Origin of the sequence: Nocardia sp. NPDC058705 (genome assembly GCF_042749305.1) — a bacterium.
Lineage (GTDB): Bacteria > Actinomycetota > Actinomycetes > Mycobacteriales > Mycobacteriaceae > Nocardia.
Genome location: NZ_JBHYRN010000027.1, coordinates 1 through 103,129, shown reverse-complemented (window position 1 = coordinate 103,129; position 103,129 = coordinate 1). Strand labels below are relative to the sequence as shown.

Sequence of the window (103,129 nt, the reverse complement as noted above, 5' to 3'; positions counted from 1 at the left end):
CATTGGGGCGGCGGGTTCGCCACCGGGGCTTGCTCCTTCGTCGCGTGCGCCCCGGCGGCTAACCGGCGACCCGGCCGCGACCGGCCACTTCGTGGCCGCTGCTCCCTATGGGTCGCAGGTGGTGGGTGGGTTGTGTGGTCATGGCGGAACACGGGTGGACGGTGTGGTGCGGAGTGCGGTCGGGCCGCGGAGCTCGGGGTGAATGGTGTGGGTGCGGGGGTGGGCGGTGTTGCGCCCCAGGTATGGGGAAATGTTCGGGTCCTGGCAGGATCGGGGTGGTGAATGTGCAAGTGGAGACGGTTGTCGACTTGGATGCCATTGCACATAATGTGCGCGTGCTGCGGGAGTATGCGCAGGGGGCCGCTGTGATGGTGGTGGTCAAGGCCGATGGGTACAACCATGGGGCCGTCGAGGTGGCTCGGGCCGCGTTGGGGGCGGGGGCTCGGGAGTTGGGGGTGACCACGGTCGCCGAGGGGCTCGCGTTGCGGGCGGCGGGGATTACGGCGCCCATTCTTTGCTGGCTCAATACCGTCGATGCTGATTACGCGGGGGCCATCGCGGCGGACATCGAGATCGGGGTTTCCTCGCTGGCGCAGTTGCGGGCGGTGGAGCGGGCCGCGGTGGCGGTGGGGCAGACCGCGACGGTGTCGGTGAAGGTCGACACGGGGCTCAATCGCAACGGGGTGTCGGTGACGGAGTATCCGCAGGTCCTGCAGGCTCTGCGCGGGTGCGTCGACGGGCAGGTGGTGCGGTTGCGGGCGATCTTCTCCCACCTCGCGCATGCCGACGAGCCTGGACATCCGATGCTGGACCGGCAGCGGGAGCGGTTCGTCGAGGCGATCGCGCTGGCCAAGGAACACGGGCTCGAACCCGAACTTGTGCATCTGTCGAACTCGGCGGCCACGTTGACCAGGCCGGATCTGCATTTCGACATGGTTCGGCCCGGTATCTCGGTGTACGGGCTCTCGCCGATTCCCGAGCTCGGGCAGTTCGGGTTGAAGCCTGCGATGACGTTCCAGGCGGAGGTCACCCTGGTGAAACAGGTCGCGGCGGGGGAGGGCGTGTCGTACGGGCATCGCTGGGTCGCCCCGCGCGACACCACGATCGCGCTGGTGCCCGCGGGTTATGCCGACGGTGTATTCCGTTCGCTCAGTGGGCGTTTCGAGGTGTGGTTGGGCGGGGCTCGACACCGTAATGTCGGGCGGGTGTGCATGGACCAGTTCATGGTTGACCTCGGCGACAACCCGGCGGGCGTGCGAGAAGGTGATCGCGCGGTGCTGTTCGGCGGCGGCGCGGGGCACCCACACGCGCTCGACTGGGCCAGGGCGCTGGACACGATCGACTACGAGGTCGTGTGCGCGCCGCGTGGTCGTGCGAGCCGCCGCTACGTGGGGACCGGCCGATGACCCGGCGCACGGTGATCCGCCGCGGCGGCCTGGCGACCGCGGGACTGCTCGCGGGCCTGGCCATCGCCCACACTCTGCGCCAGATCGGCGCGCGGGTGCGCTGGCCCGCCGAACGCGACGAATACCGCGACGAGAACTTCGCGCTGATCGATGAAGACGAACCGGGGTCGGTGCTCGCCGACGACGGCGTGACGCTGGCCACCCGCACCTACGGTGACGAGTCCGCCGAGGTCACGGTCGTTTTCGTGCACGGGTTCTGCAACAGCATGGAGTCGTTCCACTTCCAGCGTCGTGATCTCGCCCAGGAGTGGGGTTCGCGGATCCGGATGGTGTTCTTCGATCAGCGCGGCCACGGACGGTCCGGCACGCCGAGCACCGACAGTTGCACGGTCGCGCAGCTCGGCCGCGATGTCGCCACCGTCATCCGCGAGTGCGCACCCACGGGACCTGTGGTGCTGGTGGGGCATTCGCTCGGCGGGATGGCGGTGCTCGCGGCGGCCGCGCAGGCCCCCGAGCTGTTCGCGACGCGGGTACGCGCGGTCGGGCTGCTGAGTACCGCGGCCGCGGAGGTGACCGCGACCGGGATCTCGCAGCTGATCCGCCATCCCGCGGTCGACGGGTTCCGGCTGGCGGCGCGGACGGCGCCGACGCTGGTGCAGTTCAGCCGTAGCGCCAGCAAGCAGGTGGTGACGCCGATCCTGCACGTGAGCTCGTTCCACGGCCCGGTCAGTCCGACGCTGTCGCGATTCACCACGATGATGATCGACCGCACCCCGGTCGGCACCATCGAGAAATTCCTGAAAGCGATTGAACTGCACGATGAATCAGCCGCCCTTCCGGTCCTGGCGGAACTGCCGGTGCTGATTCTCGGCGGCGCGCACGATGTGGTGATCCCGTTCCGCAACTCCCGCGCACTGGCGGCGGAACTGCCGAGCGGCGAGCTGGTCCGGGTGCGTGAGGCGGCACACATGCCGCATCTGCAGTTTCCGGACGTGTGTTCGGCCGCACTCGACCGGCTGCTGGCGCGCGCGGGAATCACCGACGCGCGGGGCGAGGAGGCCGTCGGTGGCTGAGCAACGCGTCCTGACCACCGTCGAGGACACCGAAGCATTCGGCCGTGAACTGGCCGCCACCCTGCGACCGGGCGACCTGGTCGTGCTCGACGGCCCCCTCGGCGCCGGGAAAACCGCACTGACCAGGGGAATCGCCGCCGGACTCGGTGTCGCGGGCCGGGTCAGCTCGCCGACGTTCATCATCGCCCGAGCCCACAAGGCCGGGGTGCGCCCGGACGGCACGCCCGGGGTGGCGATGGTCCACGTCGACGCCTACCGGCTCGCCGGCGACCTCGACGAACTGGACTCCCTCGACCTCGACACCGACCTGCACCACGCGGTCGTCGTCGTGGAATGGGGCAAGGGGGTGGTCGAACACCTCGCCGACCGGCATCTGCGCGTGCAACTCGCCCGGGAGCCGGAATCCGATGTGCGCACGGCGATCTGGGAATGGATCGAATAACGCGCGATCACCCGCGCACCGGTGCGCGCCGAGCGGCGAAACCACCCGGTATTGTTGAGACAATCATGCTCGTACTAGCAGTCGACACCGCGACACCCGCCGTTACAGCGGGATTGGTGCACCTGTCACCTGCCGGTGAACCCGGCGCCCGGCCAGCCGTGACGACACTCGCTGCCCGGGTGAAGGTCGACGCCCGCGCACACGCCGAGGTCCTCACCCCGCAGATCCTGGAATGCCTGGCCGAGGCGGGGGTGCGCCGCGACGAACTCGACGCGCTCGTCGTCGGGCTCGGACCCGGCCCGTTCACGGGGCTGCGCGTGGGGATGGCCACCGCGGCCGCCTTCGGTGACGCGCTCGGCTTACTCGTCTACGGGGTGTGCAGCCTGGACGCGATCGCCGCCGACACCGTCGGTGAGCAGCGCGATCCCGGCGAACTGCTGGTGGTCACCGACGCGCGCAGGCGCGAGGTGTACTGGGCCAAGTATCTGAACGGGGTGCGGGTGGCGGGACCCGAGGTGAACAAGGCTGTCGACGTGCCGGTCGGTGATGCCGCGGCGGTCGCCGGGTCGGCCGCGCACGTGGACTATTTCGATCTGCCGGTGCTGCCCGCCGAGACGCCGTCGCCCGCCGGGCTGGTGAGCGTCGCCGCGACGTCGCTGCTGGCCGGGGACGCGCCGGAGCCGCTGGTGCCGTTGTATCTGCGCAGACCCGATGCGGTGGAGAACAGCTTCCGCACCCTCGACCGGACCGGGGCATGAGTGCCGTGACCGAGTACCTGATCGCTCCCATGACGCTGCCCGATATCGACCGCTGCGTCGAACTCGAGCACCTGCTGTTCCCCGAGGACGACCCGTGGCAGGCGGTGTCGTTCCGGTCCGAACTGGCCGGTGGGCACAACCGCTACATCACCGCGCGCACCGCCGACGGGGTGATGGTCGGCTACGCGGGCATCGCGCTGCTCGGTGACGACGCCCATCCCGAGGCCGAGGTGCACACGATCGGCGTCGACCCGCAATGTCATCGGGGCGGCATCGGGACGCTGCTGCTGGAAGCCTTGCTGGCCACGGCTGCCGAACGGGGCGGGCCGGTGTTCCTCGAGGTGCGCACCGACAACGCCCCAGCCATCGCGATGTACGCCAAGCACGGGTTCCACATCATCGGGCTGCGCAAGAACTACTACCACCCCAGCGGGGCCGACGCGTACACGATGCGGCGCCCGGAACTGACCGCCGCGGCTGACGAATGGGCGGCGCGTGGTCGGCAGGACGAGGTGTTGTCGTGATCGTCGGCGACCAGCGGAACAAGGCGTCGTCGTGATCGTCGGATCTCGACAGTCGACGGGTGACCAGCGGAACGAGGCTTTGTTGTGATCGTCATGGGGATCGAAAGCTCGTGCGACGAAACGGGAGTCGGCATCGTGCGCCGGCATGCCGACGGTTCCGTCGAGCTGCTCGCCGACGAGGTCGCGTCCAGCGTCGATCAGCATGCGCGCTTCGGTGGTGTGGTGCCCGAGATCGCCTCGCGCGCGCATCTCGAGGCGATCGTGCCCGCCATGCGTCGTGCGCTGGCGACCGCGGGGATCAGCAAGCCCGACGCGCTTGCTGTCACGATCGGACCGGGGCTGGCCGGTGCGCTGCTGGTGGGCGTGGCCGCGGCCAAGGCGTATGCGGCGGCGTGGGACGTGCCGTTCTACGCGCTGAACCACCTCGGTGGGCACGTGGCGGTCGATACCCTCGAACACGGGCCGATGCCGCCCGCGGTGGCGCTGCTGGTTTCCGGTGGGCACACGCATTTGTTGCAGGTCACGGATCTGGGTGCGCCGATCACCGAACTCGGCAGCACTGTCGATGACGCAGCGGGCGAGGCATTCGACAAGGTCGCGCGGTTGTTGGGGCTCGGATATCCCGGCGGACCTTATCTGGATGCCGCTGCCGCCGAGGGCGATCCGCGTGCGATCGCGTTTCCGCGCGGCATGACCGGGCCCCGTGATGCCCGGTACGACTTTTCGTTCTCGGGTCTCAAGACCGCGGTGGCCCGGTATGTGGAAGCGGCTCAGCGACAAGGGATTACCGCTGACCAGCTGCCTATCCCTGATATCGCCGCGTCGTTCCAAGAGGCCGTTGCCGATGTGCTGACGATGAAGGCCGTGCGGGCCGCGCAGGACGTCGGTGTCGACACGATCGTGCTCGGCGGCGGCGCCACTGCCAATTCGCGGATCCGATCGCTGGCCGAAGAGCGTTGTACTGCAGCGGGTTTGACGCTGCGAGTGCCCAAGCCGCGGCTGTGCACGGACAACGGCGTGATGATCGCGGCGCTGGGAGCGCATGTGATCGCGGCGGGGGCCGAGCCTGCTGCGCTGAGTGTTGCTACCGATCCGGGACTTCCGGTTTCGGTGAGTGCGCTGCAGGGGTAGCGCGGAATCCGTCCGGGTTGCCGGGACGGCCCGGCTTTCGGGCCAACATCAAGCGTGGCCGCTGCGTGTGGGGGAAGCCGGGGAGCTAACCGGCTGGCTGTTGCGGGGTGCCGTCCGTTGGGGAGATCGGGAGAGTGCTGCTGGCGGGCGCCTGTGTGGGGGAGGTGTTGGGGGTGCTGGGACGCTGTCTGTTGCCGCCCGCGGAACCGCTGTCCAAGGGGCCGAGAGGCGACTCGGGGTAGGGGATCTCCGGGAGGTTCGGGTCGGGGCGCAGGGTGGGAGCCGTTGTCGAGGTGGACGCCGAGGGAGTCGGGGCGTTGCTGCTCGTCGTCGGCGTAGGGGTGGGCTGGCCGGTGGTGGAGGTGGGGAGTTCGGTCATGGGCGGGGCGATCGGAACGCCGGTGCTCTCGCGGCCGGTGGGCGAGGGGGTGGGTGCGGGAGGCAGTGGTGAGGGGGATTGACGCACGGTGCTGCTCGTGCCCGCGGGGGTGACATCAGGGGCGTCGGGCGTGACCGCTTGGACGCCGTAGCCGATCACCAGGCCCACGACGACCACCGCGCCGACCAGCGTGCCGACCACCTTGGCGAAGGTGCCGCTCGGTGCGTCGGCGTGCGCGCCGCCGGTCGACCCGGACGGCGCCTCGGCATCGGCGACCAGCGCGGCGCCCTTGGCGATCACGGCCTCCGGGTCGGGCACGGTCAGCACGGGCACATCGAGACGGCTGTCGAGAATGTCGATGACGCACGGGATGTTGGCGCAACCACCGATCACCGCGACGGCTTCGGGATACTTCGGCGCCCGCGTGAACACCGACGACGAGAACAGCGCGATATTGCGCAGCAGACCGCCGATGAGCTCCTCGAAATCGGGTCGGGTGAGTTCTAGGCCTTGTCCCGCAACATGATCGATCGTGACCACCGGTGCCAGGGACAGGTGTTCCTTGGCGGCACGGCCACGATTGGTCAGTGTGGTGCGGTTGGGGCGGGTGCCGCGACGGGCGTAGTGCAGGTCGACGAGGTGGTGGTAGATCAGCTCGTCGATCGCGTTGCCGCTCAGTGTCGGCGTGCGTTCGCTGTGTAAGACCACGTTGTCGGCGTAATCGGCCACGGTGACGGTGAGTCCGGTTGCGCCCAGGTCGATCACGGCGACGGTGGCGTAGCGGTCGAGCAGCCCGGTGTGGTGCAGGTAGGCCAGCGCGGCGGCGCCCTCGGTGACCAACCGCAGATCCCGATGGCGACTGGTGGCGGCCCGAATGGCCTGTGCCTGTTCCTTGTTGCGGTAGGCGACGGCGACGCTGGTCGGGCGCGAACGGGACTCGGCGCGACGGTGACTACCGGAGTAGCGTCCGAGGGGTTCGCCGGACATACCTGCGGGCACCGGCAACTGGGTGGTCATCAACTCGATCGAGGACGACACGAGATCACCGAGGTCCGAATGCGCCTCATCGGAGGAAACGACCCGGTAGTCGAAGTTCTGCTCGCCCGCGGACCCTGTCGCGACCAGTGCCGAGCACACCACCTCGTTCCCGGCCGAGATGCCGAGGGATGTTCGCATGTTCACCTCCCTTCGAGCCGATTGCTCTACGAGCGGATGACGCCTTCCTGTGCTATGTCACAGCCTGTTATGCGAACGTTACAGATTGTTGCAGGCGATGTGAAGATCACTGGCCAGTGTGGGCGTGTCGAATACGCGACATCGGCAGAACCCGACCTTGAGTGCTGGCACTCTCACGTATAGAGTGCTAGTCGGCACGTGAAGCTGTACTTGTGCCAGTCGACTTCTGGGCTTCGGCTCCGGCACCCGCGACGACGGGGCTGTGCGCAGGGTCGCGAGCTGACCGAAACCCGGCCTGGGACACCAGTTCCGGACAACCGAATTTCCCCTGAAAGTGGAGGGCTCAACGTGGCGAGCGTGAACATCAAGCCGCTCGAGGACAAGATCCTCGTCCAGGCCAACGAGGCCGAGACGACGACGGCCTCCGGCCTGGTCATCCCGGACACGGCCAAGGAGAAGCCCCAGGAGGGCACCGTCATCGCCGTCGGCGCGGGTCGTGTCACCGACAAGGGTGACCGCATCCCGGTCGATGTCAAAGAGGGCGACGTCGTCATCTACAGCAAGTACGGCGGCACCGAGATCAAGTACCAGGGTGGGGAATACCTCATCCTCTCGGCGCGCGACATCCTGGCCGTCGTCACCAAGTAAGGCCAACGCCGCATCAGCGTTCCGCCCCGGCGTCTTCACAGACCCGGGGCGGATTGCGTTCACAAACAGGAGCTGAATCCTTTATGCCCAAGCAGATCGAGTTCGACGAAAAGGCTCGCCGGGCTCTGGAACGCGGTGTCGACAAGCTGGCCGACGCCGTCAAGGTAACCCTCGGCCCGCGTGGCCGCCATGTGGTGCTGGCCAAGGCCTTCGGTGGCCCGACCGTCACCAACGACGGTGTCACCATCGCGCGCGAGATCGACCTCGAGGACCCCTTCGAGAACCTCGGCGCACAGCTCGTCAAGAGCGTCGCCACCAAGACCAACGACGTCGCGGGCGACGGCACCACCACCGCCACCGTGCTGGCCCAGGCGTTCGTGCGCGGCGGTCTGAAGAACGTCGCCGCGGGCGCCAACCCGATCACCCTCGGCCAGGGCATCGCCGCTGCCGCCGAGAAGGTCTCGGAGGTGCTGCTCGCGCTGGCCACCCCGGTTTCCGGCGAGAAGGCCATCGCCCAGGTCGCCACCGTGTCCTCGCGTGACTCCGAAATCGGCGACATGGTCGGCAAGGCCCTCACCACGGTCGGCAAGGACGGCGTTGTCACCGTCGAGGAATCCTCGACCACCAGCACCGAACTCGTCATCACCGAGGGTGTGCAGTTCGACAAGGGCTACCTCTCGCCCTACTTCCAGACCGACCCCGAGGCCCAGCAGGCCGTCCTCGAGGACACCTACATCCTGCTGCACCGCGACAAGATCAGCTCGCTGCCCGATCTGCTGCCCGTGCTGGAGAAGATCGCCGAGTCCGGCAAGAGCGTGCTGATCGTGGCCGAGGACGTCGACGGCGAAGCGCTGTCGACCCTGGTCGTGAACTCGATCCGCAAGACCATCAAGGCCGTTGCCGTGAAGGCGCCGTTCTTCGGTGACCGTCGCAAGGCGTTCCTCGACGACCTGGCTGTCGTCACCGGTGGCACCGTGATCAACCCCGATCTCGGCGTCACCCTGCGCGAGGCCACCCTCGAGCAGCTGGGGCAGGCGCGTCGCGTCGTCGTCACCAAGGACGAGACCGTGCTGATCGACGGCGCGGGCTCCGAAGAGGACATCAAGGCCCGTGGCGCGCAGCTGCGTCGCGAGATCGAGGCCTCGGACTCCGACTGGGATCGCGAGAAGCTCGAAGAGCGTCTGGCGAAGCTGGCCGGTGGCGTCGCGGTGATCAAGGTCGGCGCTGCCACCGAGACCGCGCTCAAGGAGCGCAAGTTCCGCGTCGACGACGCGGTCGCCGCCGCCAAGGCCGCGGTCGAGGAGGGCATCGTCCCCGGTGGCGGTTCGGCGCTCGTGATCGCCGCTGCCGCGCTCGTGGAGCTGCGTGACTCGTTCACCGGCGACAAGGCCGTCGGTGTCGAGGTGGTTCGCAAGGGCCTCGAGGCACCGCTGTACTGGATCGCCAGCAACGCGGGCCTCGACGGCGCGGTTGTCGTCGCCAAGGTCTCCGAGGGCAAGGAAGGCTTCAACGCCGCCACCCTGACCTACGGTGACCTGCTCGCCGACGGTGTCGTCGACCCGGTCAAGGTGACCCGCTCCGCCGTGGTGAACGCCGCCTCGGTCGCGCGGATGATCCTGACCACCGAGAGCGCCATCGTGGAGAAGCCGGCTCCGGCCGAGGACGACCACGGCCACGGTCACTCGCACTGACGCATAACGAAGGCCCCCGGATCGCTGATGCGGTCTGGGGGCCTTTCGTTTGCTCCGCTAGCTGGCTACCGGCGGATCTTCGGCATCGAGTGCGGCCAGTAAACGGGCGCGCAGCGACGGAGGTGGTGGGGTGGGGGTTGCGGACGCGAGTTGGGCGAGGGCTTCGCGGGTGTCGCGGACCTCTCGCAGGAACTGCGTACACAGGGTGGGGTCTTCGGTATCGATGATGGTCTGGATCGCGTGATGGTCTTCGTCGTCGATCAATCCGAGCGCGACGGTGTGCGCGAGATCGATCTGGGCTTCGTTCATCTCACGTCACCCCCAAACTTTTCTTCAGTCGTGTCAATCCGTCCCGAATTCGGGACTTAACGGTCGGTAACCCGATGCCGAGGTATGTCGCAACCTCGGCGTAGGTCCGCCCGCCGTAGTAGGCGAGCGAGATCGCCTCGCGTTGGGTCTCGGTGAGAGTCGAGAGCCCGCGCTGGACGGCCTGTTGTTCTAGTCTGCGTTCCACCTCCTCGGTGACCTCGTCGAATTCGTGGCCGAGCACCCGGATCCCGTACGCGACCTCGCGCTGGGTGTGGGCTTGCTCGGCGCGAACCCGGTCGACCGCGCGCCGGTGGGCCAGCGTCATCAGCCAGGTCACCGCCGACCCCTTGGCGGGGTCGAAACTCGTGGCGGTGCGCCAGACCTGGAGGTAGACCTCCTGGGTGGTCTCCTCCGCGTACCCGGGGTCGTGGAGCACCCGCAGGACCAGGCCGAAAACACGCGCCGACGTCCGGTCGTACAGCTCGGCGAAGGCCTGCTGGTCGGACAGGCCGCATCGGTGGAGCAGTGCAGCTAGCTCGACTCCTTCGGCCGCGCGTGCGGTAACCGCAGAATCCACGCTCGGTGGAAAGGCTTCGCTTCGGAACCCATTCTGTGTCATCGGTCACGAATGTAGCCCGAGGCTATGACCCCCCCGAGACCGGGGGTGCCTTTTATTCGGGTGCCAGCTGTTTGCTAGAGATTCGGCGCGCCACGGCCAGCGGATTGGAACAGATTTGCCAACCCGGCCAGACGGCCCTGCTCGCGTCTCAGACGGCCATCCGGCGCCGGTTGCGGCGGGCGTGCATCTCGCGTTCGGTCTCGGACATGCCACCCCAGATGCCGTAGGGCTCGCTGACCTTGAGGGCATGGGTACGGCACTGCATGAGCACGGGGCAGGCCCGGCAGATCTCCTTGGCGCGCATCTCGCGCGCGGTGCGGGCGCGGCCGCGCTCGCCGTCGGGGTGGAAGAAGACGGCGGAGTCCTGGCCGCGGCACGAGCCACGCATCTGCCAATCCCAGACGTCGGCGTTCGGTCCGGGGAGGTGGGTGGGCATGGGCATGTGAACTCCTTGTGGCGCGAGCTCGTCAGCGTTGTCGAGCGAGTGGTGCGGCAGGTCTTCGCGCCACCCGGTGAAGGGTGGCCGGCTCGACGGTGCCTGACGGTGCCGCTCGGAGGTCGCTGCGATTTCGCGCAGCGCCAACCGTGGCGATGAGCTACGTTAGGTGCAGGCGGGAATTTACGTCAATAGTTCGGCGCATGAGTTCAGTAAATCTGCAACGCTGAAATTTAACCTCCTCACTATTTACATTTCACACTCGATCCCTCCATACTGTTCGGTTGGCTATGGATCGGGTGTCTTCGCGTATTCGCAGCGTCCCAGGTTTCCCCAGGTCGCCCCGGTCGGGGCCGAGTTCCTGCGGGTGACACCTCCGGCGCGCCGGTGTGCTGGATCACAACGCCCCTCGCGGACGGAGTGCGTCCAGATGGCGAAAACGGGGCGTGAAGGTTAATTGCGCGAAACGCATGTGAATTCGAGACTTTGCGGTAGCGGCGTCCGAGAGCGGAGATTTACCTGATGGCAACATCGGCGCTCGAGAGAAATGCTGATTGTTTGCTGAATGCGCTGTGCGGTGCCATAACACGCGAACTGCCGCGAACCGGTGGCGGCTAGAGTCTCGCCGTGCAGACAACGGCCTCACCCGCGGATATCGGTTCCGAAATACTCGCTTCGACTGCTTTCGGGCCCACTCCCGGCCTGGCCGCTGCGGAGTTGCCGGAGCCGGCGGACCCGGTGTCGAGGTGGTACCGCGCGGTCGCGCTCGGCGGCCAGGGCCGCTACGCCGCCGCCCGTGCTGACCTGCAGGTATTGGCCCGAGCCGGGATCGATCCCGGCCTGAAATCTCTCGTCGAGAGCACCCGGGGATCGCTGCTGCGCCAGCTTGGTGACCACCGGGGCGCGGCGGCGTTCGACGGCCGCGCCGCGACGCTGGCACTGACCGCCACCGGCGCGGCCCGCGCCGAGGCGCTCGCCGACGCGTATACGGGTCTGGCCGCCGACGCGCTCGGCACCGGCCGACTCGCCCTCGCCCACCGCCTGCTCGGTCGTGTGCGGCCACTGCTCGCCGACGCGCCGGCGCGCGCCGAGGTCCGCTGGCATTGGGTGCGGGCCGAGACCGCGCTCGCCGGCGGCGAAGCGGCCCGAGCGCTGGACGAGGCGGGTACGGCCGTCGAACTCGCCGCGGCCCTTCCGTCGGTACGTCATCAGGTGAAATCGGCGCTGCTGGTCGCGGCTGCCACAGCCGCGACCGGGAACCTCGCCGAGTCCGCCGAACTGGCCCGCCGAGTCGACGTCGACTGCCACGAAAACGGCCTGCTGCCACTGCGCTGGGCCACCGCGATGCTGCGTGCCGGAGTGGCCGAACCAGGGCAGGCGCGCGCTGCGGCGAAGGAAGCCGCAGATCATGGCGCTCGTCTACGGGCGCTGGGCGGAGACATCGCCCCGCTGGGTGCTCGAGTCGCTGGAGGATGATCTTTCTGAGAGCTCGGTGAGAACGGACCACGCCCGATGGCGGCCGATCGGCGGGTCGCTATTGTTAGTCCCGTTCCGCCTTTTCGGTGGAAGCTCGGTCACATTGGACCGCGCCACTCGTAACGCCAGGAAAATCTCTGACGATGACGCATATGGGCGAAGAGTTGGACCTCGCCGTCGCTGCGGCTGCGCAGGGCGACAGGACCGCTTTAGCTCGGGTATTGGAACTGGTCCGTCCCTTGGTAGTTCGCTACTGCAGGGCGCGGATCGGGGCCGCGGAGCGCGGACAGCTCTCCGCGGACGATGTTGCGCAAGAGGTCTGTTTGGCTGTGATGACCGCCCTGCCCCGCTATCAGGATCAGGGTCGGCCCTTCATGGCCTTCGTGTACGGAATCGCTTCGCACAAGGTCGCCGACGCCCATCGCAACGCCGCCCGTAACAAGGCGGAGGCGATGGCCGAAGTACCAGATGTCATATCCACCGACCAAGGTCCGGAACAACGGGCTCTCGACTCGGAGACGAGCAGGCAGATGAACACTCTGCTGGCCACGCTTCCCGAGAAACATCGAGAGATCTTGATCCTGCGTTTGGTCATGGGTCTGTCAGCAGAGGAAACCGCAGTCGCCGTGGGCAGCACGGCGGGGGCGATACGGGTTGCCCAGCACAGGGCACTCGCGAAACTGAAGTCACAAGTGGCGAGGGCAGGTGAAATGTATGGCTAGGGATGGCGAGCACGGTCGTGGCAATAGCGGTCCCTACGCCGCCGAGGGTGCCGGTGATTCCGGACCGGTCGATATCGCGGCGTTGCGCAGCGATGATGCGCTGATCGACGCGATCGCGAGCGATGGTCCGGTACGTACCGACAGTCCCGAAGAGTTCCAGCTGGCATCGTTACTCGCGGATTGGCGGGCCGATATCTTGGCCGAGCCGATGCCCGCGGGCCCTGATCTTGACACCGTTTTCGCGGCGGTCAACCAGGAGATCGGTGCGCGGCAGGTTCGAGTCGGTGCTTCCTCGCGCGGACGTCTACGGCTGGTCCGCCCGATTTTCGGGGCAGCAGCGGCACTGTCGCTGGTGTTCGGCGGCATCACGGCGTTCTCCTACAGCGCGGCACCCGGCGATCCGCTGTGGCGGATCAAGGAGGTCGTGTTCAGCGAGCAGGCACAGTCCACCGTCGTGCAGTACGCCGACGAGGATCTGCTTGCCGCGCAGAACCTGCTCACCTCGGGCGATCCGGAACAGGCCAAGGCCAGGCTGGAACAGGCTTCCACCAACGCGGGCCAGGTCGACGACCCGGCCAAGCGGGAGGATCTGATCGCGCGCTGGAACCTGCTGCGTGATCAGCTGCTCAAGGTCGCACCGGCGATCGGTGCGCAGCTGCCGCCGACGACGAACCCGGTCAAGCCGACTTCGCCCGCGCCGGTTCCGCCGACGAACAACCCCGGCACCACCGCTCCGGTGGCACCGACCGGTCCGGGATCGGAGACCGTCGATCCGGGTGCGACCATCCTGCAGACCCCCGGCCCCGAGACCAAACCGCTCGAGCCGACGCAACCGCCGGTGACCACTGCGCCACCGGTCACCACCCCGCCGCCGGCCACGGTCGACCCGACGACACCACCGACCACCATCGCCGAACCACCGCCGGTCACGACGGTGGTCCCGACGTCGATGCAGCTGCCGCCGACCCTGCCGTCCACACAGCAGGTACCCCCACCGGCGGCGACGATCCTGCAGACGCCGCCCCCAATCCCCGCTTCCTAGTGAATTGACCGAAAACGAAGGCCCCGAACAGGTTCGGGGCCTTCGTTGTGTGCTGGGGTTGTTCGGGCGAGGGCCTGCGTGCTCGCCCACGCACGCGTGACCGAGCGGGGGAGGGGCAGGCTCAGGGATTGTGCCGGAACGCTCAGTTGTCGAACCCGTCGAAGCCGTCGCCGTGGAACGCCTCGTTCATCGACGCGTCCGCGTAGCCGCGGCAGTAGTCCCACGTGACGTAGGCCTCGGGGGTGGGGTCGTAGGCGGGCTCGTGCGGACGGACGGTGCCGTCGACGAGTAGCTGCAGCAGGTTCGCCCGCAGCATGTCCCAATCGTGGTAGTGATCTTGCCGACAATCCTCACAGCTGACGACCAGGCCGCGGATTCCGCGGTGGGCCAGCAGGGCTTCGTATACGGCGAGGTCTGCGAGATCTTCCTCGACCGCGAGGCGCTCATGAGGATCCAACGGCTCACCGGGCTCGATCGCATCGAGCGCGGCAGACGGGTCGGAGGGGTCTCCGGCGAAGGGATCCGGCGGCAGGCCAGGTGGTAGATGGTCACGCACATCCCCACGGTACGCAGTACTCGGTACATCGCGCCAGCGATGCGGGGGGCAAGTTTTGCCGAAGGGCTCACTTAACAGGCGTCCGCGGCCGCCGGATACCATGGAATACAGGTGTCGGCGACTCTTGTTCCAGCCGACCGATCCGAAAGCTTTTTCCGCTCGAGCACCGACGCATCATGTTCCTTGCGTCGGTAGCTATGACGACCAGGAGGGGTCGATCCGAATGAGTAATCCCGTGTCGGGCGAACGAATCGCGGTGCGCCCTCCTACGGGGGGCGACGATCCGACCAAGATCGCCATGCTCGGCCTCACGTTCGACGACGTGCTGTTGCTGCCTGCCGCCTCGGATCTCATCCCCAGCTCGGTCGAGACTTCCAGCAAGCTGACCAGGGACATCACCCTGCGCACGCCGCTGGTGAGCTCGGCCATGGACACCGTCACCGAGGCGCGCATGGCCATCGCCATGGCGCGTGCGGGCGGTATGGGCGTGCTGCACCGCAACCTCTCGGCCGCCGATCAGGCCGCCCAAGTGGAGACGGTGAAGCGTTCCGAGGCGGGCATGGTGACCGACCCGGTCACCTGTCGGCCCACCGATACCCTCGCCGAGGTCGACGCCATGTGCGCCCGCTTCCGCATCTCGGGTCTGCCGGTGGTGGACGAGACCGGTTCGCTGGTGGGCATTATCACCAACCGCGACATGCGTTTCGAGGTCGATCAGGACCGTCGCGTGGACGAAGTGATGACCAAGGCGCCGCTGATCACCGCCCGTGAGGGTGTCACCGCCGAGGCCGCGCTGGGTCTGCTGCGCCGCCACAAGATCGAGAAACTGCCCATCGTCGACGGCAACGGTCGGCTGCGCGGGCTGATCACGGTCAAGGACTTCGTCAAGACCGATCAGTACCCCAACGCCACCAAGGACCGCGACGGCCGCCTGCTGGTCGGTGCCGCGATCGGTGTCGGCGACGATTCCTGGTCGCGTGCCATGACCCTCGCGGACGCCGGGGTCGACGTGCTGATCGTCGACACCGCGCACGGCCACCAGTCGCAGGTGCTGCAGATGGTCGCCAAGGTCAAGGCCGAGGTCGGCGACCGGATCCAGATCGTCGGCGGCAATGTCGCCACCCGTGCGGGTGCCGCGGCGCTCGTCGAAGCCGGCGTCGACGCTGTCAAGGTGGGTGTCGGTCCCGGCTCCATCTGCACCACCCGCGTGGTCGCCGGTGTCGGCGCGCCGCAGATCACCGCGATCCTCGAAGCCGTCGCCGCCTGCAAGGTCGCCGGTGTGCCGGTGATCGCCGACGGTGGCGTGCAGTACTCCGGTGACGTGGCCAAGGCCATCGCCGCGGGCGCCTCGACCGTGATGCTCGGCTCGCTGCTCGCGGGCACCGCCGAGTCGCCCGGCGACCTGGTGCTGGTCAACGGAAAGCAGTTCAAGGCCTACCGTGGCATGGGTTCGCTGGGTGCCATGCAGGGCCGTGGACAGGCCAAGTCCTACTCCAAGGACCGCTACTTCCAGGACGACGTGCTCGCTGAGGACAAGCTCGTCCCCGAGGGCATCGAAGGCCGCGTCCCGTTCCGCGGCCCGGTCAACCAGGTGATCCACCAGCTCGTCGGCGGCCTGCGCGCGGCCATGGGCTACACGGGTTCGCAGAACATTGAGCACCTCCAGCAGGCGCAGTTCGTGCAGATCACCGCGGCGGGTCTCAAAGAGAGTCACCCGCACGACATCACGATGACCGTCGAGGCCCCGAACTACACCGGACGCGGCTGAGTACAATAGATGCGTTTGTGCGCCGGGAGGTACGCTCCCGGCGCACAGCCATGCAGTCCGTCAGGTCTGCGAAAACGCGCGCACACGCGCGCCCGAACACAGGGAGCAACTGTGCGTGACATGGTCGAAATCGGTATGGGGCGGGTCGCCCGTCGGACCTACGAGCTGGACGACGTCGACATCGTGCCTTCGCGGCGGACGCGTTCGTCCAAGCTGGTCTCTTTAGCCTGGCAGCTCGACGCCTACCGTTTCGAGATTCCCGTCCTCGCGCACCCCACCGACGCGCTGGTCTCGCCCGAGTTCGCGATCGAGCTGGGCCGCCAGGGCGGCCTCGGTGTGATCAACGGTGAAGGCCTCTGGGCGCGCCACGCCGATGTGCAGGCCAAGATCGACCAGCTGCTCGATCTGGTTGACAAGGGGGGTTACGAAAAGGCCATCTCGCTGCTGCAGGAACTTCACGCCGCGCCGATGCAGCCCGACCTCCTCGCCGCCGCCGTCGCCCAGGTCCGCGCGGCCGGGGTCACCACCTCGGTGCGACTGAGCCCCCAGAACGCCCGCGCGTTCACCCCCGCGCTGGTCCAGGCGGGCATCGACCTGCTGGTCGTGCAGGGCACCATCATCTCCGCCGAGCACGTCGGTGGCGACGAGCCGCTCAACCTCAAGACCTTCATCGCCGAGCTGGACGTGCCGGTCGTGGCCGGTGGCGTGAGCGATCACCGCACCGCCCTGCACCTGATGCGCACCGGCGCGGCGGGCGTCATCGTCGGCTACGGCTCGTTCCCCGGCGCCACCACCACCGGCGAGGTGCTCGGCATCGGCGTCCCGATGGCCACCGCCATCGCCGACGCCGCCGCGGCCCGTCGCGACTACCTCGACGAGACCGGCGGCCGGTACGTGCACGTGATCGCCGACGGCGACGTGGCCACCTCGGGTCAGCTCGCCAAGGCCATCGCCTGTGGCGCCGACGCCGTGATGCTCGGGGTCCCGCTGTCGGCCTCGGCCGAGGCACCCGGTCGCGGCTGGTACTGGCCCTCGGCCACCGCGCACCCCTCGGTGCCGCGCGGTTCGTTCCTGCCCGTCGACGAGTCCTGGATCGACGGCCCCGACGGCGCGGTGACTCGTCCGAGCCTCGAGCGCGTGCTCTACGGCCCGTCCGATGACCCGTTCGGCTCGCTGAACCTGGTCGGCGGCCTGCGCAGGTCGATGGCCAAGGCCGGTTACTCCGACCTCAAGGAATTCCAGAAGGTCGGGCTGAGCGTCCGCTAGCGAACGTGGGTCAGTGAGACCCGGTTCCGCAGGAACTTCGAAATCGCGTTGTTGACCGGTTCCGGGTGCGTCATCGTGACGGCCAGGCGGGCACCATCGATCTCCACGAAGGTGGAGGCGGTGAGCCCGTCGGCCAGTCTGCGGGCCCGTTCGCCCGCGATGCCGCTCTGGGTGGCGTGGATGATCAGGGCCGGGCAGGTGATCTCGCGTAGCCGGTCGAGCACCGAATCGCGTCCGAGTAGGCAGCCGACGGCGGCGTCGAGGCCGCTGTGGGCGTCGCCGACCCAGCGGCGCGTCCAGATGTCGCGGTACCAGGTGTCGTCGCCGATGAGCCAGTCGGCTAGTCGGCCCGCGGCTTCCTCGCGGGAGCTGTGGTCGTGCCATTCGTCGAGGAAGCGCTGGGTGGCGGTGGACTGTTCCAGCGTGGGTCCGTGCGCCTCGGTGCTGATCAAGATCAACGCGGCGACCCGCTCGGGCGCCACCAGCGCGGTCCGCAATGCTGTGAAGCCCCCTTGCGCCGTGCCGCCGATAATCGCGCGTTCGACGCCGATCGCGTCGAGCACGGTGAGCGCGTCGCGCGCCGCGGTCCAGTACGTGAACGGCAACCGCTGATCTCTGGTGCGACCGTGCCCACGCGCGTCCCAGGCAACTATCCGGAATTCAGGGGCGAGCGCGGCCTGTTGCGAGGCGAACATCGTGCGATCCATGAAGAATTCGTGGGCGAGCAACACCACCGGACCCGTGCCACCGCTGTCCTCGTAGTAGATCTCGGCATCGATCGCGCGGGCGAATGGCACGAGCACGAGGATAGCCAGCCCCACCCCGCCACGCCCAAGAACGGTGGCGCGTCGTGTTCTCTCACTACCGCGTGTCCGAGCGGCAGCGATGCCCGCTGCTTGCCCGCCGTTGGTCCTCATTAAACTGTGCCGGTGGCAGATACTCAGAGACCCGTCCTCGTTGTCGACTTCGGCGCGCAGTACGCCCAGCTGATCGCCCGTCGGGTGCGTGAGTCGAGCGTGTTCTCCGAGGTGATCCCACACACCATGACCGTGGAGGAGATCGCCGACAAGCAGCCCCTCGCCGTGATCCTGTCCGGTGGTCCGTCGAGCGTGTACGCCGAGGGCGCACCGCAACTCGACGCCCGCCTGTTCGACCTCGGTATCCCTGTGTTCGGTATCTGCTACGGCTTCCAGGCCATGGCACAGGCCCTCGGCGGCACCGTCTCGCACACGGGCACCCGCGAATACGGGCGCACCGAGCTGAGCATCGACGGCGGTGTGCTGCACGGCGGCCTGCCGACGATCCAGCCGGTGTGGATGAGCCACGGTGACGCCGTCACCGACGCCCCCGCGGGCTTCGAGGTGACCGGCACCAGCGCGGGCGCTCCCGTGGCCGCGTTCGAGGATCGCGCGCGTCGCCTGGCAGGCGTCCAGTACCACCCCGAGGTGCTGCACTCCCCGCACGGCCAGCAGGTCCTCAGCCGCTTCCTGCACGAAATCGCCGGCATTCCCGCGCAGTGGACCCCGGCCAATATCGCCGAGTCGCTGATCGAGAGTGTGCGCGCGCAGATCGGTGACGGGCACGCCATCTGTGGCCTGTCCGGTGGTGTCGACTCCGCCGTGGCGGCCGCGCTGGTGCAGCGTGCGATCGGCGACAAGCTCACCTGTGTGTTCGTCGACCACGGTCTGCTGCGCGCCGGTGAGCGCGAGCAGGTCCAGCAGGACTTCGTCGCCGCGACCGGGGCCAAGCTGGTCACCGTCGACGCGGTGGACAAGTTCCTCGGTGAGCTGAAGGGCGTTTCCGATCCCGAGGAGAAGCGCAAGATCATCGGGCGCGAGTTCATCCGCTCCTTCGAGGACGCGGTGTCGGGCATCGTCATCGAGCAGGGCGACGGTGTGGCGCCGAAGGTCGAGTTCCTCGTTCAGGGCACCTTGTACCCGGACGTCGTCGAATCCGGCGGCGGCACCGGCACCGCGAACATCAAGAGCCACCACAATGTCGGCGGTCTGCCCGACGACCTCGAGTTCGACCTGGTCGAGCCGCTGCGTCTGCTGTTCAAGGACGAGGTCCGCGCGGTGGGTCGGGAACTCGGCCTGCCCGAGGAAATCGTTGCGCGCCAGCCCTTCCCCGGCCCCGGTCTCGCGATCCGCATCGTCGGCGAGGTGACCGCCGACCGGCTCGAGCTGCTCCGTCAGGCCGACGCCATCGCCCGCGAAGAGCTCACCGCCGCCGGTCTGGACAAGCAGATCTGGCAGTGCCCGGTGGTGCTGCTGGCCGACGTGCGTTCGGTCGGTGTCCAGGGCGACGGCCGCACCTACGGTCATCCGATCGTGCTGCGTCCGGTGTCGAGCGAGGACGCGATGACCGCGGACTGGACCCGCCTGCCCTACGACGTGCTGGAACGGATCTCCACCCGCATCACCAACGAGGTGGCCGACGTCAACCGCGTCGTCCTCGACGTGACGAGCAAGCCGCCGGGCACCATCGAGTGGGAGTGAGTTAGGCCGGTCGCGCCGCCTGGGTGAGCAGGAGCCTGCCAAGGAGGAAGCCGCCGGTGTGCGGTCGGTGCGTGGTCGGTGGCAGGACCTTCGCCACGGGGGTTTCCGGCTGCCGGTCGGGTTTGGATTCGTCCATGTGCCTTGTCTTTTCGAGTTGGTCCGACAACAGCAATGGCCCGTCACGATGACGGGCCATTGCTGATTTCTGGGTTGTCCTTCAGTGGTGTTTGCGGCTCGGTGCCAGCGTGAGCATCAGGCCGACCACGATCGCCGCGATCACCACGCCCCAGCCGACGGGCAGGATGCCGCCGTCGTCGGGGGTGGGTGCGCCGAGCAGTGCCCAGACGCTCACGGCGAGCGCGATCAAGCCGGTGGTCAGCAGGGTGAAGGCGGGTCGGCGCCGGGTCTCGACGCTGGTCTTGTCAGCCACGGGTCACCGTCACTTCGCCCATCTGCACGTCGACGCGCAGGTCCAAGACCGGGGCGTCAGGGGTGTTGGGCCCGGAAAGGCCTTCGTCACATCGTGATTCACCCATGTTCACCTCGCAACTGGTTTTCACGGTCATGTTGTCGGGGAGCAGCACGACGGCCTCTCCCATGTTCACCGACACCTCGACGCTGCGGGATTCGGTGAGGTTCATCCCACGCAGATCCAGCGTGCCCGAGCCCATGTTCACCTCGTAGCGGGGCTGCAATTCGGTGGTCGCGATCGGTGTCCAGGTGTGGTCGCCCATGGTGCCGCTGTCGAAGTCGATCGGCCCGATCAGCGAAGCCAGCACCACGAATCCGGCCAGCGGAGCAGTGAGTACCAGTAGCCCGTACCCGCGCCGCAGGAACGCGCCTGCGACCAAGCCGAGCCCGACCACGGCCAGTGCGAAGGCGGCGATGCGCGCGGGTGTCATCCATTCCACACCCGACGCGGCCGCGGCCCCGGCCACGGCGGCGGCGAGGATCGCCAGGCCGATGGTGACCGGAGTGAGCCGGGAGCGTGGGCGTTTCGGGGCAGGCGGTACCGCGGGCACGAACTGCTGCGTGGCTTCCGGGAGTTCCCAGGCCAGCGGTGCGACGGCGAGGGGATCCCAGCCGTTGGGCACCTGCGCGTTGATGCGCGCGGGTTCCGGTGAGAGGGTTCCGGGCGAATTCTTGTGCAGCACAGCGGTGGTGCCGGTCTGCTCCGCGACTGGCGGCGTGAGTGCGTCCGCACGCTTGTCGAGATCGACGGGCGCGGCCGAATCAATCGGATCCGCTGGCGGCTCGATCGGGTCTGTGGCGGCTTGCGGTGTGTCCGCCCCGTCGGCGACGTCGAGCAGGCTGGTCGGCGCCGAATCCGCAGCCGGACCGGTTTCGCCGGAGTCCGCCGGTGTCACAGTGATTCGAACGGTGTCCACCGCATCCGAAGTGGTTGCGTCGGCGTCCTTGTGCAGGACGACAGTGTCCGTGGCATCGACGCGGAGCACAGGGCTGGATTCAGCGGTGGCCGTGCGGAACCCCTCGCCGAGGACCACCCTCGACGCCGGATTTTCGGGGACGTAGACCTCGGGAAGTTTGGTGTAAGGCGTATACATCCCCGTAGGTGGCACCTCCGGGTTGTACGGGTAGCCGCGCACCGGAACACCGGTCGGGTAGCCCGCACCCGGGTAGCCGGTGGCGCCGAGCGGCGAGCGGTAGGCGTCGAACCCCGCGGGCAACTCGGGATGCCGCAGATACAGCATCCACCAGCCCGCGAGCATCAGACCGAGGCTGACCACCCCACCCCCGCCCATCCCCATCCCGATCGGCCCCATGGCCGACACGGCGATAGCCAGCGCGACGATCAACACGATCGTCTTCGTCTGCGAATGCGACCCCCGATCGTGCGCCGTCAGCGCCTGCGCCGCCGACACCTCGTTCCCCGCCGACCCCAGCACCAGCCAGGCCAGCAGATACAGCACGATCCCGGCCCCACCGAAAATGGTCGACACCACGAAGGCCACCCGCACCAGCACCGGATCCACCCCATACCGCAACCCGAAACCCGCCGCCACTCCGGCGATCGGCCCCTGCCGAGGCAGCCGGACGGGCCGCGTCTGCCACATCTGGTGAACCTGGTCGGCGAAGCTCGTTCTGCTCATGCCATCCATGGTGTGCCGCGCGGCCCCTTCCGCGCATCGGGGGTAACCCTGAGAATTCCCCGGGTTCACGATCAGGCGCAGGGCGGGCGGTAGGCGACATTCGGGACTTGGCGGCGCCACACGGGTTCGGTCAGCAGGCTGCCGGTAGCCGCGCAGATGCGTTCGGCGACCTGTTCGGGGTCCAGGTCCCAGACGCCGAGCTGCCCGTTGTCGGTGACGAAGACGAGCTGCTTGCCCGCAGGGTGCATGAGCACCTTGCGGTTGCGTCGGTCCGCGGGCCCGATCGGCCCGCTGCGACGGCGCGGTGCGCGCGGATCGCTGATATCCCACAGTGCGGTCGTGCCGTCGTCGCTGGATACCGACAACTGGGTGCCGTCCGCCGCGACGGATAACGAGATGATCGGCGCTATCTCGGTGCGAATGATGTCGGTGATCGGATCACGAGTGTCGCCGGCCAACAGCTGGAACTCATAGAACCCGATAACGGCGAGCGTTCGGTTGTCGGGCAGGAACTGAGACTGTTGATAGGCGATCAGAAAATCGACGTCGGTTTCGGCGGACGGAACCGGATGGGCCGGGTCGTCCAGGTTCCAGATGACCCGAAAGAAACGCTGTTTCCAGGTGCTTCGCGAATCCTCGAACACAGCAGCGAGTCGGGCGCCGTCGAGGCTCAATTGCCTGCCTGCGAGCGTGCCGGGAAGTTCGGTGATCGGTGCGCCGAGTGCTCTCGGCGCCGTCCGGTCGGTGACGTCCCACATCTGTATCGAGCTTTTACCGGTGAGCAGCATTCGGTCGCCCTGAACCATCGACTGTGTGGCGTCGCCGATCGGCCATGCGGTCAGTGGCCGTGGATGGCGTGGATCGTCGAGGGCGAAGACGACGCGCTGCTTTGCGAGAAGGTCGTGGAACGAGAGCGTGCGGCCGTCGGGGCTCAGCGCCGGCGCCGATCGACCGGGTGCGCGGGGGATGGTGGTCAGCCGGACCGGACGCCGGGGGTCGGCGGTGTCCCACACCACCGCCGCCCCGGTTCGGTACAGGATGGCCATCCGGTCGCCTGTCCGGTCGAACACGGGTTGTTCGGGGGTGCCCGAAACCACGTCCACCGCTGACCGTGGCATCGACCAGATCCGCAACGTTCCGTCGTTGCCCGCGCCTGCCAGCAACGGTTCGTCCGCGAGGAAGATCAGCGAGAGTGGGCCGCCCTGGCAGGGCGCGATCGGGTTGCGTGAGCACGTGTTCGGGCTCACCGAGAGGTCGGGTCCGACCTTCGCGGGCTGGGTCGGGTCCGCGATATTCCACAGCTGCCCGCCTGCTTCGAAGCCGAGGGCGAGGACGTTCCCGTTCTCGTGGAATGTGACTGAGTTCAGCAGCTCGCCGCCGATTCGAATCGGTGTGCCGGAGGGGTGTGGTCGGCGCGGATCGCTGACCTGCCAGAGCTCCACCCGGCTCGACTCGGCGCTGTCGGCTCCGCTCGAGCCATAGGTGCCAACGGCGACGGCGGTGCTGTCCGGACTGAACTCGAGATCGCGCAGGTTGTCGCCGGCCGCTGTCACGATCGGTGTCCCGATGGGTCGTGGGGCATCGGGATCACGGACGTCCCAGAACTCCACCGTGTCCGCGACGCCAGGGGCGAACGCCGTGCGGCCGAGGGCGAGCAGGGCGCCGTCGGGGCTGTATTCGACGATGTGGCGTCGTTCGGTTCCGGTGCTCGGCATCGGGATGGATGCCGTTCGAAAAGGATGCGACCGGTTGCCGATGTTCCAGAAAGTCAATGTCGCCGCGTCGATCTCGGCCAATCCGGTGCCGCGCGGGTCGACCGCGATCGACTGCTTGTCCAGGGTGCCGAAGGTATGCAGCAGGCGCGGGGCCTCCGGTCTTGCGAGATCCCAGAGCTGGATCCCGGATGGGCCGTCGGTGATCGTGTCGGAACTACCCGGAACGAACAGTAGTTGGTCTGCTCGGATATCGAGACCGGTGCCGAGGCGCTGCGGTCGCTCGGGAGTATTGATATTCCAGAACGACGATTCGCCCTCGTAGTCGAGGGCGGCGACCAGTCTGTCGGCGCGACGTTCGACCAGGGTGGTGATCCCCTTGTCATGCGCAGGCACGGTGACGGCCAGCGGCAGGGCCTGGCTGTTCAACAGCATGGCGTGGGTCGACTCATTCGGCCGCATCCGGTGCGCGGCCAGCGCGAGCTGCGCAGAGAGCGAAGGGTCCTCGGTCCTGGTCCGCTCGGCTGCCGCCACCAATTCGATGTAGTCGCGATCCGATGTCCGTTGATCGGCGAGCCTGGTGCGGTCGACAGCGATCACACCGGTGGCGAGCAGTGCGAACACGACCGCGACGGCCACCATCCGCCAACGTCCACCGTTGCGTGCCGCCCGTCGGGAGGCCTGAAGGAAGGCGCGCACTCGCGGACCGATCGGGGCGCCGACGGTGTGCTCGTTCGCGTTGTCGAGCCGGGTACCGCGATACAGCAGCGCCGAATCATGCTTCGCCGCTTCCCATTCCGATGCATCGTGCTCGAGTCGCTGACGCACCAGATGCCCGACCCGGTCGGTGTCGATCCAGCCGTGCAGCCGGGGCCACGCGGTGAGCACGATCTCGTGGGAGAACTGCACCGAGCCCGCGTCGAGGGCGATCAGTCTGCTGGCCGCGAGTACTTCGAGAGCTTCGGCCGATGCGTCGGGATCGACACTGCGGCTGAGTAATTCGGCACGGTCGACGGTTCGCCGGGTGTCGCGGCCGTCCTGTCCGACGGTGACGAGCGAGCCGAGCAGTTCCTGAGCTGCGGTCTGCTGCTCCGAAGTCAGCTCGCCCCAGGCGAGTTCGGCGGTTTCGGCGACCGACCCCGCGACCCCGCCCGTCTTGCGATAACCGGCGACGGTGAGTTTGCGGCCTTCGCGCTGCTGCCAGGTCGCCGACATCACGTGCGAGAGCAGGGGCAGCGCGCCGGGGTCGTAGCCGTCGGTACTGAGATGTCCACCGATGCCACGTAATTCGGTGAGGACCAGCTCTTCCAAGCCGGGTTCTAGGGTGAGCCCGGCGGCTTCGGCGGGGCCGGTGATCGCGTGTGCCACCTCGTCCATCGACATCGCACCGAGGAGATAGCTGTTGTGCTGCAGGCTGTTCCGCAGGACGGGATAGTGCAGGCACTGTTCGTAGAAGTCGGCGCGCAGTGCCAGGACGACCGTCAGGGAATCGGGCAGCTCGGCGAGGCTCGCCAGGAACGCCGAACGTTCGGCTTCGTCCTGGCACAGGGTGAACAGCTCCTCGAACTGGTCGACGATCAGAACCCGTAGATCGTCGGTCAGCGCCGCCGTGAGTCCGGCGGTCGGGGTCGAACCCGGTGTCATGGTGGCGGCGGGTAGGTCGATCGCGGGTCGTAGACCGGCCGCCAGCAGCGAGGACTTGCCCGCCCCCGACGCGCCGATCAACACCACGACGTCGGTGGTGGCGCTCACCAGTTCGACGAATTCGGCGGTGGCCTGTTCGCGTCCGAAGAACAAGGTGTGCTCCTCGGGTAGGTAGGCGCGCAGGCCGGGGTAGGGGCAGGTGTCGCCGGTGCCAGCGTCGGCGGTCCAGGTGACCGATTCCTGCCACAGGCGCCGCCACTCGTGCGGGTCGGCCAGGGTGCGCGGCAGGGCACGCTGGGCCTTCTCGGTCATCTCGACGAGCGTGAGGACCACCGGCAGCAGCGATTCGAAGCGTGCGGGCACATTGCGCCCGGCCTTCCAATCGCTGATCCGCTGCGGTGACGGTGTGCCTGCCTGGGCGCCGCGCATGCGTCGCTCGCTGGCCGAGGCGACCCGACGCAGAGTCGGATTGCCCGCTGCCGCATAGAGATCGGCGAACCGCTGCGCGAAAACTACACGCGGCGAAGAGCTCTGCGTATCGCTGTTGGTCAATGAACCCCCCGTTCGATGAAAATGACCGAGGGCCATGGTATTCGGACCGACGGGGCCCGGCGAGTCGCCGGGCCCCGATGGCTCACAGGAACATGGTGTCGCCGAAGACCGAGTTGGTCGCGCTCACCTGTCCGGTGCTCGCGGTGACCGTCGCCCACGAGTAGACGTTGAGCGGTCCACCGCAGTTGCCCACCATCAGGTGGAAGTCCCGGTTCACCAGATAGGTGGTGCCCGAACCCAGCTTCATCGACCCCACATCGATCTTCTTGATCTCGCCCGGCGCGAGCGACAGGCTCAGATCCAGGCCCGCCGAGATCGACGGACCGATATCGGCGGACACGTCGGGACCGGATGAGCCGAACCCGATGCTCGCCCCGGCGCTCGCGGAGATGCCGCCGTCGAGCCCGACCGACAGGGTCAGGTCCACCGCGCAGGCGACGAGGTAGCCGGAAGTGATCTCGCCGGTCGCACCTGCCGGTGCGGTGACGTAGACGGTGTTGTCGAGAAACACCTCGCGATTGGTCGGCATCGCGTTGAGCGGGGGCACCAGCCGGTAGGACTCCTCGGTGTGTCCGATGGTGAGTTCGAAGCCGGTGGGCCCGCGATAGGTCGTCTCGTGCGGTGCCATCGGCGTGGCCGAGGCGATCGGGGTGATCCCCAGTGTGCTCAATCCGATAGTGGCGGCACCCAGCACGGTGGTGAAGATGTTCACGTGTTCCTCCCCTGAAGCGGCGGCCGCAATTTCGGCCTGCCATCAACGTAGGAAAAGCTTCTGCGGCCGGGCTTTCGGTGCGACCGCCTGTCGGCTTAAAAGGCCTGCTGAGGGCGCTGCGGCCGGGTTGCCGGTCCGGCGTCCGGCATTCCCGCTCCTGCCTGTCACCGGATCCGACATTCACCCTGGTAGGGACTGATTTCTGTCCGGACCGGACAGCTTCCTACCCAGGTCAGCGCCGAATGGCCGACATCAGGGATGAGATCAGGGACTTTCCTGATGTCAGCACCCCGCCGCACGTGCCACTATCGAGAGCATGGATCCGTCTGTTCCCGCCCGCACTGCCGCCCAGGGGTCTGCCACCCCACCCGGGCCCGGCGCCGCCGCCGGGAACAACGCGCCCTACTACCCGCCCTCTGGGCTTGCGGGCGGCAACAGCGCGAACACACGCAACGGCGCCGCGCCCGGCTACCGGTCCGCCGGTGGCAACGGGGCGAGTATCAGCGACGCGGCCGGCTACCCGCCTGTCGCCGGCAACAATGCTGTCGGCTCGACGTTCGGCGCGGGCGGGAACGGGGCGAGCGTGGGTCCGGGCTATCGGACTGCGGCCGGTAATGGTGTCGACGGCGCTCGCGGCTCGAGTTCCGCGCCCGGTTATCAGCCTGGGGTCGGCACGGGTGCTGCTGGTGCGCCGCGGGCGGCGAACGGGTTTCGACCGGGTGGGTCTTCGGAGGGGCCAGGGGCAGCGGCGAATCCACGGTTCGGCGGGCATCGGCTGCGTGATCGTTTCGTAGGCCGCGGGAGTGGGCCGGTGGTCTATGGGGCGCCGCAATACGTTCCGCAGCAGCAGTACCGGCCCATGGCGGGTTACGCCCCGTATCCGCAGGGCTACGGCGTGCCTCGCGGCTATCGGCCCATGCTGCCCAACCCCGGTCCCGAGCCGATGGGTGCGCCCGTGCCCGAGACACCGCGGTTGGTTCGCCGCAGCGGTGGGCGGGTGGTCGGTGGGGTGGCGGGTGGTCTGGCCGACCATCTCGGTGTCGACGTGGTGAAGGTGCGGTTGGCGTTCGTGCTGCTGTCCGCGCTGGTCGGTGCGGGGTTGGTGGCGTACGGGCTGCTGTGGATCTTCACCCCCGGTGGCGCGGATGCGGTGAAGCCGACCGGTGACGAGCGCAGGCAGGCGATCGGCCTCGCCCTGCTCGGCCTCGGGCTCACGGTGACGGTGGGCTGGCTGTTCCAGGGGACCGCGGCGCAGGTGATCGCGCCGATCGTGGTGGTGGCGGTCGGTGCCGCGCTGGTGTGGCGCGAATACGACGTCGCCGCACCTGGTCCACGTGCCCTGTTCGGACTGCCCGCGAGACCCTCGGTGGTCACCTGGTCGCGCATCGTGGCCGGGGCGACGCTGATCGTGGTCGGGCTCGGCGTGGTGGTGCTGGCCAGGATCGATCTCTCCTCGCTCGGGTCGGCGCTGATCGCGGTGGCGGTCACGCTGGTCGGCGCGGGTCTGCTCACGGTGCCGCTGTGGTTGCGCATGGTCCGCGCGCTCAATGCCGAGCGTGGCGCCCGCATTCGCAACGAGGAACGCGAGGAGATCGCCTCCCACCTGCACGATTCGGTGTTGCAGACGCTCGCGCTGATCCAGCGTCAGGCCGAGGATCCGCAAGAGGTGCTCCGCCTGGCCCGCAGTCAGGAGCGCGAACTGCGCAAGTGGCTCTTCGATGACACCGCGCCCGCCCAGTCCAGCCTGGCCACCGCGCTGCGCACCATCGCGGGCGAGGTGGAGGACCAGCACGGGGTGAAGGTCACCCCGGTCGTGGTCGGCGATGTCGCGCTCGACCCCGGCGACACCGGCGCGGGCCTGCCGAAGGAACATTTCACCGCCCTGCTCGGCGCCACCCGCGAGGCACTGGTCAACGCCGCCAAGCACGCCGACGTCCCCGAGATCGACCTGTTCGCCGAAACCGAACCCCACCAGGTGAGCATCTTCGTCCGCGACCGCGGCGCCGGTTTCGACGTGTCCGCGGTCCCCGCCGACCGGCGCGGGGTGGCCAAGTCGATCCGCGCCAGAATCGAGCGCCGCGGCGGCACGGCCGAGATCGACTCGACCGTCGGGCGTGGCACCGAGGTGCGAATCGTGATGCCGCGCACCGACTCCGGATCCTCCGAACCGGACCCGGTCGAGGACGCTTCCGTGACCGGCGAGGGAAGCGTCGATCCAGCCGACTTCGGGACGGCCGACACGGGCCGGACCGGGCAGTCCGAGGTCGACGCGACGACTCCACTGGATGAGCACGCCTCGGCACGGGACCATCCGGCCGATCACTGAGCGTGTGATCGCACCGAACCCGAGCCGGCGTTGCCTGATTCAGGCGCTACGGCAAGCTCGGGCCGCGGCCGATCTCGACTCGTCCGGGCATTGTGGTGTGGTACCGATGACAGCAGGTCGATCGACACGGTTCGAATGAGGAGTCTGGTAGTGAGTGTGCGGGTTTTCCTGGTCGACGATCACGCGGTTTTTCGGTCAGGGGTGCGGGCGGAGCTGAGCCGCGAGACCGATATGGAGGTCGTCGGTGAGGCCGGGGCGGTGGCCGAGGCCATCGCCGGGATCGACGTCGCGAAACCGGATGTGGTGCTGCTGGACGTGCACATGCCCGATGGCGGCGGGGTGGCGGTGCTGAGCGGGATCGCCACGGGGCCGGTGTGTTTGGCGTTGAGCGTGTCCGACGCGGCCGAGGACGTGATCGCGGTGATCAGGGCGGGGGCGCGCGGGTACGTCACCAAGACGATTTCCGGTGCCGAGTTGGCCGACGGCATCCGGCGGGTTGCCGGTGGGGACGCGGTGTTCAGCCCGCGGCTGGCCGGTTTCGTGCTCGACTCGTTCACCGGGCGCTCACCGGTGCCCGAGCCGCCGCTCGATCCCGAATTGGACTCGCTGACCCCGCGTGAGCTGGAGGTGCTGCGCTTGCTCGCGCGCGGTTACACCTACCGGGAGATCGCCGAGTCGCTGTTCATCTCGGTGAAGACCGTCGAGACGCACGCCTCGAATGTGCTGCGCAAGACCCAGCAGTCGAACCGGAACGCACTGACCCGCTGGGCGCACCGACGACGGATCGAATAGCCCTGATCGGCGACCCTGGACTGCTCGGGGACGCGGGTCGAGGCTCTACATCACGGCGATGATGATCGCGATCAGAATGACCAAGCCGATCAGCACGCCCGCGCCGATGGCGAGGGGAGCACCGTTGGGCAGGTTGTCGATGAAGCTGCCGGTGCGCTGCTGTTGGGGCGCGGCGGTGGCGGCGATCGGAGCGCGGTGCGGACGCGGCAGCGGGGCGGAATTGGGGCTGCGCAGCCCGCTCGCGGAGTTGCGGGTGGACCAGGCGGGGATGGTGCCGTCTTCGGTGCGCAGCGGCACGCCGAGGATGTAGGCGCCGGTGCCGGGTCCGAAGGCGGCGGTGAGGATTTCGTCGCGGGCCTCGGCCATGGTGGGGCGGCGCTGGGGTGCGGGCTCGAGCATGTGCAGCAGCGGCTGGGTGAGGATGCCGCTGCGGGTGGGCGGGATGATCCGGCCCATCGCGGCCGCGGCGACGACGTCGTGTTCGTCGGAGTCGAAACCGAACGGCGGCTGGCCTTCCAGCGCGGTGTAGAGGGTGGCGCCGAGGGAGAACACGTCGCTGGCCTCGGTGGGCTGCGCACCGCGCGCGACCTCGGGCGGGAGGTAGGCGGGGGTGCCGGTGATCACACCGTCGGGTTCGTCACCGTGCGTGTCGCCCGCACCGCGCGAGATGCCGAAGTCACTGAGTTTGGCCAAGCCCACATTGTTGCCGCGGTCGGCGACGAGGATGTTGCCCGGCTTGATATCGCGGTGCACGATGCCCGCGGCATGCGCGGCGGCGAGCGCGTCGGCCACCTGCGCGCCGATCTGGGCGACCTCGACCGCGGGCAGCGTGTCGACCAGCGCGAGCGCCTTGGCCACGCTGCGCGAGGGTAAGTACTCCATGACGAGCCACGGTTCGCCCGCCTCGATCACCACGTCGTGCACGGCCACGGCGTGGGTGTGCGACAGCTTCGCGGCCACCCGGCCCTCGTGCACGATGTTGCTGCGGATCCGCTCGGCTTCGGCCGCGCTGAGTCCCGCGGTGGACAGCACCTGCTTGATCGCGACTTCCCGGTTCAGCAACCTGTCGGTCGCGAGCCAGACCGCACCCATGCCACCTCCACCCAGCTTGGACTGCAGGCGGTAGCGGCCCGCGACCAGGTAGTCGGGGCCGATATGGGGACGAGCACGTTCGGTCACGGGTGCGAGGGTAGTCGAATATGGCGCTGACTGGCCGGGATCTTCGCGGTGCTGGGTGATGGACATAGGGAGGGGGTGGGTGTCACGCTGGTCGCTATCGAACGTATATTCGAATACGATCGATAGCTGGAACGGTGCTGCCGTTCCGGCGCAGGGCGGTTTTCCGCTCGCGGGTCCATCGTGGAAGTAGGTGGTGTTGATGGGTTCGGAAGCGTTGTCGCCCGATCAGGGCATGCTCGACGAACTGCGCAGGCGCATGGCAGCGGTACCCGGACGCGGTGAGTCCGCGACCGGTCATATACCGCGTGAACAGCCATTACGGCGTGATCTTTTGCCGGTGCCGCCGCCGCTCGCCGACCTGCTGCCCGATGGTGGGCTGCCGAAAGGGTCGGTGGTCGCCTATACCGGCGCCCACTCCCTGCTCACCGGGCTGCTCGCCTCGGTCACCGGAAACGGCGGTCACGCGGCGGTGGTCGGCCTGCCTCGGCTCGGTTTGCTGGCCGCCGCGGAGATGGGCGCCGAGCTGTCCCGGCTCGCGGTGATCGCCGACCCCGGCCCCGACCCCGCCGAGGTGGCCGCGGTCCTGCTCGACGGCCTGGACCTGGTGGTCCTCGGCCTGAGCGGGTTCGCCGTCGCGCCGTCGCGCTGCCGAGTCCTCGCCGCCCGCGCCCGCAACCGCGGCGCAACCCTGGTCGTAGCTGGCGGCGAATGGGCGAATCCGACGCTGCGCCTGGACTCTCGCGTCACCGGCTACCGAGGCCTCGGCCCCGGTCGCGGCCGCCTGCGCTCGGTCTGTCTCGACGTGCGCGTCAGCGCCAAAGCGGGCCAGACCCGCCACGGCCGCATGGACCTGTGCGCCCAGGTCGGCCGCACCGAATGGTTGCCGCGCGAAACTGTCACCCGCACAACCGGAGTCACCGCGCTGCGCGAGGCAGTCTCGTGACTGTCGGCCCGTTATCCGGTTCGCCACGATGGGCATGACCGAGCCCACCGTCTCCCCGGCGCCCACCAAACGGTCGCCGATCTCTCGTTCGTACACGAATCGCACCCCGGGTGCCCACCACAGCCCTCAAGCGGGCTACTGGGCTGACCTCTTGCGGCAGGTCGAAGCGATGGGGTCTTCGTTCGGTCGGCTGGCTGTGGTGCTGCCGCGGTTCGTCAGCGCCGGGTCGACTGGTGTCGAGGTCCGCGTTCAGTGGGTCGGGGGTGTCTTTGTGGTGTGCGTTGATTCGGGTGCTCACGGCGTGCCTGGGTCGCGTGCGGTGGTTCGGACGGTCGTGGGGTGTGGTCGGGGGCTGGTGGTGTGGCACCTGGGCCAGCTCGGTGGTGGTTCGTTCGGTCGCGGGGTGCGGTGTTGTGGCGCGCGTTGATCGGGTGTTGGCGGTGTGGTGTCCGGACTGGGCTGCGGTGGCGGCGGCTGCGGTGGAGGGGGTGTCGGCGGATCGGCCGATCGCGGTGTTGCGGGGGAGTTCGGTGGTGGCGTGTTCGGCGATCGCGCGGGCCGAAGGGGTGCGGCGGGGGATGGGTAGGCGGGATGCGCAGGGGTGCTGCCCGGAACTTGTTGTGGTGCAGGATGATCCGGATCGGGATGCGCGGTTGTTCGAGCCGGTGGTGGGGGCTGTGGATGCGACGGTGCCGGGGGTGGAGGTGTTGCGGCCGGGGCTCGTCGTACTCGGAGCGCGTGGTGCCGCAAGGTATTTCGGTTCGGAGGAGGCTGCGGTGGTGCGGTTGATCGATGCGGTCGCCGCGGCGGGTGCGGAGGCGCAGATCGGGATCGCCGATGCCATGTCGACGGCGGTGATCGCGGCCAAGCACGGCGCGATCGTGGCGCAGGGGGAGGGCGCGAAGTACCTCGCCCCGCTCCCGGTCTCGGAGCTCGCGATGGAACCGAGCCTGGCCGCGTCGGAGCGCAACGACCTCGTAGACCTGTTACGCCGCTTGGGATTACGCCGCATCGGCGATTTCGCTCGCCTGTCTCCCGCCGAAGTGGCGTCGAGGTTCGGCGCCGACGCCGTGCTCGCTCACCGCACCGCCCGCGCCCTCCCGGAACGCCCACCGTCGGCGCGCCGCCCGGCCCCGGAACTGACCGTCGAACTGGCCTGCGACCCACCCATCGACCGGGTCGACGCGGCCGCTTTCGCAGGCAGGCAACTGTCCACCCAACTGCACGCGGTCCTGTCGGCGGCGGGCGTGGCCTGCACCCGCCTCGCCGTGACCGCGCGCACCGAAACAGGCGAGGAACTGACCCGAATCTGGCGCTGCGCCCGCCCACTCACCCCCGCCGACACCGCCGACCGCGTCCGCTGGCAACTCGACGGCTGGCTCACCCACCGAGCCCGCCCCACCGGCCCGATCGTCGCGCTCACCCTGGAACCGGTCGAGGTGGTCGCCGCGGGTGCCCTGCAACTGGGCCTGTGGGGTGGCGAAGGCGAGGAAACCGAACGCGCCCGCCGCGCCCTTGTCCGCGTGCAGGGCCTGCTAGGCGGCGAAGCCGTGCGCATCGGCGTGCTCAGCGGCGGCCGCGGCCCCGCCGAACGCATCACCATGATCGCCCTCGGCGACGAACTCACCCCCGCCGCCGACCCCACCCACCCCTGGCCCGGCCGCCTCCCCGAACCCGCCCCCACCCTGCTCCTGCTACACCGCCCGGTCGTCCACCTCACCGCCGCCGACGGCACCCCCGTCCTGATCACCGACCGCGGCCTGTTCACCGCCACCCCCACCCGCCTGCGCTGGGGCCGCAAACAGTGGGCCCTCCTCGGCTGGGCAGGCCCATGGCCGATCACCGAACGCTGGTGGTCCACCACCGAACCCGAAGCCCTGGCCGTCCGCGTCCAGATCCAACTCGACGCCGACCTCACCGAAATCCGCGCAGTCCTCCTCGTCCACGAGTCGGCCCTATGGCACGCCGAGGGCGTCTACGAGTGACCACTCCCTAGCTCGACCGGACATTTTCGTCGCACTTCGATCACCCTGCTGAATCCCGCGCACCAGTCGCGCACTTCCGGACTGATCGCACCGAGCAGCCGAAGGGCGTCATTGTGGCGAGCCGTGATGTTGACATCGAGGAGCGGTTCCATGTGCGAGACCCGGTTGCGTAGGCCATGCAATCGGCTCGCTCGATCGGCGACGACAAGGCCGTCCGGGTCGTCAGCCGCGTGTGGGAAGGCATGGCGCAACGCGTCTCGCCACAAGACCTGGCGACCACGGAAGCTGGCGTCACCAGTGTTCGGTGTCGGTAAAAGTTTCGGCCAGACCCCGAAGGTGATCTGCGCGAGCACGTCATCGTGGGTGATCACCGCGCCTTTGCGTGGATGCTTCGGATCGCGATTGCCGTCAGCCTCGGTGGCATGTTGTGTCGCAGTCTTGCGGGATCCTCTGGTCAGCGAGTTCAGCGGCCGGGCAGGGTCGATGAGCCAGTCGGCGCCGTGGATGGCACCGATTCGTGTGTGGTGCGGCTGGCATGCGTTCCAGCTGCGGAGTTGCTGGTCGATGGCATTACGCAGGGCAACTTCGCTGATGGCCAGGACCTGCTGAAATGCTGCCGACAGGTGAAGGTTCCACTTGTAGAGTTCGAGCGCGAGGAAGGGATCGTTGCCACAGCGCGCACCGTATGTAGCGAGTCGTACGGGGTGAAGATGTTTGTTTACGGCAATGATCGTGGCGCGTGTTGGCATCCCGGTTTCCCCCCGCTATCATCGATGACAGATACGAGGACAAGGTCCCTCGTAAACACATGGAGTTTCCCCCGCGACAGCTAGGTCGTGGGGGTTCTTCTTTGTCCGGCCCCGCCCGATCTGTGTCGAAGTGACGGCGACCACTGTACCGACGGCGGCTCGGGCTTCCAACCGGTTGTTCATCCGGTTCTACAGTGAACAATGCCTGGTCCCGGATCGTCCGGACGGATCGGTCGTGGAAGGAGCACTGTGAACCCGTTCGAGGGCATGCTGTGTTCGGCGGCCGCTGTCGACCTTCCGCTTCTCGGCACCGCGGCGCACGTCACCGGCTGGTTGTGTATCGAGCATCCCGGCGCGTGGGGCAGCGATGTGATCGGTGACGAGGTACTCGGGCCGGAGATCACCGCCGAGCTGGCCGCCCGCACTTCGGCGGCGAAGGTTCGCCCGACGCTGATCCGGCGTCCTGGCCGCAACGAGTTCACCGGTACCCGCACCGTGCTGCTGGCCAGTTCGCGGCCGGAGGGTTCCTGGTGTGAGCGGTTCGAGATCACCGACCTGCGTCAGCTCTTCGATATCGACCTGTATCTCGTCGACGGTCCGGCTCCGGGAGTCGGTGTGCGTGTGGACGATCCGGTGATGCTGGTCTGCGCACACGGCAAACGTGACCAGTGCTGTGCGCTGTTGGGTCGCCCGATCGCCGCCGCCATGGCCGCCGACTACCCCGGCCGGGTCTGGGAGGCCTCGCACACCGGCGGCCACCGCTTCGCCCCCGCCGTCGTCCTGCTCCCGTCGGGCCTCACCTACGGCCGCGTCGATGCCCCCGCCGCCAAGGCGCTGCTCGAAGCCGCAGACACAGGCGAGGTCTCCCTACCCGGCCTCCGCGGCCGCAGCTGCTACCCTCCGATCTCCCAGCTCGCCGAAGTGGCTGTCCGCCAACAAGTCCAGGCCTCCGCCACCGAACTCACCGTCCACCCCGACCCGGTCCCCGCCCACGACCCGGCCCAGGCAGGCGCCGCCATCGTCACCCACCGCGACGGCCGCCGCTGGCGCGTCACCGCCCGCACCGTCCCCGCCGCCCCCCGCCAGGCCAGCTGCGGCGCCACCCCCAAACCGGTCACCTACCTGGAACCCGCCGCGATAGAACAACTCCCCGAACTCTGACGGCCGGAGTGAGAAGACCGGCGTAATCGTGCAATCGGCCCCCGAATAATCAGAAAACTGATTCCGGAGACCCCGATTGCACGACTACGCCGGCGCGGAGCCAGTGGACCAGTAGAACTACGCCGCAGTGGCTCTCCCGCGTGATCACCCACAGACCTAACGTCGACTCCATGATCGACATCCGAGAAATCGGCAGCCACGAAACCGAATCGGCGGGCCCAGCCCTGCTGGAGCTCCGCCCACAGTGGAAAACGACATCCCGGCTGGCCGAGTTCATCGACACCGAACTCCGCCCCGCGGGCTACCGCCTGATCGGCGCCTTCGAACCCGCTTCTCGCGCAGCACTATCGGTGGCCGGATTCCGCGAATCCCACTCGACCGCCTGGGGCCACCACATCTACATCGACGACGTCTCCACCCTGCCCACAGCTCGCGGACGAGGTCATGCCGACGCCCTGCTCACCTGGATCACCGCCGAGGCTACCCGCCTGAACTGCACGGCGATCCACCTGGACTCCGGCGTCGGTCCCACCCGCGCCACCGCCCACCGCCTCTACATGCGCCACCACATGAGCATCACCGCCCACCACTTCACCCTCGAGGTCCGCGGACTGGCGTAATCGCCCACTTCGCGTGAATTCAGTCAGAAAACTGATTGAAAACGTGCGAAGTGGGCGATTATGCCGGGCTACCAGTGGGTGCCGGGGACCCAGCGGGCCGCGCGGCGCAGAGCGGTGCCGGTGACCTTGCGGGCGGGCGAAGGGGTTTTCGGACTCGACGGGACCGGGACCTCGGTGACTTCGACCGATTCACCTTTGGCCGCAGGGGAATCCGGGATCGCACGGTAGTAGCGGTGCATGATGCGGTCACGGAGTTTGGGGGTGAAGATGCCGCCGTATTCGGCGAGGGTGCCGAGGGGGACGTCGATGCGTTTGGGGCGTTCGGTGAGGGCACGCACGATGGTGCTCGCGGCCCACTCGGGGGATTCGGAGGGGCCCTGGTCGCCGCTGGGGGCGATCATCGGGGTGCGTACCAGCGGCATGTGGATGGTGGTGAAAGTGACTCCGTCGGCGAGGGTTTCGACCGAGGCGACCTCGGTGAACTTGTCCAGGGCGGCCTTGCTGGCGAGGTAAGCGGCGAAGCGGGGCGTGGCCACCTGCACGCCGGCGCTGGAGATGTTGACGATGTGGCCGAAGCCGCGTTCACGCATCTGCGGCAGGAGCGCGAGCGTCATGCGCAGGGCGCCGAAGTAGTTGACCGCCATGGTGCGTTCGAAGTCGTGCAGGCGGTCGGTGGAGCGGTGGATGGCGCGGCGGATGGACCGGCCGGCGTTGTTGACCAGCATGTCGACGTGGCCGTGCTGGGTGAGGATGGTCTCGACGGTCGCGTCGACGGAGTCGGAATCGGTGACGTCGCACTGGTAGCCGTAGGCCTGCCCGCCCGCGTCGAGGATCTCGGTGACCACGGCGGCCAGTTCGTCGCCGCGACGCGCGAGCAGGAACACGACGGCGCCCTTGTCGGCGACCGAGAGCGCGGCGGCCCGTCCGATCCCGGACGACGCGCCGGTGATCACGACGTGCCTGCCTGCGAGGTCGCGTCGCCGCTTGTGTTCACCTGGGGAAACCTGAGACATCACTGCTCCTTTGCAGATCGTTCCCTCCGAACTTACTCCGAAGTAAGTTCCACAACCAGACTCTTCGAGAAACTCGAAAATATGTTCGAACACCTCTCGCCATTATTCGAACGTATGTGCGATACTGGTGCACATGGCGGACGATCGGATGGCGGACATCTATGCCGCGGTGCGGCTCGGCGGTTACAACCCTGACGCCGCGCGCGCGGCGCTGACCAGGCTGTGGAGTGAGATAGGGGAAGGTGGCGACCCGTTGCATCGCTGCGTGGTGGCGCACCACCTCGCGGATGTGCAGGAGTTGCCGGAGGGTGCGTTGCTGTGGGATCAGCGGGCGCTGGCCGCGGTGTTCGGGCCGGGCATCCCGCTCGATGAGGGGCTGCGTGGGTTCCTGCCCTCGCTGTATCTGAACCTGGCTGACAGTCACCGCCGCGTCGGTGACTTCGAGATGGCGCGGATGCAGTTGGCCATCGCACGCGGGCACCTGGACGTGCTCGCCAACGATGCCTACGGCGCGGTGATCCGTCAGGGTCTCGGTCATGTGGAGGCCGCGTTGGAATCGCAGTCGATGGAGCGCTTGCCCGCGAGTTGAGTTGTGTGCCAACAGGAAAGGGGTGTGGTGATGCGGGGGTCGTGAGAGGAGTGGGTGCATGGGCTGGAGCAACGGGCCGCCGACCTGGTCGGAGCTGGAACGGGTGCTCTCCGGCAAGCCGAGTGGTAGGCCTGCGGAAGACATGCACCCCGGCGACGGCGGCGACAGTCCGGCCTGGTCGCGCAAGCGGGGCGAGTACCGCGCCGCCGAACTCGACCGGCCGACCGGCCCGACGGTGCCCTACGCGGAGCTGCACACCCACTCCGCCTACAGCTTCCTCGACGGCGCGAGTCAGCCGGAGGAGCTGGTGGAGGAGGCGGTGCGCCTTGGTCTGGAAGCGCTCGCGCTCACCGACCACAACGGGTTCTACGGGACCGTCCGGTTCGCCGAGGCGGCCAGGGACTGGGGAATGCCAACGGTTTTCGGTGCCGAACTGTCACTGGGAACCGATGCGGAGGCGGCGCCGGGCCGAGGGGATGCGGTCCGGCGCCGTTCTGTACCTCGGGGCGGGGTTCGTGTCGCGCCGGGGATCGGACGAGCGGAGATGCGCGAGGCGCCGAGGGGCGGCCGGGGAAGGGCGTCGAGTGCCGATGGGGTGAGGAGCGGCACGGGTGGGCACGATGTCGGCGGATCGCTGGGCCCCAGACACGCGTACGAGGCGGTGCGTGGACTAGACGAAGCTGTCGGCTCGGTGCCTGGCGGCGGATCCGCCGAGTCGCACGGCCATGATCAGGTGCTGTCGGCACCCGCTGACGGGGTGGGCGGGTCGGGACACGTGTATGCACCGGACTCGGTGCCGCGCACAGGTTCTCCCGACCCGGACGGCCCGCACCTACTGGTCCTTGCCCGGGGGCAGGAGGGGTATCGGCGGTTGTCGCGGGAGATGGGGGCGGCGCATATGGCGGCGGGGGAGAAGGGTGTGCTGCGGTACGACCTCGACACGCTCGCTGCGGCGGCGGGTGGGCACTGGCATGTACTGACCGGCTGCCGAAAAGGGCACCTGCGCACCGCGCTCGAGCACGACCTGCGGGCGGGCGATGCGCGGTTGCCGAAAGCTGAAGCGGCGCTGCGTGATCTGATCGAACGGTTCGGCGACGGCCGGGTGAGTGTGGAGCTCACCCATCACGGCATCGCCACCGACGACGAACGCAACGCACTGCTGGTGGCGCTGGCCGATCGTCTCGACATTCCCGTACTGGCAACTACCGGTGCGCATTTCGCGTCACCGGCGCAGCGCAAACGGGCGATGGCGCTGGCCGCGATCCGGGCCAGGAGCAGTCTCGACGACATGGCGGGCTGGCTCGCCCCCACCGGCGGCGCGCACCTGCGTTCGGGCGCGGAGATGGCGCAGCTGTTCGCCGAGTACCCGCACGCGGTGGCGAACGCGGCGACCCTGGCTCGCGAATGTGCCTTCGACCTGCGCTTGATCGCCCCGAAACTGCCCCCGTTCGTCGTGCCGACCGGCCATGACGAGAACTCGTGGTTGCGCCACCTCGCGCTCGACGGCGCCGCCGAACGCTATGGCCCCCCGGAACGAAACCCGAAGGCGTACCGGCAGATCGAGCACGAGCTCGCGGTGATCGAGAAGATGAAATTCCCCGGCTACTTCTTGGTGGTGCACGACATCGTCCAGTTCTGCAAAGAGAGCGACATCCTTTGCCAGGGCAGGGGTTCGGCCGCCAACTCGGCGGTCTGCTACGCCATCGGCATCACCAATGTCGACCCGGTGGGCAACAACCTGCTGTTCGAACGGTTCCTCTCGCCCGAGCGCGACGGCCCGCCCGATATCGATGTCGACATCGAATCCGACCGCCGCGAGGAGGCCATCCAGCACGTCTACGCCAAGTACGGTCGCGACTACGCCGCCCAGGTGGCGAACGTGATCACCTATCGCGGTAAGTCCTCGGTGCGCGATGCCGCACGGGCGCTCGGTTTTTCGCCGGGACAACAGGATGCGTGGAGCAAGCAGGTGAGCCGTTGGTCAGGGGTTGCGGGCGAAACGGGCACCGACATCCCGGACGCCGTGCTCGAACTAGCGGGCGAACTCGACGGTCTGCCACGGCATTTGGGTATTCACTCCGGCGGCATGGTGATCTGCGATCGGCCGATCGCCGACGTGTGCCCGGTGGAGTGGGCGCGGATGGCCGGACGCAGCGTGCTGCAGTGGGACAAAGACGATTGCGCCGCAGTCGGTTTGGTGAAGTTCGACCTGCTCGGACTCGGTATGCTCTCGGCGCTGCACTACATGATCGACCTGGTGCACGAGCACAAGGGCGAGAAGGTCGAACTGCACGCGCTCGATCTCGCCGAACCCGGCGTCTACGAGATGCTGCAGCGGGCCGATTCGATCGGGGTGTTCCAGGTGGAGTCGCGCGCGCAGATGGCGACACTGCCCCGGCTGAAACCGCGCGAGTTCTACGACCTGGTGGTGGAGGTGGCGCTGATCCGCCCCGGCCCGATCCAGGGTGGCTCGGTGCACCCGTATATCCGCAGGCGCAATGGCAAGGAATCGCCCGTCTGCGATCATCCCGCGCTGGAGAATTCGCTCGCCCGCACCCTCGGCATCCCGCTGTTCCAGGAACAGCTGATGCAGATGGCCATCGACGTGGCCGGTTTCAGCGCGGCCGAAGCCGACCAGCTGCGCCGCGCCATGGGTTCCAAACGCTCACCCGAGAAGATGGAACAGTTGAAGGACCGCCTCTACCAGGGCATGCGCGACCTGCACGGCATCACCGGCGAGCTCGCCGACCGCATCTACGAAAAGCTCTACGCCTTCGCCAATTTCGGTTTCCCCGAAAGTCATTCGCAGAGTTTCGCCTCGATCGTGTTCTATTCGTCGTGGTTCAAGCTGCACCATCCGGCCGCGTTCTGCGCCGGGTTGTTGCGGGCGCAGCCGATGGGTTTCTACTCGCCGCAGTCGCTGGTCGCCGACGCCCGCCGCCACGGTGTGCGCGTGCACGGCCCCGACATCAACGCTAGTCGCGCCGAACCCACCCTCGAGAACGCGGGCACCGAGGTTCGCCTCGGCCTGTCCGGGGTGCGCCACATCGGCGCCGACCTCGCCGCCCGCATCGTCGCCGCCCGCACCGAACACGGCCCCTTCACCTCGATGCTCGACCTCACCGGCCGCGTGGAACTCACTGTTGCCCAATCGGAATCCCTCGCGACCGCAGGGGCGTTGGATGTGCTGGTCGACACCGAGGAGCGCTCCCACCGTGTCGCTGCGACGAACAGGCGTACCACGGGCATGGGTGACGGTCGCCCCGTCGCTGTGGGCGCGCAGGCCGAAGCGCACCTCGTCGAATACCGTTCGGCTGCAGATGATGTGGCCCCCGAGCCCGGGGCGGCAGGCACGGACCAGCGAGCGCTCGGGCGCGGCATTGACGGGCCGGATTCTCCAGATGCGCAACGGGATTCGCGTGGCAGCAGCGTGCGCAGGGCCGCATTGTGGGCGGCGGGCGCGGCCGCCGTGGAGCGGCCCGACCGCCTGCCCGGCACCGGCCCGGCGACCGTCGCTCCCTCTCTGCCCGGCATGAGCGCACTCGAACTCGCCGCCGCCGACGTCTGGGCCACCGGCATCTCACCCGACTCCTATCCCACCGAATTCCTACGCGCCCACCTGAATTCACTCGGCGTAGTCCCCGCGGCAGATCTCCTGCTCGTCGAAGACGGCGCCCGCATCCTGGTCGCGGGCGCCGTCACTCACCGCCAGCGCCCCGCCACCGCCGCGGGCGTCACCTTCCTCAACCTCGAAGACGAAACCGGCATGATCAACGTCGTCTGCTCGGTCGGCCTGTGGACCCGCTACCGCCGCCTCGCCCAGTCCGCCACCGCCCTGCTCATCCGCGGCCGCATCCAAAATGCCGAGGGCGCGGCAAGTCTCGTAGCCGAGCATCTCGAACACCTGGACCTGACCATCGTCGCCCGCTCCCGCGACTTCCGCTGAATCAGGCCGAGCGCCCACCGCTGACGCCCGACCTGACCCGCAACCGATCCACACCGAGCACCCGACGGTGACCCGCTGGACCCACAAGCACCCGGCGTCGGCGTAGCGGATCTGCAGGAGCGAAGCCCGCGATACGGAGGTGAATGAGCTCGACTCCGAGCACCGGCTGCGGTTACGTCGCTGACGTGTGGCCCGGCGCGCACTACGCTGCGAACATGCGCAAGCTTGTCGTGGTGATGGTCGCGTTGCTCGGACTCGTGTTCCTGGTCGGGTGCGGTAGCGACGAAAGTGCGGATCAGGCCGGTGGGGCGCCCAACGCCTTGTCCGGGCCCGCGCCCGCGGTGGCGCCCGGGTTCCGGGAGGGGGCGCCGGCGAAGGACAGTCCGGCGCCGACGGATCAGTCCAATCGTAAAGAGGTGATCACCGGGTCGGTGGATGTCACCTCCGACGACCCGATCGCCGCTGCCGCGACCGTCACCGAGCAGGTCCGCGCTGTAGATGGGCGGATCGACAGCCGGATGGAACAGCCCGGTACCGATAAGCGTGCCGCGCGCGCGGTGCTCAGTGTGCGGGTGCCCGCGGACAAGACCGACGCCTTCATCACCGGCCTCGGCGGCGTCGGCACCGTCACTCGCGTGAGCACCAATCGCGACGACGTCACCATGCAGTGGCAGGACCTCGACGCCCGCATCAAGGCATTGCAGGCTTCCGTCGACCGGCTCAAAGCGCTCATCACTGGCGCCACCAACACCGCCGACCTGATCGCCGCCGAGGAGGCACTGTCGAGCAGGCAGGGCGAACTCGACAGCCTCACCGCGCAGAAACGCAGCCTCGACGACCAGGTTTCGCTGTCGACGCTGACCATCACCCTGACCGCCGACAACAAGAACGCCCCCGGCGACCCGGACAACTTCTGGGACGGCATCGTCTCCGGCTGGAATTCGCTGGTGGACTGGCTGCAGGACGCGGTGGTCTTCGCCGGTAAGGCCGTGCCGTGGCTGGGCTTCCTCGCCGTGATCGGTGGATTGCTTTATGCCGCACTGCGATTCCTGCGCGGGCGCCGCACCAGGGCGACCGTGCCCACCGCGACCACAGTGCGTACCACCTCCGCGACCGCAGCACCCGCGAGCGCCGACCCGGCCGCGGCGTCAGCCGAACCGGCGACCCCTGACACCGCGACGGCGACCACCCCCACCAGCCCGGACGGGAAGGAGACCCCCGGTGCACACAGTGCGGGCGACGATCAAACCGAACAGCCGTAAAGGCCCACTCGTCGAAACCGCCGAAGACGGCACCCTCACCCTCTACGTCCGAGCCCCGGCGGTCGAAGGCAAGGCCAACAAGGCCGCGATCGAATTGCTCGCCGACCACTTCGGTGTCGCCAAGTCCGCCATCCGCCTGACCGCGGGCGCCACCTCACGCTTCAAACGCTTCGACGTCGACTGAGAAACCTGGACAAATGTTCATCAGGCTCTCAGGGATTTTCGCTCTCGGGTGGATTCAGCTCGGGCGATGCCGCCATGGTGGCCTTGGTGATCAAGTGACCAAGTAGGTATCGGGGTCAGACAGCCCCGGGAAACCCCAGTTGCCGCCATGCCTCGTACACCGACACCGCCGCCGCGTTCGACAGATTCATCGAGCGGCGCCCCGGCATCATCGGAATGCGCACCTGGTCGGTGATCGCCGGATCGGCCAGGACTTCCTCGGGCAGCCCGGTCGGCTCGGTGCCGAACAGCAGCGCGTCGTTGTCCTGATAGGCGACGTCGGTGAAGCGGGTGCTCGCCTGGGTGGTGAAGGCGAACACGCGACCGGGCCGGATCGCGGTCAATGCCGTCGCCAGGTCGGGATGCACCGTCACCACCGCGAGGTCGTGATAGTCCAGTCCGGCCCGTCGCAGCTTGGATTCGGACAGGTCGAAGCCGAGCGGCTCGATGAGGTGGAGCGCGCAGCCGGTCCCCGCGGCCAACCGGATCGCATTGCCGGTATTGGGCGGTATCACGGGCTCGTGAAAGATCAGATTTAGCACAACAGAGAGGTACCCTTCGGATATGCCTGGACCTGGGGAAAAGCTGCGGGTACTAGGGCGGCTGAGACTGTCCCGGTACACCGACGAGTCGACTTCGATCGAACGTCAGATTGAGATTATCCAGCAGTGGGCAGACGCTCACGAGCACCAGGTGATCGGCTGGGCCGAAGACATCGACGTGAGTCGAGATGTCGACCCGTTCGATACTCCGGGGCTCGGACCGTGGTTCCTCGAGGACAAGCGGGATGAGTGGGACATCGTCGCGACCTGGAAACTTGACCGTCTGGCAACGGGCAGTATCTACCTGAACAACGTCCTGGACTGGTGCACCAAGAACAACAAGTCATTGGTCTCGGTGACGGAGTCGTTCGACCTGGACCACTGGATTGGCCGGATGATCGCGAACGTGATCGCTGGGCTAGCCGAAGGCGAGCTAGAAGCGATCAAAGAGCGGACACGCGGTTCACGGCGGAAGCTTCGTTCAGAAGCTCGCTGGGGCGGCGGTAGACCAGCGTTCGGGTATGTCACGGTGAGACGCGAGACAGGCGAAGGCTGGGGGCTGGAAATCGATCCCCTTGCGTATGTGCTCGTGCGAAGGATCGTTGAGGCAATGCTTGACGGTGGTTCGTACACCCAGCTCGCGCGGGAACTCAACGAAGAAGGCATCGTCACGCCAACCGAGTACTACCGCGCGCAACAACTCGGCATAGCCACGCTGAAGCGAAGCGAGCTTCCGGAAGAGCTTCGCGCTCCACCGGTTGATCCGCCGAACAAGAAGCGTAAGCGGCAACGGCAATGGCCGCCGTCCTGGTCTCAGACGCCAATCCGGAACATGATCAAGAGTCCTGCACTGCGCGGATTCGTCCACCACAAAAAGGACGTGTTGAGGGACGGCTCAGGGCTTCCGGTCCAGTTCGGTGACCCGCTGGTCTCACTTGAGGAATGGGAGCGTTTGCAGGAGATAGCAACCCGTCGCCGCGATGAGCGACGCGCAACCAGGACAAGCAAACTGAGCCCGTTGGGCGGTGTTGTCTCGCACAAGTCTTGTGGCCTGACGCTGCACCACACGCGGAAGGTCACCCGCGGTATCGAGTACCGGTACTACCGGTGTGAGAAGCAAGACATGCACATTGTTCCGGCTGACCTGGTAGAGGAAACGGTGAGCGAAACGGTTCTCTCTGCCGTTGGCGACATCCCGATTCTCGAACGTGTCTGGGCACCAGGTGACTCGAAGATTGCCGAACTGCGCGAAGCGATCTCAGGCATAGACGCACTGTCGGTGTCGCTGGCGAAGGCGAAGTCAGCGACTACACGAGAGCGCATTCAGTCCCAGATCGACGCGCTAGACAATCGAATCGCTGAGTTGGAGTCAGCACCCGCAATCGAAGCGCGGTGGGAGTACAAGCCGACTGGAGGCACGTACGGCGACGAGTGGGAGAAATCCGACTGGGATGCTCGGCGTGATCTGCTGAAACGTTCGGGTATCTCTGTGCGCGTCCACTTTTCGAACGCGGAAGGTAGGCGTTCAGCGGCTTCCGCTGCGAAGCTGGAGTACGAGATCAAGTTTCCCAGCGAGCTAAAAGCGAAGTTGGGGCATCCCCCGAACCCTGACGACAGTTGGCAGATGATTTCAGGCGACCTCTACGTTCCGTACGTTCGCCGCTCTGTTGTGCCGGATGAGGCACGCGTCAAAGATCGGGTGTAGCTGGGATAGTGGTCGCGTCACTCTTGCAGGGTGGCGCGGCCCTTCTCAGTCAGTACGCCTCCGGGCTTCCCGTTGCGGCCCTCCATGATTCCCCGGTCCTTGCGTGCCTGCGAGAGCTGACCGCGGATCGTGTTCGCAGGCTTGCCTAGCTTGTCGGCAAGCTCTTGCACTGCGTTCGAAATGCCAGCGTCCACGAACCCGATATACGCCGCGCTCAGCAGGGCAAGGTATCGATCTGACAAACCGTTGTCGGCAAGTTCCGCGTGCAGCGGTTCCGGATCGAAACGGTATTCGGCCGGCCGGACCTCGCGGGCCGATTCGATCGCACCAAGCTTGCGCAGAACCCCTTGTGACAACCCGCCTACTGGAGGGTGTTCCGGGTCGGCAGCCTCGATCGTCAGCCGATGCGGGCCACCGTGACCAACACCCGGTGCCCATTCCATGACCACCTTCCAGCCTGAAATGGTCTTCGTCACCGTATTCGCCATCCGTCGAGCATATCGGCGGATAGCACACGGGTCGACAAGCTCTGGCAGAACATACCGTTGAAAAGCTGTGACATAGCTCACTGACAAAAGCTGTGACATAGCTTAGCTCTTCATCTACGTTGGCAATCGTAGGGCTACTACGAGAGGAACAAGCGGATGAGCAGCAAGCCAAAGGTATTCACGGTGGAGGTGTTCGGCCTCTCGAAGTCCGACGCAGAGAAGCTGATCCGGGAGACGTTGGCCGGACACCACACGTACACGGTCCATGAGAGCGAAAACGCATGAACAAGGTGTTTGCAGCTTCGAGCATCAGCCGTACTGGTGATCGGTTCGACGCAGTGTGTGAGCTGGAATCTTCCGGTGAGTTGACGATCGCAACCGTTCGTGAGCGCGGGTTCGCGTCGGCGCACAGGAACATCGCCCGGAAGGCGATGGCCCGACCGGTGGTCAGGGTCATGCACTACGAGTACGAGGCAACATCCGGCGAACAGATGACCTTGACCGTCTGGGAACCCAAGCGGGGACACCTCGTCCCGTAGAAGATGGGTGAACCGGGGTGTACCAAGCACCCCGGTTCGCTTCCAGCCTATGCCATAGCGGTTGCGAATGATGGAGGGTAGACGTTGAAGGTCGAGAGCGCAGGGTTTCTGTACGCGGAGGTTGTGGCCTACGAGAAGGTCACGGTGTTGGAGGTTTACCGGAGCATCCGCGTGGACCTCGCGGGGGAGGTGTACGCACCGGTGCGGACGTTCCTCGCGGCGAACGAGCATGAACAGATCTCAGAAGTAGAGGTCGAAGACCCGGAGATGTACGGACAGAAGGCTATCCGGACGTTCTACAGGCTCGTATGAGCCTCCAGCGTCCACGCTAACGAACAAACTAGGCGCGGCCTACCTTCGGGTAGGCCATCGCCATTTGAAGGACTGGAAGCAATGAAAATTGATAAGAAATGGGACCGGGAACGCGGGGGAATCAACTACCGCTTGACCGGACCCGGAACAAGCCGATTCCTGCTGTTTCGCGAAGACGAACTTCGCGAACTAGCCGACATGATCACTATCGCCTTGGAGGGCGACGACATTGCCACACGAACTAAGAAATAAGCTTCCGGATGCTGCGCTGCATCTTCTGGATTGCAGCGAGGGTAAGTACTCGGAATGGGCCACCGCTTCGGCGCTGGCAATGTACGCGATGAACGCAGGGCTTGACGAGGACGAGTTTGTTCGACTCGTCACCGATTCCGATTTTGCGTACGAGTTCGCGACCGAAGACGGTGGACGCGACCGGTCGAATCGGCTCGAGGGCCGATTGCGCAGGGTATGGGAAAGCGCTGACCGTGGTTGGCAACCTCCGATTGGTGATTCGCGCGTTGTTCGGGTTCGACTCGAAGAGCTGTCGCAGAGGATTTCTGAGTACCCGTGGTCCGGGAGGACCAGCGCGAGCGACCGCGCTGTCTCGCTGGCTCTGGTCGGCAAGGCGCACGAAGCGGGCGTGTGGACGGTAGACGCGTCTGAACGTGACCTCAGCGTCCGTGCGGGTGTAGCCCGCACAACCGCGGGCAAGGCGTTGAAGCGCCTTACCTCGCTGGAACTGGTCACCAAGAGCGACAAGCGCCGTGAGGGCTTGGTGGCTCAACGATGGGTGCTGAATCTTGAGTGGGGAATTAACTGCATAAGTGGTCCATATGAACCTCTCCCCCCAGTAGAGAAATCATATGGACTAGTTATGCGTTTAAATCATCCTGCGTTCCTGCGGGCGGCTTTGGGCCAGACCGCAGAGCGGGTATGGATTGACTTGATGGAGCATCCCGCTACCAAAGCGGGTGCTGTTGCCGACAGGCTTGGGGTGTCGGTGGCTACGGTCCGCCGAACCCTGGACAAGAAACTGGTAGCGAACGGTTTGGCCGTTCGAGAGCTGGAAGAGTCGACCGGGAAAGGTCGACCGTCTTGGGTGTACTCGTTCGATCCGGCCGGAACCGATCGTCTGGACTCGATCGCCGTCGAGTACGGGGTTACCGATTGGGAAGCCCGGACCGTGGAACGGTACGAAGCCGAACGCGACGGATTCGAAAAAGTTCGCCAGCTCCTGCAAGCACCGGAGCCAGAGCCACGACCCGAACGGGTCGAAGGCGACCCGTTCGAGGACTATGTCTCAGCGTTTCCTGAGGTGAACACGCCTTCGGTGCCTGCGATTCCGGACCCGTTCGAAGCGCTCGGTTAGGTGCGGAGCAGTTCGCCAAGGGCGGACATGATCTCTTGGTGCCGTTGGCACTCGGTTTCGCGGAAGCTGTCGAGCTTCCCTCTCACCTCTGCCGCGGTCGAGGCGAACTCGGCTCGGATGTCGGCAACCTCATGCATCTTCGATCCTCCGGTGTCGTGTCTCGAGTGCAGCCGCGATCAGCTCGCGGGCTCCGCTCCCGGTCACGGATTGGCGCGCGAGCGTATCAAACGCTCTGCCGTACTGGGCAACCTCGCGGGGTTGCGTGATCGTCAGCTCTGCTGAGGTTCCTTCGACCATGACGAACCGGTTATCGAACATGATCATGTTCGAGATGTGGACCCGGTACCGCGTGCTTCGAGGCACGATCCCGAACGTGACTCGAGGCATGCTGGACACTGCCAGCAACCGGTCAAGTTGTCCGGCCATCACTCCATCATCGCCCACGGTGGTGTACAGCGATTGTTCGGCCACGACGAAATGAAACCGGTGGTTCCGGCTATAGAGAATCTGCTGCCTCTCCATTCTCTTAGCCACCCCCGCCTCGAGGTCGTCAGCGATCTGGTAAAAATCGATGACATTGCGCATGATCTCTTCCGCGTATGCAGCGGTTTGCAACAGACCAGGGATCAGGAACGGTTCGAACCATCGCATGAACTCGGTGTCAGCTTCTAGCTTCACCTGTGCCTGTTGACGCCGTTTGGTTCCGGTGCCGAGTACACGTCGCCATTCCTGGTACGCAGCTTCGATGTTGCGGACTGTGGCTATCAAGTCCGGTATATGGTCTTCGCTATTCGTGTGTATGCACCAAGCGCGAATATCGGTTTCGGTCGGCCTGGTCTTGCCGTACTCGATCTTCGGCACTTTGGATTGGTGCCAGCCAGCGAGACGCGCAAGCTCAGTGCCTTTGAGGCCAGCGTTAAGGCGAAGCCCCCGGAGTTCTTGTCCGAGGGCTTCCTTTGCCTCATCGACAGAATTCGTCACTGGTCGGAGTATTCTCCGAGCGGAGTTGCCTTCGACCAAACAAGGTTCTTGACTCGTCGGACATAGTCCACGATTACCGGATCGTCGGTAACCGCTCCGCCCGACCATTCCCCCGATGGCTTGAATACGGTGAACGCTACTCGTTCATCGTCAAACAGCCACCAGTCGTCTTTTGTGAGTTCATCGGCATTGATCGTGTGCCGCGGCACATACCGCACGTCTTCGCCTGCCTCCGCGTTGAAGCGTGCGACGTGTTTGGCGAACCTGGTGTAGTCGGTGTGGGGGACCGTGACCACCCGCGCGCGCTTGACGGCAACCCCGCGGCTTGTGGTCTCCCGGACATGCTCCAACCACGGCGTGAACCACTCGTAGTCATCGGGTTCGTTCGCGATGAACTTGCGGAACGGCTCCGACTCTTCGGGGGTGTCGTAGTCGTCCGCTACCTCGAGGTGGAACGCTTCACGTTTCGCCTGACGGAACAGGTCAAGAAAATCTTCACCCTGCGCTAGCAGCATCACGGCCGTAGAACTTCCTCTCTAGCTTCGCTACCTCGATAGCGGTTTCGTCCGGGTAGATGTCCATCTGTGCCAGCGTCGCAGGGTCGGTGACTGGTCGGCCCTCCAACACGAATGTGCCTCTGCCAGTGTCGGTGAGCGTCGCGCCGACGTAGGTATCAGGTGCCGCGAACCCCAACAGCAAGTGAGGAATCTCGATCACTCCCACAGTGTCGGTCCGCCAGCCCTGCACCACATAGACACGTTCGTCCGTGTCATACAGAGATGGGCATCCCCCACCAGTGGTTCCACCGCTTCCCAGGCAAGTTAGCTGCATGTCATGTGCTCCCGTCGCATGTATGCGTGGATATGCTCCAGCACCCCCAATCATCCCTCACCTAAGGCGGTTTCGCCGCTGTACGGAGCATCTAGAGCATTCTCAAGCATAGTTGTGGACCGGGTTCGGTTGCCGTTCGTAGCTTGGCTACCAACGGTCACGGGGGTTGAACCCAGATTCGCCCTCGTGACCGGAACTCAAGCCACCAGGAGGCCCGCAGTGCTCCCGAAACGCACACCGAAGCCCGTAGACGCGAACCCCACCGAGGTAGCGCCACCGGAGATCATCCGCCGGCTACTGGTCGCGCTGGCTCAGTGGGATTCGAAGCAGGCGACATCATGACCAACCTGACGAGAGGTGCGGACCGTATGGACGACGAAGCCTTAGCGGGGGAGCTTCGCCCTTCGCTGATGAGCGAGACCCAACGGGCGATTGACGACGTGATGCGGAAGCACCGTGCCCAACACGGGCGCGACGAGGTGCGAGCCGAGCAGATCGGAGACCGTTTGAACGGATAGCTCAGACACACTGAGAAGCCCCCGGATTCAGCCGTCAGCTGTCGGGGGCTTTCTCTATGTCCGACGAGGGCCGCTACTCTGAGCCTTGACGGGTACCGCCGTCATCATCCAGTCAAGCTGGAATACCCGATAGCCCCCGACCTTCTGGTCGGGGGTTTTTGGTGTCTAAGAAAAGTGGCAGATTTCGGCGACAGTGTCTGTCATTTTTGACCCCTGGACCGTCCAAGGTCTGTTCTCCGGATTATTTCAGCAGGTAGATTCATGGGTTTTATCTGAAACTTGATGATTTCAGATTTCCTATAGGGCAGTTCGAGCCTTCGGCCCTGCCTTCTAAATGTCTGACTACTGCCACGTTCACGGGATCAGAATTTTCCCCCGGCAAGGGTGAGGGGGAGAAATCCCGAACCCGATCACATTCGGCAGAGATCAGACATGGCGCGCGAATCTTGCACGGTGCGACGGAGCGAAACCGGTGCAATCAATCGTATTGTACGTGACCTTGCTCACATGTATGTGCGGGTGCGGATTTGCTTTGCCGTCAACTGACAGAAACCGTCAAGAGGGACTATATGAAGCTCTGCCGCGCGGGACATGAGGTATCCGGTGTCCGCGACAAATACGCATCCGGCCATTGCCGTAGATGCAAAGACATTTCAGATGCGCGCTACCGCGCCCGTTGTCGAGCCGCTTTGCGCATCAGTCGTGAAGCGGGACTAATCTAGAAAGAGGAAACAAAATGGGAAATCCTGTATGGGTTATCGGTCTCCACGGCTACCAATTTACCGGCCAAGCTCCACAAATCGAGCTTGATCCAGCAAAGTTCAGTGTCACGCTCGCACCGAGCGGAACTGTTCTCGGCAAGGTCACTGCAACTGGCAAGTACGGCAAATACGATCCTGCCGCAAACGACGGTAGGCAGACAGCCGCGGGGTTCCTGCTGAACTCGGCAAACCTTAGCGAGGATACGAGCGGGAACCTGTTCCTAGCTGGGTTTGTTCAGCCTGCGTATCTGCCTGTGGGTCATGGTCTCGATGCAGCCGCGCGAACCGCGCTGCGTCACTGCGTCTTCCTGGACGTGTGATGAGCTGGCTAGATGACCACGAGAGCCTAACCCGACCTATCCCGGATAGGTCCGAGGAGGCGTACCGGGCGTACCGGGAAGCCCCTGGCAAAGTGAAATACCGAGAGGTTCGCGACGCAGGCGGCGGAACGATTCTCGACTTCGAACATGGTCTTGAGCTTTTCCGAGAACGGTACAAGCCTGTTGGTGAAACCGATACTTCGCTTCTTCCTGCGCCTTGGGGAAAGAATGCCCAAGCGAGCTAAGAAGCCCGCTGGATACGACAACCGCGCGTATAGGCGAATGCGTGATCGGCTTCGAGCCGAGAACATGCCGTGTTGGATATGTGGTCTAGGTATTGACCTTGACCTTCCATACACACATCCGATGAGTCACACCGCTGATCACCTCTTACCACGGAGCAAAGGCGGACACTTGCTCGGTGAGTTGCGATCCGCTCACCGTAGGTGCAACTCGTCACGCGGAAACAAGACAACTGTTGCCGCTGCACCAATGCCTACAACACGTAAATGGCTGTGAGTCCGTGCGTAACACGGCCTGGACGGCACGCTAAGAGACGTAATCCGGTTGGGGATACATCGGGTTAGGCACGTACCTGTTCGAGCGTCCTAGAGGGACGATCCGGGGTTAGTCAATCAGGGGCTATTCGACCCGTACCCAACGGCTATTGGCCGGCGGTTCGTCGTGCCCGGATTAGATCAATGAAAGAGTCTGAACGTTGAACCATCTTTACGAATACCTAAACGTTGAAGTATTCGCGATCGAAGATCCCGAAGCCGAAGCGTTGAACGCTCGGGTGTCCGGCTACTGAAGACCGGAGGGACCCGCTGAGAGGGCTCGACGGGTGGGGGATGGCCCCGGTCTACCCCCTTGATGTCACTTTCTCAGTCGTACGGGTCTCGCGTGCGCGGCCTCCCCGCCCCCGGTCAGGAGTCCCGCGGCGCGCGGGGTATAGACCACATTTTAGGAGAAGTATCAATGGATATCGAAGCGCTGACCGGTAATGACCCGGTCGCGGCGTATAGGGCACTTCGGATTGTGCTCGTTTCCCGGTTGGGGGATGCGAATACCCCGCCCGGCATTATTCCAGCCTTGGCAAAACAAGTGTCCGATCTAACTCGGCTGATTGCCGAGTACGAACCTTACGACGATGGGCCATCGGACATCGATGAGTTCACCGCTGTTTTCAATGCACCTATCGAATAATTACGGAGAACAAAACTATGGGTAACACTACTGCTGATGTGAACGAGCAAGAGAAGAGCGACGGTATCAAGCGGGTTATTCCCGCGAGGTACAACAGGCTGATGACTGATCCTCTGCTCAGGGAGATTGTTTCCGGTCTGGATGGAGTAGCTGAAGCACTGGCCGCTAAGCAACAGGCGAATGTGCTGTTTGATGAGCTGGGCACGCCCCCGCCTGACTATGCCAGGGAGGCCGCGGGGTTTATTGGTTCAGGCAAGGTCGACAAAGATTGGATTGGCCGTGTCGCCAAGGACGAACTCGCCAAGCTTGTTCGAGCCGAGCAGAGAAAACACGTTTCGGACCTGATCAACGGTTGTCTTACGCAGCTGGATTCCATCGCGGAGTACAGCGTCGATGATGTCCTAGCCGAGCTTGACACTCGACTCCAAGAGCTTGTTCAGCCGCTGTACGCCGCAGGGGAGAAGCTGACTGGTGTTGACACTCCGACCGATGCGATTCGTCGTGGCCTGACCGAAGAGTGGCGTCTGTTTGCGGATGCAGCAATCGAGTACGCGAAGATCCGGGCGGCTCAAAAGATCGCCGTGTCGGTTGCGCCTGAAGAGTTCAAGGACCGAGGTCAATCGGCCGCGTGTGAAGACCCTCACGCGAACTCGTCTGTGATCGCGAATATTGCAGAGGTATGGGAGAGCTGGAATACGCCTCCGCAGGCTGAACTAGCTTGGTCCGACAATGACGAAGGCGATCGAGTCGCCCGCTGGGTCCGTCCGCGTGTCGAAGCACCGTGGCCGGTCCAGACTGACGAATTCCTGTTGTGGTGCATCCGGAACGATGCGGAGCTGCGCGTTCCAGACCTGGGTCAGATGTGACCCGTAGGCGTGGCAATTGCTACCCGAGTGGGCCGGAGTGTGTGAACACAACCGCACTCCGGCCGGAGCCGGAATCTATCTCGCCCTCGATGGCAACAAATCCGGACAACACGATTCTAGGGCTGTACCCGCCTGTTCCCGCGTACAAGCGGTATCCGGGGCTGTTCCCGACTAAATCCAAGAAAGCAAAATAATGGAAGACGAATTCGAGCCTGTGACAGCGGAAGAGATTGCAGCGGCGATTGCTGCTACTCAAGACAGTGCTCGCACACGCGGCGAAACCGAAGCTGTGAAGCGGTTCGGGGCCGCTGCGGAAAAGACACCAAAGGCTGGTACCAAGGCTCACGCGGAGTGGTACGCCAAGCAACGAGGCTGGGCGTAACCAATGACGGGTATTGCTGGAAACGAGCTAGCGACCGCGTATGTGTCGCTAGTCATTGATGGTTCGAAAGTGCCTGGACAAGTCAACAAGGCTATGTCCGGGGTTGGTGTCCAAGCTGGTAAAGCTGGCGAAGGCATGGGCTCGCAGCTCGCGGGCGGAATCGGTGCTGTATTTAAGAAGAGTGTTGCGGGTATCGGTGTTGCCGCTGGCGCGGTTCTTGGAACCGCGCTGTCGCAAGGTTTCGGGCGTATGGTCGCCATCGATGACGCGAAAGGCAAGCTCGCCGGCCTAGGCCACGAGGCCGAAGGCATCGCGACGATTATGGCTTCGGCGAATGCCGCGGTAAAAGGTACTGCGTTCGGCATGGGCGAAGCGGCTACGGCTGCCGCGAGTGCTGTCGCTGCGGGTATCAAGCAAGGCGAAGACCTTACGAACTACCTGAAGTTGATCGGTGACACTGCGACGATCGCAGGTACCGACCTAGCTTCCATGGGCGCGATCTTCAACAAGGTCCAGACCTCTGGCAAGGCGTATACGGACGATCTCAATATGTTGAGCGATCGGGGTATCCCGATTATGCAACTTCTCGCCAAAGAATACGGAGTCTCTGCGGAGGCTCTGAGCAAGATGGTCAAAGACGGCAAAGTCGATGCCGTCACATTCCGTAAGGTTCTGCAAGACGAAATCGGCGGAGCCGGACTCGAATCAGGCAAGACGTTGCGTGGCTCGTGGAAGAACATGCAAGCGTCGTTGGGCCGTATCGGCGAAGCGGCACTGAGCCCGTTCCTGGACATGTCCAAGTCGGGGCTTGCCGGGATCACGGCATGGGCGGACAAGATCAAGCCGCACGTCGCGAAGGCCGCTCAGTACGTCGCTGACGGCCTAGGGGACATGGGTAGGGCGTTCCAGTCGAACGGAGCTTCTGTCAACGGCGTGGCCTCGAACTGGGAGCGCGTCGGCACCAAAGCGCGCGGCCTGGTCGACAAGGTCCGGGAGCTGTACGGCGCGTTCCAATCCGGCGGAGCTGCGGGGCTCTGGGAGAAGATTCGTTCCGGTGCCGACAAAGCCGCGGGCGGCTTCGGTTCGGCTGAAGGTGCAGGCTCGAAGCTGTCGACCGCGTTTGGAAAGATCGCCTCTGCGGGGGCTTCGATCTCCGAATCGTTGGTCTCGCTCGCGGGGGATACCGGCACGGTGGCCGCACAGGGAATCCGTGGGATCGGCTCCGCAATGGCTTACCTGGCTGATCATTCGGGTGCTGCTACCACTGCCATGGTCGGCTTCGCTGCGGCTGTCGTAGCCGCCAAAGCCGTGCACGTCGCGTTCGAAGCGTCACGTGTCGCTGTAGCCGTGATGATGCCCGCTCAGATCGCGTCTCAGATCGCGATGACTCGTGCGGTAACGGCTCAGACTGCCGTGATGCGTGCGCATATCGCTGCGCTTGGTGGTGAGGCTCCGATTCAGGCTCTGACGATGCGTCAGCGTGTAGCGGCTACCGCTACCCGGTTCCAAGAAGCTGTAGCCACGCGAACGGCTACGTCAGCGTTGGGGCAGTACGCCCTAGCTCAACGTACGGCGGCTGCGTCTTCGGGTGCTTTGATCGCTGCGTCTCGCAACACCGCTGCGGCAGTAGCAACGGTCGGTGCTCGAGCAACCGCAACGGCTACAACCGCGTTCGCTGGTCTCCGGACCGCTGGCGCTGGCCTCGCCGGAATGCTTGGAGGTCCGTTAGGTATCGCGATCATGGCGGCTGGTGCGGGTCTGATCGCTAACTACACCTCTGCTCAGTCCGCGCGGGATGCGCAGAACTCGCTAGCCGCGGCTGTGGTCGCTGGCGCGAAGGCACAGAGCCAATTCGCCCTAGCTGTGTCTGAGTCGAACGGTGCGCTGAACTCGCAAGCGTTGTCGGCTGGTGTGGATTCGGTGAAGGCTTCGCTCGCAGAGACGATTGGTCTCGCGGAGCGCGGACACACGATTGTCGAGAACATCGGTCACACGCTCGACAACATCTCGTTCAACGGCCTTGGCTCAAATGATGGGTGGGAGAAAGACTTTGACAAGGTCTCCGGAGCCCAAGAGCGGATGGAGACGCTTCGGGCTGTCGCTTCGGATCTGAAGATGGATCTTGAAGACGTCTGGACCGTGACCACCAAGGGTGGACCAGAGTTCGCGAAACTCACTGAGAAGCTTCAGGCTTCGGGTGATGCGGGTAAGGACATGGCTCGTGAGCTTGAAGCGGCACACGCGCCGCTCCAGTCGATCGCGGACGCGGCGAAGAACTCGACTCCGGGTGTCTCGTCTGTCACCGCTGCGATCAAGAAGCTTGCTTCCGAGTCCTCGGATGCTGACGACAGTCTGAACGCGCTGAAACAAGCGCTTGATGCGATCTCCGGGAAACCGGTTCAGATCGAGGATGCGCTTCAGTCGTACAACGATGCGATTCGCTCCGTCACGGACTCCACGAAAGAAGCGTGGGATGCGACAGACGGTTTCGGGTCCTCGCTGATTGATTCGATGGGCGGTATTGATACCACCTCTGCGAACGGGTCGAAGCTCCGTTCGACGTTGATCGATCTTCGCGACGAGACGTTGAAGGTTGCCGCTGCGGGCGGCGATCTGGGACCGGTGTTCACCCGGAACGAGGCGGTTCTAGCCGACCTCGCGCGGGCAACCGGTTTGTCCGCAGAGCAGATGAAACAGCTTGCCGAGTCTGCCGGATACGTTCCGTCGAAAATTGAGATGCTGATTGCGCTGAAGGGCGCAACCGAAGCCAAGCAAGATCTCGTGACGATTCGCACGATGCTCGGTAAGAACGAGCTGACGATCGATACGAAGCTTCTCGGTTCCGATCAAGTGATTCGGGAGATCCAGGCCGCAGGCGGCAAGGTTGAAGAAGTCGTAGGCAAGCCTGGCGTGTTCCGGGTTGAAGCTCCGAACGTTCCTTCGGTTATCTCGAAAGTGGACGAGCTTCTAGCGAAGATCAACGCGCTTCCGAACAACAAAACCGTCAAGGTCACGTACCAGGAAGCAACCGCTTCCGGGGAGTGGCGCGCACCGATGGTGTTGCCGAACCAGCCGCGTGCGCGTGGTGGCCCGATCTTCGGTGCAGGCGGACCAACATCCGATTCGATTCCAGCGCTGTTGTCTTCGGGCGAACACGTCTGGACTGCGGCTGAAGTCGCGAAGGTTGGTGGGCATGAGGCGATGTACTCGCTTCGGAGTCTCGCAAAGTCCGGTGGGCTGAAGTTCGCTGAAGGCGGAACCCCGTGGGGTATCGACAAGGCGATTACCGCGGCGCGGTCGGTCGAGGGCAACGTTTACGACTGGGGCGGAACCGAGCCGACCAACTTCGACTGTTCCGGTTTCGTTGGTTGGTTGCAGCAGATCGCGATGGGCGTCGAAGGCCCCACTAAGCGGCTGTACACCACCATGTCTCTGATCGGTGGATCAACCTCCGGGTTGGAGAAGGGTCTAGGCCCTGCGGGCACCTGGCTACAGGTCGGTGTGAGCAACGACCATATGGCCGGAACGCTCGCCGGCCTCGCGGTTGAATCCGGTGGAGCACACGGCACTTCGGGTATCGGCGGATCGCGTGCAAAAGCAACCGATTCTCAGTTCCCGTTCCGGTTCCACTTGCCGAACGAACTCATCAAGGGCTACGGCTCTCTTATGTCCGGTGGGAAGGTTGTGGAGTGGACAGCCGAAGACGAACGCGAGCTTGAGCGCGCGAGAATAGCTGTTACACAAGCGAAAGAGCGTCGTGACGAGATCTACTCGAAGTCTGATTCGACCGACTCCGAACGTCGCCTAGCTGACCTTGACGTGACCGACGCTGAAGCGAAAGTCATCGACAAGCAGAAGCAGAAAGACAAGCAGGGAACCACCGAAGGCGGAGAGCGTATCGCTCCGCAAGCGCCAGCTCTCACAGAGGCGTACAACGCGGAGAAGGCCGCTCGTATCGACAGGCTTCAGGCTGTCGAGGAAGCGAACACGAAACGGAACGAGGTCTACGACGATCCGTACGCGACTGATCTTGAGAAGGCCAAAGCCGATCAGGATCTAGCTCTTGCACAGCAGGAAAATAACGCGGTTTCGAACGAATCGAAGACCGCTTCGACTCTCAAGGATGTGTTCACTACCGCGGCATCCGGTGCCGCTGGAGCGCTGTTCGACGCAGCGAAGGAAATCTTCCTTCCGGACACGGTGAAGTCTTCGCATTGGTGGGACGTAGCGGACGAAGCGATCTCGCTTGCGAACACCGACACGGACGAAGACGGTACGTCGAATATCAACGAACTGTTGTCGTCGGTGCCATCGTTCAACACGAACGACATCATGAAACAGCTTGGGTTCAATGGGAATACACCCGATTGGGCCAAGTCGAAGAAGGATGTCAAGGTCTTCGATAACGGAGGTTGGCTCGAACCCGGTCAAATGGGTATCAACCTATCTAGCCGACCAGAGCCGATTTTTAACTCTCCGTCGCAGCTCGCACAGTTCGCAGGTTCGACACTGACGGAGCCGCAGGGCATGTACGGCGCGAACTTTGGGAAGACGCTGGAACGGATGGCTGATTCGCTGCACCAGACGGCGACTTCGCCTCCGGTCACGATCCAGACGGACAATCTCAGCGCGGGTCTGCGCGCGTACGGGAACCACCAGAAGCGGGCCGCGCTCGTCCACCAGAGGCGATAGCCCGCGTGCTGTCTCGGTGTCATGTGTCGTTGTCGGACATGCTGCTTACCATTTTGGTATGGCAACGACAACCGAGATCGCACAGTGGATGATCAACACGATCACCTCGCGGCAGTACGAGTATCAGCAAGTGATCGTGTCGGACATCGAAGAATTGTTCGGCCGGGAATGGGTGTACGAGAACGACAACGGCAACCCGGCGATCAGTCCGAAGGTGCTTGCGGAGTTCCGGAAGCTTCACGGGGGCTCGATCGAGTGGAACAAGTCGGAACGGTCTTGGTCGATCTGAGCAAGGCCGGGACGAGCGTCGAGCGGCGTAACCGTAGACGCTCGTTCCTGGCGATTGACTCAGCCGCTCGTGCGTATGGCTTCGAGGTGGCAGAACGTTTGTACCGCAACGACTTACAAGCGTTCGTCATCGCGTGTGTGCCGTTGCCGCCGATCACGGCCCGGTGCCGGAACGGGGCTACTCGCGTGATCATCCGGGCTCATCCGGGCCACTGACTGGTAAGGCGTGGCGTAGCTTGTGTCAGCGCGTCGCGCCGTGTACGGTCCGGAGAACAAGTCAGGCCCCAGGGGTGCGCTAACACCCCTGGGGCCCTGGGTGAGGATCTGAGGACGCAGACCGACACCGTGAACGGGCACTCTACCCGTTCCGTATTCGGCTATTCAGCCACCTTCCCCCGCTTGCCGCTCTGCGCCCGTAGTGACCCACGGGTGTGCCGCCTCACTCGCGGTTACGTCGCCCGTCAGATGGGCCACTGCATCTATTCCGATGAGGCAGAGCCACGCGTAAAGGTGGACTCGGGGCGTCCCGCTGTGGTTGGCGGACGGATCGTTGGACGGCAACCAGGTTTCCTGTGCTCTGCGTCCCGGTCCGGGCTCTGCCCAGTAACCCAGTCCCAGCCTCCAGCCGAGTAATACCCGGTGAGGCGTTCACACCAACCGACGCGGAGCGTAGCGGCCGACCGAGGTACAGCGTTGTGTCCCCGTACGTCTCAAGCGAACGGGGAACGCCCTGCCCTAGCTTCGCTCCACAACGCTCCCAAGGTGTTGTGCAAACACTGATACTCTGCTCGTGAAAGATCAGGTGCAGCACAGCGGACCACTCTGTCATGCGCCGCCCTGCCCGCGCGCAGGTGGTGTCTGGAACAATCGGGGGCGTGAACGAGGCGGAGACGACCGGCAAGCACCGGGTCGCGCGGTTGAGCGCGGGGGAGCAGTACCTGCGCAGTCACCTGCCGATGACCGTGGTGACCGCGCTGATCGTGATCGCGGTCGGGTTCGTCGCGTGGGATCGGTGGCGGCGCGGCGCACTGATCTTCGGCAGCGCCGCGCTGGTGGCCGCCGCGTTCCGGCTGTGCCTGCCGACCGTGCAGGTGGGGTTGCTCGCGGTGCGCAGCCGCCCGTTCGACGTGGCGGCGCTGACCGCCCTCGGTAGCGCCATCGTCTACCTGGCGGCCACCATCAACACGCTCGGCGTCAACTGAGGAAGACCGGCCGCGGCGCCGTTGACGCGACCGGTCCCACACCCTCGATCACGGTGTCATTCAGGCGGTTTCGGATGCCCAGAGACTGCGAGTGCCCTGGCTGCCGTAGAGCTCGCGGGCCTCGCGCGGGGTGATGGTCGAAAGCTGCTGTGGCGGAGCCGAATACGCATGGGCGGCGAAGATCTGCCCGGTCATCGGCGCGATGTACGGTGCCGCGTGGATCAGCACCCAGTTGTCCCGGCGAGCGGCGGTCCAGGCGATCACCTTCGCCGGAATGCGCACTGCCACATCGACAATGCGCGGCAGGTTGAACCGCCCGAGCTTGCGCATCCACATCGGCAGGGTGGGAATCGTCGCCAGTGACAGCAGCCGACCGCCGATCGCGAACAACCACCCCTTGCTCGGCGGCGTCCACAGCAGGTAGTGCATGGCCTGCACCGCCCGCTCGGTGACGCACAGTTGCGGCCGGACCCGCTCGAAGTAGGCCCGCACACCCTCGCGGTCACGCGGCACCTCCGACGGCTTGCAGGTCTGCAGTTCGGCGGCGATCGCGCACTCGGCCCAGTACCGGTCCTCCTCGGCGGGGCTCAGTGGACCCGGCCCGTACATCTCGTAGGCCTTGAGTACCGAATGCCAGCCGGTGAGGTGAATCCACAGCTGGGTTTCGGGGCTGTTGGCGCTGTAGCGCTTGCCGCTGATCGGTTCGATGCCCGTCATCGGCGCGTGCACCTTCATCAGGTGCTCGGCGGCCTGGATGGCGGTGCGGCCGTCGCCGAGCGCGACCAGTACGAAATAGGACAGCGTGTGGTCGAGCCGGGTCGCGGGATTGTCGTAGATGCCCTGCGAATCGGCGACCGCGGCGGTCAGGAACGGATCGAAGTGTTCGAGGGTGACTGCGCGCTGGAAGCCGATCAGCGCGGTCGGCGAGCCCCACACCTTCCAGCTGGGGGAGTCGGGCCCGAAGAACCCGTAGTCGTCGCGGCGCAGGGTGGACGCATCGAAAGCCATTGCACATGCTCCTTTGCAGTGCCGAGGTCAGACCTCGCAAATGAATACAACACCACCGTAGCAATTGCTCGAAGTGAATACAACGGTTGCGTAGGATTTGCGTCAGCAGGTCGGCCCCGGAGTATCGTCGGCGGAGAGAAAGGCAGGTGAGCGCGTGACCGCGACGCAGGATCAACGACCGCGACGCCGCTATGCCCCGCGACTGCCGCCGCAGGAACGTCGCGCGCAACTGCTCGACGCCGCGTTCACCGTGCTGGGGCGGATGGAACTGCACGAGCTGAGCATGGAGGCTGTCGCGCAGGAGGCCGGTGTCGGAAAACCGGTGCTGTACACGGTGTTCAAGACCCGTGCCGAACTGGTCGAAGCACTGCTGGAACGCGAACGCGAACGCGGCCTGGACCAGATCGCCGACACGTTGCCTGCGGATCTGCTCGGCGCCGACCCGGTGACTGCCGCCTCGTCGACGGTGGAGGCATTCGTCGGTGTGGCACTGCAGAATCCGACCCGCTGGCGGCTGATCCTCGCCACACCCGCGAGCGCGCCCGACGAATACCGTGCGGCCCTTCGCGCTTCGCGCAAAGACATCGTGGAGCGCGCGGAATCACTTGTCAGCATGGGTGTTTCACTGTCGCCACGCTGGTCGGACATGGACGCCGAGCTACTGGCGAACTCGGTGCTCACCGTCGCCGAAATGCTCGGTCGGATGGCCGTCAGCGACCCGGAAAAGTATCCGCGCGAACGACTTCAGGCCTACGTCCGCTCGATCGTCACCCTGCTGACGGGACCGTGAACCTCAGCGGTTCTCCCGCGCCAAGCGCATGGTCTCGGTGAGCAGCTTCGACACCGCTGCGGCTTCGGTGAGGAACCCATCGTGCCCGTCGCGCGAATGCACGATCTCCAAACCCGCACAGCCGGGCAGGCCTTCGGCCAACTCGGCCTGAGTGTTCAAGGGGTACAGGCGATCCGAGTCCACGCCGCCCACCACACACGGCACCGACGTCGACGCCAGCGCGGCAGTGACACCACCGCGCCCGCGACCCACATCGTGACGATTCATGGCCTCGCTGAGCAGCACATAGGTGGCCGGATCGAACCGCTGACACAGCTTTTCGGCCTGGTGCTCGAGGTAGCTCTGCACCGCGTAACGCCCGCCGGTCCACGGATCCTCCTCGCCCTGAGGACGATTGGTGAAGCGGTGGTCCAGCTCGCCTTCGGTGCGGTAGGTCAGGTGCGCGATGCGCCGGGCCAGGCCCATGCCGGTCATCGGCGCGCGGCCGGTGCCGTGATAGTCGCCGCCCTGCCAGTCCGGATCGGCCGTGATCACAGCCATCTGGGTGGTCTGGGTGCCGATCTGATCGGCCGTGGCACGAGCGCCGACGGCGAGGATCAGCGCCGCCGAGACCCGCTCGGGCAGACCGATGATCCACTCGAGCACCCGCATACCGCCCATCGAACCACCGACCACCGCGCCGAGCCGCTCGATCCCGAGCACCTCGAACAACTGCGCCTCGGCCTGCACCTGATCACGGATGGTCAGCGCGGGAAAGCGTGCACCCCAAGGCTTTCCGTCGGCCGCGAGCGAGGACGGACCGGTGCTGCCCTTGCAGCCGCCCAGCACGTTGGTGGCGATCACACACCACTCGTCGGTGTCGATCGGCGCACCGGGCCCGACCATGCCCTCCCACCAACCGGGTGCCCCGTCGGGCCCACCGACGACATGGGAGTCGCCGGTGAGCGCGTGTTCGACGAGCACCACATTGTCCAGTGCGGGGGAGAGCTCACCCCAGCGTTGCACCGCCAGCCGCACATCGGGAACAACGGCGCCGTTCTCCAGCGCCACCTCCCCGATGGCGACCACGCCGACTCGCCCGTCCGGCGGTGGCAACAGGTCCACCCCGGTTCCGGGTCGGGCGATCGGCGATTCGGTGCTCACGGTCACGTCGTCGCCGCCGCGAACCCGGCCCGCAGATCGGCCAGAATGTCGTCGATTCCCTCGATGCCCACCGCGAGCCTGACCAGGCCGGGAGTCACACCGGCCGCCAGCTGCTCGTCGGGCGTCAACTGCGAGTGCGTGGTCGACGCCGGATGAATCACGAGGGAACGCACATCACCGATGTTAGCTACATGGCTGTGCAGGCTGAGCGCGTCCACGAACTTCTTGCCCGCATCGACACCGCCCGCCAGCTCGAACGCCACGATCGCGCCCGCGCCCTTCGGCGCCAGCTCCTTGGCCCGCGCGTACCAGGGCGAGGACTCGAGGCCCGCGTAGAACACCGCGTCGACGCCCGGCTGCTCGGCGACGAACTTCGCGACCGTCTCGGCATTGCTGACATGCCGTTCCACCCGCAAACTCAGCGTCTCGATGCCCTGGGCGATGAGGAACGCGTTGAACGGTGAGACTGCGGCGCCCAGGTCGCGCAGCAGCTGCACGCGCGCCTTCAACGCGAACGCGGGCGCGCCCAGATCGGCGAACACCGCACCGTGATAGCTCGGATCGGGCTCGGTGAAACCGGGGTAGCGCGAGTTGCCGTCGGCGTCGCGCACGGTCCAGTCGAACGTGCCGCCGTCGACGATCACGCCCGCAACGGCCGCGCCGTGCCCACCCAGGTACTTCGTCGCCGAATGCACGACGATGTCGGCGCCGTGGGCCAGCGGCTGGATCAGGTACGGGGTCGCGACGGTGTTGTCGACGATCAGCGGCAGGCCGTTCGCGTGCGCCACACCGGCGATGCCGGGAATGTCGAACACCGCGCTGCTCGGGTTGGCGATGGTCTCGCCGTAGAACGCCTTGGTGTTCGGCTGGATCGCGGCTTCCCACTGCGCGAGATCATCGGGGTCCTCGACGAACGAGACCGTGATCCCCAGCTTGGGCAGCGAATAGTGGAAGAGGTTGTAGGTGCCGCCGTAGAGGTGCGGGCTGGACACGATGTGGTCGCCCGCGCTCGCCAGGTTCAGGATCGCGTAGGTCTCCGCGGCCTGGCCCGAGGCCAGCAGCAGCGCCGCGACGCCACCTTCGAGGGCGGCCACGCGCTGCTCCACCGCGTCCTGGGTGGGGTTCATGATCCGGGTGTAGATGTTGCCCGGCTCGGCGAGACCGAACAGCGCGGCGGCGTGATCGGTGTCGCGGAAGGCGTACGAGGTGGTCTGGTAGATCGGCAGGGCCCGCGCGCCGGTGGCGGCGTCGGGTGCCTGGCCCGAGTGGATCTGCTTGGTCTCGAAGGACCAGTTCTCGGGCAGGAAAGAATCAGTCATGTCGTGCTCCAGTGGGTGTTCGCCGGGGATCTCGTCAGTTGGGTCGGATCGACGGGTAACAACACATGGGTGCCTCCTGAAATGCGCGCTTGCTCTCGACTTTCGAGAGCCCGGTCATCACCCGGAGCACCCCACCGCAGCTGGAGGGTTGCCGACCAGCGAGCCGGGGCTTGGCGCTGGTACTCATGACCTTGGGCGTCATGTTAACCGGACATCTCCCACACGCGGAAACTTCCCCCGCATTTCCCGCCGAAGATCACTCGGTGAGCGGTGTGCCGAGGCCGGGCGTGTCGTCGGCCGGTGCGCCGCAGACGTAGCGCAGGCCGTGATAGGCGCGCAGGATCGCGTCACGGGTCACCCGCACGGCCGCCTGGGGCGTCGAATGCAGCAGCGCTTCCTCCACATCGGCCATCGAGATGTGACACAGCATCTGCCAGGTCCCCGCCACCAGCCGGACCATGAAGTCGTCCGGTGTCGTGCCCATGCGATCCGCGAGCTGCGCGCACACCGCCACATTCTTCTTTTCCGCGTATTCCAGCGCTCGCGCGTTCACCGCCTGGCTGGCGCGCATGATCCGCTGCATCTGCAGGAACTGGCGCAGGAAACGAACGCCGTCGGCGCCCACTTCGGCGTGGATCACCTGCAGGTAGGCCCCGCACAGCGCCTGTAGTTCGTTGCCGGGGGGCTGGGCGCGCAGCGCGGCCGCGACGGTGACCCCGAAGTCGTCGATCGGGGCGAGCACGATGTCTTCCTTGAGCGGGAAGTACCGGTTGACGGTGCGCGGCGACACGTCGGCGCCCGCGGCGATCTGCTCGACCGTCGTCGCGTCGAAGCCCTGCGTTTCGCACAGGTCGAGCCCGATCGCGACGATCGCCGCTTTGGTCTGCAGCTTCTTGCGTTCGCGCAGGCCCAGCGGCGCCTCGCCAGCCGGTTCGGCGGTCCGGTCAACGCTGATCGGAGGGGTCGAATCCAGCATGTCGCCAGTCTACCCCGCTGCCGGTTCCATCTGTCGAGACCTGCCAATTGGCGCAGTCAGACATTTTTCTCTTGACGCCAATTGTCGCATGGTGCCAGTATTGAGCGAACTGATCGAGCGACGAGGAGTCCTGGTGACCGGCACCGAAATACAAGCGAAACATGTTGATAATCAACAGAATTCGATGCGGTGGTGGGCGCTGATCGTGCTCTCCGCCGCCCAGTTGATGGTGGTGCTCGATGCCACCGTGATCACGATCGCCCTGCCGTATGCCCAGCGTGACCTCGGCATCAGCGAGGGTGACAAGCAGTGGGCGATCACCGCCTACACCCTGATCTTCGGCGGCCTGCTGCTGCTCGGCGGACGGATGGCCGACTATCTGGGGCGGCGCCGGATCTTCCTGATCGGGCTGGTCGGCTTCGCCGCCGCGTCGGCACTGGCCGGACTCGCGCAGACCGGCGCGCAACTGTTCGTCGGTCGCGGTCTGCAAGGTGCGTTCGCCGCCCTGCTCGCGCCCGCGGCACTGTCGCTGCTGTCGGTGATCTTCACCGACGTGCAGGAGCGGGCCCGCGCGTTCGCGGTGTTCGCCGGGATCACCGCGGGCGGTATCGCGTTCGGTCTGATCGTCGGCGGCGCGCTCACCGAGTTCGCCTCGTGGCGGTGGACGCTGCTGATGAACACCCCGATCGCGCTCATCGCGGTGGCCGGTGCGCTGGCGGTGATCGTGCGCGATGTCCCGGTGCCGCGGACCGGCGGCTACGACCTGCCCGGCGCCGTCACGGTGACCTTCGGTTTGATTTCGATCGTCTACGGATTCAGTCGCGCGGCCGAGGACGGCTGGCTGACCGGCAGCACCCTCGGACTGCTCGGCGTCGGCTTCGCGCTGTTGATCGCCTTCGTCGTCATCGAGGCGCGCTCGGCGAATCCGCTACTGCCGCTGCGTATTCCGGGTGAGATCAACCGCGGCGGGGCCTTGATCGCGGCGCTGCTCATCCCCATCGCGATGTTCGCCATGTTCTTGTTCCTGAGCTTCTACTACCAGAACACTCTCGGCTATTCGCCGCTGAAAGCCGGCATCGCGTTCCTGCCGTTCCCGGTGGGTATCGGCATCGCGGCGGGCATCACCAGTTCGTTGATGCCCAAGTTCGGGCCGCGTCCGCTGATGGTGGTCGGCGCGCTGCTCGGCGTCGCCGGGCTGGTGTGGCTGGCGCAGCTGAGCTACGGCGACGGATACGCGGCGAGCGTGCTCGGACCGCAATTGCTGATGGCGCTCGGCATGGGGCCGCTGTTCGTGGGAATGCAGGCCGTCGCGCTGCACCAGGTAGCCGACGAGGACTCCGGGGTGGCCAGCGCGCTGCTCAATGCCGCCCAGCAGATCGGCGGCGCGGTCGGCACCGCCCTGCTCACCACGTTGTCGGTGCAGGCGGCCAAGAGCTACGCGACCGACAACCCGACCGTCGACCACCTCGTCGAACGCGCCTCCATCTACAGCTATGACGTGGCCTTCTATATCGGCGCCGGCTTCTTCCTTGTCGCGGCGGTGGTGATCGCCGCGATGATCCGCGACAAGCCTGAGAACCTGATCGAAGGCGACGAACACGCGCACGCGATTCCGGTCGCCGTCTGAGTTCGATCAACCGGTCCCGCGCAGCCAACTCGGCCGCGCGGGACCGTTCGCGCGTGATGGGTAAAGTGAAGGCTCCTCGCGCGCGTATCGCACAGTTCGCCCTCCCCTCGCGGTGAGGTGACACCTAGCAGTACGCTCGTCATGTTTGCACCACAACGTCCCGCAACCACCGCGGGGCATATACGGTTTGTTGGAATAGCTGGGGTCCGCTCACAAGCGTGTTCGCCTGGCCGTGCAATAAGGGCACCCACCGAGGAGGACACGAAGATCCATGTCCAAGATCAAGGTTGAAGGCACCGTTGTAGAACTCGACGGCGACGAGATGACCCGGATCATCTGGCAGTTCATCAAGGACAAGCTGATCCATCCCTATCTCGACGTGAACCTCGAGTACTACGACCTCGGTATCGAGTACCGCGACAAGACAGACGACCAGGTCACGGTCGACGCGGCCAACGCCATCAAGAAGTACGGCGTCGGCGTCAAGTGCGCCACCATCACCCCCGACGAAGCGCGGGTGACAGAGTTCGGCCTCAAGAAGATGTGGCGCTCGCCCAACGGCACCATCCGAAACATCCTGGGTGGCACCATCTTCCGTGCGCCGATCATCATCTCCAACGTGCCACGCCTGGTGCCCGGCTGGACCAAGCCGATCATCATCGGCCGTCACGCCTTCGGCGACCAGTACCGCGCCACCGACTTCAAGGTCTACGAAGCGGGCACCGTCACGCTCACCTTCACGCCCGAAGACGGCAGCGAGCCGATCGTGCACGAGGTCGTGAAGATGCCCGAAGACGGCGGTGTCGTCATGGGTATGTACAACTTCAAGAAGTCGATCGAAGACTTCGCGCGGGCCTCGTTCAACTACGGCCTGCAGCAGAACTACCCGGTGTACCTCTCCACGAAGAACACCATCCTCAAGGCCTACGACGGCATGTTCAAAGACACCTTCGAGGAAGTCTTCGAGGCCGAGTTCAAGGCCGAGTTCGACGCGGCGGGCCTCACCTACGAGCACCGCCTCATCGACGACATGGTCGCCTCCTCCATGAAATGGGAGGGCGGCTACGTCTGGGCCTGCAAGAACTACGACGGCGACGTGCAGTCCGACACCGTGGCCCAGGGCTTCGGCTCGCTCGGCCTGATGACCTCGGTGCTGCTCACCCCGGACGGCAAGACCTGCGAGGCCGAGGCCGCACACGGCACGGTCACCCGGCACTACCGTCAGCACCAGCAGGGCAAGCCGACCTCGACCAACCCGATCGCGTCGATCTTCGCGTGGACGCGTGGGCTCGAGCACCGCGGCAAGCTGGACAACACCCCCGAGGTGATCGGCTTCGCGCAGGCGCTCGAGGATGTGGTCATCAAGACCGTCGAGGGTGGTCAGATGACGAAGGACCTCGCTGCGCTCGTCGGCGGGGACCAGGGTTACCTGAGCACCGAGGAATTCCTGGGTGCGCTCGATGTGAACCTGGCTCGTGCTCTGCGATAAAGCTCACGCCCCGCGATGATCCGCGGCGGCATACCCTTGTAGGGGAAGGGGCGCTAGCACCAATCCGGTGCTAGCGCCCTTTGCTTTGTTCCCAGTCGATACGTAAGGACATGGGTAACTCACCGGGTACCGGCTGACTGGTCTCGGCGTTGCCGGTGGCCGCCGACATCACATTCCCACGGCCTGAATCTGGCCTGAATTCGCGGAGAGGCGGATTAGTGCGTGCTTACTTCCATCGCCGCCCCTGATCGCCTCGACGAGCCACGCACCAGCTGGCACGTCCCGGCGATGCTCGCGTTGGCGCTGGGTGGGTTCGGGATCGGGACCACCGAGTTCGTGACCATGGGGTTGCTGCCCGATATCGCGCGGGCCTTCGACATCTCCGAGCCCTCGGCCGGGCACGCGGTGTCGGCGTACGCGCTAGGGGTCGTTGTCGGTGCGCCGCTGATCGCCGCGTTGTGCGCGCGGGTTGCGCGCAAGAAGTTGCTGATCGTTTTGATGGCCGCGTTCACGCTCGGCAATATCGGGACCGTGCTCGCGCCGACTTTCGGCACGCTCGTGCTCGCTCGGTTCGTCTCCGGACTGCCGCACGGCGCGTACTTCGGTGTCGCCTCGCTGGCCGCCGCGACCCTCGCGCCCGTCGGGCAGCGGGCCAAAGCAGTGGCCGCGGTGATGCTGGGGCTCAGTGTGGCGAATGTGGTCGGTGTGCCGGGCGCGACCTGGCTCGGCCAGCACTTCGGCTGGCGTGACGCCTACGTGGTCGTCACCGTGATCGGCCTGGCGACGGTGGCCGCCCTGTGGCGCTATGTGCCCGCCCTGACCAGCATGAAGATCACCAACCCGATGACCGAACTCGGCGCCCTGCGCCGCCCACAGGTGCTGCTCACCCTGGCCGTCGGCGCGATCGGCTTCGGCGGCATGTTCGCCGTCTACACCTACATCGCCACCACTATGACCGACGTCGCCGGCATGCCCACCGGCGCGGTCCCGATCGTGCTTGCCCTGTTCGGCCTCGGCATGATCGTGGGCAATATCGGCGGCGGCATCCTCGCCGACCGCGGCGTCGACCGCTCGATCTTCGTAGCCATGATCGCCATGGTGGTCATCCTGGCCGGTTTCGTACTGGCCGCCCACAACCCCATCACCGCCTCGATCGGCGCCTTCCTCGTCGGCGCCTCCGGCGCGGCCCTGGCCCCCGGCCTACAAACCCGCCTGATGGACGTCGCCGCCGACGCCCAAACCCTCGCCGCCGCCCTCAACCACGCCGCCCTCAACATCGCCAACGCCGCAGGCGCCTGGCTCGGCGGCCTCGTCATCGCCGCAGGCCTCGGCTACACCGCCCCCGCCATGATCGGCGCCCTCCTCGCCGTAGCCGGCGTCCTCCTGTTCACCGTCACGGTCTGGCTTGCCCGTCGCGTCTCTCCCGCCACGCCGCAACCGAATTCGTGATCTCGCCGCACCCACATACGGTGCAGCGCATGCCGAGCTACCTACACGAGGGTTTGCTTGATCTGTTCCGCACGGCGCACTCCCTGGCACCGACACTGCTGGTCGAGGAGTTCGACGTGTCACTGCCCGACGGCGCCCAGATGCGTGCTGAGCCGTGCGACTTCACCGACATGGGCCCCAAGGAGTACCGAGGGGACCTGGCGCTGAGTACGCACGACGATCGCGATCAGCCCATCCTCGGTGTGTGCGTCGAGATACAGCTGAGCAAGAAGGATGATCGGCGATTGAAGTGGCCGGTCTACGTGGCGACATTGCGATCACGGTTGGGCTGTCCAGTTGTGCTGCTGGTTGTGACGCCGAGCAGGCAGGTCGCCGAATGGGCAGCGAAGCCGATCGAACTTGGCCCCTGCGGTTCGGTGATACATCCGTTGGTCCTCGGTCCCGATCGCTTTCCGCTCGTGACCGATCCCGACGAGGCTCGCCTTTGTCCGGAACGGGCAACGCTGTCGGCGATCGCGCACGGGTCCGGTCCCTACATGGACGAGGTCCTTCCAGCTTTCCTGGCCGGGCTGATGAAAATCGACGACGAACGTGTGAAAATGTATCTGGACCTGGTCGACGATGCGTTGACCCTCGCGGCTAGCCGACGTTTGGAGGAACTGATGAAGAGCACTCCCGAATATCGCGGCCGCATCGCCACCAAGTACGTGGCCAAAGGTCGTGAAGAAGGCCTCGAGGAGGGGCGCGCCGAGCAGGCAGCTCGTGCGGTGCGCACCGTGCTGACCGCTCGTGGACTCGAGTTGTCGGCGGCCCAGCGCGCTCAGCTCGCCGCCTGCACGGACCTCGACCAACTCGACGCGTGGTTGACGCAGGCCGTAACCGCCACTCGGACCGACGAACTCTTCGGCTGACACATATCCCGCCACCTCGGCGGTTCTAGTTGGCCGGGCGGGCCCAGCCGGTGCTGAGTTGGACGGCTCGTTGCCAGCGTTCGTATTCTTCTTCGCGGATGGCGCGGTCGGGGGCGGGGTTCCATTGGGCGGCTACTCGCCAATTGCGGCGTAGGCCTTGGAGGTCGGGCCAGTAGCCGACGGACAGGCCTGCCGCGTAGGCGGCGCCGAGGGAGACTGTTTCGGTGACCAGGGGGCGCAGGACGGGGGTGTCGAGGACGTCGGCGATCATTTGCATGAGCAGGTTGTTGGCGGCCATTCCGCCTGCTACACGCAGGGATTGGGCTTTGAGGCCCGCGTCGGCGTTCATCGCTTCGACCACATCGCGGGTTTGCCAGGCGGTGGCTTCCAGGACGGCGCGGGCCAGGTGGCCCTTGGTGACGTAGGACGTGAGGCCGATGAGCAGGCCGCGGGCGTCGCTGCGCCAGTGGGGGGCGTAGAGGCCGGAGAAGGCAGGGACGAGGTAGCAGCCGCCGTTGTCGTCGACTGTGCTTGCGAGAGTTTCGATTTCGGGGGCGGTGGCGATCAGGCCGACGATGTCGCGCAGCCACTGGACCAGCGAGCCGGTGACCGCGATGGGCCCTTCGAGCGCGTAGACCGGTTCGGGGCCGACCTGGTAGCCGATGGTGGTGAGCAGGCCGTGTTCGGAACGGATCAGTTCGGTGCCGGTGTTCATCATGAGGAAGCCGCCGGTGCCGTAGGTGCATTCGGTTTCCCCTGGGGCGAAACAGGTTTGGCCGAACAGCGCGGCGTGCTGGTCGCCTAGGGCGGCGCCGATCCGTACGCCGGGCACGACGGTGCGGGCGGTGCCGAAATCGCCGGTCGAGGGTTCGATGCGGGGGAGCATGGCGCGGGGAATGTCGAAGAACCGCAACAGTTCTTCGTCCCACTGCCGGGTGGACAGGTTCATCAGCAGGGTGCGGCCCGCGTTGGTCACATCGGTGACGTGCTCGCCGGTGAGGTTCCAGATGAGCCAGGATTCCATGGTGCCGAACACGACGTCGCCACGTTCGGCTTTGTCGCGCAGCCCGTCGACATTGTCGAGCAACCAGCGCAGGCGGGGTGCGGCGAAGTAGGTGGCCAGCGGTAGGCCGCTGAGTTCCGGAACACGGTGGGCACCAGGTTGTTTGCGCAGAGTTTCGACGAGAGCTTCGGTCCGCACGTCCTGCCAGACGATCGCCAACCGCACCGGTAACCCGGTGTTGCGATCCCATACCACCGTGGTCTCGCGCTGATTGGCGATCCCGAGCGCGGCCACCTGGTCGACGGTGATCCCGGCATCGCGCAGCGCCGCGGGCACGATCCGCTCGACGGTGCGCCAGATCTCGAGCGCGTCCTGCTCCACCCACCCCGACCTGGGGTAATGCTGACGGTGCGTCCGCTGCGCCATGCCTGCCAGCCGGGCGTGCTGGTCGAAGACGATGCAGCGGGTCGAGGTGGTGCCCTGATCGATGGCGAGCACATAGCGTTGTGTCATCGGCGCTCGCTCTCGTAGGTGCGCGTCGGGTCGGTGACCGCGCCGATCGCGGGATCGGCGGAGAAGGTATTCATTGCGTCACGCTGAGGTCGCGATGAATGGCTGCCGCGGCAGCGAGCACCTGGTCGACCAAGGCGGCCCGGATATGTAACCGGTTGTCGCACAGTCGATCCGTCGGACCGGAGATGCCGAGCGACGCGACCACCAGACCACCTCTGGCCCGGATCGGCGCGGCGACTCCCGCTTCGTCGGGGTGGAGTTCCCCTACTTCGTCGGCCCAGCCGGTCCGTCGCACCTCGGCGACCCTCCGGTCGAGCTCGGCCGGATCGTCGATCGTGCGCCGGGTGAAGCGTTCCAGCGCACCGGGTTTCGCCGCCACGTCGTAGGCGAGCAGTACTCGGCCCAGCGCGGTGGCATGAGCGGGTACCACTTCGCCTACCGTCAACTCCTGCTCGGTGTTGTCGGGCCGGAAAACGTGGTGGATCACGGTGATTCGACCCTCGCGCGCCACGGCGATGCGGACCGATTCCCCGGATCGGGAGGCGAGCGCGTCGGCGCGGTGGATCGCCCGCGAACGCAACTCGTTCACATCGAGCCGATCGGTACCGAGTTCACCGATCGCGGGGCCGAGCAGATACTTTCCGGTCTTCTCGTCCTGAGCGACGAACCCGACCCCGAGCAATGTCCGCAGAATGCCGTGCGTGGTCGGTTTGGCCAGGTCGAGCGCGGTCGCGATCTCGCCGACGCTCAGCGGACCCGGCCCGCGCGCGAGCAGGCGCAGCACCGCGGCAGCGCGTTCGATCGACTGGATCGGCCCAGGCATGGCCCCGAACCTACCACCGTTCAGCATTGTCGAACGGTGCCTGTGGTGCGGGTGGCCGCGTGTTCCTAGCGTGGATTTCGGGCCGAGATGCCCGACAGACGGACTCAATGGTGAGGTCCGGGAAGGACGAGCGGATGAACCGGTATGTGGGCGCGATCGACCAGGGCACGACCTCGACGCGATTCATGGTTTTCGATCACGATGGCACCGTGGTGGCCCGCCATCAGCTCGAACATTCCCAGATCATGCCGCGCCCCGGCTGGGTCGAACACAATCCGGACGAGATCTGGGAACGTACCCGCACCGTCGTCAAGACAGCCCTGTCGCTCGCCGATCTCACCGCCGACGACCTCGCCGCCATCGGCGTCACCAACCAGCGCGAGACCACCGTGGTCTGGAACCGGCGCACCGGCCGCCCGTACGGCAACGCTATCGTCTGGCAGGACACCCGCACCGACCGCATCATCGCCGACCTCGACGCCGCCGGGCACAGCGCGCTCATCCGCGAGAAGACCGGCCTGCCGCCCGCGCCGTACTTCTCCGGCGGCAAGCTGAAGTGGATCCTGGACAACATCGCGGGCGTGCGCGCCGACGCCGAGCGCGGCGACGCCCTGTTCGGCACCATGGACAGCTGGCTGATCTGGAACCTGACCGGCGGCGTGCACGTCACCGACCCCACCAATGCCTCGCGCACCATGCTGATGGACCTCGAAACCCTCGACTGGGACGACGAACTCCTGGCCATCTTCGGTATCCCGCGCGCCATGCTGCCCAGGATCGCACCGTCGTCGAACCCGGAACTGTTCGGGACGACCAAGCCCGACGGACCGTTCAAGGGCTCGGTGCCCATCGCGGGCGTACTCGGTGATCAACAGGCCGCAGGTGTCGGGCAGGTGTGTTTTCAGCCCGGCGAAGCCAAGAACACTTACGGCACAGGCAATTTCCTGATGCTCAATACCGGCACCGAGATCGTTCGCTCGAACCACGGGCTGATCACCACCGTCGCCTACCAGTTCGGCGACGACAAGCCCGCGTACGCGCTGGAGGGCTCGATCGCGGTCACCGGCTCGGCGGTGCAGTGGTTGCGCGACCAGATGGGCATCATCGCCGGGGCCGCGCAGATCGAGGACCTCGCGAGTCAGGTGGCCGATTCCGGCGGCGTGTACTTCGTGCCCGCGTTCTCCGGTCTGTTCGCGCCGTACTGGCGACCCGATGCGCGCGGTGCGGTCGTCGGCCTGTCGCGCTACAGCAACAACGCCCACTTGGCCAGGGCCACACTGGAATCCATCGCCTACCAGACCCGCGACGTCGTCGAGGCCATGCAGCGCGACGCCGGTGTGCGACTGGCGACGCTGCGGGTGGACGGCGGCGTCACCGTGAACCAGCTGGCCATGCAGATCCAGGCCGACCTGCTCGGCGTCCCGGTCTCCCGGCCGGTCGTCGCCGAAACGACCGCGCTCGGCGCCGCCTACGCCGCCGGGCTGGCCGTCGGCTTCTGGGCAGGCACCGACGAACTGCTCGACAACTGGTCCGAGGACGTCCGCTGGTATCCGAGCTGGTCCGACGAGCAACGCGAACACGGCTACCGCCGTTGGCTCAAGGCCGTCGAGCGAACGCTCGGCTGGGCCGAAATCTGAGTTACCCCGATACTTTCGAGAAGGAGATCATCGTGTCTGTGCAACTGGACCCCACCTACCGCGCGAAGGCCATCGGCATGCTCGATGCCGCCGAGGTCGATGTACTGGTCATCGGCGGTGGCGTGACCGGCGCCGGTGCCGCGCTCGACGCCGCCTCGCGTGGCCTGTCCGTAACCCTCGTCGAGGCAAGGGATTTCGCGGCTGGCACCTCGAGCCGTTCGTCCAAGCTCATCCACGGCGGCCTGCGCTACCTGGAGCAGATGGACTTCGCGTTGGTTCGCGAAGCTCTGAAAGAGCGTGGGCTGCTACTGAATACGCTCGCACCGCACCTGGTGCACCCGGTGCCGTTCCTGTTCCCGCTGCAGCACCGGGTGTGGGAGCGTGCCTACATCGGCGCGGGCATCGCCCTCTACGACACCCTCGGTGGAGCGCGCACCGTCCCGATGCACAAGCACCTGTCGCGTTCGGGCGCACTGGAACTCGCGCCCGCACTGCGTGACGATGCGATGACCGGCGCCATCCGCTACTACGACGCGCAGGTCGACGACGCCCGCCACACGATGATGATCGCCCGCACCGCCGCCGAGCGCGGCGCGACGGTGCTGACCCGCACCAAGGTGATCGGCCTGGAGCGCGACGGCGAGAAAGTCGTCGGTGCCCGCGTCGTGGACATGGAAACCGGTCTGGCACACACCATTCGGGCTCGCACGGTGATCAGCGCGACCGGCGTGTGGACCGACGACATGATCAAGATGACCGGTGTGGAGTTCCCGTTCCACGTCCAGATGTCGAAGGGCGTGCACATCCTCGTGCCGCGCGACCGGCTGAACATGCACACCGGCATGATCATGCGCACCGAGAAGTCGGTCCTGTTCGTGATCCCGTGGGCCGAACACTGGATCATCGGCACCACCGACACCGAATGGTCGCTGGACAAGAACCACCCCACGGCCACCGCCGCCGACGTGCAGTACATCCTCGACCACGTCAATTCGCTGCTGCGCAAGCCGCTGACCAGGGCTGACATCGTCGGCACCTACGCCGGCCTTCGTCCGCTGATGACCGGTGCGACGAAGGAGACCTCGAAGCTCTCGCGCGAACACGCGGTCGCCGAACCCGCGCCCGGCCTGTTCGTGATCGCGGGCGGCAAGTACACCACCTACCGGGTGATGGCTGCCGATGTCGTCGACGCCGCCGCCGCGCGCCTGGGTGGGGAGGTGCCCGCGTCGTCGACCGCGCAGCTGCCCATCGTCGGCGCGGCAGGCTACTTCGACATGCTCGCCGAGGTGAACACCATGGCAGTGACGCAGCGACTGCCCGTCGACGTGGTCGAGCACCTGCTCGGCCGCTACGGCTCGCTGAGCACCGATATCTTCGGCCTCATCGCCGACGACCCCGCACTGCGCCACTCGATTCCGGGGGCTTCGGACTACATCGCCGCCGAGATCGTCTACGCCGTCACCCACGAGGGCGCCCTGCACCTCGACGACATCCTCACCCGCCGCACCCGCATCTCCATCGAGGTCCCCGACCGCGGCCTCGCCGCCGCCCCCGAGATCGCCCGTCTGATCGCACCCCTGCTCGGCTGGACCGAGGAGACCGCCAACACCGAGATCAACCGCTACTACGACCGCGTCCACGCCGAACTCGCGGCCAACGAGGCGGGCAGTGACGCCGCGGCCAACGCGGCCAGGTTGGTCGCGGCCCGCTGAGCAGCGTGGGCGACGGAGTCACCCGTCGGCGAACGGCCGTCGGCATCACCACCGACGAAAGTGGCTGTCGGCGCCACCCACCGACGGACCGGGTGCTGCCGACGGCCCGCTGACCTGTGCCGAACAGCTCGGTCGGGGGGCTGTGCCGACGCGGGGACAGCGGCGCAAGTCGCCGATCATGGAGCGCGGCGGCCGCGCGGTGGTTAGCGTGAGGGCATGGAATCGCGAATCACCCCCCGACGAATTACGGCGCAGTCGTGAGCCGAGGCACCATTCTGATCACCGGCGCCAGCTCCGGGCTCGGGGCCGAGATGGCTCGCCAGTTCGCCGCGCTCGGGTACGACCTCGGCCTGTGTGCTCGGCGCACAGAGCGGCTCGACGAACTGCGCGCCGAGATCCTGGCCGCACACCCCGACCGCATCGTTTCGGTGAAGCAACTCGATGTCACCGACGACGCCGCGGTGTTCACCGTCTTCGACGAGTTCGCCGAAGAACTCGGCACCATCGACCGGGTGATCATCAACGCCGGTCTCGGTAAGGGCGCACCGCTGGGGACCGGACTGCACAAGGCCAATCGTGAGACCGCGATGGTGAATTTCATTGCCGCCCTTGCCCAGAGCGAGGCGGCGTTGAAGATCTTCCGTGCGCAGGGCCGCGGTCACCTGGTGATGATCTCGTCTTTGTCCGCCGTGCGCGGCATGCCCAAGCAACTCACCACCTACGCGGCCACCAAGACGGGCGTCGCGGCGCTGGCCGAAGGTGTTCGCATGGAGGCGATTCCGGGCGTCGATGTGTCGGTGATCTATCCCGGCTACATCCGCTCGGAGATGAACGACCAGGTCAAGCATCCGCCGAAGTTCATGGTGGACACCGAAACCGGTGTGCGCGCCATGGTCGCCGCGATCGAGAAGCGTCGCGCGAAGGCGTACGTTCCCGCCTGGCCGTGGGTCCCGCTGGGCTATGCGCTGCGCGCGCTGCCGACCCCGATCGTCCGAAAACTGCTCTGAACGCAGCGAAGGCCGTGCGGCACGAACCGCACGGCCTTCGCTGTAGTTGTCAGTCCTGCGGGGGCAGCAGGTGCTTGCCGTGCTTGTCCGTGGACAGCGCCAGCGAGCTGATGTACTGGATCTCGCCCTCGGGACCGGGCACCGCCGAGGCGATCATGTCCGGTCGCTCGAATTCCATGCCGGTGACGTGGCAGGGGAGCAGGTCGCCCGCGGGGTTGCCGTGCTTGTCGAACATCGGCACGTCGATGCCGTCGTCGGTGCGCCGCAGGTAGTACTTGCCCTTGGTGGCGATCGCGGTGAGCGGGGTGGCGACGAAGGCCACCAGCACCGCGACCACCGGCGAGTACGGCTTCAGCAGCTCACCGAAGAGGCCGAAGAAGGTCATGATCGACAGCACCGAGGACAGCCCGAAGCCGACCAGGCCGACCGGGTTGAAGTCGTAGAGCATGCCGCGACGGAACTCCGGGACCTTCGGCGAGATCTTGAGCAGGTACTTGTTCACCGCGATGTCGGTGGCCACGGTGACGATCCAGGCGATGCCGCAGTTGGCGTAGAAGCCCAGGATGCTGTTGAGGAAGTCGAACATGTTCGCTTCCATCAGGATCAGCGCCACCACCAGGTTCACCACCAGGAAGACCAGGCGACCCGGGTAGGTCTTGGTGACGCGGGTGTAGGAGTTGGTCCAGGCCAGCGAGCCGGAGTAGGCGTTGGTCACGTTGATCTTGACCTGGCTGATGACCACCAGCACCACCGCGAGGGTCATGGCAAGCCAGCCCGGCACCATGTCCTTGTAGATCTCCAGGAACTGGTGCACCGGCTGGTTCGCGATGCCTTGGGCCGCAGGCAGATTCGCGATCAGGTACACCGCGAGGAACAGGCCCACGACCTGCTTGGCCGCACCGAACAGCACCCAGCCGGGACCCGCAAGGAGCATCCAGCCCCACCACTTGGCCCGGTTCTCCGGCGTGCGCGGCGGCATGAAGCGCAGGTAGTCGATCTGCTCGGCGATCTGGGCGATCAGCGACAGGCACACACCGGCGGCCAGCAGCGCACCGGACACGCTCACACCCTGGCCGTCCTTACCGCCGTAGGCGAAGAACGAACCGACCGAATCGGGGTGGTTGAGCAGTAGGAACCCGAACGGCGCCACCATCAGCAGCAGCCACAGGGGAGTGGTCCACACCTGCAGTTTCGCCAGGGTGTTCATCCCGAAGATGACCAGCGGGAAGATGATCACCGTGGACAGCAAATAGCCCATCCACAAGGGGATTCCGAGGCCCAACAACAGGCCCTGCGCCATGATCGAACCTTCGAGCGCGAAGAAGATAAAGGTGAACGACGCGAACACGATATTGGTGATCACCGAGCCGTAGTAGCCGAAACCGCTACCGCGCGTGATCAGGTCGAGATCGATGTTGTAGCGCGCCGCGTAATAGGCCAGCGGAAAACCGGTGAGCATCACGACCACGGCGAAGATACCGATGCCGATCAGGGCGTTTCCGGTGCCGTGGGCGATGCCGATATTCGCGCCGATCGCGAAATCGGCCAGGTAGGCGATGCCGCCGAGGGCGGAAATGCCGACGACCGCGGGGCTCCATTTGCGGTAGCTCCGCGGGGCGAAACGCAGCGTGTAGTCCTCGAGTGTTTCTTTGGCGGCAGTATCTGCTCCGGCCATTTCCCTCTCTCCCTCATCCGCTGCCGCTCGAAATCGGCGACTCACAGACGGTGGTGCATAGATGTAGACACGAATTTTCCGATCCGTTACGCCGCTGTTACGTAGGTCCGAGGGTGACCGGGGTCACCGGCGAGAGCGGGCCCGCGCGGATGAGCGCGGAAAAACCGCCGAGCCTGGATGCGGCTCGGCGGTGAAGGTGCAGGCCGCGAACAGTGTTGTCGCGGCCGGGTTTTCACACCGCGCGCAGGTGTCCGCGGCTGGCGTAGATGTGCTCGGCGATCAGCGTGGCGATGCGGTCCGGTGCCTCCAGCATCGGCACATGGCCCACCCCGTGCACCACGATTCGATCCGCCGACTCGGGCAGTTCGCGCAGGTAGCGGGTGGCGTACACGCGGTTGGGGATGATCCGGTCGTACTCGGCGAGCAGCATCCGGACAGGGGTGCTCAGTTCGCCCAGATCGTCCATGCCAGGAGCCCGCAGGCTGCCCAGGATCAGCGGGATGATCGCCTCGCAATGGAGGACCGCGGTGAGCATGGCCGCGAGGTCGCGCCGGGCGACCGCGCCGGTGTGCTTCGAGACCAGCATCGCGGCCACCTGCTGCACGAGCCCGTTGTTGACCGCCGCATCGCCCAGTCGCTTGCCGATTTCGATGAACGGGATCAGCGAGGCGAACTTGATGCCGATCCTGACCTGACTCAACGACGGCGACGCCCATCCGCCGGCCGCCGCGATGGTGGTGAGCGTGCGGGCCCGGCCGCGACGCGCCAACTCGAGCCCCACCCAGCCGCCGAGCGAATTGCCCGCGATGTGGCAGGTGCGCCAGCCGAGTTCGTCGAGCTGGTCTTCGATCTGATCTGCCAGCGCGTACACGTCAAGGGCCCAGCCCTCGACCTTCGGGCCACCCCAGTGCCCGGCGAACGCGGGCGCGTACACCTCGCAATGCGCCGACATCCGCTGCGCGACCTGCTCCCAGCAGTGCGGCGAGAGCAGGAACCCGTGCAACAGCAGGACCGGGTCGCCGGACCCGATGTGCAGCGCAGCGACCGGCGCGGGGCGGGCGGTGGACTTGGCGGTGCGTGACGTCATCGTCAATCACCCCTTCCTGGACGGCAGTGTCCGGGGGAGCATCCCTACCAGCATTGTACGGTCGTACAGTGCCGATAATCCTCTCAACTGTGAACGTTAACGGGGTCCGTGCCGCTTCGACCAAGGGCATGCTGGCCTGGTTGGCGGCGACCGAAGCCGACATCGTCTGCCTACAGGAGACCCGAGCGACCGACGCGCAGACCGCGACCGCGCTGGCCCCCGCACTCGACGCGGGTTGGGTACTTTCACATGCCGAGCCCGAATCCAAGGGCCGCGCCGGCGTGGGCATTCTGTCGCGGCGCGCACCCGATGCCGTGCGCATCGGGTTCGGCAGCACCGAGTTCGCGCAGTCGGGCCGCTATATCGAGGCCGATTTCGGCGACGTCACCGCGGCCAGCGTCTACGTGCACTCGGGCGAGGAGAACACCCCCAAGCAGGACGAGAAGTACCGCTTCATGGCCGAGCTCGGCGCCTACCTGAAGGCGCGCACCGGCGAGTTCGTCGTCAGCGGCGACTGGAACATCGCCCCCGCCGAAGTCGACCTGAAGAACTGGAAGGGCAACCAGAAATCAGCGGGCTTCCTGCCCGAGGAACGCGCCTGGATCGCCGAGCTCCTGGCAGCGGGCTACGTCGACGTGGTGCGCGCCCTGCACCCCGACGTCGCGGGCCCCTACAGCTGGTGGTCCTACCGCGGCCGCGCCTTCGACAACGACTCCGGGTGGAGAATCGATTATCAGTTGGCTCTCGGCGAACTGACCTCGCGCGCCAAACAGGCCGTCGTCGAACGCGCTGACGCCTACGACCAGCGGTGGTCCGACCACGCGCCCGTTACTGTCCAGTATCGATGAAACTCTCACGTAAGACTCTCAGCCTGCTCGGTGGACTCGTTCTCGTGTTGGCGGCCATCGGCCTCACCCTGTTCGGCGGTCGCGGTACCGACAGCACCACGACGACCACCACGAAGGCGGTTGCCGGGGTTACCACGACTGTCGGTGCGCCGAAACCTGGTCCGCCTGCCGGTAATTCGTCGGCCTCGCCTGTTACCAAAACCGCGGGTGTACCCGACCGCGCCTATGCCACCCTCGTCGAGATCGATGCGGGTCGCTGGCCCGGTTCGGCCAACGCGCAGGGCACCAAGGGTGGCGAGCAGTTCATGAATCGCGGAACCAAACTGCCGCCCAAGGATTCGGCGGGCAACCCGGTGAAGTACCAGGAGTGGGATGTGAATCCCAAGCAGCGCAACCGTGGTCGTGACGCCGAGCGCATCGTCACCGGCAGCGACGGCTCCGCCTGGTACACCGGCGACCACTACGAAACCTTCACAAGGATGCGCTGATGACTTCACCGATGACGTTGTCGCAGTTCCTCGCTCGTCCCAACACTGAGGCGCCCGCCGCGACCACCGCGCCGGTGCTCGGCGCGTTGCCGGTGGATGCCAATCAGTTCAGCGGCGTCCGCTACGACGCACCCGCCGACTACCGGGTGCGTGAGCTGCGCGGCGCCAAGATGCGCACCGTGGCGGAGTTGTTCGACGAGTTCGCCGCGGCCTTCCAGTTCCCGTACTACTTCGGCGCCAACAAGGACGCCTTCGACGAATGCCTGCGCGACCTGGACGATTTCGTCGGCGACGCCCCCGGTTACGTCGCCGTGGTGCGGACCGCCGCCGACCTGCTCGCCGCCGACCCCACCGAACGCGCCTGGTTCGACGAGGCCATGCGCGACTGCGCCGCCTATTGGACCCGTCGCGATGTGGCGTTCCGCGTTGTCCTGCAAGGTGATCCGGAGACCTTCGGCGCGGTCGCACTGTCGGCCTGAATCCCCTTGCCGGGTACGTCGGTGTCGCTGCCGTCCCCGTTCGTGGCGTGGGCGCCACCGGAATTGACGGCTGCCGCGGCGAGATCTGTCGGCCTACTGTCTTCACCGCGCGGCTACCGAAGCCGACCCGTCTGACTGGATGACCGCGCATCCGTAATGTCCCCTATGTGAGGTTCGTGCGGCTAGGGTCGATTGCTGGTGCGTCGAAATCCGGCGGATCGGGTAGGAGCTGTGCGTTGCGTTTCGCGAAGTTGATCGGTCTGCTGACGGCTGGCGCGATGGGACTTGTACCGCTAGCTGTTCCGGCGTTCGCGGCGCCGACGGAATCCCAGTACGCACCGACCATGCTGGTGCTCGACGCCTCCGGTTCGATGCTGGCCACCGAGCCCGGCGGCGGCACCAAAATGGACGCGGCGAAGACCGCGGTGCGTAGTTTCGTGGCGACCGCGCCCACCGCGGCGAAGGTCGGACTGTCGGTGTACGGCACCGGGACCGGATCCACCGACGCGGAAAAGGCCGCCGGTTGTCGCGATGTCTCGGTGCTCCAACCGGCCGACACCATCGACAAACCCGCGCTCACCACGGCCGTCGACAACATCGAGCCCAGCGGTTTCACCCCGATCGGCACCGCGCTGCGCACCGCCGCGAGCGCCCTGCCGACCGAGGGCCCGCGCTCGATCGTGTTGGTCTCCGACGGCCTCGACACCTGCGCGCCACCCGATCCGTGCGAAGTCGCGCGCGAACTCAGCAGCCAGGGCGCCGATATCGTCATGCACGCCATCGGTTTCGGCGTCGACGATGCCTCCCGCGCCCAGCTCACCTGCATCGCGGAAACCACCGGCGGCACCTACACCGACGCCGCCGACGGCAAAGCCCTCGAACAGGTGCTGCCCCGCGTGAGCACCGCGGCGCTGCGCGAATACGCGTCGGCGGGCACGCCCGTCGAAGGTTCCGACGGCTACCAGAACGCACCGGCGGTCGTGCCGGGTCAGTATCTCGACACCATCGGCCACAAGAAGCCGCGCTACTACGCCGTCGACATCCCGGAAGGGGCCACCGCCTACTTCAGCGGCACGGTGTCCTTCCCGCTCACCGAAGACGATCCGGAGCGCGCGAACAACAGCTTGTACCTGCGGGTATTCGGCGCGGAAGGTACCGACTGCCACGCCTTCGAGCACGAGAACGCCGTGCGATCCAACGACGGGGTCGCACTCACGGTCAGCTCGACCTGGACCGGCGCGACCGTGCCGAAAGACGGCACCGTGCGCACCGACAAGTGCAAGGGCGGCGGCCGGTACTACTTCACCGTGGAATGGGCCGGGGTCGCCGACAGCGCACCGGCGACGGTGCCGCTGGAACTGAACGTCACCGTCGAACCGGGCGTCACCGACGCGGGCCCGGCGGCCGAACCGGCGCTGGTTCGGTTCACCGCGCCGACCACGCCGGTGGAACCGGTGACCGGCGGCGGCTCGTTCAATGTGGCAACCCCGCTCGACGGGTCCGGCGTCTACAGCGACACCTTGCAGCGCGGCGAATTCGTGTTCTACAAGGTGAAACTCGACTGGGGTCAGGGCCTGGCCTATCGGGTGCGTTTCCTCGAGACGCCGGGTCGCGGCCTCGACAACGTCTCGCCCGTCACCAGCACGCTGTACACCCCGTACCGCAAGGAGGTCGACTACGACTTCTCCTCCTACAACGGTTCGCCGGACACCGTGCCGAGCAACAAGGACGCCCTGGCCACCCCCGAGGTCCGCTACAGCAACCGCGATGCCTCGGAGAGGGAAGTGTCGGAGAACGCCCTTGCCGGTTGGTATTACATCGCCGTGCAGGCGGCGCCGACTGTGCAGGAGCGCGGTGCCGTGCGTCCTGTGCCCATCGAGCTGGATCTTTCGGTGACCGGCACACCGGAGCCGGGGCCCACATATCGGATGGAATCCACCGGCGACAGTTCGGCCCCGGACGTGCCGGACACCGCGCAGGCCGCCGATGACGACAACTCCACGGCACTGCTCGGAATCGGCATCGCCGTTGCCGCGTTCGCGCTCGTCCTCGGCGGCGTCGTCGCGTTCCTCCTGCTGCGTAAGCGCGCTCGCCGATAGCGGGACCGCTGACACGGCCTGATCGGGCCCGACAAAGCCCGCGCCGACTGTGCCTGCTCGGCCAGCTGATCGTGTCTGCTCGGCTAGCTGACCGTGCGTGCTCAGCTAGCCGACCGTGCCTGCTCGGCTAGTGATCGCGCAAGTCGTCGGTCGGCGGTCGCGGGTACCTCGACCGGTTCGGCGGAGATGCTCTCGGTCATCGACAGCTACGGCGAACTGCGACTCCACGTGCCCATAGCGAGCCTCAGCGGTAGCGATCGGCCAGGTCGTCGCCGAGTAGTACGAAGACCTCGGTGATCTGGTCGACCAATTCCTCGCGCGTGAGCGGGAGATCGCCTGCCAGCCAGACCGTCAGAGTTTGGACGAGGCCGCCGATCAGGTAGAGGGCCCGGAAGTCGACGACGGCTTCCGGGGCCGTCGCACCGTAGAAACCGGTGCCTTCGGCGGCGACCAGCCGGGCGAACCCGCTGACCGTGCGGGCGGTGCGGGCCCGCAGTTCCGGTGTCGCCACGCTCGCGACCAGGGCCGCGCGAGCTTTGCGCGGGTCGTCGGTGAGTACCGCGATGCCCGCGCGGATCGCGGCGTGCGCCTGCCCGCGGCTGTCCTTGACCGCCGCGGCGAGGGCAAGGCCGATGGCCGCGGCCAATTCCTCGGCGATCCGATCGAGGAGTGCTTCGAGGACCGCGTCCCGGTTCGGGAAACTCTCGTAGTAGTAGCGCTCGTTGAGGCCCGCGCGGGCGCACAGTCCGGCGACGGTGAGCTTGGCCTGTCCGTCCTCGGCCACGATGTCGAGGGCCGCGTCGAGCAGCGCGGTACGCCGCTGGGTCTGGCGCTGCTCGGCCGAAACGCCACCGTATGTCCGCTGTGCTGCCACGGCTCCCATTGTGCGTGCCTTCGTCCGCCGACGGTGTTCTGGTAGAAACTCTTGCCAGAATTGCAATTCTGGAGGATTCTATTGCCAGATGCACTCGACGAGGAGACGCAGCATGGCTACGCGGCAGGCAACACCCGGATATTTCGCCGACGATTCGATGATCCGGCGGGTGATGAGCAAGCGCGCGGTCGGCCTGACCTACGGCCTGCGAGCCCTGGTGATCGGCGCGGTGCACCCGCTGCTGTTCGTCGGCACCAGCGAGCACACCGCACACCGGACGACCCCCTACACCCGGCTCGCCGTCACCGGCGCCCTGTTCGAGGCGGTGTTCCTCGGCAGCAAATCCGAGGCCGACCGGGCCCTCGCCTTCACCCGGCGCAAGCACGAACGCGTGGTCGGTACCCTGCCCGAAGACGCGGGCACCCACCCGGCGGGCACTGCCTACTCGGCGCACGACCCGCACCTGATGTTCATGACCATGGCCTTCACCTTCGACTCGGCCGAGGTCATGCACGACCGCCTCGTGCGCGAACTCACCGCCACCGAGCGCGAAGACCTCTACCAGGACTACGTCCGCTGGGGCGAGCTGTTCGGCATGCCGCGCGACGCCGCGCCCGCCGACTACCCGGCCTTCCGCCGCTACTTCGACAGCTACCTGAACTCGACCGAACTGTTCCTCACCGACGAGGCGCAGCTGGTCGGTTCCTATCTCGCGGGCCATCGCAAGGCGTACCGACTGCGCCCGCCCGTCGAACAGGCCGGTTCCGCGCTGTATCTGCTGGTCCAGGGCAGTCTGCCGCCGCGAATCCGGCAGATGTACGGCATCGAGTGGGGAATCTCCGACGAACTGGCCCACCGCGCGCTGTGCCGCAGCATCCGCACCGCCCACCTCGCCCCGCCGCTGGCGCCCCGGATCCTGGCGGGCACCCTCGCGGGGCCGAGCACTCCCTCCTATCAGCTGCTGGCCCGTCGCGAACAGCACATGATCCGAACCGGGCATCCGAGCATGCCCGGTGTCGATCCGCTCAACTGGGTGCAGCGAAATTCCGCTTGATGGGCATGGAAAGATTCGGGGTATGTCCAGTCCTGCCCCGGCCGCGACGGCCGAACGCAAGCAGCGGGTGCTGTCGGGCATCCAGCCCACCAGCGACTCCTTCCACCTCGGCAACTACCTGGGTGCGCTGCAGTACTGGGTGACGATGCAGGACGAGTACGACGCGCTGTACTTCATCCCGGATATGCACGCGATCACCGTCAGCCAGGATCCCAAGGCGCTGCGCGCGCGCACCAAGTCCGCCGCCGCCCAGCTGCTCGCCCTCGGCATCGACCCCGCGAAGTCCACCCTGTTCGTGCAGAGTCAGGTGCCCGAGCACGCGGAGCTGTCGTGGGTGTTGAGCTGTATCACCGGTTTCGGTGAGGCGAGCCGGATGACCCAGTTCAAGGACAAGTCCGTCAAGCAGGGCGCCGACAACGCCACCGTCGGCCTGTTCACCTACCCCGTGCTGATGGCCGCCGACATCCTGCTCTACCGCCCGCACCAGGTACCGGTCGGCGAGGACCAGCGCCAGCACCTCGAGCTCACCCGAAACCTGGCCCAGCGCTTCAACACTCGCTACAAGAAGACCTTCGTCGTGCCGGAGCCGCACATCGTCAAGGGCACCGCCAAGATCTTCGACCTGCAGGATCCGACCGCGAAGATGAGCAAATCGGCCTCCAGCGACGGCGGCCTGATCAACCTTCTCGACGACCCGAAGGTCACCGCGAAGAAGGTGCGCTCGGCGGTCACCGACACCGAGCGCGAAATTCGCTACGACCCCGAGAACAAAGCGGGCGTGAGCAACCTGCTGGTGATCCTGAGTTCGCTCACCGCCACCCCGATCGTGGACCTCGAACAGAATTTCGCCGGCAAGGGTTACGGTGATCTCAAGGCCGAGGTGGCCGACGCGCTCGTCGAATTCGTCACGCCCGTGCAGAAGAAGGTCAAGGACTACCTGTCGGATCAGGCAGAACTGGACCGGATTCTGGCCGCGGGCGCCGAGCGGGCGCGGGAGATCGCAGGCAACACACTTGCTCAGGTGTACGACCGGGTTGGCTTCCTCGCTCGCTGACCCGTTGCGCACCTGAGGTTTTCGCTGAAGGGGCGCGTGTCATGCAGTTGATCGACAACATCTCGGCAGCTGTCGAGAAGCAGATCGGGCAAAGGCCCTGGCTGGATCACCTGGTCAGGGCCGGTGGTCGATTTCAGAGTCAGCGCGGTGACTTCTATGCCGCGGGCATCACGTATTTCACTGTGCTGTCGCTGTTTCCGCTGCTGATGGTGGCGTTCTCGGTGGCCGGTTTCATCCTGGCAGGCCACCCGGAACTGCTGAACGAGCTGCAGGCCAAGGTCATCGAGAACATTCCCGGTTCCTTCGGCACCCAGATCAACGAACTCATCGACCAGGCACTGAAGTCGCGCGGCACGGTCGGCGTCATCGGCCTGCTGGTCGGCTTCTACACCGGGCTCGGTTGGATCGCGAACCTGCGAGCCGCGCTCACCGAACAGTGGGCCAGTCAAAGCCCCGAAAAGCCTTGGTGGCAGGCAAAATTGTCGGATCTGGGTGCGCTGCTCGGCCTCGGTCTTGCCTTTGTGGTGTCGCTCGGGTTGTCGGCGGTCGCCGCGAGTGGGCTGGGTAAGCGGGTGCTCGAACTGCTCGGCACCGATCATCTGCCAGGGGCCTCGCTGGTGCTGCGACTGGTGTCGATCGCGCTCGGATTTCTCGCCTCGTGGGCGGTGTTCGCGTGGATGATCGCCCGCTTACCGCGCGAACCGGTGTCGCTGCGCAGTGCGGCGCGCGCGGCGGTGCTCGGGGCGGTGGCCTTCGAGATCTTCAAGATCATCGGTGCGATCTACCTGCGGACGGTGCTGTCGAGTCCCGCGGGCGCGACCTTCGGGTCGATCATCGGCCTGATGGTGTTCAGCTACATGACCTACCGCATCCTGCTGTTCGCGACGGCGTGGGCGGCGACCTCCTCGGACAACGAACGAGCCGCCACTGTCGCGCCGCCGAATCCGGTGGTCATCCGGCCACGGGTGGTCGAGCACGGGGTGTCGACGGGTGCGGGCGCCGCCTACTTCGGCGCGGGCGTGGTCGCGGCCATCGCCTTGATACTGGTCGGCAAACGCCGCTAGCGCGCCGCTGACCCACCTGGACGATTGATCACCAGGCTTTCAGGGGTTTTCGCTCTCGCAGGCGATGTCACCACCATCGCCTGGTGATCAATCGTCCAGGTCGCCGCAGGGGGTCACCGCCTGCGGCGGAAGACCCTGCGTGCCCAGAGCAGCAGTACGACGACCAGTAGGGGCCCGCCGATCAGCGTCGCGATGCGTGCGCCCTGGTGTTCCGGTCGCACCGTGTCGCCTTGGGAACCGTCGGCGCGCGGCGGCGGTGAGGCCAGCGGAACGGTGGGTTGTACTGCCTCGCTGCCGATTTCGGGGAGCTTGCCGACCCTGGCGTCGGTGTCGAGGGCGAAACCGTAGTCCAGTAGACGCGCGGCCTGCTCCCACGGGCGGATCGGGCGCACATCGGCTTTGAGCAAGGTGACGACCAGGCGGTGGCCGTCGCGTTCGGCGGCGGCGACGAAGGTCTGGCGGGCGTCGTCGGTGAAGCCGGTCTTACCGCCGATCGCGCCCGCGTAGTTGTAGAGCAGCTGGTTGTCGTTGCCGATCGGGAAGCCCGGATGATCTGTGTCGCCAGGGATTTTCGGGTCGGCGGGGAAACCGGGGAAGTCGGCCTGCTCGGTGTGGATCAGCTCGGCGAACAGCGGGATGCTCATCGCCTCGCGGAACAGCACCGCCAGGTCGTAGGCCGAGATGCTCGAGCCGGGCCCGTCGAGGCCGGACGGGGTCGACGCGCGAGTGTCCGAGGCGCGCAACGTCTTCGCCAGGTCGTTCATCTTCGCCACGGTCGCCTTGTCACCCCCGAGCTGGGTGGCGATCGCATGGGCGGCGTCGTTGCCCGAACACATGATCAGGGCCTGCAGGAGTTGACGATTGGTGTAGCGGCCGCCCGGCCCGATGCCGACCTTGGTGCCTTCGACGTCGGCGTCGGCCTGTGTGCCGACGACCACGTCGTCGAGATCCAGGCTGCGCAGCGCGACGATGGCCAGGGCCACCTTGATGGTGCTGGCGGGGCGGTAGCGGCCGTGCGGGTCCTTGGCGGCGAGCACGCGGCCGGTGTCGAGGTCGGCGACCATCCACGAGGTGGCCGAGATCTCGGCGGGCACCGAGGGTGCGCCGTCGGGCACGAGCACCCCGCAGTCACCCATCCGCTGGCCGCCGATGGCGGGGGAGGGGACCGGCAGCGGGCTCGGCGTCGGTTCGCCCGGTGCGGGGACCTCCGAGGTGTCGATCGGGGCGGGCGGCTGCGTTTTCTGCGGGCAGTCGTCGGTGTTCGGGGTGGTGAACGGGGGCGTGGTGCTCGAGCCGATCGGCGGTGACGTGTTGCCCGGTGTCGGCGGGGCGCCCGGTGCCGGGGCACTGGTCGACGGCCGGTCGGTGGTGGGTTGGGCAACGGCGGGAGCGCCTGCGAGCGCGGCGACGGTGGCGGCGGCGCAGAGACAGCATGCGGCGCGCACGCCGACTTCACGAATCCTCATCGCCTCGCAGCTTAATGAGCGCAGCCGCGATGCGTTCCACGGCCGGAGATCCGGGCGACACGCTCGGGGCTGTCCGGGCGGAGAAGCTATTGACAGCTTCCAGTAAATGAGAGCTACCATCAAATGGTAGACACTTTCATTTTGGAGGAGATATGCGGACCGAAGACACCCGCAGCTGGCTTGCGCTCGGTGCGCTCGCCCTGGCGATGCTCACCATCGGACTCGACGTCACCGTGCTCACCGTCGCCATCCCGACCCTCGCAGTCGACCTGGACGCGAATACCGCTGCGCTGCAATGGTTCAGCAGCGCCTACACCCTCGCCCTCGCCGCGCTGATGCTGCCCGCGGGCGCACTCGGTGACCGCTACGGCCGCAAGAGGATGCTGCTCGCCGCCCTGATGCTGTTCGGGGTGGCCTCGCTGGCCTGCGCGTTCGCTGGCTCGGCGGGACAGCTCATCGCCGCGCGGGTAGTGCTCGGGATTGCCGCGGCCGCGATGATGCCGTTGTCGATGGCGGTACTTCCGGTGCTGTTCAGCGATCCGGCGCAACGACAACGCGCGGTGACGATCTGGGTCACCTCGACCGCGATCGGCCTTCCCCTCGGTCCGATCGTCGGCGGTTGGCTACTGCAGCACTACTGGTGGGGGTCGGTGTTCCTCATCAATGTGCCACTGGTGATCGTCGGCGCGCTGGCAGTCGCGACCTTGGTGCCGGAATCACGGGCAGACAACACATTTCGCATTGATCTCGGGGGAGCCGCCCTGTCGGCGGCGGGCATGCTCGGGCTGACCTACGGCTTCATCCGAATCGGCGACCACGGCTGGGACGACATCGCGGCCTGGATCGTCGTCGTCGCGGGCGTCGCGCTGCTGGCGGTCTTCCTCTGGTGGCAGCGCCGCGCCGCGCACCCGCTGATCGACCTCGCGCTGTTCACCAGCCCCGGATTCAGCTGGGGCACCGCGATTTCCATCTTGGTCAGCTTCGCGATGTTCGGCATGTTCTTCACCGTCCCGCAGTACTTCCAAGCCGTGCTCGGTGTCGACGCGCTCGGGAGCGGGTTGCGGCTGTTGCCGATGATCGGCGGGCTGGTGGTCGGCAGCAGGCTGGTGGACGTACTGCTGCCAAGGCTCGGTGCCCGGGTGGTGCTCACCGCCGGATTCGCTGTTCTCGCAGGCGGAATCGGCCTCGGCGCCTTCACCCGGGTCGACAGTGGTTACGGGCTCACCGCGGTGTGGACGACGGTGCTCGGCATCGGTATGGGAGTGGTCATGCCCGCGGCCATGGGTATGGCGCTGGGTGAGCTCACCGCCGCCCGATCGGGCTCGGGTTCGGCACTGCTGCAAGCACTTCGGCAGGCCGGTGGCACCATCGGCGTCGCCGTGCTCGGCACCGTGCTCGCCACCGCGTACCGATCCGATCTGGGGGCGCTGAACCGGCCACCGATCTCCGACGGCGTGAATGCGGGTGTGGCCGCCACTGCGAATGATCCGGTCGCGCTGGCGCAGGTGCAGTCCGCGTTCGTCGCGGGCATGGACACCATGCTCGGCGTGTGCGCCGGGCTGTGCGCGGTGGCGGCGGTGGCCGGCGCGGTGTTCGTGCGAGGGCAGCGGTCGTCGCTGGACGGGTCGGTTGCGGCAGAATCGGCGCATGTCGGTTGAGCGGTCGCTACGTGAGCGGAAGAAGGAACGAACCCGCAAGACGATCCGGGTCGAGGCGTTCCGGCTCTTTCGCGAGCAGGGTTACGGCGAGACCACGGTCGAGCAGATCGCGGCCGCGGCCGAGGTCTCGCCGAGCACCTTCTTCCGCTATTTCCCCAGCAAGGAGCAGCTCGTCCTCACCGACGACCTCGACCCGGCGATGGACGCGGCATTGCGCGCGCAACCTCGGGGCCAACACCCCATCGCGGCGTTCCGGCACGCGATGGGCGCGGTCTTCGCCGAGATGGACCCCGAGGAGTTCACCTTCGAACGGCAACGTCAGGCACTGCTGTTCGGAGTGCCGGAACTGCGCTCGGCGATCGGCCAGGAATATCACCGCAGCATCGGCTTCGCCGCGGAGTTGATGGCCGACTACCTGGGGCGTTCGCCGGAGGACTTCGAGGTGCGCGTCACCGCGGGCGCGATGATCGGCGGGGTGCTCGCGGTCATGTCGACCACACCGATGAACACCGAAACCCTCGCCGCCGCACTGGCTTTCCTGGAAGACGGCCTGCCGTTCGATGCGCCGGAGCGCACCGAACGGCAGTAATGCCTATTCGCCGTGCTGCACGGGGCAACCGTGGGCCAGCGGGCCGAGCAGCTTGTTGTTGTCGTAGAAGTGCTCGAGCTCGAGGATGCGCAGATCCTCGCTCACCCGCGCGATGGTCATACCGAACATCTCGATGTGCTCACCGGTGGGCTGGTGGCCCTTGTACTCACCCTCGAACTTGCCCCAGTGGCGCCAGCGGAAGCACACTGCCGGCGGGCCGGACAGCACTTCCTGGACCTCCCAGAAGAACCCGCCGGGGAAGGCGGTGTGGAAGATCTTGTGCGAGGAATCGAAGGTCTCGTTCTCGGCGTCGTAGTACGGGTTGTCGCCGATCAGGATGTTGTAGCTGCCGATGCGAGCGAACTCCTCGGCGTCCTGCCACACCCCACCGTTGACCCGGCCGCGGTACTGATCGGCCACCACCGACAGCCACGTCGCGGGGTCGGCCTTGTGCGAGACCTCCATCTCGAAGACCTTCACCAGGTCCTCGACGATCGCCTCGAGCGAACCGGGCGCGTGCTCGACGCTGCGCTCGCGCGGGATCACCTCGTGGCTCAGCTCGTAGTCGGGAACATTGCCACGCCACTGTTCCGGCGCCGCAGCGGCGATCACGGCTTCCCTGCCCTGCAGCCACAGCGGGGCTTCCGGTTCCGGGTTCTGCTCGGCCTGCGTATCCGTCACGTCCACAGTCATTTTCGGTCTACCCGACCCTTTCAAAAAGCTCGAAGAACGGGTCGAAAGTAACAGTTTCGCAATGAGTCCCGCGTGCCAGGTCTCACCAAGTGAGAATGACCGGTTGTCGAACTGTGTTCTGTGACAAGGTTTTCGACGGTAGCTATCAGCCGGTGCGGGTCGGCTGGCCGAGTCTGGCCGGCGTCTCGTCGTCCATGGTCGTGAAGAATTCGCCGAGCACGTCGACGATCTGATCCACCGAATCGGCGCAGAACAACACCGGCTGATAATGGGTGATGTCGTAGGCGATGGTGCCCATCTCCGCGACGTCGAGCGGGCGAAGTCGCGCGTCCCGGAATTCGTCGATCTCGCCGTACGAGGAGAGCAATCCGGCGCCGTAGCAACGGATTTCGCCGTCCTCACGCACCACGCCGAATTCGAGCGAGAACCAGAACACATCGGCGAGGAACTTCAGCGCGCTGTCGGTCTCCAGCCGGGCCACCGCCGCGCCGACCGTCTCGTACAGTGCGGCGAAACGAGGGCTGGAGATCTGGTTGGCGTGGCCGATGATCTCGTGGATCGCATCGGGTTCCGGGGTGTAGAGCGGGGCCGAGTGGTGGCGGATGTACTGGGTCGAATGGAAGGTGCGCTCGGCGAAGGAGCCGAAGAACTCACGCAGGGGGACCAGGCCCGCGGCGGGCACATAGCGGAAGCCGGTGAGCGGGGTGAGCAGCCGCGATACCTCGTCGAGTTGGGGGATGTGATCGTGCGGCAAGCCCAGGTTGCGCGCGGCTTCACGGACCTCACGGCAGGCATAGATCTCGTGCTTGCGGGCCAGTTCCGCCGAGGCGATCCGCCACACCTGTTGTTCGTCGTCGGTGTAGTCGATGTGGGGTGGGCGAGTGCCGGGGGAGTAGTCGAGTGCGAGCGCGGCGATGGCGTTGCGGCGGGCGCGGTAGTGCTCGTCGCGGCGGCCGGGGTGGTCATCGCTGAGATGCACCGTCACGTCGCCGTCACGCTCGCGCGTCACCGGCGAGTAGAGCTGGGCCTCGGTGAACATGACTCCAGGCAAGCACCGCGGTGGCGTCGCGACAACAACCGCGCCGCCAACTACGCAAACTGCACAGTTGCAGGGTTGGTCACGGTCGGATTCCGGCGGTGAACTGTGTTTTCTGTGCGATTGCCAGCCGCGACCGCCGACCGCTGTGCGGACTTGCGAACGCGTGGGTTCGGTAACGACGCGGTGAATTAGCCGACGCGCCAGGCGGGCATCACGCAAGATTGCGTTTGTTCCTGAGGAGGATGTGTGCGCACTCTGCGAATAGATCTCGATCAGCGCCTGCTGGCCGCTGCCGCCGACATCATGGGCACCGCCGACAGCAACGCCACCGTCAACGAGGCGCTGCGCCGCATCGTGGTGCACGAACGCCAGCTACGCAATCTGGAACGGTTGATGGCGGATTCGGTATTCAGTACCGATCCCCCCGTCCTCAGCGCGGAGCCCTCCTAACGGGGGAAGGTTCAGGTTCGGGTTGCGTCACCGAGGTGGTGGCCGAGGGGTAGCCCGAGTCTGTCGGTACCCCCTGCGACTATCGGAGTCAGTCACCGATCCGCAGGGGGAAACGATGTCGGTTCCGATCGCGAGTTTGCCGCTCGCCCAACGTCCGCGCGAGCGACTGCTCATGCTCGGCCCACACGCGCTCAGCGACGGCGAGCTGCTGGCGCTGCTGCTCGGCCAGGGCACCCGAGGCCAATCCGCGCTCGAAGTCGCGGCCCAATTGATCAGCGACTACGGCGGATTGGCCGAACTCGCCGCCGCCCGCCCCGAAGAACTGGCCGCCCGCGCGGGCATCGGCCCCGCCAAAGCCGCCACGGTCGTCGCCGCGTTCCACCTCGGCACCCGCTCGCGCACCCCCACCGATTCGGTACCCCAACTCACCACCCCCGACGACATCGCGTCCGTGGCGCTCCCCCTGTTCGCGGGCGCTCGCGTAGAACGCCTCCTCGTCCTGATCTGCGACACCCAGAACCGCCTACGCCACCGCGCTTTCGTCGCCGAAGGCGCCATCGACCACGTCGCCGTCCCCGTCCGAGAAATCCTCAACACCGTCCTCCGCCACGACGGCCGAGCCTTCGCCGTAGTCCACAACCACCCCTCCGGCGACCCCACCCCGAGCCCCGACGACCGCCGAGCCAGCACCCTGCTCCACCAAGCCGCCCGCACCGTAGGCCTGCGCTACCTCGACCACATCGTCGTAGCCGGCGAAACCTGGGCGACTGCCCCACCGTTTCCTTGATCGCGGACGTCCGCTTGCCGCGGCAGGTGGTCGGGCGCGATTCGGTTGTTCGCCGACGACGATGCGGGCGGCTGGGCAAGATGGGGGAGTGGACCTGCCGTTTCTGCGTGCGAACCCGCACCTGCTGCCGACGTTTCTCGCCCATCAACGGCTTCGGACCACACCTGTCGCAGGCGGGTCGATCAGTGTGGCCGAGCGGGTCGTGCTCGATGACGGGACGCAGCTGTTTCTCAAGACCTGGCCGGGCGGGATTTCCGCCGCTCCCACCGCCGCCCCCGTGCCCGCCCCGGCTGGTCTCTTCGCGGCCGAAGCGGACGGGCTGCGGTGGCTGCGGGAGGCTGACGGGGTCGCGGTGCCAGCGTTGTACGCGCAGACCGAGGAGCTGTTGTTGCTGCAGTGGGTGGATCATGGCGAACCCACCGCTGTCGCCGCCGAACGGTTCGGCGCGGGGTTGGCGACCACCCACGGTGCGGGCGCCCCCACTTTCGGTGCCTCGTCCGACGGGTTCCTCGCCGGGCTGCCACTCGACAACACCCCCGCAGACGACTGGTCGAGCTGGTACCTCGAGCGCCGAATACTGCCGTACCTGAGACTCGCCGTCGACGCGGGCGCTCTCGACCCCGCCGACGCCACCTATGTCGAATCAATGCACATCGAAGCCCCCACCGAACCCCCGGCCAGAATCCACGGCGACCTCTGGCCCGGCAACATCGTCTGGGGACCCGCCGACACCCCCTGGTTGATCGACCCCGCCGCCCACGGCGGCCACCCCGAAACTGACCTGGCCACCCTGCACCTCTTCGGCGGCACCCCCCACCTGGCCCGAATCATCGCCGCCTACAACGAAGTCCACCCACTGGCCCTCGACTGGCAAACCCGCATCCCCCTCCACCAACTCCACCTACTGCTGGCCCACGCCGTCCTCTTCGGCCGCTCTTATCGATCCGCCGTCCTGGACGCCGTGGCCCACTACCGCTAGCTCACCGCAGGGAGAACTGTTCTACTCGGCCGGTTCGGATCGGTGATCCTGGGACTTCGGCTGCTGCCACGAGCCGACAAGCGTGGCGGTGAGCCCGCCGATGAGGATCAGTAGGCAGGGGTTGAACGTGAAGGAAGTGGAGGCTGGATAGTCCAGACGTGCGAAGGTGATCGTGAATCCGATGCTCAGCGCGATCAGGATGCCGAGGGTTTCGGCGATCGCGAGGCAGGACAACCACGCCCTCGGTATGTATCGGCGGTATGCGACGAAACCCGCAACGACCAGCAGGGCCGCGCCGAAGACCAGCAGTGGCAAGCCGGGAGCACCGACTTCGCGTAGATCCCACAACGAGTAGGTTCGTTTGCCTCGCCTGCGGTCGATCTCGAAGATCGGTAGCCAGAGCGTTATGAGGGTCGCTATGGACCCGCCGACCAGCATCCCGCTCGCGGGGGCGACTTTGTTGTTGTAGCCGAATACCGGCATCCATGTCTGCGACACCTGGCAATCCTAGTGAACGGCAAAGGCCGCCTTCGTCTTTCGATGAAGGCGGCGGTCGCGGACAAGGCTCAGACTGTCGACGGTTCGCGCCGCCGCAACGCGGGTACGACCCGGGGTGCGGATCGGGTGGCCCAGATCGCGAACCCGATGTAGAGGACCTGCTCCGGGATCCGCTGCCACAGTGGCGATGCCGGCTCTCCCGCGAAGGGGATGTCGTTGAGGGCGGCGTAGATGTTGGCGGGCAGGAGCAGCAGGAACAGTGGGACCAGGGCCCAGCCCGCGATCCATCGCGTGCGGGTGAGAACCAGTCCGATCGCGGCGAGCAGTTCCAGCACTCCGCTGGCCAGCACCATGAAGCCGGGGAACGGGACGAACGGCGGAATCATGCCGACCATGTCGTCATAGTTGGGCATCACGGTGACACTGCCCGGCATGAAATGCGCGGTCCCCGTCATCACCAGTATGACGGCCAGCGCGTGGGCGGCACTGGCGGACCACGAGGCGAATCTGGTCACGCCGAGGGCTCCGAGCGTGCGAAAGACGACGAGTGAGCCTATGAGGGCGATGAGGGTGATCATGGGTTCTCCCAGGATGGATACCAACACTATCTATTATGGATAGGAACACTATCCATCAACCGCTCATTCCCCGCAAGTGCCGACGAACGACAAAGGCCGCCCGCACCTTTCGGTGCGAACGGCCTTGTGACGAGAAGGGCTAGCGGGTGAAGAGCAGGGCCCGCTTGACTTCCTGGATCGCCTTGGTGACCTCGATGCCACGAGGGCATGCGTCAGTGCAGTTGAACGTGGTGCGGCAACGCCACACACCTTCGACATCGTTGAGGATGTCGAGACGCTCGCGGGCGCCTTCGTCACGGCTGTCGAAGATGAAGCGGTGCGCGTTCACGATCGCGGCGGGGCCGAAGTAGCTGCCGTCGGTCCAGTAGACGGGGCACGACGTGGTGCAGCAGGCGCACAGGATGCACTTGGTGGTGTCGTCGAAGCGGGCCCGGTCGGCCTGGCTCTGGATCTGTTCGCGGGTGGGCTCGTTACCCGAGGTCATCAGGTAGGGCTTCACCGCGCGGAACGCGTCGAAGAACGGCTCCATGTCGACCACGAGGTCCTTCTCCACGGGCAGGCCGCGGATCGGCTCGACGGTCATAGTGAGGGTCTTGTCGCCCTTGGGCAGCAGGTCCTTCATCAGCACCTTGCACGCCAGGCGGTTCACATTGTTGATCCGCATGGCGTCGGAGCCACACACACCGTGGGCGCAGGAGCGCCGGAAGGTGAGGGTGCCGTCCAGGTAGGACTTGATGTAGATGAGCACGTTGAGGAAGCGGTCGGTCGGCAGGACCGGCACCTGGAACGAATCCCAGTAGGCGCCCTCACCGTTCTCCGGGTTGAAGCGGGCCACCTTGACGGTGACCATGACCGAACCCTCGGGGACCGGCGCCGGCTTCTGCTTGGTGGTATCGACTGCGGCAGTCATCAGTACTTACGCTCCATCGGCTCGTAGCGGGTCTGCACCACCGGCTTGAAGTCGAGGCGGATCTCGGAGATGAGCTCCGGCCCCTCCTTGTACGCCATCGTGTGCCGCATGAAGTTCACGTCGTCGCGATCCGGGTAGTCCTCGCGGGCGTGGCCGCCACGCGATTCCTTGCGGTTGAGCGCGCCGACGACGGTGACCTCGGCCAGCTCGAGCAGGAAGCCCAGCTCGACGGCCTCGAGCAGGTCGCTGTTGTAGCGCTTGCCCTTGTCCTGCACCGTGATCCGGGTGTAGCGCTCCTTGAGCGTGTGGATGTCGGTGAGGACCTTCTTGAGGGTTTCCTCGGTACGGAACACGCCCGCGTTGGCATCCATCGTGGCCTGCAGCTCGGTGCGGATGTCGGCCACGCGCTCGTTGCCGTGATCGGACAGGATCAGCTCGAGCCAGTCCATCACCATCTGCGACGGGTTCTCCGGCATTTCGACGAACTCGGTGCGGTTGGCGTACTCGGCGGCCGCGATGCCGGCGCGACGACCGAACACGTTGATGTCGAGCAGCGAGTTGGTGCCGAGACGGTTCGCGCCGTGCACCGAAACGCACGCGCACTCACCGGCGGCGTACAGGCCGGGGACCACGTCGGTGTTGTTGCGCAGCACCTCGCCACGGATGCGGGTGGGGATACCACCCATCACGTAATGGCAGGTCGGCATGACCGGCACGAGCTCCTTGACCGGGTCGACGCCGAGGTAGGTGCGCGCGAACTCGGTGATGTCGGGCAGCTTCTCCTCGAGCACGTCCTCGCCGAGGTGGGTTACGTCGATGTAGACGTAATCCTTGTTCGGCCCGGCGCCACGGCCCTCGGCCACCTCGAGCACCATCGAGCGGGCGACGATGTCACGCGGCGCGAGGTCCTTGATGGTGGGGGCGTAGCGCTCCATGAAGCGCTCACCCGAAGCGTTGCGCAGGATGCCACCTTCACCACGAACAGCCTCGGAGATGAGGATGCCGAGGCCCGCGAGGCCTGTCGGGTGGAACTGGTGGAACTCCATGTCTTCCAGGGGCAGGCCCTTGCGGAAGACGATCGCCATGCCGTCACCGGTGAGGGTGTGGGCGTTGGAGGTGGTCTTGTACATGCGGCCCGAGCCGCCGGTGGCGAACACGATCGACTTCGCGTGGAAGATGTGGATCTCGCCGGTCGACAGCTCGTAGGCGACGACGCCGGTGGCGACGGGGCCACGATCGGTGTCGGTCATCACCAGGTCGAGCACGTAGAACTCGTTGTAGAACTCGACGTCGTGCTTGACGCAGTTCTGGTAGAGCGTCTGCAGGATCATGTGACCGGTGCGGTCGGCGGCATAACACGCGCGACGCACGGGCGCCTTGCCGTGGTCACGGGTGTGGCCACCGAAACGACGCTGGTCGATCTTGCCCTCGGGCGTGCGGTTGAACGGCAGGCCCATCTTCTCGAGGTCCATGACCGCGTCGATGGCCTCTTTGGCCATGATCTCCGCGGCGTCCTGGTCGACGAGGTAGTCGCCACCCTTGACGGTGTCGAAGGTGTGCCATTCCCAGTTGTCTTCTTCGACATTGGCCAGCGCGGCACACATGCCACCCTGGGCCGCACCGGTGTGGCTGCGGGTCGGGTACAGCTTGGTCAGGACCGCCGTGCGCGCGCGCGGACCGGCCTCGATCGCCGCGCGCATGCCCGCGCCACCGGCGCCGACGATGACCACGTCGTAGCGATGCTCCTGAATCGGACGGGATTCACTCATGCGAGGTGGCCTGTTCCTAACCTGTGATGTTGGGGTCGAAGGTGAAGATGACGTAGGTGCCGACGCTCACGACCAGGACCATCGAGACCACCAGGATGACCTTGAGCCAGAACCGGGTGGAGTCCTTGCGCGAGTAGTCGTCGATGATCACGCGCAGGCCGTTGCCGCCGTGCAGCTGCGCCAGCCACAGCATGGACAGGTCCCAGAACTGCCAGAACGGGCTCGACCAGCGGCCGGCCACGAACGCGAAGTTCAGGCGGTTCACGCCACCGTCGATCATCAGCATGATGAACATGTGGCCCAGGACCAGGATGATCAGGAACAGGCCCGAGATGCGCATGAACAGCCATGCGTACTTCTCGAAGTTGCCGTTGGACTTGCCGCGCGGCGAACGCGGGGAGTCGAGGCTGGCCGGGCGGTCGTAGGACTTGCCGAGGACAGGTGCAGACATATCAGTGCTCCGTCAGCAGGTAGAAGAACTGGCGGCCGACGCCGGCGGCGGAGACCAGAACCCAGATGGCGAGGACAACCCACAGCATCTGTTTCTGGAATCGCGGACCCTGGGACCAGAAGTCGACGAGAATGACCCGGACGCCGTTGAGGGCGTGGAACAGGACGGCGACGACGAGGCCCATCTCCATGAGCGCGACCACGGGGTTCTTGTAGAGCGCGATGGAGTTGTCGTAGGTGTCCGGGTTGACCCGGACCAGTGCCGTGTCGAGCACATGCACGAAGAGGAAGAAGAACAGCGTGACACCGGTGATCCGGTGCAGCGCCCACGACCACATGCCGGGGTCGCCGCGGTACAGCGTCTTCCGCTTCGGCTGGGCCGGAGCCGGAGCTTCTATCGTGGTCATAGAGTGCGGTGCCTCCAACGTCGTTGATGGACCCGGTCACAGATCCGACGCCGGCATGCGTGGAGGGGCAAATGCCCAGGTGGCTGCGCTGTATTCTCGAGCGCTGGCCCGCCGCCGGGAACCTGAACCGATCTTCGCTGAACTCTAATCCCCTCTGTTTCGCGGAACTAATTCGGCGTGCCGTGCGTTGCGCGTAAAACAGGCGAGTTAGGTTTACCTTTCTCGATGCCGGATACTGGTGTTCCGGCCTCTTTTCCCCGTGTTCGACGGGATCCGCTGGAGGTTTTCGATGCCCGAAATCGACTGGAATGCGCTGCGCACCATGGCAATTGGCGCAATGGAGTCGGCTTACGCGCCGTACTCGGGTTTCCCGGTCGGCGCTGCTGCTCTCAGTGTGGACGGCCGAATGGTGAGCGGTTGCAATGTGGAAAATGTCTCATATGGGCTAACCCTGTGTGCCGAATGTGTACTCGTCGGTAACTTGTTTTCGTCCGGTGGGGGGCGGCTGATCGCCGTCTCGGTGACCGATTCCCGGGGCGAAATCCTGATGCCGTGTGGGCGGTGTCGTCAGCTGCTGTTCGAGCACGGTGGGAATGAACTGCTGGTGGACCACGCCGAGGGACCGAAGCCGCTGAGCGAGCTGTTGCCCTATGCGTTCGGGCCGGACGATCTGGCGGCCGGTCGAACTGGCGAAGGCACGTCACCACTGATTTAGTGAGCACATGGGTAACTCGTCGGGAACGAACGAACGCTCCACCCACTTGCAGTCGGCCGCCGACGGGAGTCCGCCCGCGCACGAGCCTGGCCCGAAGACTCGGAGTGGCGGCTACAGCGCGGTATCAGTCATCTCGACCAAGCGCGACGGCGGCGAGCTGTCGGACGCCCAGATCGACTGGGTGGTGGATGCGTTCACCAAGGGGGTCGTGGCCGACGAGCAGATGTCGGCGCTGGCCATGGCGATCGTGTGGCGGGGGATGACCCGGCGCGAGACCGCGCGGTGGACCGCCGCGATGATCGGGTCGGGGACCAGGATGGACTTCACCGATCTGCCTCGGCCGACCGTCGACAAGCATTCGACCGGTGGTGTCGGCGACAAGATCACCCTGCCGTTGGCTCCGCTGGTGGCGGCGTGTGGAGCGGCGGTGCCGCAGCTGTCGGGGCGTGGGCTCGGGCATACCGGCGGGACGTTGGACAAGCTCGAGTCGATCCGCGGGTGGCAGGCCGATGTGACCGTGCCGCGGATGCGGGAGATCCTGGCCGATCCGGCGATCGGTGCGGTGATCTGCGCGGCGGGGGCTGATCTGGCGCCTGCCGACAAGCGGCTCTATGCGCTGCGCGACGTGACCGGGACTGTCGAGTCGATTCCGTTGATCGCCAGTTCGATCATGAGCAAGAAGATCGCCGAGGGGACGGCGGCGCTTGTCCTGGATGTGAAGGTCGGGTCGGGGGCGTTTCTGAAGACTCTCGACGGGGCTCGGGAACTCGCCACGGCGATGGTCGAACTCGGGCGCGACGCTGGCGTGAACACGGTCGCGTTGCTGACCGCGATGGATACGCCGCTCGGGCGGACCGCTGGCAATGCGATGGAAGTGGCCGAGTCGGTGGAGGTTCTCGCTGGTGGGGGGCCTGCTGATGTTGTCGAGCTGACTCTGACGCTGGCTCGGGAGATGGTCGCGCAGGCTGGGTTGCATGTGGATCCGGCCGAGGTACTGGCTGACGGGCGGGCCATGGATCACTGGCGGACGATGATTCAGGCGCAGGGTGGGGATCCGGATGCGCCGCTGCCTGTTGCTCGGCACACCGAGGTCGTGCGGGCCGAGTCGACCGGTGTGCTCACCCGGCTCGAGGCGATGGGGGTGGGGGTCGCTGCTTGGCGGTTGGGGGCGGGGCGGGCGCGTCAGGGGGAGAAGGTGCAGGCGGGGGCCGGTATCGAGATGCATGCCAAGCCGGGTGATTTGGTGGTGGCGGGGCAGCCGTTGTTGACGTTGCATACCGATACGCCGGAGGCTTTCGCGGGAGCTTTGGCGGCGCTTACGGACGCGGTGACGATCGAAGCGACATCGGAGTGGAAGCCCGGTGAGTTGATTTTGGGGCGCATCGACTGACGGGGGTTCGGGTGGGGCTGCCTGGGGTCGAGTAGTCCTGGGTGACGTGGGTTTGAGTAGTCCTGGGGGCGGGATGGTGCGGCAGAGCTTCGGGGTTTGAGTGGTCTCGGGTGGTTTGGGGCTGTGTTTATTGGAGCGCTGGCGCGCTCGAGCGCGGCCCCTGAGGGGCCGCGAGTTAGCCG

At 66.2% G+C, this 103,129-nt stretch carries 94 protein-coding genes, 1 pseudogene and 1 riboswitch; of the genes and pseudogenes, 58 read left to right on the top strand and 37 right to left on the bottom strand.

What is annotated here, in order from left to right; genetic code table 11:
• The first annotated feature begins 242 nt into the window (after positions 1 to 242).
• The 6 genes from alr (at position 243) to tsaD (ending at position 5,334) form a co-directional block, all read left to right on the top strand.
• Positions 243 to 1,406 carry an alanine racemase gene (gene alr, locus ACFW6D_RS25895; protein WP_379332217.1) on the top strand — a complete coding sequence of 388 codons (1,164 nt, stop codon included), beginning with the start codon at positions 243 to 245 and terminating at the stop codon, positions 1,404 to 1,406.
• Positions 1,403 to 2,479, top strand: coding sequence for an alpha/beta fold hydrolase (locus ACFW6D_RS25890; protein WP_379332215.1), 1,077 nt, complete (start codon positions 1,403 to 1,405; stop codon positions 2,477 to 2,479). Before alr ends, ACFW6D_RS25890 begins: the two co-directional genes overlap by 4 nt.
• Positions 2,472 to 2,921 (top strand): tRNA (adenosine(37)-N6)-threonylcarbamoyltransferase complex ATPase subunit type 1 TsaE, encoded by a 450-nt coding sequence (tsaE, locus tag ACFW6D_RS25885; protein ID WP_266296543.1) that lies wholly within the window; start codon positions 2,472 to 2,474, stop codon positions 2,919 to 2,921. The genes ACFW6D_RS25890 and tsaE overlap by 8 nt, the downstream gene beginning before the upstream one ends.
• Positions 2,922 to 2,986: 65 nt before the next feature.
• Positions 2,987 to 3,679, top strand: coding sequence for a tRNA (adenosine(37)-N6)-threonylcarbamoyltransferase complex dimerization subunit type 1 TsaB (tsaB, locus tag ACFW6D_RS25880; protein ID WP_379332213.1), 693 nt, complete (start codon positions 2,987 to 2,989; stop codon positions 3,677 to 3,679).
• Positions 3,676 to 4,203 carry a ribosomal protein S18-alanine N-acetyltransferase gene (gene rimI / locus ACFW6D_RS25875; RefSeq protein ID WP_379332211.1) on the top strand — a complete coding sequence of 176 codons (528 nt, stop codon included), beginning with the start codon at positions 3,676 to 3,678 and terminating at the stop codon, positions 4,201 to 4,203. Before tsaB ends, rimI begins: the two co-directional genes overlap by 4 nt.
• Before the next feature lie 84 nt (positions 4,204 to 4,287).
• Complete coding sequence (gene tsaD / locus ACFW6D_RS25870) at positions 4,288 to 5,334, top strand: tRNA (adenosine(37)-N6)-threonylcarbamoyltransferase complex transferase subunit TsaD (RefSeq protein WP_379332209.1); 1,047 nt, start codon at positions 4,288 to 4,290, stop codon at positions 5,332 to 5,334.
• A gap of 85 nt (positions 5,335 to 5,419) precedes the next feature.
• Here the strand turns inward: tsaD and ACFW6D_RS25865 are convergent, their stop codons facing one another.
• Positions 5,420 to 6,889, bottom strand: a complete 1,470-nt coding sequence (locus tag ACFW6D_RS25865; protein WP_379332207.1) for an Hsp70 family protein — start codon at positions 6,887 to 6,889, stop codon at positions 5,420 to 5,422.
• Positions 6,890 to 7,237: 348 nt separating this feature from the next.
• On the opposite strand from ACFW6D_RS25865, the gene groES reads away from it, so the two are divergent.
• Together groES and groL are read left to right on the top strand one after the other, a co-directional pair.
• Positions 7,238 to 7,537: a co-chaperone GroES gene (groES, locus tag ACFW6D_RS25860; RefSeq protein WP_056818214.1), complete on the top strand. Its 300-nt coding sequence runs from the start codon at positions 7,238 to 7,240 to the stop codon at positions 7,535 to 7,537.
• Between the two features lie 83 nt (positions 7,538 to 7,620).
• Positions 7,621 to 9,228 (top strand): chaperonin GroEL, encoded by a 1,608-nt coding sequence (groL, locus tag ACFW6D_RS25855; RefSeq protein ID WP_379332205.1) that lies wholly within the window; start codon positions 7,621 to 7,623, stop codon positions 9,226 to 9,228.
• Between the two features lie 57 nt (positions 9,229 to 9,285).
• On the opposite strand, the gene ACFW6D_RS25850 is transcribed toward groL, so the two are convergent.
• From ACFW6D_RS25850 to ACFW6D_RS25840, 3 genes are all read right to left on the bottom strand, one after another.
• Positions 9,286 to 9,537: a hypothetical protein gene (locus ACFW6D_RS25850; protein WP_379237985.1), complete on the bottom strand. Its 252-nt coding sequence runs from the start codon at positions 9,535 to 9,537 to the stop codon at positions 9,286 to 9,288.
• Position 9,538: 1 nt separating this feature from the next.
• Positions 9,539 to 10,156 carry a sigma-70 family RNA polymerase sigma factor gene (locus tag ACFW6D_RS25845; protein ID WP_379332203.1) on the bottom strand — a complete coding sequence of 206 codons (618 nt, stop codon included), beginning with the start codon at positions 10,154 to 10,156 and terminating at the stop codon, positions 9,539 to 9,541.
• Between the two features lie 148 nt (positions 10,157 to 10,304).
• Complete coding sequence (locus tag ACFW6D_RS25840) at positions 10,305 to 10,598, bottom strand: WhiB family transcriptional regulator (protein WP_022567299.1); 294 nt, start codon at positions 10,596 to 10,598, stop codon at positions 10,305 to 10,307.
• Positions 10,599 to 11,219: 621 nt separating this feature from the next.
• On the opposite strand from ACFW6D_RS25840, the gene ACFW6D_RS25835 reads away from it, so the two are divergent.
• The 3 genes from ACFW6D_RS25835 to ACFW6D_RS25825 all read left to right on the top strand — a co-directional run bounded on the left by ACFW6D_RS25835 (position 11,220) and on the right by ACFW6D_RS25825 (position 13,832).
• Positions 11,220 to 12,068, top strand: a complete 849-nt coding sequence (locus ACFW6D_RS25835; RefSeq protein ID WP_379332201.1) for a hypothetical protein — start codon at positions 11,220 to 11,222, stop codon at positions 12,066 to 12,068.
• A gap of 143 nt (positions 12,069 to 12,211) precedes the next feature.
• A complete protein-coding gene (locus tag ACFW6D_RS25830) occupies positions 12,212 to 12,790 on the top strand; it encodes a sigma-70 family RNA polymerase sigma factor (RefSeq protein WP_266296525.1) in 579 nt (192 codons plus the stop codon).
• Complete coding sequence (locus ACFW6D_RS25825) at positions 12,783 to 13,832, top strand: anti-sigma-D factor RsdA (RefSeq protein WP_379332199.1); 1,050 nt, start codon at positions 12,783 to 12,785, stop codon at positions 13,830 to 13,832. The genes ACFW6D_RS25830 and ACFW6D_RS25825 overlap by 8 nt, the downstream gene beginning before the upstream one ends.
• A gap of 142 nt (positions 13,833 to 13,974) precedes the next feature.
• Here ACFW6D_RS25825 and ACFW6D_RS25820 read toward each other — a convergent pair whose 3' ends face one another.
• Positions 13,975 to 14,388 (bottom strand): DUF5319 domain-containing protein, encoded by a 414-nt coding sequence (locus ACFW6D_RS25820; protein ID WP_022567296.1) that lies wholly within the window; start codon positions 14,386 to 14,388, stop codon positions 13,975 to 13,977.
• Between the two features lie 223 nt (positions 14,389 to 14,611).
• Between ACFW6D_RS25820 and guaB the strand changes: the two genes are divergently transcribed.
• Both guaB and ACFW6D_RS25810 read left to right on the top strand, forming a co-directional pair.
• Entirely contained in the window at positions 14,612 to 16,156 is a 1,545-nt protein-coding gene (gene guaB / locus ACFW6D_RS25815; RefSeq protein ID WP_379332197.1) for an IMP dehydrogenase, read from the top strand.
• Between the two features lie 111 nt (positions 16,157 to 16,267).
• The gene (locus ACFW6D_RS25810) at positions 16,268 to 17,422 is read left to right on the top strand and encodes a GuaB3 family IMP dehydrogenase-related protein (RefSeq protein WP_379332195.1); all 1,155 of its coding nucleotides are present in this window, start codon (positions 16,268 to 16,270) and stop codon (positions 17,420 to 17,422) included.
• On the opposite strand, the gene ACFW6D_RS25805 is transcribed toward ACFW6D_RS25810, so the two are convergent.
• Positions 17,419 to 18,219 (bottom strand): alpha/beta fold hydrolase, encoded by an 801-nt coding sequence (locus ACFW6D_RS25805; RefSeq protein WP_379332193.1) that lies wholly within the window; start codon positions 18,217 to 18,219, stop codon positions 17,419 to 17,421. The genes ACFW6D_RS25810 and ACFW6D_RS25805 overlap by 4 nt on opposite strands.
• A gap of 132 nt (positions 18,220 to 18,351) precedes the next feature.
• Here ACFW6D_RS25805 and guaA point away from each other — a divergent pair, with 132 nt between their 5' ends.
• Complete coding sequence (gene guaA / locus ACFW6D_RS25800; protein WP_379332191.1) at positions 18,352 to 19,920, top strand: glutamine-hydrolyzing GMP synthase; 1,569 nt, start codon at positions 18,352 to 18,354, stop codon at positions 19,918 to 19,920.
• Position 19,921: 1 nt separating this feature from the next.
• On the opposite strand, the gene ACFW6D_RS25795 is transcribed toward guaA, so the two are convergent.
• The 5 genes from ACFW6D_RS25795 to ACFW6D_RS25775 form a co-directional block, all read right to left on the bottom strand.
• Entirely contained in the window at positions 19,922 to 20,056 is a 135-nt protein-coding gene (locus tag ACFW6D_RS25795) for a hypothetical protein (protein ID WP_379238001.1), read from the bottom strand.
• 81 nt (positions 20,057 to 20,137) lie between these two features.
• Positions 20,138 to 20,350, bottom strand: coding sequence for a hypothetical protein (locus ACFW6D_RS25790; RefSeq protein ID WP_379332190.1), 213 nt, complete (start codon positions 20,348 to 20,350; stop codon positions 20,138 to 20,140).
• Positions 20,343 to 22,031 carry a PspC domain-containing protein gene (locus ACFW6D_RS25785; protein WP_379332188.1) on the bottom strand — a complete coding sequence of 563 codons (1,689 nt, stop codon included), beginning with the start codon at positions 22,029 to 22,031 and terminating at the stop codon, positions 20,343 to 20,345. Before ACFW6D_RS25785 ends, ACFW6D_RS25790 begins: the two co-directional genes overlap by 8 nt.
• Before the next feature lie 71 nt (positions 22,032 to 22,102).
• A complete protein-coding gene (locus ACFW6D_RS25780; protein ID WP_379332187.1) occupies positions 22,103 to 25,939 on the bottom strand; it encodes a hypothetical protein in 3,837 nt (1,278 codons plus the stop codon).
• Positions 25,940 to 26,021: 82 nt separating this feature from the next.
• Complete coding sequence (locus ACFW6D_RS25775; RefSeq protein WP_379238009.1) at positions 26,022 to 26,651, bottom strand: MspA family porin; 630 nt, start codon at positions 26,649 to 26,651, stop codon at positions 26,022 to 26,024.
• Between the two features lie 916 nt (positions 26,652 to 27,567).
• On the opposite strand from ACFW6D_RS25775, the gene ACFW6D_RS25770 reads away from it, so the two are divergent.
• Positions 27,568 to 28,977, top strand: coding sequence for a PspC domain-containing protein (locus ACFW6D_RS25770; protein WP_379332233.1), 1,410 nt, complete (start codon positions 27,568 to 27,570; stop codon positions 28,975 to 28,977).
• Between the two features lie 156 nt (positions 28,978 to 29,133).
• Positions 29,134 to 29,769: a response regulator gene (locus ACFW6D_RS25765; RefSeq protein ID WP_379332231.1), complete on the top strand. Its 636-nt coding sequence runs from the start codon at positions 29,134 to 29,136 to the stop codon at positions 29,767 to 29,769.
• A gap of 45 nt (positions 29,770 to 29,814) precedes the next feature.
• Here the strand turns inward: ACFW6D_RS25765 and ACFW6D_RS25760 are convergent, their stop codons facing one another.
• Complete coding sequence (locus tag ACFW6D_RS25760) at positions 29,815 to 30,948, bottom strand: serine/threonine-protein kinase (protein WP_379332185.1); 1,134 nt, start codon at positions 30,946 to 30,948, stop codon at positions 29,815 to 29,817.
• A gap of 199 nt (positions 30,949 to 31,147) precedes the next feature.
• Here ACFW6D_RS25760 and ACFW6D_RS25755 point away from each other — a divergent pair, with 199 nt between their 5' ends.
• On the top strand, positions 31,148 to 31,891 hold the full coding sequence (locus ACFW6D_RS25755) for a hypothetical protein (protein WP_379332183.1): 744 nt from the start codon (positions 31,148 to 31,150) through the stop codon (positions 31,889 to 31,891).
• Between the two features lie 413 nt (positions 31,892 to 32,304).
• The gene (locus ACFW6D_RS25750; RefSeq protein ID WP_379332181.1) at positions 32,305 to 33,876 is read left to right on the top strand and encodes a DNA polymerase Y family protein; all 1,572 of its coding nucleotides are present in this window, start codon (positions 32,305 to 32,307) and stop codon (positions 33,874 to 33,876) included.
• Here ACFW6D_RS25750 and ACFW6D_RS25745 read toward each other — a convergent pair.
• Complete coding sequence (locus tag ACFW6D_RS25745) at positions 33,867 to 34,625, bottom strand: hypothetical protein (RefSeq protein ID WP_379332179.1); 759 nt, start codon at positions 34,623 to 34,625, stop codon at positions 33,867 to 33,869. The genes ACFW6D_RS25750 and ACFW6D_RS25745 overlap by 10 nt on opposite strands.
• Before the next feature lie 267 nt (positions 34,626 to 34,892).
• Between ACFW6D_RS25745 and ACFW6D_RS25740 the strand changes: the two genes are divergently transcribed.
• Positions 34,893 to 35,786 (top strand): sucrase ferredoxin, encoded by an 894-nt coding sequence (locus ACFW6D_RS25740; RefSeq protein WP_379332229.1) that lies wholly within the window; start codon positions 34,893 to 34,895, stop codon positions 35,784 to 35,786.
• A 170-nt stretch (positions 35,787 to 35,956) separates the two neighbouring features.
• Positions 35,957 to 36,406, top strand: coding sequence for a GNAT family N-acetyltransferase (locus ACFW6D_RS25735; RefSeq protein ID WP_379332177.1), 450 nt, complete (start codon positions 35,957 to 35,959; stop codon positions 36,404 to 36,406).
• Positions 36,407 to 36,474: 68 nt separating this feature from the next.
• On the opposite strand, the pseudogene ACFW6D_RS25730 reads toward ACFW6D_RS25735, so the two are convergent.
• Positions 36,475 to 37,377, bottom strand: a pseudogene (locus ACFW6D_RS25730) (SDR family NAD(P)-dependent oxidoreductase); the annotation flags it as partial.
• 175 nt (positions 37,378 to 37,552) lie between these two features.
• Here ACFW6D_RS25730 and ACFW6D_RS25725 point away from each other — a divergent pair.
• The 4 genes from ACFW6D_RS25725 to ACFW6D_RS25710 all read left to right on the top strand — a co-directional run bounded on the left by ACFW6D_RS25725 (position 37,553) and on the right by ACFW6D_RS25710 (position 43,400).
• The gene (locus tag ACFW6D_RS25725) at positions 37,553 to 38,008 is read left to right on the top strand and encodes a hypothetical protein (RefSeq protein ID WP_379238019.1); all 456 of its coding nucleotides are present in this window, start codon (positions 37,553 to 37,555) and stop codon (positions 38,006 to 38,008) included.
• A 58-nt stretch (positions 38,009 to 38,066) separates the two neighbouring features.
• Positions 38,067 to 41,954: an error-prone DNA polymerase gene (locus tag ACFW6D_RS25720; protein ID WP_379332175.1), complete on the top strand. Its 3,888-nt coding sequence runs from the start codon at positions 38,067 to 38,069 to the stop codon at positions 41,952 to 41,954.
• Positions 41,955 to 42,097: 143 nt separating this feature from the next.
• The gene (locus ACFW6D_RS25715; protein WP_379332173.1) at positions 42,098 to 43,216 is read left to right on the top strand and encodes a DUF4349 domain-containing protein; all 1,119 of its coding nucleotides are present in this window, start codon (positions 42,098 to 42,100) and stop codon (positions 43,214 to 43,216) included.
• Positions 43,176 to 43,400 (top strand): DUF167 domain-containing protein, encoded by a 225-nt coding sequence (locus tag ACFW6D_RS25710; protein WP_379332171.1) that lies wholly within the window; start codon positions 43,176 to 43,178, stop codon positions 43,398 to 43,400. The genes ACFW6D_RS25715 and ACFW6D_RS25710 overlap by 41 nt, the downstream gene beginning before the upstream one ends.
• Positions 43,401 to 43,515: 115 nt before the next feature.
• Here ACFW6D_RS25710 and ACFW6D_RS25705 read toward each other — a convergent pair whose 3' ends face one another.
• On the bottom strand, positions 43,516 to 43,980 hold the full coding sequence (locus tag ACFW6D_RS25705) for a tRNA (cytidine(34)-2'-O)-methyltransferase (RefSeq protein WP_379332169.1): 465 nt from the start codon (positions 43,978 to 43,980) through the stop codon (positions 43,516 to 43,518).
• A gap of 22 nt (positions 43,981 to 44,002) precedes the next feature.
• On the opposite strand from ACFW6D_RS25705, the gene ACFW6D_RS25700 reads away from it, so the two are divergent.
• Positions 44,003 to 45,685, top strand: coding sequence for a recombinase family protein (locus ACFW6D_RS25700; protein ID WP_379332167.1), 1,683 nt, complete (start codon positions 44,003 to 44,005; stop codon positions 45,683 to 45,685).
• 17 nt (positions 45,686 to 45,702) lie between these two features.
• On the opposite strand, the gene ACFW6D_RS25695 is transcribed toward ACFW6D_RS25700, so the two are convergent.
• Complete coding sequence (locus tag ACFW6D_RS25695; protein ID WP_379332165.1) at positions 45,703 to 46,173, bottom strand: hypothetical protein; 471 nt, start codon at positions 46,171 to 46,173, stop codon at positions 45,703 to 45,705.
• 156 nt (positions 46,174 to 46,329) lie between these two features.
• On the opposite strand from ACFW6D_RS25695, the gene ACFW6D_RS25690 reads away from it, so the two are divergent.
• The 3 genes from ACFW6D_RS25690 to ACFW6D_RS25680 all read left to right on the top strand — a co-directional run bounded on the left by ACFW6D_RS25690 (position 46,330) and on the right by ACFW6D_RS25680 (position 48,393).
• Positions 46,330 to 46,458, top strand: a complete 129-nt coding sequence (locus ACFW6D_RS25690) for a hypothetical protein (protein ID WP_379332163.1) — start codon at positions 46,330 to 46,332, stop codon at positions 46,456 to 46,458.
• Positions 46,459 to 46,796: 338 nt separating this feature from the next.
• A complete protein-coding gene (locus tag ACFW6D_RS25685; protein ID WP_379332161.1) occupies positions 46,797 to 47,024 on the top strand; it encodes a hypothetical protein in 228 nt (75 codons plus the stop codon).
• A gap of 229 nt (positions 47,025 to 47,253) precedes the next feature.
• The gene (locus ACFW6D_RS25680) at positions 47,254 to 48,393 is read left to right on the top strand and encodes a hypothetical protein (RefSeq protein WP_379332159.1); all 1,140 of its coding nucleotides are present in this window, start codon (positions 47,254 to 47,256) and stop codon (positions 48,391 to 48,393) included.
• Here the strand turns inward: ACFW6D_RS25680 and ACFW6D_RS25675 are convergent.
• The 4 genes from ACFW6D_RS25675 to ACFW6D_RS25660 are packed head-to-tail and all read right to left on the bottom strand — an operon-like array spanning position 48,390 to position 50,091.
• Positions 48,390 to 48,530, bottom strand: a complete 141-nt coding sequence (locus ACFW6D_RS25675) for a hypothetical protein (protein ID WP_379332157.1) — start codon at positions 48,528 to 48,530, stop codon at positions 48,390 to 48,392. The two genes, ACFW6D_RS25680 and ACFW6D_RS25675, sit on opposite strands and share 4 nt — an antisense overlap.
• Positions 48,523 to 49,374, bottom strand: a complete 852-nt coding sequence (locus tag ACFW6D_RS25670; RefSeq protein ID WP_379332155.1) for a helix-turn-helix domain-containing protein — start codon at positions 49,372 to 49,374, stop codon at positions 48,523 to 48,525. The genes ACFW6D_RS25675 and ACFW6D_RS25670 overlap by 8 nt, the downstream gene beginning before the upstream one ends.
• Positions 49,371 to 49,889 carry a DUF6879 family protein gene (locus tag ACFW6D_RS25665; RefSeq protein ID WP_379332227.1) on the bottom strand — a complete coding sequence of 173 codons (519 nt, stop codon included), beginning with the start codon at positions 49,887 to 49,889 and terminating at the stop codon, positions 49,371 to 49,373. The genes ACFW6D_RS25670 and ACFW6D_RS25665 overlap by 4 nt, the downstream gene beginning before the upstream one ends.
• Positions 49,870 to 50,091, bottom strand: coding sequence for a hypothetical protein (locus tag ACFW6D_RS25660; protein ID WP_379332153.1), 222 nt, complete (start codon positions 50,089 to 50,091; stop codon positions 49,870 to 49,872). Before ACFW6D_RS25660 ends, ACFW6D_RS25665 begins: the two co-directional genes overlap by 20 nt.
• A gap of 1,368 nt (positions 50,092 to 51,459) precedes the next feature.
• Here ACFW6D_RS25660 and ACFW6D_RS25655 point away from each other — a divergent pair.
• The 7 genes from ACFW6D_RS25655 to ACFW6D_RS25625 all read left to right on the top strand — a co-directional run bounded on the left by ACFW6D_RS25655 (position 51,460) and on the right by ACFW6D_RS25625 (position 60,440).
• A complete protein-coding gene (locus tag ACFW6D_RS25655) occupies positions 51,460 to 51,804 on the top strand; it encodes a head decoration protein (RefSeq protein ID WP_379332151.1) in 345 nt (114 codons plus the stop codon).
• A gap of 147 nt (positions 51,805 to 51,951) precedes the next feature.
• A complete protein-coding gene (locus ACFW6D_RS25650) occupies positions 51,952 to 52,323 on the top strand; it encodes an HNH endonuclease (protein WP_379332149.1) in 372 nt (123 codons plus the stop codon).
• A gap of 459 nt (positions 52,324 to 52,782) precedes the next feature.
• Positions 52,783 to 53,010: a hypothetical protein gene (locus ACFW6D_RS25645; RefSeq protein ID WP_379332147.1), complete on the top strand. Its 228-nt coding sequence runs from the start codon at positions 52,783 to 52,785 to the stop codon at positions 53,008 to 53,010.
• A 38-nt stretch (positions 53,011 to 53,048) separates the two neighbouring features.
• Positions 53,049 to 53,876 (top strand): hypothetical protein, encoded by an 828-nt coding sequence (locus ACFW6D_RS25640; protein WP_379332145.1) that lies wholly within the window; start codon positions 53,049 to 53,051, stop codon positions 53,874 to 53,876.
• Positions 53,877 to 54,393: 517 nt separating this feature from the next.
• Entirely contained in the window at positions 54,394 to 58,950 is a 4,557-nt protein-coding gene (locus ACFW6D_RS25635) for a tape measure protein (RefSeq protein WP_379332143.1), read from the top strand.
• Between the two features lie 58 nt (positions 58,951 to 59,008).
• On the top strand, positions 59,009 to 59,239 hold the full coding sequence (locus ACFW6D_RS25630; RefSeq protein WP_379332141.1) for a DUF6953 family protein: 231 nt from the start codon (positions 59,009 to 59,011) through the stop codon (positions 59,237 to 59,239).
• Between the two features lie 874 nt (positions 59,240 to 60,113).
• A complete protein-coding gene (locus tag ACFW6D_RS25625; protein WP_379332139.1) occupies positions 60,114 to 60,440 on the top strand; it encodes a DUF3017 domain-containing protein in 327 nt (108 codons plus the stop codon).
• Positions 60,441 to 60,500: 60 nt separating this feature from the next.
• Here the strand turns inward: ACFW6D_RS25625 and ACFW6D_RS25620 are convergent, their stop codons facing one another.
• Positions 60,501 to 61,448 (bottom strand): oxygenase MpaB family protein, encoded by a 948-nt coding sequence (locus ACFW6D_RS25620; protein WP_379332137.1) that lies wholly within the window; start codon positions 61,446 to 61,448, stop codon positions 60,501 to 60,503.
• Between the two features lie 154 nt (positions 61,449 to 61,602).
• Here ACFW6D_RS25620 and ACFW6D_RS25615 point away from each other — a divergent pair, with 154 nt between their 5' ends.
• A complete protein-coding gene (locus tag ACFW6D_RS25615; protein WP_379332135.1) occupies positions 61,603 to 62,238 on the top strand; it encodes a TetR/AcrR family transcriptional regulator in 636 nt (211 codons plus the stop codon).
• Positions 62,239 to 62,241: 3 nt separating this feature from the next.
• Here ACFW6D_RS25615 and ACFW6D_RS25610 read toward each other — a convergent pair whose 3' ends face one another.
• The 3 genes from ACFW6D_RS25610 to ACFW6D_RS25600 all read right to left on the bottom strand — a co-directional run bounded on the left by ACFW6D_RS25610 (position 62,242) and on the right by ACFW6D_RS25600 (position 65,676).
• The gene (locus ACFW6D_RS25610) at positions 62,242 to 63,387 is read right to left on the bottom strand and encodes a homoserine O-acetyltransferase (RefSeq protein WP_379332133.1); all 1,146 of its coding nucleotides are present in this window, start codon (positions 63,385 to 63,387) and stop codon (positions 62,242 to 62,244) included.
• On the bottom strand, positions 63,384 to 64,700 hold the full coding sequence (locus ACFW6D_RS25605) for a bifunctional o-acetylhomoserine/o-acetylserine sulfhydrylase (RefSeq protein ID WP_379332131.1): 1,317 nt from the start codon (positions 64,698 to 64,700) through the stop codon (positions 63,384 to 63,386). Before ACFW6D_RS25605 ends, ACFW6D_RS25610 begins: the two co-directional genes overlap by 4 nt.
• Positions 64,701 to 64,780: 80 nt before the next feature.
• A riboswitch (SAM riboswitch) is annotated at positions 64,781 to 64,891 on the bottom strand.
• A 65-nt stretch (positions 64,892 to 64,956) separates the two neighbouring features.
• The gene (locus ACFW6D_RS25600) at positions 64,957 to 65,676 is read right to left on the bottom strand and encodes a TetR family transcriptional regulator (RefSeq protein WP_379332129.1); all 720 of its coding nucleotides are present in this window, start codon (positions 65,674 to 65,676) and stop codon (positions 64,957 to 64,959) included.
• Positions 65,677 to 65,776: 100 nt separating this feature from the next.
• Between ACFW6D_RS25600 and ACFW6D_RS25595 the strand changes: the two genes are divergently transcribed.
• The 4 genes from ACFW6D_RS25595 to ACFW6D_RS25580 all read left to right on the top strand — a co-directional run bounded on the left by ACFW6D_RS25595 (position 65,777) and on the right by ACFW6D_RS25580 (position 71,152).
• Positions 65,777 to 67,303 carry an MFS transporter gene (locus ACFW6D_RS25595; RefSeq protein WP_379332127.1) on the top strand — a complete coding sequence of 509 codons (1,527 nt, stop codon included), beginning with the start codon at positions 65,777 to 65,779 and terminating at the stop codon, positions 67,301 to 67,303.
• Between the two features lie 271 nt (positions 67,304 to 67,574).
• The gene (locus tag ACFW6D_RS25590; protein ID WP_379332125.1) at positions 67,575 to 68,792 is read left to right on the top strand and encodes an NADP-dependent isocitrate dehydrogenase; all 1,218 of its coding nucleotides are present in this window, start codon (positions 67,575 to 67,577) and stop codon (positions 68,790 to 68,792) included.
• A 288-nt stretch (positions 68,793 to 69,080) separates the two neighbouring features.
• Positions 69,081 to 70,241 (top strand): MFS transporter, encoded by a 1,161-nt coding sequence (locus ACFW6D_RS25585; protein WP_379332225.1) that lies wholly within the window; start codon positions 69,081 to 69,083, stop codon positions 70,239 to 70,241.
• Positions 70,242 to 70,270: 29 nt separating this feature from the next.
• The gene (locus tag ACFW6D_RS25580; RefSeq protein ID WP_379332123.1) at positions 70,271 to 71,152 is read left to right on the top strand and encodes a hypothetical protein; all 882 of its coding nucleotides are present in this window, start codon (positions 70,271 to 70,273) and stop codon (positions 71,150 to 71,152) included.
• A gap of 25 nt (positions 71,153 to 71,177) precedes the next feature.
• Here ACFW6D_RS25580 and glpK (ACFW6D_RS25575) read toward each other — a convergent pair whose 3' ends face one another.
• Positions 71,178 to 72,668, bottom strand: a complete 1,491-nt coding sequence (gene glpK / locus ACFW6D_RS25575; protein WP_379332121.1) for a glycerol kinase GlpK — start codon at positions 72,666 to 72,668, stop codon at positions 71,178 to 71,180.
• A gap of 70 nt (positions 72,669 to 72,738) precedes the next feature.
• Entirely contained in the window at positions 72,739 to 73,491 is a 753-nt protein-coding gene (locus ACFW6D_RS25570; RefSeq protein WP_379332119.1) for an IclR family transcriptional regulator, read from the bottom strand.
• A 134-nt stretch (positions 73,492 to 73,625) separates the two neighbouring features.
• Here ACFW6D_RS25570 and glpK (ACFW6D_RS25565) point away from each other — a divergent pair, with 134 nt between their 5' ends.
• The 3 genes from glpK (ACFW6D_RS25565) (at position 73,626) to ACFW6D_RS25555 (ending at position 77,847) form a co-directional block, all read left to right on the top strand.
• Positions 73,626 to 75,128, top strand: coding sequence for a glycerol kinase GlpK (gene glpK, locus ACFW6D_RS25565; protein WP_379332117.1), 1,503 nt, complete (start codon positions 73,626 to 73,628; stop codon positions 75,126 to 75,128).
• 77 nt (positions 75,129 to 75,205) lie between these two features.
• Positions 75,206 to 76,840, top strand: coding sequence for a glycerol-3-phosphate dehydrogenase (glpD, locus tag ACFW6D_RS25560; RefSeq protein ID WP_379332223.1), 1,635 nt, complete (start codon positions 75,206 to 75,208; stop codon positions 76,838 to 76,840).
• A gap of 257 nt (positions 76,841 to 77,097) precedes the next feature.
• Positions 77,098 to 77,847 (top strand): SDR family oxidoreductase, encoded by a 750-nt coding sequence (locus ACFW6D_RS25555; protein WP_379332115.1) that lies wholly within the window; start codon positions 77,098 to 77,100, stop codon positions 77,845 to 77,847.
• Between the two features lie 49 nt (positions 77,848 to 77,896).
• Here ACFW6D_RS25555 and ACFW6D_RS25550 read toward each other — a convergent pair whose 3' ends face one another.
• Entirely contained in the window at positions 77,897 to 79,522 is a 1,626-nt protein-coding gene (locus tag ACFW6D_RS25550) for a purine-cytosine permease family protein (RefSeq protein WP_379332113.1), read from the bottom strand.
• Between the two features lie 232 nt (positions 79,523 to 79,754).
• Positions 79,755 to 80,609 (bottom strand): alpha/beta fold hydrolase, encoded by an 855-nt coding sequence (locus ACFW6D_RS25545; protein ID WP_379332111.1) that lies wholly within the window; start codon positions 80,607 to 80,609, stop codon positions 79,755 to 79,757.
• 68 nt (positions 80,610 to 80,677) lie between these two features.
• Here ACFW6D_RS25545 and ACFW6D_RS25540 point away from each other — a divergent pair, with 68 nt between their 5' ends.
• From ACFW6D_RS25540 to ACFW6D_RS25525, 4 genes are all read left to right on the top strand, one after another.
• Complete coding sequence (locus ACFW6D_RS25540; RefSeq protein WP_379332109.1) at positions 80,678 to 81,457, top strand: exodeoxyribonuclease III; 780 nt, start codon at positions 80,678 to 80,680, stop codon at positions 81,455 to 81,457.
• Entirely contained in the window at positions 81,454 to 81,945 is a 492-nt protein-coding gene (locus tag ACFW6D_RS25535; RefSeq protein WP_379332107.1) for a ribonuclease domain-containing protein, read from the top strand. Before ACFW6D_RS25540 ends, ACFW6D_RS25535 begins: the two co-directional genes overlap by 4 nt.
• Positions 81,945 to 82,424: a barstar family protein gene (locus ACFW6D_RS25530; protein ID WP_379332106.1), complete on the top strand. Its 480-nt coding sequence runs from the start codon at positions 81,945 to 81,947 to the stop codon at positions 82,422 to 82,424. The genes ACFW6D_RS25535 and ACFW6D_RS25530 overlap by 1 nt, the downstream gene beginning before the upstream one ends.
• A 236-nt stretch (positions 82,425 to 82,660) precedes the next feature.
• A complete protein-coding gene (locus ACFW6D_RS25525; protein WP_379332104.1) occupies positions 82,661 to 84,523 on the top strand; it encodes a VWA domain-containing protein in 1,863 nt (620 codons plus the stop codon).
• A gap of 244 nt (positions 84,524 to 84,767) precedes the next feature.
• Here ACFW6D_RS25525 and ACFW6D_RS25520 read toward each other — a convergent pair whose 3' ends face one another.
• The gene (locus tag ACFW6D_RS25520) at positions 84,768 to 85,406 is read right to left on the bottom strand and encodes a TetR/AcrR family transcriptional regulator (protein ID WP_379332102.1); all 639 of its coding nucleotides are present in this window, start codon (positions 85,404 to 85,406) and stop codon (positions 84,768 to 84,770) included.
• Positions 85,407 to 85,509: 103 nt separating this feature from the next.
• Between ACFW6D_RS25520 and ACFW6D_RS25515 the strand changes: the two genes are divergently transcribed.
• The 3 genes from ACFW6D_RS25515 to yhjD are packed head-to-tail and all read left to right on the top strand — an operon-like array spanning position 85,510 to position 88,569.
• The gene (locus tag ACFW6D_RS25515) at positions 85,510 to 86,451 is read left to right on the top strand and encodes an oxygenase MpaB family protein (RefSeq protein ID WP_379332100.1); all 942 of its coding nucleotides are present in this window, start codon (positions 85,510 to 85,512) and stop codon (positions 86,449 to 86,451) included.
• A gap of 22 nt (positions 86,452 to 86,473) precedes the next feature.
• Positions 86,474 to 87,505 carry a tryptophan--tRNA ligase gene (gene trpS, locus ACFW6D_RS25510; RefSeq protein ID WP_379332097.1) on the top strand — a complete coding sequence of 344 codons (1,032 nt, stop codon included), beginning with the start codon at positions 86,474 to 86,476 and terminating at the stop codon, positions 87,503 to 87,505.
• Positions 87,506 to 87,546: 41 nt separating this feature from the next.
• Positions 87,547 to 88,569: an inner membrane protein YhjD gene (yhjD, locus tag ACFW6D_RS25505; protein ID WP_379332095.1), complete on the top strand. Its 1,023-nt coding sequence runs from the start codon at positions 87,547 to 87,549 to the stop codon at positions 88,567 to 88,569.
• A 113-nt stretch (positions 88,570 to 88,682) separates the two neighbouring features.
• Here yhjD and ACFW6D_RS25500 read toward each other — a convergent pair whose 3' ends face one another.
• On the bottom strand, positions 88,683 to 90,035 hold the full coding sequence (locus ACFW6D_RS25500) for a D-alanyl-D-alanine carboxypeptidase family protein (RefSeq protein ID WP_379332093.1): 1,353 nt from the start codon (positions 90,033 to 90,035) through the stop codon (positions 88,683 to 88,685).
• A gap of 152 nt (positions 90,036 to 90,187) precedes the next feature.
• Here ACFW6D_RS25500 and ACFW6D_RS25495 point away from each other — a divergent pair, with 152 nt between their 5' ends.
• Both ACFW6D_RS25495 and ACFW6D_RS25490 read left to right on the top strand, forming a co-directional pair.
• Positions 90,188 to 91,693, top strand: coding sequence for an MFS transporter (locus tag ACFW6D_RS25495; protein WP_379332091.1), 1,506 nt, complete (start codon positions 90,188 to 90,190; stop codon positions 91,691 to 91,693).
• On the top strand, positions 91,683 to 92,282 hold the full coding sequence (locus ACFW6D_RS25490) for a TetR family transcriptional regulator (RefSeq protein ID WP_379332089.1): 600 nt from the start codon (positions 91,683 to 91,685) through the stop codon (positions 92,280 to 92,282). Before ACFW6D_RS25495 ends, ACFW6D_RS25490 begins: the two co-directional genes overlap by 11 nt.
• Positions 92,283 to 92,285: 3 nt before the next feature.
• Here the strand turns inward: ACFW6D_RS25490 and ACFW6D_RS25485 are convergent, their stop codons facing one another.
• On the bottom strand, positions 92,286 to 92,963 hold the full coding sequence (locus ACFW6D_RS25485) for an ester cyclase (RefSeq protein ID WP_379332088.1): 678 nt from the start codon (positions 92,961 to 92,963) through the stop codon (positions 92,286 to 92,288).
• A gap of 157 nt (positions 92,964 to 93,120) precedes the next feature.
• Complete coding sequence (locus ACFW6D_RS25480) at positions 93,121 to 94,014, bottom strand: phenylalanine 4-monooxygenase (protein WP_379332087.1); 894 nt, start codon at positions 94,012 to 94,014, stop codon at positions 93,121 to 93,123.
• Between the two features lie 246 nt (positions 94,015 to 94,260).
• On the opposite strand from ACFW6D_RS25480, the gene ACFW6D_RS25475 reads away from it, so the two are divergent.
• The 3 genes from ACFW6D_RS25475 to ACFW6D_RS25465 all read left to right on the top strand — a co-directional run bounded on the left by ACFW6D_RS25475 (position 94,261) and on the right by ACFW6D_RS25465 (position 96,230).
• Positions 94,261 to 94,464, top strand: a complete 204-nt coding sequence (locus ACFW6D_RS25475) for a type II toxin-antitoxin system VapB family antitoxin (protein ID WP_379332085.1) — start codon at positions 94,261 to 94,263, stop codon at positions 94,462 to 94,464.
• 115 nt (positions 94,465 to 94,579) lie between these two features.
• Positions 94,580 to 95,251 carry a RadC family protein gene (locus ACFW6D_RS25470; RefSeq protein ID WP_379332083.1) on the top strand — a complete coding sequence of 224 codons (672 nt, stop codon included), beginning with the start codon at positions 94,580 to 94,582 and terminating at the stop codon, positions 95,249 to 95,251.
• Positions 95,252 to 95,339: 88 nt separating this feature from the next.
• A complete protein-coding gene (locus ACFW6D_RS25465; protein ID WP_379332081.1) occupies positions 95,340 to 96,230 on the top strand; it encodes a fructosamine kinase family protein in 891 nt (296 codons plus the stop codon).
• Positions 96,231 to 96,251: 21 nt separating this feature from the next.
• On the opposite strand, the gene ACFW6D_RS25460 is transcribed toward ACFW6D_RS25465, so the two are convergent.
• Entirely contained in the window at positions 96,252 to 96,728 is a 477-nt protein-coding gene (locus ACFW6D_RS25460; RefSeq protein WP_379332079.1) for a hypothetical protein, read from the bottom strand.
• A 168-nt stretch (positions 96,729 to 96,896) separates the two neighbouring features.
• Here ACFW6D_RS25460 and ACFW6D_RS25455 point away from each other — a divergent pair, with 168 nt between their 5' ends.
• Positions 96,897 to 96,959: a hypothetical protein gene (locus ACFW6D_RS25455; protein ID WP_379332221.1), complete on the top strand. Its 63-nt coding sequence runs from the start codon at positions 96,897 to 96,899 to the stop codon at positions 96,957 to 96,959.
• A 486-nt stretch (positions 96,960 to 97,445) separates the two neighbouring features.
• Here the strand turns inward: ACFW6D_RS25455 and ACFW6D_RS25450 are convergent, their stop codons facing one another.
• From ACFW6D_RS25450 to sdhC, 4 genes are read right to left on the bottom strand one after another with little or no spacing between them, the layout of a single operon-like run.
• The gene (locus ACFW6D_RS25450) at positions 97,446 to 98,216 is read right to left on the bottom strand and encodes a succinate dehydrogenase iron-sulfur subunit (protein WP_379332077.1); all 771 of its coding nucleotides are present in this window, start codon (positions 98,214 to 98,216) and stop codon (positions 97,446 to 97,448) included.
• On the bottom strand, positions 98,216 to 99,967 hold the full coding sequence (sdhA, locus tag ACFW6D_RS25445; protein WP_379332219.1) for a succinate dehydrogenase flavoprotein subunit: 1,752 nt from the start codon (positions 99,965 to 99,967) through the stop codon (positions 98,216 to 98,218). The genes ACFW6D_RS25450 and sdhA overlap by 1 nt, the downstream gene beginning before the upstream one ends.
• Before the next feature lie 34 nt (positions 99,968 to 100,001).
• Positions 100,002 to 100,436, bottom strand: a complete 435-nt coding sequence (locus ACFW6D_RS25440; RefSeq protein ID WP_379332076.1) for a succinate dehydrogenase hydrophobic membrane anchor subunit — start codon at positions 100,434 to 100,436, stop codon at positions 100,002 to 100,004.
• A gap of 1 nt (position 100,437) precedes the next feature.
• On the bottom strand, positions 100,438 to 100,842 hold the full coding sequence (gene sdhC / locus ACFW6D_RS25435) for a succinate dehydrogenase, cytochrome b556 subunit (protein ID WP_379238103.1): 405 nt from the start codon (positions 100,840 to 100,842) through the stop codon (positions 100,438 to 100,440).
• 289 nt (positions 100,843 to 101,131) lie between these two features.
• On the opposite strand from sdhC, the gene ACFW6D_RS25430 reads away from it, so the two are divergent.
• Together ACFW6D_RS25430 and ACFW6D_RS25425 are read left to right on the top strand one after the other, a co-directional pair.
• Positions 101,132 to 101,557: a cytidine deaminase gene (locus ACFW6D_RS25430; RefSeq protein WP_379332074.1), complete on the top strand. Its 426-nt coding sequence runs from the start codon at positions 101,132 to 101,134 to the stop codon at positions 101,555 to 101,557.
• A 7-nt stretch (positions 101,558 to 101,564) separates the two neighbouring features.
• The gene (locus ACFW6D_RS25425; protein WP_379332072.1) at positions 101,565 to 102,947 is read left to right on the top strand and encodes a thymidine phosphorylase; all 1,383 of its coding nucleotides are present in this window, start codon (positions 101,565 to 101,567) and stop codon (positions 102,945 to 102,947) included.
• The last annotated feature ends 182 nt before the right edge of the window (positions 102,948 to 103,129 follow it).

Coding starts and splice junctions, on each gene's coding strand:
- alr (WP_379332217.1), top strand. CDS start 243: ATGGGGAAATGTTCGGGTCCTGGCAGGATCGGGGTGGTGAATGTGCAA.
- ACFW6D_RS25890 (WP_379332215.1), top strand. CDS start 1,403: ATGACCCGGCGCACGGTGATCCGCCGCGGCGGCCTGGCGACCGCGGGA.
- tsaB (WP_379332213.1), top strand. CDS start 2,987: ATGCTCGTACTAGCAGTCGACACCGCGACACCCGCCGTTACAGCGGGA.
- rimI (WP_379332211.1), top strand. CDS start 3,676: ATGAGTGCCGTGACCGAGTACCTGATCGCTCCCATGACGCTGCCCGAT.
- ACFW6D_RS25865 (WP_379332207.1), bottom strand. CDS start 6,889: ATGCGAACATCCCTCGGCATCTCGGCCGGGAACGAGGTGGTGTGCTCG.
- groL (WP_379332205.1), top strand. CDS start 7,621: ATGCCCAAGCAGATCGAGTTCGACGAAAAGGCTCGCCGGGCTCTGGAA.
- ACFW6D_RS25850 (WP_379237985.1), bottom strand. CDS start 9,537: ATGAACGAAGCCCAGATCGATCTCGCGCACACCGTCGCGCTCGGATTG.
- ACFW6D_RS25845 (WP_379332203.1), bottom strand. CDS start 10,156: ATGACACAGAATGGGTTCCGAAGCGAAGCCTTTCCACCGAGCGTGGAT.
- ACFW6D_RS25840 (WP_022567299.1), bottom strand. CDS start 10,598: ATGCCCATGCCCACCCACCTCCCCGGACCGAACGCCGACGTCTGGGAT.
- ACFW6D_RS25830 (WP_266296525.1), top strand. CDS start 12,212: ATGACGCATATGGGCGAAGAGTTGGACCTCGCCGTCGCTGCGGCTGCG.
- ACFW6D_RS25825 (WP_379332199.1), top strand. CDS start 12,783: ATGGCTAGGGATGGCGAGCACGGTCGTGGCAATAGCGGTCCCTACGCC.
- guaB (WP_379332197.1), top strand. CDS start 14,612: ATGAGTAATCCCGTGTCGGGCGAACGAATCGCGGTGCGCCCTCCTACG.
- ACFW6D_RS25795 (WP_379238001.1), bottom strand. CDS start 20,056: ATGGACGAATCCAAACCCGACCGGCAGCCGGAAACCCCCGTGGCGAAG.
- ACFW6D_RS25785 (WP_379332188.1), bottom strand. CDS start 22,031: ATGAGCAGAACGAGCTTCGCCGACCAGGTTCACCAGATGTGGCAGACG.
- ACFW6D_RS25770 (WP_379332233.1), top strand. CDS start 27,568: ATGCTGCCCAACCCCGGTCCCGAGCCGATGGGTGCGCCCGTGCCCGAG.
- ACFW6D_RS25755 (WP_379332183.1), top strand. CDS start 31,148: ATGGGTTCGGAAGCGTTGTCGCCCGATCAGGGCATGCTCGACGAACTG.
- ACFW6D_RS25745 (WP_379332179.1), bottom strand. CDS start 34,625: ATGCCAACACGCGCCACGATCATTGCCGTAAACAAACATCTTCACCCC.
- ACFW6D_RS25740 (WP_379332229.1), top strand. CDS start 34,893: ATGCTGTGTTCGGCGGCCGCTGTCGACCTTCCGCTTCTCGGCACCGCG.
- ACFW6D_RS25735 (WP_379332177.1), top strand. CDS start 35,957: ATGATCGACATCCGAGAAATCGGCAGCCACGAAACCGAATCGGCGGGC.
- ACFW6D_RS25725 (WP_379238019.1), top strand. CDS start 37,553: ATGGCGGACGATCGGATGGCGGACATCTATGCCGCGGTGCGGCTCGGC.
- ACFW6D_RS25720 (WP_379332175.1), top strand. CDS start 38,067: ATGGGCTGGAGCAACGGGCCGCCGACCTGGTCGGAGCTGGAACGGGTG.
- ACFW6D_RS25715 (WP_379332173.1), top strand. CDS start 42,098: ATGAGCTCGACTCCGAGCACCGGCTGCGGTTACGTCGCTGACGTGTGG.
- ACFW6D_RS25700 (WP_379332167.1), top strand. CDS start 44,003: ATGCCTGGACCTGGGGAAAAGCTGCGGGTACTAGGGCGGCTGAGACTG.
- ACFW6D_RS25695 (WP_379332165.1), bottom strand. CDS start 46,173: ATGGCGAATACGGTGACGAAGACCATTTCAGGCTGGAAGGTGGTCATG.
- ACFW6D_RS25690 (WP_379332163.1), top strand. CDS start 46,330: ATGAGCAGCAAGCCAAAGGTATTCACGGTGGAGGTGTTCGGCCTCTCG.
- ACFW6D_RS25675 (WP_379332157.1), bottom strand. CDS start 48,530: ATGCATGAGGTTGCCGACATCCGAGCCGAGTTCGCCTCGACCGCGGCA.
- ACFW6D_RS25665 (WP_379332227.1), bottom strand. CDS start 49,889: ATGCTGCTAGCGCAGGGTGAAGATTTTCTTGACCTGTTCCGTCAGGCG.
- ACFW6D_RS25655 (WP_379332151.1), top strand. CDS start 51,460: ATGGGAAATCCTGTATGGGTTATCGGTCTCCACGGCTACCAATTTACC.
- ACFW6D_RS25650 (WP_379332149.1), top strand. CDS start 51,952: ATGGTCTTGAGCTTTTCCGAGAACGGTACAAGCCTGTTGGTGAAACCG.
- ACFW6D_RS25645 (WP_379332147.1), top strand. CDS start 52,783: ATGGATATCGAAGCGCTGACCGGTAATGACCCGGTCGCGGCGTATAGG.
- ACFW6D_RS25635 (WP_379332143.1), top strand. CDS start 54,394: ATGGGCTCGCAGCTCGCGGGCGGAATCGGTGCTGTATTTAAGAAGAGT.
- ACFW6D_RS25630 (WP_379332141.1), top strand. CDS start 59,009: ATGGCAACGACAACCGAGATCGCACAGTGGATGATCAACACGATCACC.
- ACFW6D_RS25620 (WP_379332137.1), bottom strand. CDS start 61,448: ATGGCTTTCGATGCGTCCACCCTGCGCCGCGACGACTACGGGTTCTTC.
- ACFW6D_RS25605 (WP_379332131.1), bottom strand. CDS start 64,700: ATGACTGATTCTTTCCTGCCCGAGAACTGGTCCTTCGAGACCAAGCAG.
- ACFW6D_RS25600 (WP_379332129.1), bottom strand. CDS start 65,676: ATGCTGGATTCGACCCCTCCGATCAGCGTTGACCGGACCGCCGAACCG.
- ACFW6D_RS25590 (WP_379332125.1), top strand. CDS start 67,575: ATGTCCAAGATCAAGGTTGAAGGCACCGTTGTAGAACTCGACGGCGAC.
- ACFW6D_RS25585 (WP_379332225.1), top strand. CDS start 69,081: ATGCTCGCGTTGGCGCTGGGTGGGTTCGGGATCGGGACCACCGAGTTC.
- ACFW6D_RS25580 (WP_379332123.1), top strand. CDS start 70,271: ATGCCGAGCTACCTACACGAGGGTTTGCTTGATCTGTTCCGCACGGCG.
- glpK (WP_379332121.1), bottom strand. CDS start 72,668: ATGACACAACGCTATGTGCTCGCCATCGATCAGGGCACCACCTCGACC.
- ACFW6D_RS25570 (WP_379332119.1), bottom strand. CDS start 73,491: ATGCCTGGGCCGATCCAGTCGATCGAACGCGCTGCCGCGGTGCTGCGC.
- glpK (WP_379332117.1), top strand. CDS start 73,626: ATGAACCGGTATGTGGGCGCGATCGACCAGGGCACGACCTCGACGCGA.
- glpD (WP_379332223.1), top strand. CDS start 75,206: ATGCTCGATGCCGCCGAGGTCGATGTACTGGTCATCGGCGGTGGCGTG.
- ACFW6D_RS25550 (WP_379332113.1), bottom strand. CDS start 79,522: ATGGCCGGAGCAGATACTGCCGCCAAAGAAACACTCGAGGACTACACG.
- ACFW6D_RS25545 (WP_379332111.1), bottom strand. CDS start 80,609: ATGACGTCACGCACCGCCAAGTCCACCGCCCGCCCCGCGCCGGTCGCT.
- ACFW6D_RS25535 (WP_379332107.1), top strand. CDS start 81,454: ATGAAACTCTCACGTAAGACTCTCAGCCTGCTCGGTGGACTCGTTCTC.
- ACFW6D_RS25530 (WP_379332106.1), top strand. CDS start 81,945: ATGACTTCACCGATGACGTTGTCGCAGTTCCTCGCTCGTCCCAACACT.
- ACFW6D_RS25520 (WP_379332102.1), bottom strand. CDS start 85,406: ATGGGAGCCGTGGCAGCACAGCGGACATACGGTGGCGTTTCGGCCGAG.
- ACFW6D_RS25515 (WP_379332100.1), top strand. CDS start 85,510: ATGGCTACGCGGCAGGCAACACCCGGATATTTCGCCGACGATTCGATG.
- trpS (WP_379332097.1), top strand. CDS start 86,474: ATGTCCAGTCCTGCCCCGGCCGCGACGGCCGAACGCAAGCAGCGGGTG.
- yhjD (WP_379332095.1), top strand. CDS start 87,547: ATGCAGTTGATCGACAACATCTCGGCAGCTGTCGAGAAGCAGATCGGG.
- ACFW6D_RS25500 (WP_379332093.1), bottom strand. CDS start 90,035: ATGAGGATTCGTGAAGTCGGCGTGCGCGCCGCATGCTGTCTCTGCGCC.
- ACFW6D_RS25495 (WP_379332091.1), top strand. CDS start 90,188: ATGCGGACCGAAGACACCCGCAGCTGGCTTGCGCTCGGTGCGCTCGCC.
- ACFW6D_RS25490 (WP_379332089.1), top strand. CDS start 91,683: ATGTCGGTTGAGCGGTCGCTACGTGAGCGGAAGAAGGAACGAACCCGC.
- ACFW6D_RS25480 (WP_379332087.1), bottom strand. CDS start 94,014: ATGTTCACCGAGGCCCAGCTCTACTCGCCGGTGACGCGCGAGCGTGAC.
- ACFW6D_RS25470 (WP_379332083.1), top strand. CDS start 94,580: ATGTCGGTTCCGATCGCGAGTTTGCCGCTCGCCCAACGTCCGCGCGAG.
- ACFW6D_RS25450 (WP_379332077.1), bottom strand. CDS start 98,216: ATGACTGCCGCAGTCGATACCACCAAGCAGAAGCCGGCGCCGGTCCCC.
- ACFW6D_RS25440 (WP_379332076.1), bottom strand. CDS start 100,436: ATGTCTGCACCTGTCCTCGGCAAGTCCTACGACCGCCCGGCCAGCCTC.
- sdhC (WP_379238103.1), bottom strand. CDS start 100,842: ATGACCACGATAGAAGCTCCGGCTCCGGCCCAGCCGAAGCGGAAGACG.
- ACFW6D_RS25430 (WP_379332074.1), top strand. CDS start 101,132: ATGCCCGAAATCGACTGGAATGCGCTGCGCACCATGGCAATTGGCGCA.
- ACFW6D_RS25425 (WP_379332072.1), top strand. CDS start 101,565: ATGGGTAACTCGTCGGGAACGAACGAACGCTCCACCCACTTGCAGTCG.